98 protein-coding genes and 5 pseudogenes (1 of these 103 running past the window's edge) are annotated in these 115343 nt (G+C 61.1%); 64 read left to right on the top strand and 39 right to left on the bottom strand.

What is annotated here, in order from left to right:
• Together AC07UX_RS15895 and AC07UX_RS15890 are read left to right on the top strand one after the other, a co-directional pair.
• Positions 1 to 1844 carry the 3' portion of a DEAD/DEAH box helicase gene (locus AC07UX_RS15895; RefSeq protein ID WP_495192962.1) on the top strand. 1291 nt of this gene lie to the left of the window's left edge, so only the last 1844 of its 3135 coding nucleotides appear in the window; its start codon lies off the left edge, out of view; its stop codon occupies positions 1842 to 1844.
• A gap of 73 nt (positions 1845 to 1917) precedes the next feature.
• On the top strand, positions 1918 to 2688 hold the full coding sequence (locus AC07UX_RS15890) for an SDR family oxidoreductase (protein WP_495192961.1): 771 nt from the start codon (positions 1918 to 1920) through the stop codon (positions 2686 to 2688).
• Between the two features lie 7 nt (positions 2689 to 2695).
• On the opposite strand, the gene AC07UX_RS15885 is transcribed toward AC07UX_RS15890, so the two are convergent.
• The 4 genes from AC07UX_RS15885 to AC07UX_RS15870 are packed head-to-tail and all read right to left on the bottom strand — an operon-like array spanning position 2696 to position 5002.
• Positions 2696 to 3565 carry an inositol monophosphatase family protein gene (locus tag AC07UX_RS15885; protein ID WP_495192960.1) on the bottom strand — a complete coding sequence of 290 codons (870 nt, stop codon included), beginning with the start codon at positions 3563 to 3565 and terminating at the stop codon, positions 2696 to 2698.
• On the bottom strand, positions 3546 to 4436 hold the full coding sequence (locus AC07UX_RS15880; RefSeq protein ID WP_495192959.1) for a diacylglycerol/lipid kinase family protein: 891 nt from the start codon (positions 4434 to 4436) through the stop codon (positions 3546 to 3548). The genes AC07UX_RS15885 and AC07UX_RS15880 overlap by 20 nt, the downstream gene beginning before the upstream one ends.
• Before the next feature lie 46 nt (positions 4437 to 4482).
• Entirely contained in the window at positions 4483 to 4773 is a 291-nt protein-coding gene (locus AC07UX_RS15875; protein WP_495192958.1) for a hypothetical protein, read from the bottom strand.
• A 13-nt stretch (positions 4774 to 4786) separates the two neighbouring features.
• Positions 4787 to 5002, bottom strand: coding sequence for a hypothetical protein (locus AC07UX_RS15870; RefSeq protein WP_495192957.1), 216 nt, complete (start codon positions 5000 to 5002; stop codon positions 4787 to 4789).
• 161 nt (positions 5003 to 5163) lie between these two features.
• Here AC07UX_RS15870 and AC07UX_RS15865 point away from each other — a divergent pair, with 161 nt between their 5' ends.
• From AC07UX_RS15865 to AC07UX_RS15830, 8 genes are all read left to right on the top strand, one after another.
• Positions 5164 to 5391 (top strand): DUF3072 domain-containing protein, encoded by a 228-nt coding sequence (locus AC07UX_RS15865; protein WP_495192956.1) that lies wholly within the window; start codon positions 5164 to 5166, stop codon positions 5389 to 5391.
• 251 nt (positions 5392 to 5642) lie between these two features.
• The gene (locus AC07UX_RS15860) at positions 5643 to 6218 is read left to right on the top strand and encodes an SRPBCC family protein (RefSeq protein ID WP_495192955.1); all 576 of its coding nucleotides are present in this window, start codon (positions 5643 to 5645) and stop codon (positions 6216 to 6218) included.
• Positions 6218 to 7408 carry a zinc-dependent alcohol dehydrogenase gene (locus tag AC07UX_RS15855; RefSeq protein ID WP_495192954.1) on the top strand — a complete coding sequence of 397 codons (1191 nt, stop codon included), beginning with the start codon at positions 6218 to 6220 and terminating at the stop codon, positions 7406 to 7408. Before AC07UX_RS15860 ends, AC07UX_RS15855 begins: the two co-directional genes overlap by 1 nt.
• 11 nt (positions 7409 to 7419) lie before the next feature.
• Complete coding sequence (locus AC07UX_RS15850; protein ID WP_495192953.1) at positions 7420 to 8208, top strand: SDR family NAD(P)-dependent oxidoreductase; 789 nt, start codon at positions 7420 to 7422, stop codon at positions 8206 to 8208.
• 789 nt (positions 8209 to 8997) lie between these two features.
• Complete coding sequence (locus AC07UX_RS15845; RefSeq protein ID WP_495192952.1) at positions 8998 to 12171, top strand: RNA-directed DNA polymerase; 3174 nt, start codon at positions 8998 to 9000, stop codon at positions 12169 to 12171.
• A gap of 414 nt (positions 12172 to 12585) precedes the next feature.
• Positions 12586 to 13428: a DUF3667 domain-containing protein gene (locus AC07UX_RS15840; RefSeq protein ID WP_495192951.1), complete on the top strand. Its 843-nt coding sequence runs from the start codon at positions 12586 to 12588 to the stop codon at positions 13426 to 13428.
• 16 nt (positions 13429 to 13444) lie between these two features.
• On the top strand, positions 13445 to 15088 hold the full coding sequence (locus tag AC07UX_RS15835) for a TPM domain-containing protein (RefSeq protein WP_495192950.1): 1644 nt from the start codon (positions 13445 to 13447) through the stop codon (positions 15086 to 15088).
• Positions 15089 to 15368: 280 nt separating this feature from the next.
• Entirely contained in the window at positions 15369 to 17507 is a 2139-nt protein-coding gene (locus tag AC07UX_RS15830) for a TonB-dependent siderophore receptor (protein ID WP_495192949.1), read from the top strand.
• A gap of 235 nt (positions 17508 to 17742) precedes the next feature.
• On the opposite strand, the gene AC07UX_RS15825 is transcribed toward AC07UX_RS15830, so the two are convergent.
• The 7 genes and pseudogenes from AC07UX_RS15825 to AC07UX_RS15795 form a co-directional block, all read right to left on the bottom strand.
• Positions 17743 to 18111 carry an ArsB/NhaD family transporter gene (locus AC07UX_RS15825; RefSeq protein ID WP_495192948.1) on the bottom strand — a complete coding sequence of 123 codons (369 nt, stop codon included), beginning with the start codon at positions 18109 to 18111 and terminating at the stop codon, positions 17743 to 17745.
• Positions 18112 to 18190: 79 nt separating this feature from the next.
• Positions 18191 to 18517, bottom strand: a pseudogene (locus AC07UX_RS15820) (ArsC/Spx/MgsR family protein); the annotation flags it as partial.
• 28 nt (positions 18518 to 18545) lie between these two features.
• Positions 18546 to 18656: pseudogene (locus AC07UX_RS15815) on the bottom strand (transcriptional regulator); the annotation flags it as partial.
• Positions 18657 to 18889: 233 nt separating this feature from the next.
• Positions 18890 to 20125, bottom strand: coding sequence for an NAD(P)/FAD-dependent oxidoreductase (locus AC07UX_RS15810; RefSeq protein WP_495192947.1), 1236 nt, complete (start codon positions 20123 to 20125; stop codon positions 18890 to 18892).
• 68 nt (positions 20126 to 20193) lie between these two features.
• Positions 20194 to 21222 (bottom strand): FecR family protein, encoded by a 1029-nt coding sequence (locus tag AC07UX_RS15805; protein ID WP_495192946.1) that lies wholly within the window; start codon positions 21220 to 21222, stop codon positions 20194 to 20196.
• Positions 21223 to 21240: 18 nt separating this feature from the next.
• Positions 21241 to 21783 carry an RNA polymerase sigma factor gene (locus AC07UX_RS15800; RefSeq protein WP_495192945.1) on the bottom strand — a complete coding sequence of 181 codons (543 nt, stop codon included), beginning with the start codon at positions 21781 to 21783 and terminating at the stop codon, positions 21241 to 21243.
• A 71-nt stretch (positions 21784 to 21854) separates the two neighbouring features.
• Positions 21855 to 24332 carry a TonB-dependent receptor gene (locus AC07UX_RS15795; protein WP_495192944.1) on the bottom strand — a complete coding sequence of 826 codons (2478 nt, stop codon included), beginning with the start codon at positions 24330 to 24332 and terminating at the stop codon, positions 21855 to 21857.
• Between the two features lie 247 nt (positions 24333 to 24579).
• On the opposite strand from AC07UX_RS15795, the gene AC07UX_RS15790 reads away from it, so the two are divergent.
• From AC07UX_RS15790 to AC07UX_RS15780, 3 genes are all read left to right on the top strand, one after another.
• Complete coding sequence (locus tag AC07UX_RS15790; RefSeq protein ID WP_495192943.1) at positions 24580 to 25980, top strand: amidohydrolase family protein; 1401 nt, start codon at positions 24580 to 24582, stop codon at positions 25978 to 25980.
• A 101-nt stretch (positions 25981 to 26081) separates the two neighbouring features.
• Entirely contained in the window at positions 26082 to 27503 is a 1422-nt protein-coding gene (locus tag AC07UX_RS15785) for an amidohydrolase (protein ID WP_495193017.1), read from the top strand.
• A 102-nt stretch (positions 27504 to 27605) separates the two neighbouring features.
• Positions 27606 to 30059: a TonB-dependent receptor plug domain-containing protein gene (locus AC07UX_RS15780; RefSeq protein WP_495192942.1), complete on the top strand. Its 2454-nt coding sequence runs from the start codon at positions 27606 to 27608 to the stop codon at positions 30057 to 30059.
• A gap of 359 nt (positions 30060 to 30418) precedes the next feature.
• Here AC07UX_RS15780 and AC07UX_RS15775 read toward each other — a convergent pair whose 3' ends face one another.
• On the bottom strand, positions 30419 to 30850 hold the full coding sequence (locus tag AC07UX_RS15775; RefSeq protein WP_495192916.1) for an Rrf2 family transcriptional regulator: 432 nt from the start codon (positions 30848 to 30850) through the stop codon (positions 30419 to 30421).
• Positions 30851 to 30937: 87 nt separating this feature from the next.
• Here AC07UX_RS15775 and AC07UX_RS15770 point away from each other — a divergent pair, with 87 nt between their 5' ends.
• Complete coding sequence (locus AC07UX_RS15770; RefSeq protein ID WP_495192915.1) at positions 30938 to 31717, top strand: class I SAM-dependent methyltransferase; 780 nt, start codon at positions 30938 to 30940, stop codon at positions 31715 to 31717.
• 324 nt (positions 31718 to 32041) lie between these two features.
• Here AC07UX_RS15770 and AC07UX_RS15765 read toward each other — a convergent pair whose 3' ends face one another.
• Genes AC07UX_RS15765 through AC07UX_RS15755 form a run of 3 tightly spaced genes read right to left on the bottom strand, consistent with a single transcriptional unit; the run spans position 32042 to position 33145 of the window.
• Entirely contained in the window at positions 32042 to 32242 is a 201-nt protein-coding gene (locus AC07UX_RS15765) for a DUF5818 domain-containing protein (protein ID WP_495192941.1), read from the bottom strand.
• Position 32243: 1 nt separating this feature from the next.
• On the bottom strand, positions 32244 to 32549 hold the full coding sequence (locus AC07UX_RS15760) for a hypothetical protein (RefSeq protein WP_495192940.1): 306 nt from the start codon (positions 32547 to 32549) through the stop codon (positions 32244 to 32246).
• Entirely contained in the window at positions 32546 to 33145 is a 600-nt protein-coding gene (locus tag AC07UX_RS15755; protein WP_495192939.1) for a MarR family winged helix-turn-helix transcriptional regulator, read from the bottom strand. The genes AC07UX_RS15760 and AC07UX_RS15755 overlap by 4 nt, the downstream gene beginning before the upstream one ends.
• 345 nt (positions 33146 to 33490) lie before the next feature.
• Here AC07UX_RS15755 and AC07UX_RS15750 point away from each other — a divergent pair, with 345 nt between their 5' ends.
• From AC07UX_RS15750 to AC07UX_RS15705, 10 genes are all read left to right on the top strand, one after another.
• On the top strand, positions 33491 to 35707 hold the full coding sequence (locus AC07UX_RS15750) for a TonB-dependent receptor (protein ID WP_495192938.1): 2217 nt from the start codon (positions 33491 to 33493) through the stop codon (positions 35705 to 35707).
• Positions 35708 to 35799: 92 nt separating this feature from the next.
• Positions 35800 to 37164 carry an MFS transporter gene (locus tag AC07UX_RS15745; protein ID WP_495192937.1) on the top strand — a complete coding sequence of 455 codons (1365 nt, stop codon included), beginning with the start codon at positions 35800 to 35802 and terminating at the stop codon, positions 37162 to 37164.
• Entirely contained in the window at positions 37145 to 38536 is a 1392-nt protein-coding gene (locus AC07UX_RS15740) for an FAD-binding oxidoreductase (RefSeq protein WP_495192936.1), read from the top strand. Before AC07UX_RS15745 ends, AC07UX_RS15740 begins: the two co-directional genes overlap by 20 nt.
• Positions 38537 to 40264, top strand: coding sequence for a metallophosphoesterase family protein (locus AC07UX_RS15735; RefSeq protein ID WP_495192935.1), 1728 nt, complete (start codon positions 38537 to 38539; stop codon positions 40262 to 40264).
• A 112-nt stretch (positions 40265 to 40376) separates the two neighbouring features.
• The gene (locus AC07UX_RS15730) at positions 40377 to 41048 is read left to right on the top strand and encodes a DUF2490 domain-containing protein (protein WP_495192934.1); all 672 of its coding nucleotides are present in this window, start codon (positions 40377 to 40379) and stop codon (positions 41046 to 41048) included.
• A 96-nt stretch (positions 41049 to 41144) separates the two neighbouring features.
• A complete protein-coding gene (locus AC07UX_RS15725) occupies positions 41145 to 43229 on the top strand; it encodes a transketolase C-terminal domain-containing protein (protein WP_495192933.1) in 2085 nt (694 codons plus the stop codon).
• 16 nt (positions 43230 to 43245) lie between these two features.
• The gene (locus AC07UX_RS15720; protein ID WP_495192932.1) at positions 43246 to 44472 is read left to right on the top strand and encodes a dihydrolipoamide acetyltransferase family protein; all 1227 of its coding nucleotides are present in this window, start codon (positions 43246 to 43248) and stop codon (positions 44470 to 44472) included.
• Entirely contained in the window at positions 44465 to 45856 is a 1392-nt protein-coding gene (lpdA, locus tag AC07UX_RS15715) for a dihydrolipoyl dehydrogenase (RefSeq protein WP_495192931.1), read from the top strand. Before AC07UX_RS15720 ends, lpdA begins: the two co-directional genes overlap by 8 nt.
• A gap of 30 nt (positions 45857 to 45886) precedes the next feature.
• The gene (locus AC07UX_RS15710) at positions 45887 to 46189 is read left to right on the top strand and encodes an EthD family reductase (RefSeq protein ID WP_495192930.1); all 303 of its coding nucleotides are present in this window, start codon (positions 45887 to 45889) and stop codon (positions 46187 to 46189) included.
• A gap of 74 nt (positions 46190 to 46263) precedes the next feature.
• On the top strand, positions 46264 to 46845 hold the full coding sequence (locus AC07UX_RS15705; protein ID WP_495192929.1) for a TetR/AcrR family transcriptional regulator: 582 nt from the start codon (positions 46264 to 46266) through the stop codon (positions 46843 to 46845).
• 12 nt (positions 46846 to 46857) lie between these two features.
• Here the strand turns inward: AC07UX_RS15705 and AC07UX_RS15700 are convergent, their stop codons facing one another.
• The 9 genes from AC07UX_RS15700 to AC07UX_RS15660 form a co-directional block, all read right to left on the bottom strand.
• Positions 46858 to 47613: an enoyl-CoA hydratase-related protein gene (locus tag AC07UX_RS15700; RefSeq protein WP_495193016.1), complete on the bottom strand. Its 756-nt coding sequence runs from the start codon at positions 47611 to 47613 to the stop codon at positions 46858 to 46860.
• Between the two features lie 7 nt (positions 47614 to 47620).
• The gene (paaE, locus tag AC07UX_RS15695) at positions 47621 to 48697 is read right to left on the bottom strand and encodes a 1,2-phenylacetyl-CoA epoxidase subunit PaaE (RefSeq protein ID WP_495192928.1); all 1077 of its coding nucleotides are present in this window, start codon (positions 48695 to 48697) and stop codon (positions 47621 to 47623) included.
• 9 nt (positions 48698 to 48706) lie between these two features.
• Entirely contained in the window at positions 48707 to 49201 is a 495-nt protein-coding gene (gene paaD / locus AC07UX_RS15690; protein ID WP_495192927.1) for a 1,2-phenylacetyl-CoA epoxidase subunit PaaD, read from the bottom strand.
• Positions 49202 to 49209: 8 nt separating this feature from the next.
• Positions 49210 to 50055 (bottom strand): 1,2-phenylacetyl-CoA epoxidase subunit PaaC, encoded by an 846-nt coding sequence (gene paaC, locus AC07UX_RS15685; RefSeq protein WP_495192926.1) that lies wholly within the window; start codon positions 50053 to 50055, stop codon positions 49210 to 49212.
• Entirely contained in the window at positions 50055 to 50339 is a 285-nt protein-coding gene (gene paaB / locus AC07UX_RS15680; protein WP_495192925.1) for a 1,2-phenylacetyl-CoA epoxidase subunit PaaB, read from the bottom strand. Before paaB ends, paaC begins: the two co-directional genes overlap by 1 nt.
• A 30-nt stretch (positions 50340 to 50369) precedes the next feature.
• Positions 50370 to 51362: a 1,2-phenylacetyl-CoA epoxidase subunit PaaA gene (gene paaA / locus AC07UX_RS15675; protein WP_495192924.1), complete on the bottom strand. Its 993-nt coding sequence runs from the start codon at positions 51360 to 51362 to the stop codon at positions 50370 to 50372.
• A gap of 65 nt (positions 51363 to 51427) precedes the next feature.
• Positions 51428 to 52630 carry a 3-oxoadipyl-CoA thiolase gene (gene pcaF / locus AC07UX_RS15670; protein WP_495192923.1) on the bottom strand — a complete coding sequence of 401 codons (1203 nt, stop codon included), beginning with the start codon at positions 52628 to 52630 and terminating at the stop codon, positions 51428 to 51430.
• Complete coding sequence (locus tag AC07UX_RS15665; protein WP_495192922.1) at positions 52630 to 53073, bottom strand: hotdog fold thioesterase; 444 nt, start codon at positions 53071 to 53073, stop codon at positions 52630 to 52632. Before AC07UX_RS15665 ends, pcaF begins: the two co-directional genes overlap by 1 nt.
• Complete coding sequence (locus tag AC07UX_RS15660) at positions 53070 to 54530, bottom strand: 3-hydroxyacyl-CoA dehydrogenase NAD-binding domain-containing protein (protein ID WP_495192921.1); 1461 nt, start codon at positions 54528 to 54530, stop codon at positions 53070 to 53072. The genes AC07UX_RS15665 and AC07UX_RS15660 overlap by 4 nt, the downstream gene beginning before the upstream one ends.
• 90 nt (positions 54531 to 54620) lie before the next feature.
• Here AC07UX_RS15660 and paaG point away from each other — a divergent pair, with 90 nt between their 5' ends.
• The 4 genes from paaG to AC07UX_RS15640 all read left to right on the top strand — a co-directional run bounded on the left by paaG (position 54621) and on the right by AC07UX_RS15640 (position 58754).
• Positions 54621 to 55409, top strand: coding sequence for a 2-(1,2-epoxy-1,2-dihydrophenyl)acetyl-CoA isomerase PaaG (paaG, locus tag AC07UX_RS15655; protein WP_495192920.1), 789 nt, complete (start codon positions 54621 to 54623; stop codon positions 55407 to 55409).
• 23 nt (positions 55410 to 55432) lie between these two features.
• Positions 55433 to 57457: a phenylacetic acid degradation bifunctional protein PaaZ gene (paaZ, locus tag AC07UX_RS15650; RefSeq protein WP_495192919.1), complete on the top strand. Its 2025-nt coding sequence runs from the start codon at positions 55433 to 55435 to the stop codon at positions 57455 to 57457.
• 66 nt (positions 57458 to 57523) lie between these two features.
• Positions 57524 to 58312, top strand: a complete 789-nt coding sequence (locus AC07UX_RS15645; protein ID WP_495192918.1) for an NUDIX hydrolase — start codon at positions 57524 to 57526, stop codon at positions 58310 to 58312.
• Between the two features lie 112 nt (positions 58313 to 58424).
• Positions 58425 to 58754 (top strand): hypothetical protein, encoded by a 330-nt coding sequence (locus AC07UX_RS15640; protein WP_495192917.1) that lies wholly within the window; start codon positions 58425 to 58427, stop codon positions 58752 to 58754.
• A gap of 351 nt (positions 58755 to 59105) precedes the next feature.
• Here the strand turns inward: AC07UX_RS15640 and AC07UX_RS15635 are convergent, their stop codons facing one another.
• Positions 59106 to 59537: an Rrf2 family transcriptional regulator gene (locus tag AC07UX_RS15635; protein WP_495192916.1), complete on the bottom strand. Its 432-nt coding sequence runs from the start codon at positions 59535 to 59537 to the stop codon at positions 59106 to 59108.
• Between the two features lie 87 nt (positions 59538 to 59624).
• Between AC07UX_RS15635 and AC07UX_RS15630 the strand changes: the two genes are divergently transcribed.
• Positions 59625 to 60404, top strand: a complete 780-nt coding sequence (locus tag AC07UX_RS15630; RefSeq protein WP_495192915.1) for a class I SAM-dependent methyltransferase — start codon at positions 59625 to 59627, stop codon at positions 60402 to 60404.
• A gap of 341 nt (positions 60405 to 60745) precedes the next feature.
• Here AC07UX_RS15630 and AC07UX_RS15625 read toward each other — a convergent pair whose 3' ends face one another.
• The 4 genes from AC07UX_RS15625 to AC07UX_RS15610 form a co-directional block, all read right to left on the bottom strand.
• Entirely contained in the window at positions 60746 to 61168 is a 423-nt protein-coding gene (locus AC07UX_RS15625) for a MarR family transcriptional regulator (RefSeq protein WP_495192914.1), read from the bottom strand.
• Between the two features lie 244 nt (positions 61169 to 61412).
• Positions 61413 to 61844, bottom strand: coding sequence for a hypothetical protein (locus AC07UX_RS15620; RefSeq protein WP_495192913.1), 432 nt, complete (start codon positions 61842 to 61844; stop codon positions 61413 to 61415).
• Positions 61845 to 61908: 64 nt separating this feature from the next.
• Positions 61909 to 62253 carry a hypothetical protein gene (locus AC07UX_RS15615; protein ID WP_495192912.1) on the bottom strand — a complete coding sequence of 115 codons (345 nt, stop codon included), beginning with the start codon at positions 62251 to 62253 and terminating at the stop codon, positions 61909 to 61911.
• A gap of 63 nt (positions 62254 to 62316) precedes the next feature.
• The gene (locus tag AC07UX_RS15610; protein ID WP_495192911.1) at positions 62317 to 62916 is read right to left on the bottom strand and encodes a helix-turn-helix transcriptional regulator; all 600 of its coding nucleotides are present in this window, start codon (positions 62914 to 62916) and stop codon (positions 62317 to 62319) included.
• A 212-nt stretch (positions 62917 to 63128) separates the two neighbouring features.
• Between AC07UX_RS15610 and AC07UX_RS15605 the strand changes: the two genes are divergently transcribed.
• The 9 genes and pseudogenes from AC07UX_RS15605 to AC07UX_RS15565 all read left to right on the top strand — a co-directional run bounded on the left by AC07UX_RS15605 (position 63129) and on the right by AC07UX_RS15565 (position 74100).
• Positions 63129 to 63620 (top strand): sigma factor-like helix-turn-helix DNA-binding protein, encoded by a 492-nt coding sequence (locus AC07UX_RS15605; protein ID WP_495192910.1) that lies wholly within the window; start codon positions 63129 to 63131, stop codon positions 63618 to 63620.
• Entirely contained in the window at positions 63617 to 64504 is an 888-nt protein-coding gene (locus AC07UX_RS15600) for a DUF7146 domain-containing protein (RefSeq protein WP_495192909.1), read from the top strand. The genes AC07UX_RS15605 and AC07UX_RS15600 overlap by 4 nt, the downstream gene beginning before the upstream one ends.
• Before the next feature lie 33 nt (positions 64505 to 64537).
• Positions 64538 to 66556 (top strand): ParB/RepB/Spo0J family partition protein, encoded by a 2019-nt coding sequence (locus tag AC07UX_RS15595; protein WP_495192908.1) that lies wholly within the window; start codon positions 64538 to 64540, stop codon positions 66554 to 66556.
• Between the two features lie 119 nt (positions 66557 to 66675).
• Positions 66676 to 68862 (top strand): annotated as a pseudogene (locus AC07UX_RS15590) (strawberry notch-like NTP hydrolase domain-containing protein); the annotation flags it as partial.
• Positions 68863 to 69246: 384 nt separating this feature from the next.
• A complete protein-coding gene (locus AC07UX_RS15585; RefSeq protein ID WP_495193015.1) occupies positions 69247 to 71022 on the top strand; it encodes a strawberry notch C-terminal domain-containing protein in 1776 nt (591 codons plus the stop codon).
• Positions 71023 to 71123: 101 nt separating this feature from the next.
• The gene (locus AC07UX_RS15580; protein ID WP_495192907.1) at positions 71124 to 71828 is read left to right on the top strand and encodes a hypothetical protein; all 705 of its coding nucleotides are present in this window, start codon (positions 71124 to 71126) and stop codon (positions 71826 to 71828) included.
• Between the two features lie 165 nt (positions 71829 to 71993).
• Positions 71994 to 73184, top strand: a complete 1191-nt coding sequence (locus AC07UX_RS15575; RefSeq protein WP_495192906.1) for a DUF932 domain-containing protein — start codon at positions 71994 to 71996, stop codon at positions 73182 to 73184.
• Positions 73185 to 73251: 67 nt separating this feature from the next.
• Positions 73252 to 73446: a hypothetical protein gene (locus tag AC07UX_RS15570; RefSeq protein ID WP_495192905.1), complete on the top strand. Its 195-nt coding sequence runs from the start codon at positions 73252 to 73254 to the stop codon at positions 73444 to 73446.
• A gap of 75 nt (positions 73447 to 73521) precedes the next feature.
• The gene (locus AC07UX_RS15565; RefSeq protein ID WP_495192904.1) at positions 73522 to 74100 is read left to right on the top strand and encodes a hypothetical protein; all 579 of its coding nucleotides are present in this window, start codon (positions 73522 to 73524) and stop codon (positions 74098 to 74100) included.
• Positions 74101 to 74273: 173 nt separating this feature from the next.
• Here AC07UX_RS15565 and AC07UX_RS15560 read toward each other — a convergent pair whose 3' ends face one another.
• A complete protein-coding gene (locus tag AC07UX_RS15560; protein WP_495192903.1) occupies positions 74274 to 74405 on the bottom strand; it encodes a hypothetical protein in 132 nt (43 codons plus the stop codon).
• A 472-nt stretch (positions 74406 to 74877) separates the two neighbouring features.
• Between AC07UX_RS15560 and AC07UX_RS15555 the strand changes: the two genes are divergently transcribed.
• Together AC07UX_RS15555 and AC07UX_RS15550 are read left to right on the top strand one after the other, a co-directional pair.
• Complete coding sequence (locus AC07UX_RS15555) at positions 74878 to 75303, top strand: hypothetical protein (protein WP_495192902.1); 426 nt, start codon at positions 74878 to 74880, stop codon at positions 75301 to 75303.
• 2 nt (positions 75304 to 75305) lie between these two features.
• Positions 75306 to 75611 carry a DUF5983 family protein gene (locus AC07UX_RS15550; RefSeq protein ID WP_495192901.1) on the top strand — a complete coding sequence of 102 codons (306 nt, stop codon included), beginning with the start codon at positions 75306 to 75308 and terminating at the stop codon, positions 75609 to 75611.
• 730 nt (positions 75612 to 76341) lie between these two features.
• Here AC07UX_RS15550 and AC07UX_RS15545 read toward each other — a convergent pair.
• The gene (locus AC07UX_RS15545) at positions 76342 to 77151 is read right to left on the bottom strand and encodes a TetR/AcrR family transcriptional regulator (protein WP_495192900.1); all 810 of its coding nucleotides are present in this window, start codon (positions 77149 to 77151) and stop codon (positions 76342 to 76344) included.
• Positions 77152 to 77224: 73 nt separating this feature from the next.
• Here AC07UX_RS15545 and AC07UX_RS15540 point away from each other — a divergent pair, with 73 nt between their 5' ends.
• From AC07UX_RS15540 to AC07UX_RS15530, 3 genes are all read left to right on the top strand, one after another.
• Complete coding sequence (locus tag AC07UX_RS15540) at positions 77225 to 79384, top strand: TonB-dependent receptor (RefSeq protein ID WP_495192899.1); 2160 nt, start codon at positions 77225 to 77227, stop codon at positions 79382 to 79384.
• 93 nt (positions 79385 to 79477) lie between these two features.
• Positions 79478 to 82879 carry a glycosyl hydrolase gene (locus tag AC07UX_RS15535; protein ID WP_495192898.1) on the top strand — a complete coding sequence of 1134 codons (3402 nt, stop codon included), beginning with the start codon at positions 79478 to 79480 and terminating at the stop codon, positions 82877 to 82879.
• Positions 82880 to 82952: 73 nt separating this feature from the next.
• Complete coding sequence (locus AC07UX_RS15530; RefSeq protein ID WP_495192897.1) at positions 82953 to 84572, top strand: tannase/feruloyl esterase family alpha/beta hydrolase; 1620 nt, start codon at positions 82953 to 82955, stop codon at positions 84570 to 84572.
• A gap of 407 nt (positions 84573 to 84979) precedes the next feature.
• On the opposite strand, the gene AC07UX_RS15525 is transcribed toward AC07UX_RS15530, so the two are convergent.
• Entirely contained in the window at positions 84980 to 85183 is a 204-nt protein-coding gene (locus AC07UX_RS15525) for a hypothetical protein (RefSeq protein ID WP_495192896.1), read from the bottom strand.
• A gap of 162 nt (positions 85184 to 85345) precedes the next feature.
• Between AC07UX_RS15525 and AC07UX_RS15520 the strand changes: the two genes are divergently transcribed.
• The 3 genes from AC07UX_RS15520 (at position 85346) to AC07UX_RS15510 (ending at position 87100) form a co-directional block, all read left to right on the top strand.
• Positions 85346 to 85810 carry a DUF736 domain-containing protein gene (locus AC07UX_RS15520; RefSeq protein ID WP_495192895.1) on the top strand — a complete coding sequence of 155 codons (465 nt, stop codon included), beginning with the start codon at positions 85346 to 85348 and terminating at the stop codon, positions 85808 to 85810.
• A 74-nt stretch (positions 85811 to 85884) separates the two neighbouring features.
• On the top strand, positions 85885 to 86907 hold the full coding sequence (locus AC07UX_RS15515; protein WP_495192894.1) for an SLOG family protein: 1023 nt from the start codon (positions 85885 to 85887) through the stop codon (positions 86905 to 86907).
• Positions 86822 to 87100: a DUF6117 family protein gene (locus AC07UX_RS15510; RefSeq protein ID WP_495192893.1), complete on the top strand. Its 279-nt coding sequence runs from the start codon at positions 86822 to 86824 to the stop codon at positions 87098 to 87100. The genes AC07UX_RS15515 and AC07UX_RS15510 overlap by 86 nt, the downstream gene beginning before the upstream one ends.
• 112 nt (positions 87101 to 87212) lie before the next feature.
• Here AC07UX_RS15510 and AC07UX_RS15505 read toward each other — a convergent pair whose 3' ends face one another.
• Positions 87213 to 87659, bottom strand: coding sequence for an SRPBCC domain-containing protein (locus AC07UX_RS15505; RefSeq protein ID WP_495192892.1), 447 nt, complete (start codon positions 87657 to 87659; stop codon positions 87213 to 87215).
• 415 nt (positions 87660 to 88074) lie between these two features.
• On the opposite strand from AC07UX_RS15505, the gene AC07UX_RS15500 reads away from it, so the two are divergent.
• Positions 88075 to 89049, top strand: coding sequence for a DUF2493 domain-containing protein (locus AC07UX_RS15500; protein ID WP_495192891.1), 975 nt, complete (start codon positions 88075 to 88077; stop codon positions 89047 to 89049).
• Positions 89050 to 89223: 174 nt separating this feature from the next.
• On the opposite strand, the gene AC07UX_RS15495 is transcribed toward AC07UX_RS15500, so the two are convergent.
• Positions 89224 to 89484 (bottom strand): hypothetical protein, encoded by a 261-nt coding sequence (locus AC07UX_RS15495; RefSeq protein WP_495192890.1) that lies wholly within the window; start codon positions 89482 to 89484, stop codon positions 89224 to 89226.
• A gap of 587 nt (positions 89485 to 90071) precedes the next feature.
• Here AC07UX_RS15495 and AC07UX_RS15490 point away from each other — a divergent pair.
• The 8 genes from AC07UX_RS15490 to AC07UX_RS15455 all read left to right on the top strand — a co-directional run bounded on the left by AC07UX_RS15490 (position 90072) and on the right by AC07UX_RS15455 (position 99499).
• Positions 90072 to 90374, top strand: coding sequence for a hypothetical protein (locus AC07UX_RS15490; RefSeq protein WP_495192889.1), 303 nt, complete (start codon positions 90072 to 90074; stop codon positions 90372 to 90374).
• The gene (locus AC07UX_RS15485; RefSeq protein WP_495192888.1) at positions 90371 to 92377 is read left to right on the top strand and encodes a type IV secretion system DNA-binding domain-containing protein; all 2007 of its coding nucleotides are present in this window, start codon (positions 90371 to 90373) and stop codon (positions 92375 to 92377) included. The genes AC07UX_RS15490 and AC07UX_RS15485 overlap by 4 nt, the downstream gene beginning before the upstream one ends.
• Positions 92374 to 95319 carry a MobF family relaxase gene (mobF, locus tag AC07UX_RS15480; RefSeq protein ID WP_495192887.1) on the top strand — a complete coding sequence of 982 codons (2946 nt, stop codon included), beginning with the start codon at positions 92374 to 92376 and terminating at the stop codon, positions 95317 to 95319. The genes AC07UX_RS15485 and mobF overlap by 4 nt, the downstream gene beginning before the upstream one ends.
• A complete protein-coding gene (locus tag AC07UX_RS15475) occupies positions 95303 to 95839 on the top strand; it encodes a lytic transglycosylase domain-containing protein (protein WP_495192886.1) in 537 nt (178 codons plus the stop codon). Before mobF ends, AC07UX_RS15475 begins: the two co-directional genes overlap by 17 nt.
• A 486-nt stretch (positions 95840 to 96325) precedes the next feature.
• The gene (locus AC07UX_RS15470; protein WP_495192885.1) at positions 96326 to 96931 is read left to right on the top strand and encodes an antitoxin Xre/MbcA/ParS-like domain-containing protein; all 606 of its coding nucleotides are present in this window, start codon (positions 96326 to 96328) and stop codon (positions 96929 to 96931) included.
• Positions 96928 to 97515, top strand: a complete 588-nt coding sequence (locus AC07UX_RS15465) for an RES family NAD+ phosphorylase (protein ID WP_495192884.1) — start codon at positions 96928 to 96930, stop codon at positions 97513 to 97515. Before AC07UX_RS15470 ends, AC07UX_RS15465 begins: the two co-directional genes overlap by 4 nt.
• Positions 97516 to 97579: 64 nt before the next feature.
• Positions 97580 to 97858, top strand: coding sequence for an HU family DNA-binding protein (locus AC07UX_RS15460; protein ID WP_495193014.1), 279 nt, complete (start codon positions 97580 to 97582; stop codon positions 97856 to 97858).
• Between the two features lie 267 nt (positions 97859 to 98125).
• Positions 98126 to 99499, top strand: a complete 1374-nt coding sequence (locus tag AC07UX_RS15455) for a transposase (protein WP_495192883.1) — start codon at positions 98126 to 98128, stop codon at positions 99497 to 99499.
• Between the two features lie 318 nt (positions 99500 to 99817).
• Here the strand turns inward: AC07UX_RS15455 and AC07UX_RS15450 are convergent, their stop codons facing one another.
• Positions 99818 to 101479 carry a family 43 glycosylhydrolase gene (locus AC07UX_RS15450; RefSeq protein WP_495192882.1) on the bottom strand — a complete coding sequence of 554 codons (1662 nt, stop codon included), beginning with the start codon at positions 101477 to 101479 and terminating at the stop codon, positions 99818 to 99820.
• Positions 101480 to 101965: 486 nt separating this feature from the next.
• On the opposite strand from AC07UX_RS15450, the gene AC07UX_RS15445 reads away from it, so the two are divergent.
• Positions 101966 to 102586, top strand: coding sequence for an IS21 family transposase (locus tag AC07UX_RS15445; RefSeq protein WP_495192881.1), 621 nt, complete (start codon positions 101966 to 101968; stop codon positions 102584 to 102586).
• Between the two features lie 47 nt (positions 102587 to 102633).
• Positions 102634 to 103029: a Mu transposase domain-containing protein gene (locus AC07UX_RS15440; protein WP_495192880.1), complete on the top strand. Its 396-nt coding sequence runs from the start codon at positions 102634 to 102636 to the stop codon at positions 103027 to 103029.
• 261 nt (positions 103030 to 103290) lie between these two features.
• Here the strand turns inward: AC07UX_RS15440 and AC07UX_RS15435 are convergent, their stop codons facing one another.
• The 4 genes and pseudogenes from AC07UX_RS15435 to AC07UX_RS15420 all read right to left on the bottom strand — a co-directional run bounded on the left by AC07UX_RS15435 (position 103291) and on the right by AC07UX_RS15420 (position 106319).
• Complete coding sequence (locus tag AC07UX_RS15435; protein WP_495192879.1) at positions 103291 to 103476, bottom strand: hypothetical protein; 186 nt, start codon at positions 103474 to 103476, stop codon at positions 103291 to 103293.
• Positions 103473 to 104424, bottom strand: a pseudogene (locus AC07UX_RS15430) (IS630 family transposase). The gene AC07UX_RS15435 and the pseudogene AC07UX_RS15430 overlap by 4 nt, the downstream one beginning before the upstream one ends.
• 20 nt (positions 104425 to 104444) lie before the next feature.
• Complete coding sequence (locus tag AC07UX_RS15425; protein ID WP_495192878.1) at positions 104445 to 105482, bottom strand: rod shape-determining protein; 1038 nt, start codon at positions 105480 to 105482, stop codon at positions 104445 to 104447.
• Between the two features lie 303 nt (positions 105483 to 105785).
• A complete protein-coding gene (locus tag AC07UX_RS15420; RefSeq protein ID WP_495192877.1) occupies positions 105786 to 106319 on the bottom strand; it encodes a MarR family winged helix-turn-helix transcriptional regulator in 534 nt (177 codons plus the stop codon).
• Positions 106320 to 106511: 192 nt separating this feature from the next.
• Between AC07UX_RS15420 and AC07UX_RS15415 the strand changes: the two genes are divergently transcribed.
• The 7 genes and pseudogenes from AC07UX_RS15415 to AC07UX_RS15385 all read left to right on the top strand — a co-directional run.
• The gene (locus AC07UX_RS15415) at positions 106512 to 109436 is read left to right on the top strand and encodes a TonB-dependent receptor domain-containing protein (RefSeq protein ID WP_495192876.1); all 2925 of its coding nucleotides are present in this window, start codon (positions 106512 to 106514) and stop codon (positions 109434 to 109436) included.
• 24 nt (positions 109437 to 109460) lie between these two features.
• Positions 109461 to 110879, top strand: coding sequence for an MFS transporter (locus AC07UX_RS15410; protein WP_495192875.1), 1419 nt, complete (start codon positions 109461 to 109463; stop codon positions 110877 to 110879).
• A 15-nt stretch (positions 110880 to 110894) separates the two neighbouring features.
• A complete protein-coding gene (locus tag AC07UX_RS15405) occupies positions 110895 to 111809 on the top strand; it encodes a TauD/TfdA dioxygenase family protein (protein ID WP_495192874.1) in 915 nt (304 codons plus the stop codon).
• A gap of 9 nt (positions 111810 to 111818) precedes the next feature.
• On the top strand, positions 111819 to 112790 hold the full coding sequence (locus AC07UX_RS15400; RefSeq protein ID WP_495192873.1) for a 2-hydroxyacid dehydrogenase: 972 nt from the start codon (positions 111819 to 111821) through the stop codon (positions 112788 to 112790).
• A 320-nt stretch (positions 112791 to 113110) separates the two neighbouring features.
• The gene (locus tag AC07UX_RS15395; protein WP_495192872.1) at positions 113111 to 113701 is read left to right on the top strand and encodes a kinase; all 591 of its coding nucleotides are present in this window, start codon (positions 113111 to 113113) and stop codon (positions 113699 to 113701) included.
• Positions 113685 to 114179, top strand: a complete 495-nt coding sequence (locus AC07UX_RS15390; RefSeq protein ID WP_495192871.1) for a DUF3237 domain-containing protein — start codon at positions 113685 to 113687, stop codon at positions 114177 to 114179. Before AC07UX_RS15395 ends, AC07UX_RS15390 begins: the two co-directional genes overlap by 17 nt.
• A 597-nt stretch (positions 114180 to 114776) precedes the next feature.
• Positions 114777 to 115343: pseudogene (locus tag AC07UX_RS15385) on the top strand (IS5 family transposase); the annotation flags it as partial.

The raw sequence follows: 115343 nt of genomic DNA, 5'->3' as shown, positions 1-115343 counted from the left end.
CCAATGGTGCCCGGCGACTCGTTCCGTGCCAGGAGGCAGGCCTGTTATGGCGTTACGGTGCTGATGGCGATGCGGTGCGGCTCGACAAGCTGGACGGATCGACCTGGCAGAAGCGTCGCGGTGCGATCGACGACGCGGTGGCGCAGAGCGCGCGCGACCTCCTTCGATTGGCGCGGGAGAGAGATGATCTCAAAGCCGCCGTCATAGAACCCGATAGCGCCGCTTATGAACGATTTGTGGCCAGCTTCCCTTTCAACGAAACGGCGGATCAGGCCCGGGCGATCCAGGCGGTACGGGACGACCTGGCCAGCGGACGGCCGATGGATCGCCTGGTTATCGGCGATGTCGGCTATGGCAAGACGGAGGTCGCCCTGCGTGCCGCCGCGCTTGCCGCTCTTGCAGGCTATCAAGTCATTTTGGCCGCGCCCACGACGGTTCTCGTTCGGCAACATGTCGAGACCTTCCAGCGCCGCTTTGCCGATACAGGGGTGGTCGTCGCTGGCCTTTCGCGCCTTTCCAGCACGGCGGAGAAAAAGGCGGCTAAAGCAGGGCTGGCGGATGGGTCCATCGGCATTGTCATCGGCACCGCCGCAGTCATGGCGAAGGACATTCGCTATGCCCGATTGGGGCTTGTCATCATCGACGAAGAGCAGCGTTTTGGCGCGGCTGACAAGGCAAGGCTGCGGGGACGCACCGACCTTCACCTGCTGGCGATGAGTGCGACGCCAATCCCCAGGACATTGCACCGCGCAATGATCGGCCTGCAACAGATGTCGGTGATCGCGACGCCACCCGCCCGTCGCCAGCCGATCCGGACGAGCCTTGCCAGCCCTGACGATGCGATGATCAGGACGGCGCTTTTGCGTGAGCGGTCGCGTGGCGGACAAAGCTTTGTCGTCGTGCCCCGCATTGAGGATCTCGCGCCGCTGGCCGAACGGCTGGCGCGGATCGTGCCGGACCTCGCGCTGATCGAAGCGCATGGCAAGATGGCGGTAGCCGCCATCGACGATGCCATGGTTCGCTTTGGCAGTGGCGAAGGCGATGTTCTGCTGGCGACCAACATCATCGAGGCAGGACTGGACGTGCCGCGCGCCAATACGATGATCGTCTGGCGCGCCGACCGCTTCGGTCTCGCCCAGCTTCATCAATTGCGTGGGCGGGTTGGCCGGGGCAATCGCCGGGGTCAGGTCATTCTGCTGACCGAAGCGGGAGAGATTGCGGAACGCACGATGAAGCGGCTGCGCACGCTGGCGACCTATGACCGGCTGGGTGCGGGCTTTGCGATCAGCGCTGCCGATCTCGATCAACGGGGCGCTGGCGATCCGCTTGCCGACACGCAGGCGGGGCATATGAAGTTGATCGGGGTCGATCTCTATCAGCATCTGTTCGAAGCGGCGTTGAAAGAGGCGCGGGGCGAGGATGCTGGACTGTGGACACCCGAACTCAACCTGAGCATCGCGGGCGGCTTGCCATCGGACTGGATACCCGATCCCGACATCCGTCTGGGCCTCTATGTCAGGCTTTCGCGGCTTGTCGATGAAGCTGCCCTCAGCGCTTTGGAGGGGGAAATGGCGGATAGATTTGGTCCGCTGCCCTCCGCTGCCGAACGTCTGATCGATGCCAACAGAATTGCTATTCTCTCGCGGATGGCCGGGATTGCACGCGTTGATGCAGGCCCGGCCGCGATAGCGCTGACGCCGCACGAAACCGATCGCAAAATGAGCCAATGTGCAGGGCTGTCCGAAAAAGACGGCCGCTGGCTTTTGAAGGCGCAGACCGACGAGGCTGATCGGCTTGCAAGGGTGACCGACCTGCTCGAAAGCATTGGCGTTTTGCGGAACTAACGCCCCGGCCTTGCGTCGATCACCCTGATCTGCGGCACTGGGATTGTCGGGCCATCGAGAAAGCGGAATCCATATGAAGATAGCGGTCGTTACCGGCGGTGCTCAGGGCATCGGCAAAGGTATCACACAGGCCCTGTTGACGCAGGGCTGGCGAGTGGCGGTGCTGGACCAGGATGCCGAAGCGGTGCGCGATCTTTCCGATGAAATGCCGACCGACAAGCTGATCGTGATCCGGGCCGACGTCGCCAGCGAGCGCGACGTGGAAAAGGCGTTCGATAAGATTACAGCCTGGAATAAGGCGGCGGAAGGGGTCGAGGGCATCGATCTGCTCGTCTCCAATGCGGGCCTTGCCAATCCGGTCAGCGGTCCGATCGAAAGGCTAGAGCTTAAGAAATGGCAGGCGTGGCAAGACAGCCATGTGACCGGAGCCTTTCTGATGGTGCGCGCTGCCGTCCCGCTCCTGCGCCAGCGTAAAGGCGCGATTGTCTTCATGGCATCGACCCGCGCGATCCAGTCAGAACCCGACACGGAGGCCTATGCGGCGGCCAAGGGTGCGCTCTGCGCTCTGACCCATGCGCTGGCGATCAGTCTTGGACCCGACATCCGCGTGAACGCCATCTTGCCCGGCTGGATTGAAACGCGCCCCTGGGCCAAGGCACAGGCGCGCGAAGCGGTGGAGCATCGCGCGATCGACCGGGAACAGCATCCGGTCGGCCGCGTCGGCGAACCATCCGACATCGCTGCTACCGTCTTGTTTCTGGCGTCGGAGGGCGCGGCTTTCATCACGGGTCAGCAGATCGCCATCGATGGCGGCATGTCTCGCAAGATGATCTATGTGCATTGACGGTTCGCTATAGCACGCGGCATCGATCTTGTGCGTCAGCGCGCTGGAGGTCGATCATGCGGGTGGCATCCTCAGGCGTACCAAGGATCAATGGATGCCGCCATTGCGCCATCTGCGCCAATTGGTCACCAAAGCTGGCGAATGGCGCCCAATTTTCATCTTCCTGCTGGAACACCGAAGCGCCTGACGCACGCGCAAGGGCTATTCCCCCCGCGACATCCCAGATGTTGGGCGTTGCGAACCTGGCGACTTGTAGCAGGCCTGCCGCGACGAACGCGCATTCGATTGCGGCCGATCCTGTCTTGCGCCCATCCCACGGTCCGACGCCAGACTGGCCATGCGGGTCGCCCGCGAGCCGCTTGCGAACGGAGGGGTTGGACATACGTGAAATCTGTTCGCCTTCAAACCGCAAATCTGCGGCACCGCCGCTATGATAGATGCCAGGCGTCAGCAAATGACTTGTACTGCACCATAATGCGCCGACGACTGGAACTCCCTGGTACAAGACGCCCACGGATGATGCGAATAAGGGGAAGCCGTTGATGAAGTTGCTTGTCCCATCGATCGGATCGACCGCCCAGACGAAATCGCTATCCGGTACCGGTCGGATAGCCATCTCTTCGCCGATGATGCCATGGTCGGGGAAATGATCGGCCAGATGGCTGCGGATCATCGCTTCGACCCGGCCGTCGACTTCGCTTACCGGGTCGCACATCGAGGCGATGGCATCGTCATCCCCCTTATAGTCCACGGCTATAAGGCTGCCCAGCGTAGCCATGATTTCCCGACCGCCAATCGTGGCCAGTTCCACCGCCACAGCTTCCATGCGGGCGAGAAAATCCGGCGTTGGCATCAACTCAGCAGGCGTCATCGTCATGTCCCGTCATGCTGCTCGGCACCAATATCGTCACCGGCTCGTCGTCCAGCCGTACTTCGACCGTCCATGCGTCGTCGGGCATGTCGATGGGGCGATCGTCGATCCGGGGGCACAGGCCGCTGGCTTGAAGCATGACGACGCAGCCGGTTTCCAGTCGGGCCGGTGGCGGGCCGGAGAAATGTTCGGCCCACACCACCATGGCGTCGCGATCGGCCTCGCCGACGAGCAGGATGTCGAGCAGCCTATCCTGCGTGTCCGCCCTTGGCGCGAACGGGAGCCGTGGACCGATTGCGCCGATGTTGAGAATTTCGACAAGCAGCCATGGCCCGTCGAAACGGCGGCCATCAATATCAACGGCACATGCAATCGGCGTGGCCGTGCGCAGCGTCTCCCGAAAAGCCGCACGGCCGTTTTCGCGCTTTTCCTCTGGGGTGTCGGGCGATTCGTCCACAAGTTCGATGGATTGATTAAGCGCACCAAGACCTACCGCTTCCAGAAAGCCTTTCCGTCCGAACGGCCCGGTGACGCTGCCGACGGTCAGCTGCTTTTCACGCGCATTGTCGAGCGAATCGATAACGTCTGCGACCGTTTGACGAATGCCCAGCGCCCTTGCGACATTATTGGACCCGCCCATCGGCAGGATCGCAATGGGGACAGACCGGTCGGGTATCTGAGTGGCGACCGAAGCGAGGGTTCCATCGCCGCCGGCGGCGATCGCCATTTCCATGCCGTTCATTCCGGATCGAATATCGTCCTGTCCATGTTCGCAATAGCGGATGGCGAAGCCAGTCTCTTCCAATTGACTAATGATCGACCGGATTGGCTCGGGCTTTGTCCCCGCATTGGGGCTATGGACCAAGAGCGCCTTCACGCGAAATATCTGCCATTCAGCCTATATCGCGCCGCCAACATACAGATCATCGTTGCGCGCCAAATTCTTCCAAAGCAGTCGTGACGACTTCGACCTTTGCATCGTCCTGCAAATCGATCGAAACCATGATGCCGCCAGCAAGAGGGACATCGTCCCTTTCGTCCTGATCGACCGTCTCGCTATCTGCGCCTCCGGTCCGGTTGCCCGCGCTGTTGTCTGGTCCGGATGCCGCCACGAAAATATCGGTGCGTTCGATGCCGACTTCCTGAACCAGCCGTTCCACGACCATGTCCGCCTGGTCTCGGCTATCGAATGTGCCTGTCAATGTGGTGCTCATGGTGATCCTTTCATCAGGGTTTGGAATCGGCGCGATCGGCCTCTGGATAATCTTCCGGTTTTACCGTGCCGACGGAGGGACGATCGTCGACATCCTCCTGCGACTTGCCGCCACCTGTGCGGGGATCGGGATCATCGCCATTGGGTCGGACGTCTCCGGCGGGCCCGCGACGGGGCCGTTCGTCCGATTGACCCTTTTCAGGGTCGCGACCATTTTCGTTTCCAGGCATGATCCTGATCCTTCCGCAACATGAGGGTCGGAGGTGATGCTCCGCCTTTGCATGAAGCGCCGATCGAGCGATCGGTTGCATGTCTTCTCCCACCTTTATTACAGGAACCACAAGCCGCATGAGCAGTTATAATGGAACATATCAAGAACGATGAGGCTACCATGACCGACCATCTCCATAATCCAAAACTCGATGAGCACCCCGCTTCGAATGCGGAAAAAGATCCAGCCAATTGGGTGTCCGGCAATGAACCCATCACCGGCGCACAGGCGTCCTATCTGGCGACTTTGTGTGAAGAAGCGGGTGTGGAATTGCCGACCGGTGAGCTGACCAAAGCCGATGCATCGCGGCAGATCGATGCAATGAAGGCGAAGCTTGAGCGAGAGTGAGCCCTTTGCGGTTGGATCATTTCTGATGGTTCGTAACGCAAGTCGCACCAAATGATCGAACTCGTGCGTACGGTCGCAAAGCCTGCCACCTGGTCATGTCCAGTCCAGCCAAACTGATTTCGATCAGCTAGATTTTCAATAGAGTATTGGACCGATCCGACGTTCAAGCGTTGTCCGCTCATACCCAGAGACAGCCTCCGAACGATCGGACTGCTCCGTGCGCACATCATAAGAATGACTGGAGAATGCCCATGGCGATGGCGACAGACGATGCCCCACCGACGACATCGAAACTGAACGAAGAACGCGCGACTGGGATCGCGGCGGTGTCCCAATCCAGGGGCGAGGACCTAATCGGGCGCTCGGTCACGATCAACCGCCCTCGCGACGAACTCTTCGCCTATTGGCGCGATTTTTCCAATCTGCCATCATTCATGGACAATGTCGAACGGATCAACATCCTGTCCAATACGACCTCGCATTGGGTGGTGAAGGCTCCGGCCGGACGCATCGTGGAATGGGACGCGACCATCACGGAAGAGAAGGCTGGCGAGTTGATCGCCTGGACTTCTGCCGAAGACGCCGATGTCCCCAATAGCGGCCGCATCGAATTTCGCGATGCAGGCGCGCGTGGCACCATCGTCACGGCAACCATAGCCTATGATCCACCCGTTGGTGTGGTGGGCAAGGTGATCGCCAAGCTATTCCAGCGCGAACCCGCTATCCAGGCGCGACGCGATCTGCGCCGTTTCAAGCAATTGATGGAGACGGGCGAGGTCGCAACCGCAGCCTTTACCCAAAAGCAACGCGACGAGGAGAGAGCCTGATGCGCGCGCTCACATGGCACGGCAAGCATGACGTCCGCATTGATACGGTGGACGATCCGGAAATCCTCAACCCGCGCGATGCGATCATCAAGATCACGTCGACAGCGATCTGCGGCTCAGACCTGCATCTCTATGACGGCTATATTCCGACCATGCAGGCGGGCGACATCCTCGGCCATGAGTTCATGGGCGAAGTCGTCGAAACCGGTCCCAAGTCCACCTTGCAAAAGGGACAGCGGGTCGTGGTGCCCTTCACCATCGCCTGCGGCAGCTGCTATCATTGCGGCAAGCATCAATATTCCGCCTGCGACAATGGCAACCCAGCCGACAATCAGGACATCGGCCAGGAAATGTATGGCCAGCCGATGTCGGGCCTGTTCGGATACAGCCATTTGACCGGCGGCTATGCAGGTGGCCAAGCCGAGTATGTCCGCGTACCCTTCAGCGATGTGGGACCGATCGTCGTGCCGGACGGGCTCGAAGATGACGACGTGCTGTTTCTGTCGGATATCCTGCCGACCGGCTGGCAGGCGGCGGAGAATGCGGACATCGAACCGGGCGATACGGTCGCGGTCTGGGGCTGTGGCCCAGTCGGGCTGTTCGCCGTCCAGTCCGCTTTCCTAATGGGCGCGCATCGCGTCATCGCGATCGACCATTTCCCGCATCGGCTGGAACTGGCGAAAAAATTTGGCGCGGAGACGATCAATTTCGAGGAAACGAAAACCTACGAAGCGTTGATGGAAATGACCGGCGGGATCGGGCCTGATGCGGTGATCGACGCGGTAGGCCTGGAAGCCCATGGTTTCTTTGTCGATAATGTGATCGATCAGATCAAAGCATCGCTGTTTCTGGGGACCGATCGCACCCATTCTATCCGGCAGGCCATTCATGCCTGTCGCAAGGGTGGGCGCGTGTCGATGCCGGCGGTCTACGGCGGTTTCGTGGACAAGTTTCCCTTGGGTTCGTTCATGGAGAAGGGGCTGACCCTCAAGACCGGCCAGACGAGCGTGCAGCATTATATGCCCGCCCTACTCAATGCGATTCTCGAGGGGAAGATCGATACGACCTTCCTGATCTCCCATCGCATGAGCCTGGAAGACGCGCCCAAGGGCTATAAGATGTTTCACGACAATCAGAATGAAGTGACGAAGATCGTGCTGAAGCCCGGTCTTGCCGCCGCCGCGCAATAGGAGAGACAAACATGGCCAATAAATTCGCGATCGTCACCGGCGCCTCCACCGGCATCGGCTTTGAACTCGCCTCCATCGCCGCGGATAATGGGTATGACTTGCTAGTCGTGGCCGACGAACCGCTGATCGACGCCGCTGCGCAGGATTTCAAGCAGCATGGCGTCGGGGTTATTGCGGTCGAGGCCGATCTTTCGACATTGCAAGGCGTAGACTCGCTCCTCGCAGCGGCCAATGGCCGACAGGTCGATCTGCTGTGTGCGAATGCGGGGCGCGGGCTGGGTCACGCTTTTCTCGATCAGGATGCGAGCGACTGGCGGCGCGTCGTAGACACGAACATTACCGGCACCCTGTATCTGCTGCAACAGGTCCTGAAGGCGATGGTGGCGCGTAACGACGGCAAGGTGTTGATCACCGGATCGATCGCAGGCTTCATTCCAGGCAGCTTCCAGGCTGTCTATAATGGCAGCAAGGCGTTCGTGGACAGCTTTGCCGATGCGATCCGTAACGAGATCAAAGACAGCCAGGGCGTCACCGTCACGACACTGATGCCAGGTCCGGTCGAGACGGAATTTTTCGATCGCGCCGACATGCTTGACACTAGCGTGGGATCATCCGACAGCAAGAGCGATCCTGCCGACGTGGCGCGCAATGGCTGGGATGCGCTTATGAAGGGCGAAGCGCATATCGTATCCGGGTGGAAAAACAAGGTGCAAGTGGCCGTCGCGCATGTCACCCCGGCCTCGGTGCTGGCGGAGCAGCATCGTAAGATGGCGGAACCGGGGTCGGCCGACAAAGGCTAGAGCCCTGTGCAAACCTATCACTTTTGCTCGGTAGACGACCGGGATTAGAAGCTGCGCTTCCTTTTCCGCTGAAGAAAATCGATCTACCACCTTATCGAATTCGCCAAGATGGGTAGGCGGAATGAGAGAGAGGTTGGTCATCCTCATCTTTGCTCGCATACTATTTTAGAAGAGATTCGTTGGTGCAGCTCAAATCGATAGAGCCTGCACACTTAGAATTACGGTAGCCAGCCTTCGCACCACCGCATCGAAACAAGGTATTTCGGTGGATTACCGCCAGAACCGGACGTTCCGCAGCCGGGATACAAAAATCCGCTCCTGAATGTCGTATTAGGGTCGATTTCACCCGGGGCTAACGCCGCGGCGTGGGACTTAGCTTCCGGTCGGCGCGACGCCTCGGAACGTCCAATTGCTCCGAGACCCGCCGTTCGTGGATCAGCTGGAGCCCTTCCTTACATTTCCGAACTGTTAGACGATCCGGTAAGTCCCCTTCCAGATGCCATTCGACGTTTGTTCACCTCCGATGATGCGCTAAGTATACTGACGCTGGTGGGACTGGCTCTTATTGGCGAGGCAAATGTCACTCGTCAAAAGCCGCATACGTTCAGCACCGCGCGGCGGCTGTGTTGCCGTTGAGGCCCGTTTCGCCTCAGCATTGCTGGCGGCAAATGCGTACAAAGCGCGGTGAGCTTCGAAGGACTTGTCTAAACGCGAAGCCTTCGGATACGGTATGGCCCTAATTGTTGACGCCATCGTTGCTAACGTGATCGTCAGTGAAGCGGAGGCGACGTGGCAGGTACAGATTTAGTGGATTGGAGCGACCTGTCGCTCACTGACCTATTCTTCGCGTACCGCAAGGCCAAGGTCGACTGTTTTTATGAGTCCTCCATCAGAGTAGCAGAGCCGTTCGTCGCTTACGAACAGTCGCTGCCTGAGAAGCTCGCGGCATTGCTCATGAGGCTGCAGGCGGGCGAAGCCGCTGCCGTACTGACCGAGGGCATCAAGCAGCCGATCATCTTCCCTAAGCGGCTACATTTCGAGGAACTGGCGCCCGAGACGCACGACGGCGGTGCGTCGATGGCGCACGCCTTTTTCTCAGACGCGGAACGGGCCTTCCGAAGGTCCACCAACCAGCGAACGCCGATCCCCGAATTTCGACTAATTGGCGACTTCAGCGTCGAGGTCCATATCCTATCGGCGCTGTGGCTCAACTTGGTCGGTCATAAGTTCGACGCATGCCTTTCCTCTCGCGCGCTCGCTTCGCGTGTCCGGCGCTATCGCGCGGACAAAAATCGGAAGTGGGTCGGTGACTATCACCTAGAATCTTTAGGTTCATTCGAGCCCTATTTCGAGCCTTACCGCAAATGGCGGGATGACGGCCTCCGTGCCATGCGCGACGCGATCAACCGGGAGCAGCCGATTATCGCGATCACTCTCGACGTGGGCAACTTCTATCACAGCATCGATCCCAGCTTCTTCGTCGATGCGCGCTTCCTGAAATTTCTGGGTGTTGAGCTAAGCCCGTTTGAATTGGCGTTCAGTCAACTCATCAGCGGGACACTGAAAGAGTGGTCGGCACGCTGCAGCAAGAGTCTGTCCGCACTCGGTTGCCCGGTCGAGGCCCGGCAACACGGCGGCATCCCCATCGGCCTGTCAGTCGTACGGGTGATTTCTAATGTGCTGCTTGCGTTTCTGGATCGGCAGGTCGAGCGACAGTTGAGCCCGATTTACTATGCTCGCTACGTCGATGACTTGTTCCTAGTGCTTCATGACAGCGACGACATTACCTCTCCGAGCGACCTCTGGAACGTTATCACGCAGCGCATTTCCGCGTTCGACCGCGATTCTACCGGGAACGTAAGGCTGACGCTGCCGGAATGGGCTGGCGGAACCCAGTTGACATTACAGGCAGCGAAACAAAAGACGTTCTTCCTAAGCGGCCGGTCGGGTGCCGATTTGCTCGACCATATCGCCTCGCAGATCCGAGAGGTGTCGAGCGAACGCAGGACGATGCCGCTGCCCGAGCATATTGAGAAATCCCATGCTGCGCGGGCATTAGCGGCAACCGACTCGGCCGACGATGCCGACAGTCTGCGTCGAGCGGACGGATTAACTCTGCGCCGACTGGGATGGTCGGTGTTGCTACGCGCAGTAAACACGCTGGCGCGAGACCTTCGACCGCAGGACTGGAAACCGCAACGCGACGATTTCTACGAGTTCGCTCACGAACATGTCATCCGCGCTGACAAGGTATTGGAGCAGATCGACCACTTACCACGATTGTTATCGTTCGCAGTGTCACTTGGCGACTGGATACCGGCGAGACGGGTGTACCGAGAGACCATTGCCGCCATCTTCAAGCTGGAGGAGTCCACACGGACGGCACGGATGCGGATCAACGGAGCCTATGCCGACGCCATCCCAGTGGAAGTCTGGAACGAGACTCGCGAGCAGGTCAGGCGCTTCTTTCGCGAAGCGTTGATTCGCGCCTATCCAATCTCATCCACGCCGCCACGAGCGCGAGCGTTCGCAGGTCTAGTCAAGGACTTAGGACTGACCGTAGACGAACTGACTACATTGGCGCGGCAAGCGCGCGAGGCGGACTGGGCTATGATACCCTACCGCGAGCACTTGCGCACCGATGCGGTGGTGCAGCCGGCCGAACAACCTGACGAGGCGTCATTGGCGGCTCGCTACCAGCACGTCGACTGCCTTCGCCAGTTCCTGAAGCGCACCGAGCGAAACGCCGGCGGACCACCTCAGCGTCGTGTAGCTCTGCACGCAATGCCAGCGGCGGACGATCTCGCCCCGCGGTCGATCTTGCCATTTCTATTCCCAACACGGCCATACACGCCGGAAGAGATCGCGCTCTACTTGCCCGATGAGTGCGTCTTCGACGAGCCTGTCGCTGCTGCCCATACGTGGGCCGATTACACGCGCGCGGTGCGCGGAGTTTGGGTGCGCGGCGATCTTGCGGAAGATTTTGAAGCGGAGACGATCGATATCGGAGACGGGAGTGACGGCGGGAGAACGCCCCCTTCGGCAGTTGCAACCGGCAGCCAGGATCGTCCCCCTCCGGTCATTGTGAAGCGCTCAGCGCCGGGCCGCGCCGTAAGGCTCGGATTGACCAGCTTCGAGGTGACCGACAAAAGCTGGGAGGAAGGAGCTGCGGGAGACCCCGACTTGTCGCCGCAACGATACTGGCAACTCGCGAGCATTGTGAACACCGCAATCCTCACTACACCCAAGCCAGATTATCTGCTCCTGCCCGAACTGTCGGTGCCCGAGCGCTGGATCAACACGATCGCTGGGCGATTGCGTGCCAGCGGGATCAGCCTGATCGCTGGGGTCGATTACGTGCATCACCCAGACAAGAAGATCGACAGCTCGGCGGTACCGGTGCTGACTGACGATCGGCTGGGCTACGCCTCGTCGATCCAAGTGCGGCAGCGCAAGTCGTTGCCTGCGCCGGGAGAGGAGGAACTGCTATATGCCAGTCACGGACTGAGTTGGGCCCGGGGGACCGACCCGAAGCGGGTATACCAGCACAATGGGCTCTACTTCGGCATCCTAGTTTGTAGCGAGCTTCAAAACATGGGGTACCGCGCAAGCTTTCAGGGCCAAGTTGACTGCCTAGTCACGCTCTCGTGGAACAAGGACTTGGAGAGCTTCTCGGCCTTAATTGATGCCGCTGCGCTCGATGTTCATGCCTATATGGCGCTTGTTAATAATCGTCGCTACGGCGATAGCCGGCTGCGACGGCCAGCCAAGAGATCGTTTGATCGCGACGTGTGCCGTGTTCGAGGCGGGTTGAATGACCAGTTGGTTGTTGTTGAGATTGAGCCAACCCGCTTACGTCGGCAACAGAGCCGCGAAAAGCGCTGGTCGCGCGCGACGGATGCTTATAAGCCAGCGCCCGAAGGCTTCGAAATATCCCCGGCGCGCAAGTGCATCCCCGATTGATTGCTGCGAGACTTGGGCGAGCGGGAGTTTCCGGTGGCCGACAATGTTTGAGCGAGGCACCGAGATTCGCCCCTCAGCCAAAAGGCCGCTGCGTTCAATCCGAGCGGCAGCTTCCTAACACGAAGCAGACGTTCACGCGAGGGCTGCCGAACGGCTGGAAATGGTCGATCTGCCGGTTAGCGGACGGACCGCACCTAGGAACGAAAAATTGGCGGCTGAATGACTACAAAGGGTCGACATCGGTAGACGGGAAGTGGGACTACTCCGCCGTCTGCAACGGCCTCGTCGATCGGCTTATTCACTACAAAGGCTTTGCCGTGAGCGAACGACCGGCGCCTGATGCCATGCAACCGCAACGCTTAACAAGGCGTTTTACGAGCGTGGCACAGCCAACCATCAGGGCGAGCGGGTTTGATGCTAAATTTCCGTAAGAGGATAGCCGAAGCGTTCGGCGTGGGAGCATCGACCGCCACTTCTTTCGCTGACGGCCCCGTCAGCGACGACTGGTTCAAGCAACATGTGTGTCATAATTGCGGTGTCGCCTTGGCGACGACCTTCTGCGGGGAATGCGGACAAAAAGCGGCGCACCGTTTCGTCTGGCGCGACATTCGTGATGAAAGCTGGGACAAGATACGTCTTTTCGAAATCCAGTTGATCCGCACATTAGGTCGTTTGCTTTTCTCGCCTGGGACTGTCGCGCGAGAATATGTGCTGGGGCGTCGAGCCGTGCACATGCACCCACTCAAACTGCTCCTGGCGCTCGTCGCCATTCTCGTCCTGCTACTGGCCGCCAACCAGTATTTCGGCCATTATAGCTATGCCGGTCGCGATGCTGTTGTTGATCGCATGGCACAGCGGGTGGTGGCCTTCGCCAATTGGAGCTTCTCTCTAGGCATAGCCGCGATTTTTGCGGGCGGATGGATCGTTCTTGGACGCCGGCTTGGCTATAACGCCATTGAGCAGGCAATCCTCGCCATCTACTGCCAATCGATCATCCTGGCGCTCATCATCGTAAATCTGCTGCCGACGCTCATCTGGCGCAGTCCGGAATTTATCCTGTGGCACAAGACCGCGTCACAATATTATGTGCCGATGATCAAGTTGCTGATTGTAGCAGTGGCGTACCGCCAGTTCTATTTGATTGAAATCAAGTCTGACTGGCTGAAGTTGCTTTCGGCTTGCCTCATTTGCGCGACGATTAATTGGGTATTGTTGCGGATATATGCGTTCGGAATCTTCTGGCTGGTGAGCCGCTGACGAGGGAGAGGAACATATGCGCCGCATGGCCCTGGCATCGACGACGGCGGCAGCCGTGCTCCTGCTTAACGGTTGCGACAAAGGCGGCGGGGCAGATGGTCCGCTTTCAGGTGCCGACAAGGTCGAGGCAATCGCATCTACATTGCAGGCCTGTTCCTATGATGGCGAACCGATCAAGGCGCAGGCTTCGTCTCTGTCCGGCGGCGCACCCCAAGATTGCGCCAGCGCGGTATCCCGTATCATGGGCTATACAGGCCTTCCCGCCAATTTCGTCGTCGTGTCCGGCCCGGTTCCCAATGCCGCCGCGGTCATCCTGCTGGATGATAATCGGGTGCCGCGTCGCGTCATCGCATTCAATCCCCAGTTTATGAAAGCCGCCGAAGCGCAGGTGGGCGGGAGTCCATGGGGCCCGATCAGCATCATGGCGCACGAGATAGCGCATCATTTATCTGGCCATACGATTGTGCCGGGCGGCAGTCGTCCGGAGATCGAACTGGAAGCCGACAAATTTAGTGGATATGTTTTGCAGAAGATGGGCGCACCGCTCGCCGCAGCGCAACAGATGATCCTCGCCGTGGGTACCAGTCACGGTACCCCGACCCACCCGGCCAAAGGGGAGCGCGCAGAAGCAATTAAGCAGGGCTGGGCTCAATCCTGTATGCAAGCGGGAGGAACAGCTTGTCCTGGTGGCACCGCCGCCGCCGTGAAGGCGCCTTCGTCGCGCGGGCTTCCCGACACTATGCCTGCCAGCGTTGCATCCAATGGGTCTTTGGTCACCAATGCATCAACACCCGGTCGCAGCTTGCCTGATCCAGGATCTATTCCTTTCAAATATGGTCGCTTCATCGTCGACGAGACTGGAAGGCTCGACCCTGCGCGCGTAAAAGTGATGGAGCAGCGGCTCTATCGCCTGGCGAAGGATGTCGGCGTGGAAATGACCTTTCTTGTCGTCAACGATCTTAAAGGCATGAGCGCGGACGACTATGCCTGGGCGATGATGCGGCAGTTGCGGATTGGCAAGCTGGACGTGGGCAATGGCGCGGTCGTGGTGGTTGCCCCTCGTCAAGGTCAGGCAGCGGTCGCGTTTGGCCCCGGCCTTGCCAAGGAAGCCGAATTTTCCGACCCGAAGAAGCAATTGCTGCAATGGATTGGAGGGGCTTGGCCCAATTGCGAGGATGCGGATGGCTGCGCCGGCTGGACCGACGCACTGTTCACCAACTTCAACGGGACGTTATTCTGGGCGGAACGGACCAAGTGGACGATTCAGTTCCAGACATTGGGGGAACTGCTCACGCATTATAAGCAGGTCAATGATGAGCGAACGCGCACAAAACGGGCGTTTGATCCAGATACCGATCAGCCCAATGGCAACCTCATTCGGGTCACGGGACGGATCACAAGCCTGAAAGCGCCGACCGGCGTGGGTCAGGCGAACGAGCGACTGTTGGGTGGCAAGCTTGGCTACACAGCTGTCAGTATGACGACAGACGATGGGCATGACGTGGTGCTCTACGTCGCTCCGCGCCTCGCCCCTCTGATGCCATCCGGGTCAATCAAGGCCGACACGAGATATACGATGGTTGGCCGCCTTCAAAGTACAGGGGACAAGGCGAGCAAGCAGGCGTCCTCCATGTGGCTCTTCAGCTATGATCCGGTTTAAGGAATTCACAGATTTTTTGCCTCCGAGGATGCTCAACTGCCAACATGTTACAAGTGATCGACTGCAGCGGTTCTTTAGGACGGCTATGAGCGGGAGAGCCGTAAATATGGTCTGACCGTGGCGGAGGCAGAAACAGCTGCCCTACCGCGCTTTGGTAGAGAAACTGGCACGCCGAGCGTACGCGAAAGTTTGGACCTGCGGCGCGGCAATTCACTTAATAAGCTGCGATTGACTCGCAATAGCCGGATAGTTAGTGCGCTTCTCGATGGAGGGGCTCTACATGATCAAGATATCTTCGGTCTGCTCGGGTGTGGCAGCGGGGCTGATTGCCATGACCGTTGCAGCGCAGGCTTCGGAAACGGCCGGCGATGCCGATGCAGCTGATGAACGCAAGGCGGACATCATTGTTAATGGTCTGCGGGTCGATGAAGGCCAGAATAAGGTGACGGGTAATGGCGCGCTGGGCGCCAAGACGTTGCTCGACACGCCCTATTCGATCACCGTGGTCGATCGCGAGGATATTTCCAAGCGTCAGGCGACCTCGATCGGACAGATCTTCATCAACGATCCTGCCGTATTCTCCTATTCCCCGGCAGGCACGACTGATTGGTGGGGTACGCAGATTCGCGGGCTGGGCGTGCGCAACTATTATATCGATGACGTGCCGTTGATGCTCTATTGGGGCGGCACCTATCCGCTGGAATCGGTCGAAACCGTAGAAGCGCTTAAGGGTCTTTCCGGCTTCATGCATGGCTTTGGCGCGCCGGGCGGCACGATCAGCTATCGCACCAAGCGGCCGACGGCGGACTCGCTGCTCACCACGGAACTCGGATGGCGGGCGACAGGCGATGTCTATGCTCATGTCGACGCAGGCGGGCCACTGACCCAGGATGGACGGCTGGGCTATCGCGTCAATATCGCCGGCGAGAAGGGGCGGCTGTATAATGAGGCGAAGAATAATCGCTGGCTGGCGTCGGGCGCGTTGGAATATGCGCTGACGCCCGACATCAAATGGTATGGCACCGCCGCCTATGAGGAAAGCAAGCTCGAAGCGGAACCGTTCCAGGTCTATTGGTATGCCTATGAGGATGCCAAGCTGCCCAAGCCGACCACCGAATATAACAAGCTGAACATCGATAACAGCTTCTACCGGGTGCATACGCTGTCTGCAGCGATGAGCCTGGACTGGGGCTTTGCCGATGGATGGAACGCCAAGCTCACCTACGGCTATGCCAGTAAGAAACATTGGTCGAACAAGATGTTCGCCACCATCCTTAACCAGGCGGGCGACTATACCGGCAATGCCTATAATTTCGCCTGGCGCGACAAGAGCCATTTCGCGCAGGCGATGGTGCAGGGCGACTTCGAAACGGGGCAGATCCGCCATGCCATCGTTGGGGGTGCTTCGATCATCGCGACGGAAAGCTATCGGAGCAACGAATTTTACTGGAGCGAGGATTTCACCGGTAATCTCTATGAGGATCAGCCGTTCCGGGTGACGCGCGCCTTCGACTGGTCGATGGACCCGGTCCCCGACAAGCAGCGCCAATATGCCCTGTTCCTGAGCGATACGATCTATATCGGCGACCATGTGCAGGCGGTCGTGGGCGGGCGCCAGACCTGGTATCGGCTGCTGCCGCTGCCCGGCGATCCCGACAGCGGCTATCGGACGTCCACCCTGTCGCCGACCTTCGCATTGATCGCCAAGCCCGCGTCATGGGCGTCACTCTATGGCAGCTATGTCGAATCGCTGGAGCCGGGTTCACAGGTCGGCGGCGAATATGCCAATGCGGGCGAGATATTGAAGGCGACTATCAGCCAGCAGTTCGAGGTCGGCGCCAAGGTCGAACATGGCGGCGTCAGTCTGACCGCCGCAGCCTTTCGCATCGAGCGGGTCAATACGGCCGAACGCTGGGAGGCGGGGGTCAGCCAGCCCTATCTGCGGCAGGACGGACAAACGCTCTACAAGGGCGTGGAGTTGATCGGCAGTTGGCGCGTTGACAAGCAGCTCAAACTGGGCGCGGGCGTAATCCGGCTGGACCCGGAACTGCGCAAGCTGTCGCCGGTGGTGGATGAAGATGGTGCCATCCTGCTTTCGCCGCTGGTCGGGAATGCCCCGGCAGAAGCTGCAAAATGGCAAGTGACGGGTAATGTCGAATATGCCGTGGCGGGGATACCGGGCCTGAGCCTCCACGCCAATGCTCGTTATTTCGGCAAGGCGCCGACTGGGGATGAGAATATCCTCTATATCCCTGATCGGACGATCGCCAACGCCGGCTTCCAATATGAAACGTTAATCGGCGCACAGAAAGTAGCCTTTACGGGCAATATCAACAATCTGTTCAACAAGAAATATTGGGGTTTGGGCAATATCGGCGAGGGCATGAATGGATCGCTTAGCGTGCGCGTCTACTGGTAAATGGGTGCGCGGTATCTGGGCGGGTCAAATCTATGCTGGGGATCGTTCGACTAAGTGCTCTCATTACGACATGATCCTCTCAGGAAAATGAGTCCATTCTACTTTGTATTGGCAGCGGCCTGCATAGTTCCCGGTCTACTGCCCGGGAGTAGGATTTGGTGGCTGAATGGGAAGGATTGGGACAAACCAGCCATCAGCGAAGGCTTCAACTAATAGCAGCCTCGGCCGCGAGTGGTCATTCCGATCGAAGCCAAACCCCGCCGATGTAACCGAGGGTGCGTTGGATCGGGACCAGCCATCCTGGTGCGTCTGAGACGGCTGCCGTCCGGCTTACGCTGTGCTCAGACGGATCGCTGTAGCGGCCAAGGTGACAAGCAGGGCCGGGAGGGTCATCACCATGCCGACCCTGAATTGATAGCCTAATGCTTCTGTTGCAGAGCAGGTGCAGCCACAGCAGCGTCGCGAGCGAGCCGATCGGGGTGATCTTGGGGCCGGGATCACAGACGATCACCTTGGCGTAGATCATTGCTTCCTCGACGACGCCGGTCGCATGGCTGCCATCGACTGAGCGTACGTCGACAAGCACCGTCGGCATGTTGTTCATGTGATTGAGGAGAGTAGGACGGTCAGCACGCTGGTCGCTGGTCGCTGATCGCTAGTCGCTGCGCGCTGGGCAAGAGTTAGAGCACTGCTTCGGACGGGCCGCATAGCCTGACGCTTAGCGGCGAGACGATGAGCGGAAGGTCGATCAGGATCGGATGCGCCATCATCGCATCAAGCAGAGCGTCATCGGACAGCGCCGTGTCACCAAGGCCGAGCGGCATAGGGCGGTCCTTCTCGCTCAGTAACTCACGCATCGCGATTCCAGTGCGCGCGATCAGTTGGACCACCAGCTTTCGCATTGGGGGCGTCTTGAGATATTCGACAACGTCCGGCTTTATGCTGGAGTTACGGATCAACCCCACGATATTGCGCGAGGTGCCGAATTTGGGATTGTGATAGACGATGATGTCGAAAGGGCGCTCACTAGCGGGGCCTTCAGCAGCAGGTGAGTTCGGCCAGCAGCGGTTCGCAAAGCTCGGCGCGGCCCTGGCAAAAAGCCCTTGGCGAGGAAGATCATCAAACGCGCAGCGCACCAATATTGGCGCGCTAAATCGTCTGACGACGCGGATATCGACCAAATTTTGGCAAGCAGATACGCGACGATTAATCTCATCGAGCATTGTAGAAGATACAATGCAGTAAGTTGTGATCCGCCGGAATAGCATTACTGACGTATTAAGGAGATAAAATCGTTAAATGCGCGATGGTTTGACGTCCGACAGTAGCGATGCTGCCCGGACGCGCATTCGCGCATAGGTTCCCACAGTCCAGCCACCACTTCAGGTGACAACTTCGTCCTTCGTGCTATAGGCGAATAGCCGGTCGATCTGGGAGTCGGTCGCAGCTCCGGTCATCCGGTCCGCAACATAGCGGCCGATCAGCGGGCCAAATTTGAACGCATGGCCGCCTCCGCCGCTGGCAATCCAGACATTGTCGTAATCGGGGTGCCGATCGATGACGAAATCGTCGCTAGCGGTCATTTCCACTTGGCACACATTGGCCCCCACCACCGGCGCACCTGTCAGTGCGGGGAAGCGATGCGCCATATAGGCGCGGCACAGATCGAGCGATTGCTGGTTGGGCAAGCGATCGGACATGTCCACGTCGATGTCGCGGGCTGGGCCGCCGGGGGAATATTTGATGCCCCTGCCCAGGCTGCCGAAGCCATAGCCGCCGGTGGTGTGGTCATGCCAGGCAGGCTGGTTAGGCCAGGCAAAACGATCATCGCCTGCGGGCAGACCCCAATAATGATATTCAAATCGGCGCACCTTCACCTTGCGCGCCATCGTGTCGGACAGCGTTTTGGGCGACCAGGGACCGCAGGCGAACAGAAATTGGCCCGCCTCCACATGATCGCCATTGCCCAGCACCAGCGTGCGCAAGCGGCGGCCATTGGCACGCCCCGGCATCGCGCGCGCCACCAGCGTGCGCCCGCCCTTGCGTCGAAGCAGATCCTGCACCTGGACGGTGGCGTCCTGCGCGCGGATGATCGCGGCGGTCGCACTGGTTTCAAGGAAGCCAAAGGCAATGTCGTCAAACCCCATCTGCGGATAGCGGCGGCGCAATTCCCCTTGGTCCAATATCGCATAGGGGAGGTTGAGCCGGTCGAAAATCCGACGCTGTTCCAGCAACGCGGGCGTCCATTCCCGCGCCAGTTCGATGCGGTCGTTGGGAAAGAGCAGCGGCCGATCCAGTTCAGCCGCCCGCGCGCTCCAGTGCGCCATCGCATGCGCCGCCCATTGGGTGTAAAAGGGCTTGGCACCATAGCCCGCCCGCAGCGAGCGGGTCTCACCACCCGAAGAGGCACGTGGGCTGGCCGGGCCGTAGGCGTCGATCGACAGGATGTTTAGCCCCTTTTCGCGCAAGCACAGCGCCGACCAGCCGCCAAAAGCACCCGCTCCCACCACGGCAATATCGGCCGCTCCGCTGCCCGCCGCCTGCTTCCCGCTGACGTTCGATGGGACAGCCGCCATCATCGCCGCCGCACCCGTGCCCAGAAAATTCCGCCTGTCCATAATATCGACCCGTATTGAAGTTGCGCTACTATCCCTGACGCAGCGCACGGGCGGTTCCTCAGTAGTGGTCAGCCGCAGCGCGTTCTTTCCGGCTCGCCCGATGCCTGCGCCATCAGCGCTCCTGAGGACTGACGGTCGATGCGGACCAGCCCCTGCTGCGCCAATGCGGTAGCAAAAGCGCTAATGTCGCCGCGACGGAATACGCCGCTGATCGAAATATTGGCGGCAGCTGGCGCGACGACGAGCGTCGTGCGCGAATAGCGGTTCATTTCCGCCGCGACATCCGAAAGGCAGCGCGCGGTGAAAATAATTCGCCCCTGCGTCCAAAGCGTTTCGCGTTGGGTATCGACCTGCACCAGTGTCACTTTGCTGGCAGTCTGGGTCAGCTTCATGCCCGCTGGCACCATTGTCGCGCCGCTGCCATCCGGTCCCTTGCGCGCGGTTTCGACCCGGACAAGCCCTTCAGTCGTGACAACATCCGCGCGCGCGGTCCCCAGATGCACGTCGAACGCAGTGCCGACCGCAATTGCCGTCAAATCCCCGACGGTCACGGCAAAGGGCCGGTTTGCATCCTTGCGCACTTCAAAAAAGGCATGGCCGCGCAACAAATGGATACTGCGCCGGTCCCGCGCCATGGCGACAGTCATCGCACTGCCCGAATCCAGCATGACGCGCGACCCGTCCGCCAACAGGACATGTTTGCGCACATCCCGTTCCCCAACCTCGACCTGCATTGGCGTTCCCGGACCGACTGCCGCGATGGTGCCGGTGGGCGAGGGGCGCTGGACGATCAGAACAGCCGTCGCCCCCACGAGCGCCATCACACTTGCCGCGATGGCAAGCGGCATCCAGCGGCGGCGCGTCACCGGCGCTTTGTCGGCCTGGGCGATCTGTTCCAGCCGATCGGCAACCGCCGGGTCCGCGCGCAATGCGCCACTTACGCCCCAGGCGGCGGCAATCGCGTCCCAAGCAGCCCGATGACGGGCATCGCGCGCACACCATAATTGTGCATCGCGATGGTCCGCTTCGGTAGCCGTTTCCGACTGCAACCGAGCGAACAGCGCCGCTGCTGTTTCCATGGATTCCTGCATGGGCATGGCGGTCAGGCTCCCCGATCAGCCGCCGAGGCGCAGCGCGATGTGCAGCAACGCCTTGGCCACATGTTTTTCCACCGCACTGACCGATATACCCATGCGCCGGGCGATTTCCCCATAGGGCAATTCCTCAAAACGTTGCATCAGGAACGCATCGCGCGTGCGTTCGGGCAATTCTTGCAAGGCAGCGGCGGCACAGGCGACATCCTCCTTTCCCATCAAGACGCGCTCTGGCGAACGTTCCTCAACAGGATGTTCGATCTCGGTGAGTTCCTGATGCGCGCTGACGTGGCGCACCTTGTCGCGGCGGGCGTTGTCGGTGATGGCATTAGACGCAGCGCGGAACAGGTAGCCTTCGATATTTTCGATCGCTCCGCCCTGACGACGGGCATGCAGGCGCAGCATCACATCCTGCACCAGATCATCGACCTGCGCCGGATTGACGCCGTTACGTGCAATATAGGCCTTGAGCGCGGGAATATAGCGCCTCAGGTCGAGTGAAAATTCCAGCGTCGCCTTTTCCTGCGCGCTTGCCATATCGGCCCCCAAAATCATCTCCGTCATCCGAAGAACATGTCCGGTCCTGACCAAGTGATACGAACGGCACGCGCAATGCCGCCACGGGCGCCGCCATTTTACCAGCGGCGCGACAGGCCCAAGCTGATTGTGCGCGGGCCGTAGGAATAGCTTTGCCCAACGCCATAGCCGTTCGTCTGCGCCCGCAAGACGGCCTGCGCATTGAACAGGTTGCGGATCGACAAAGTGAGCGAGGAGCAGCCCAGCCCCATTGTCGCGCCCAGCCCGAACAGGTGGAAAGACGGCGTCGACAGGAAATCGGGGTCTGCGCGGTTGAATGTCGACCAGTAGCCCGACTGATGTTGCCATTCGCCTTCAAGCGCGAGCGTTCGTCCGGGCGCTAAGTCGAAACGATAGCTGACAGTGCCGCGCAGACGATAGCGGGGGACGAAGGGGATGGCATCCCCGCGATCCAGCCGCCCCACCAGCGCGCGGGCGGGCGACGACGCCCCGTTCAGACGGCTGCGGATCAGGCTGCCTTCCAGCCGGGTAATCAGGCCGCGCACCGGCTGGGTCGCCAGTTCAAATTCTAGCCCGCCGATCGCGGTGTTGCCGATATTGACGAGATAGGCGTGGGAGCGGTTTTCCGACAGGGCGCGATATTGCATGTCGGTCCAGTCGTTGAGATAGCCGGTGGCCGACAGTTGGAATGCGGGGCCGAAATCCAGCTTGCCCCCGATTTCATAGCCCCACAGGCGATCGGGGCCAAAGGTGAGCCAGTCGGACGGAATGACCGATGCGGTATTGACGCCGCCGGGGCGGAAACTGCGCGCGACCTGCCCGTGGATCTGGAACCAAGGCGTGGCGGGAATATCGATGTGCAGCTTGGCATGAAGGCCGCTGGAAACTACGCGCATCAATGGCCATGACTGGACCGAACCACTGGCTGGGTTGGGGACCAGCACATCGTTGCGCGCGGCGATGTCATGCTGTTCGTAGCGCAGGCCGAATGCGGCCAGCGCGCCATTTGCGCTGCGGTGGGACAGGGTTGCAAACAGCGCGGCCTGTGCGCGGTCGGATTCGATCGCGCGCAGTCCCAGATAATTGCCTGCCGATTCGGGCAGATCCGCGCTGGACAGCGAACTGCGCAGATGTTCGGCGCGATAATCGCCGAACAGTCCAATACGCCAGCGCAGGCCGGGTGCGCTGCCATTGTCCAACCGCACTTCCTGCGTTGCGCGCGAAATGGTGATGGGCACATGCAGCATGGTGGGGACGAAGCCCATCACATGATCGGAAAAATCCTGCCTCTGCGACGTGTCGCAGTCCCCTGTCCCCAACGCAAAATAGCGCGCGCACCCGGCCGGGTCGCTGGCCTGCAATTGCGTGGCGTAGCTGCGGTCGAACCGGCGGTCGAGCCTCCATCGATACCAGGCGCTGATGCTGGTCAACCGCACCGCGCCAAGTGCCCATTCCATCTTGACGCGGCCCAGCCAGAAATCATGGGTGGTAGGGGCGATGAAGTAGCGCGCGGTGTTATAGTCGCCCAGCGAGCGGGTCCAGTCGGGCTGGTCGTCGATCCGCCGGTGCTGCCACAGGGCAAGGACCGACAGGTCGAACGCATGGTTTGGGCGATAGCGGACTGACAGGCGCATCCCGGCCATATCCTCCCCATTCACATTGTCGTCGCCGGTGCGGATATTGTCGACATAGCCACCGACACGGCGACCATAGGCAGTCAGCCGCACCGCCAGATCCTCCGTTATGGGCAGGTTGATGGCCCCGGCGAGCTGATACCCCATCGCACCGCCATGCATCGCGCTGACCGACAGCGACGTGAACCCCTCTGGCGCGCCAAGCCGCGCCTGGGCGGGCCTGATCTCGACTTCCCCGGCCAGCGCGCCGACGCCATGCTGCGTTCCCTGCGGCGATCGGGAAATTTCGACTTGGTCTATATCGATCAGCGCCAGGTCAGACGTCGTGCGCCCGGAATCGCTGGTCGTGCCGACGGGTCCGGAAATCGGGACATCGGCGAAATAGATCACCGTCGTTGCATCCCCCGCCACTCCGACGCCGCGGAGGATGATGCCCTGCTGCCCTGCCCCCACCGGCTGCGCGCCCATGCCCAGCGTCGTCTGGGCGACATCGGCGACGTCGCGCGCCTGCGGATTGCGTCGGGTGTCGCCGACAAAGCGGACAGGATCGTCCAGGGTGACGCCGGTCACGACCAGATCGGGCCGCTGGGGTTCGGGCGGGGGCGGTGCAGGCGTCGCGGGGGGAAGCGCCGGGCGCCTTTTACGTGCATCGACCAGGATCAGGATCACCCCATCGGCGCTTTCGCGAAAAACCAGGCCCGTGCCCTGCAACAGCCGCTGCAACGCCCGCGCCACCGTCATCTGACCTGACAGGCGGGGCACTTTGCGCGCAGTAAGCGCCGACGGTGCGAACAGCATTTGTCGCCCGCTCTGGATCGCCAATGCCTGAATCGCGTCATCGAGCGGCTGGGCCGCGATGTCGAACGTGACGTGCGGCGATGACCGGGCAAGGGCAGGCGCGACGACCAGCGAGGTGCATAGCTGCGCGACAACGATACGCATGGTTGTCGCGCGCCGTCGATGCGTGGTTTTACAACACTGGCCATTCGTAGATTTCGGCATCAATCCAGCCCGCCCGCGATCGACGACAATGGGGATTGCGCGCGCATCGACATCCCCGTCGCTGGGGATAACGAGCGAGCGTGAATATTTCCGCCCTCCGTGATGGGGATTCCCCCAAAGGCTGCGTCATCAGAAATAGAGGCCTGTGGCAAGGCCGCCCCTATTCCATTGTCCGGAGACATGCCCGATGAGAATCCCGCGCACGCCTTTCCTTCCCCTGCTTGCGCTGATCGTCGCATTCCCGGCCATAGGACAGGAATTCCATGATCGCCGCACCGTGCAATTCCCGGCGCAGGTGACGGCCAACAATCCCCAGCGCGCACCTGCGATGCCGCGCCAGCAGGGCTTCAATGGCACGCTGGTCCTGACCGGCGGGCGGATATTCGATTCGGTCAAGGCCAGCGCCTATCCCGGATCGCTGGTGATCCAGCAGAACCGCATCGTCGCCGTGCTGGGCGGGGGCGAGCGGAGTTGGCCTGCCGATGCAACGGTGATCGACGTGGCGGGCAAAACGGTGATGCCGGGCATGATCGACATGCATGTCCATTCCGCCTATCCGGTGCCCGAAACCCCCAGCGACGAACAAGCAAGCGAAGGCAATGCCGCGCTGCGTTCGGTTCGCAATCTGCAGATATTACTGGAAAACGGGATCACGTCGGCGCGCGACAATGGCGGACCGCTGGGTGCGCCCTATATTGTGAGCGAATGGTTTGAAAATGACATGGGACCAGGGCCGCGCCTGTTTGCGGCAGGTCATATCATCACTGGGACCGGTGGCCATGCCGCCGATCGTCCGCTGACCCCCATTCATTCGGCCGCTTATACGCGTGAGGCGGACGGGGCCGAGGACTGGGTGAAGGCAGTTCGTGAAACCTACAAGCTCGGTGCCAGCCATATCAAGGTCGCCAGCCATTTTGCGCCTGAAGAGATCAAGGCCGGTGTGGCAGAAGCCCACCGGCTGGGCCTCAAAGTTACCTGCGACTGCGAAACCATCTATACCCAGATGGCAGTCGAGGCAGGCGTGGATTCGATCGAACACCCCTTGCCCCGCACCGACGCGACGATCAAGCTGATGGCGCAAAAGGGCGTCGCGGCTATCCCGACCATGCAGGTTTATCAGAATATCTTCGATTCACGTGGTGTCTATGCCGGGACAGCGTCGCGCCGATTTTCGATGGATGCCCAGCATAATTGGGACATCCTCAAGAAAATGATCGCCGCAGGCGTTACCATCGGGGTCGGCACCGACACGATCGGCGCGTCCTTCTACCAGTCGCCCAACATGTACATCGCTGATCTCAAATTCCTGCAACAGGCAGGCTACAGCCCGGCCAAGGCGTTGATGGCGGCTACCCGCGTCAACGCGCAAATCCTGGACATGGGCGACAAACTGGGCACGCTGGAAGTCGGCAAGCTGGCCGATGTCATCGTTGTCGACGGGCAGCCGGACCAGAATCTGGACGACCTGACCAAGGTGGAGATGGTCCTGCGTAACGGCAATATCGTGGTGAAGGATGGCCGGATCTACATGCCGCGCCACGTCCCCGTGCCGCTGGCCAAGCCTTCGCCGCCCCAAACGCTGAAATAAGGCGGTCTCAACCGACCAATCCAGAGATTCGATAGCCAGAAGGGCCAGTCGTGACGAACCGCTATTTTCCATTCTCCCGCTTTTGCGGGCTGGCCCTTGCCATGTCGGCCACAGCCCCTGCCAGCGCCGCCCTGCCCGACGCAGACAAGGCGCAGGTGATCGCCAATGTCGACAGGGAAGCCACCAATATCGGCCGCACGGCGCGCAGTATCTGGGGTTTTGCGGAGCTTGGCTTTCATGAAACGAAAAGCTCTCGCCTGTTACAGGACAGGCTGAAAGCCGCAGGGTTCGCCATAGAGGCCGGGGTCGCGGGCATGCCTACCGCTTTTGTCGCCCGCTATCGCAATGGCACTGGTCCGGTCATCGCCATCCTGGCCGAATTTGATGCCTTGCCCGGCCTGTCGCAGGAAGCGGTGCCTGAACGCGCGCCGATCGCCGGACAGGCGGCGGGGCATGCGTGCGGCCATCACCTGTTTGGCGCAGCGTCGGCGGCCGCCGCGATCGAGGCGAGCCGGTGGATGAAGGCGCACAACATCACCGGCGAAATTCGCGTCTATGGCGCTCCGGCGGAAGAAGGCGGATCGGGCAAGGCCTATTTGGTGCGCGCTGGCCTGTTCAACGATGTCGACGCGACGCTGCACTGGCATGCAGGGGATCGCAATACGGCGGTTCAGCGGATCAGCCAGGCCAATATCAGTGGCAAGTTCCGCTTCCGGGGCAGCGGCGCACATGCGGCGGCCAATCCGCAGGACGGCCGGTCGGCGCTCGATGGTGTCGAGATGCTGGACTATGCGGTCAACATGATGCGCGAACATGTGCCGGACACGACCCGCATCCATTATGTCATCACCAAAGGCGGGGACGCGCCCAATGTCGTCCCTGACTTTGCCGAAGTCTATTATTATGTCCGCCATAATGACGATCAGGTCGTGCGCGAAGTGATGGAACGGGTGAAGAAGGCGGCGGAAGGTGCGGCGCTGGCCACGGGCACCAAGGTCGAGTTCGAACAGACCGGGGGGGTCTATGCCCTGATGCCCAATGACGCCGTCGGCCATGTGATCGACGGCAATCTACGTCGGGTCGGCGGGGTGGCATGGAACCGTCAAGAACAGGCCTTTGCCGAAAAACTCTATGCCACCTTCCCAAATCCGCAGGCGAAACTGGGGTCGCAGACGGTGATCGATCCCTATGCGTCGGGCGTAAAGGGCAATGGATCGAGCGATGTCGGCGATGTCAGCTGGGTCACGCCCACGGCGGGTATGCGCGCGGCGACATGGGCACCCGGCACATCGTCGCACAGTTGGCAGGCAGTGGCGTTCGGCGGCATGAGCATCGGCGACAAGGGCGCGGTCGTCGCGGCCAAGACGCTGGCGCTCAGCGCGCTCGACCTGCTGACCAGCCCGGACGTGGTGGCTGCCGCAAAAGCGGAACTGATCCGCAGACGGCCCGCCAAATTCCAATATGTTCCGATGATTGGGGACCGGGCGCCCGCGCTGGATTACCGCGCATCGGCCAGCGAATAGCCCACTAAATTACGCTTCGATGCGCGGGCGGCCATGAAAACACAATAGCGCATGACGGGGAGAGGTTCTCTTCTTGAGAAACAGGCAGATAGGGGAACAAACATGTTGCGCAAGACAGATTTACTAGGGGGAACGGCTGGGCTTTTGCTGGCCATGGCCGCCATGCCAGCCGTCGCGCAGGATGCGCCGAAGCAGGCCGATGACGAAGTCGAAACGCTGGTAGTGACCGGCACGCGCGCGGAGCCCCGCACGGTCGCCGAAAGCGCCGCGCCAATCGACGTGGTCAGCGCCGACACGCTGACCCGCATGGGCGGCGGGATGCAGATGCGCGATGCGCTGAGCCAGCTCGTTCCTTCCTTCCAGTCGCAGACGATCGGCTCGTCATCATGGGACAGCCTGGCCCGTCCCGCCGGCCTGCGCGGCCTGGGCGGCGCGCATGTGCTGGTGCTGGTCGATGGCAAGCGCCGTCACAACAGCGCACTGCTGAACCTAGCCACCGGCAATGTGTCGAACGGCAGCAACCCGGTTGACCTCGATCTCATCCCCAATGGCGCGATCGAACGGATCGAAGTGTTGCGCGATGGCGCGGCTGCGCAATATGGGTCGGATGCGATCGCCGGTGTCCTCAACATTATCCTGAAGGACGAGGATTCAGCGGGCGAACTGAACCTCAATGCGGGGCAACGCTATGGGTCCGATGGCGAAACCTATTCGTTCGATCTGTCCAAGGGGTTCAAGATCGGCGACGCAGGCTATCTGACCCTGACGGTTGCGGGCCGCGACCAGGACCCCAGCATCCGCAGTCAGGCGGCGACCGGCAATTTCTACTTCCTGGTCAACGGCCAGCCCAGCCCGCGCGAAGCATCGGTCGACAAGGCTGCCGTTTACAAGGGCGGCTTGCCCCGTAACAAGAGCCTGACCGCAGTGGTCAAGACCGGCTATGATTTCGACGATTTTGAAGTCTATGCTTCGGGCACGTTCGGTACGCGCAAGGCACGCATCGGCCAGGCGTTCCGTCGTCCCAACAGCAACCAGAATGTGCTGGCGATCTATCCAGATGGGTTCACCCCTTATTATACTCTGGCCGAAACCGACTTTCAGTGGCTGGCCGGGATCAAGGGGCAGAGCAGCGGCTGGAACTGGGATCTGTCGACCACCTTCGGGCGTAATTTCGACAAGCATGGATCGATCAACACGCTCAATGCCTCGCTTGGTCCCAGCAGCCCGACCCGCTTTAGGACGTTCGATTCCTCGTTCAAGCAGTGGACAACCAATTTCGACATTTCGCGCGAAGTCGAGCTTGGCCTTTCCAATCCGGTGACGCTGGCCTTCGGGCTGGAACATCGGTGGGAGAATTTTTCCACCGTGGTCAAGGATGCCGCAGCCTATGCCAATGGCGGCTATATCTATCCGTCCAACTATGGCGGACAGGTGGGCCAGGCCGCGTCCGTTGGCGCACAGGGGGCAATCACGCTTCAGCCGAGCGATGCGACCGATCTGTCCCGCAACAGCTTTGCCGCCTATGTCGATGTGTCAGCGGACCTGGCCGACGACTGGTTCGTGGATGTCGCAGGCCGTTTTGAACATTATGACGACAGTGCAGGCGACGTGTTCAGCGGCAAGCTGTCCACCCGCTATGAAATTGTCGAGGGCGTCGCGCTGCGCGGCACCATCAGCAACGGTTTTCGTGCGCCATCGCTGTCGCAACAGGGCTTTGCGCAGACCTCTACCCAGATCTTTGCCATCAACGGCGCGCTGATCCCGATCGATTCTAAAACTGTTCAGGTGGATTCGGCGGTCGGTCGGGCGCTGGGCGCGAAACCGCTGAAGCCGGAAAAATCGACGAACTTCAGCGCCGGCATCGCCCTGACCCCGATCAGGGGCCTTACAGTGACGGCCGATGCCTATCGCATCGAATTGCGTGACCGGGTGATGCTTACCAGCTTCCTGTCGGGCACCGGCGTGGACGCGATCCTGCGGGCCAATGGCTTTCAGTCTTATTATGTCCGCTACTTCACCAACGCGATCGATACCGATACGCAGGGGATCGACGTCGTGGCGTCCTATAATCAGCGCCTGCCCGGCGAACTGGGATCGCTGCGCGTGTCGGCTGCCTATAATTATAACAAGACCAAGATAGTGGGCATCGCGGCCAATCCGGCCGAGCTGGCGGGCCTCAACCTAACCCTGTTCGACCGTCAGGCGCAGGGTGCCGTCGCGGGCAATTATCCGCGCAGCAAGCTGGTGCTGAGCAGCGACTGGCAGATGGGTGATTTCAGCGCCAATTTGCGCACGACCCGCTATGGCAAGTTTCGCAGCGTGCAAAACAATGCCGCGCAGGACCAGCATTTCGGCGCGGAATGGGTGACGGACCTCGACATCGGATATAAGCTAACCAAAAGCACCTCAATCGGCATCGGCGCGAACAATTTGTTTAATGTCTATCCTGACAAAAGCACATTGGCCAACACTACCGGTTCTGCACCCTATGCTAACAATTCGCCGTTCGGCTTTTATGGCGGCTATTATTATGGCCGCCTAACCGTTCGTTTCTGACAAGCAGAGACGGGGAGCATCTGGCGCGTTCCCCGTCTCATCGAGCGTCGTACTGCACGGCGTGGCGTAGGGCGCTGAAAGCCTGCGCCTCTTGCTCAACGACGGCCCTCTTGGAAATGTTGCGCGATCCAGCGTTCACTGATCGCGGCGGTGCCTGAAAGGGCGTATCGGCGGCGCGCCGCAGGTAATGAAAATTTACCCATTCATGCGCACCTGAAGCATGCTGTCGAATAAGAAATCGGTGGGCGCGAGGTGATGGCGAGAATCGGCCATTCCTGTGCGGGACTGAAGGGCTGAATCTGGTCTCCTGCTGTTAATATTATGTAGCCAAAGGGGCAGGCCTCCATTTGTGCGCGACGCTAATCAGCCTGAAGGCAATGAACTTCGAAACCTCGCGCCAACTCAGCGAGGCTGACAGCCCCCAGCCGCGCGACCAGTAGCGCTTCAGCGTCTCGGAGCGCATCCTCGATCGCAGCGTTGACGGTCTTTTCGACCGCGCAGTCCGGATTGCTATGCTCGCTACCGATTGCGAATATGCGGGGACCGCCTACTGCTTGGTGGACATCGAGCAACGAAACCGTTTCCAGATCCGCAGCAATCGCCCAGCCGCCGCCATGCCCCTTCTCGGACCTGACATATCCCGCATCACGCAGACCCGCCATCGTGCGGCGGACGACGACGGGGTTCGTTCCGAGCATCCGCGCGATGGCCTCGGAGGTCATCGGGCCATCATGGTGTGCCATGTGAAGCAGCACATGGAGCATTCTCGAAAGGCGGCTGTCATTACGCACGCCATGATCTTTCCCGGAGGTGGAGGGATTGGCAAGCGCATCTTATCAAGATACTTATGATGTTACATGATTTGTGGAGCGTTCGCCATGCCGGAGTTTGAGAACCCAGACCATTGGGACACCGCCGCTCAGCATTATGAAAAGACGGCGCACCCCTTCACAATGCGCTATGCCGAGGCAGCGCTAGCGCGCGTTCCCCTGACACCAGACAGCCGCGTCCTTGATGTCGCGGCCGGTACCGGCGCGCTGGCGCTGACGGCAGCACGAAGCGGTGCGCAGGTGCTCGCAACCGACTTCTCGCCCGGTATGGTGGCGCACATTGCGGCGGCCAACATGCCAAATGTGGAAACGCGGGTGATGGATGGACAGGCCCTGGCGCTGGACGACGGCAGTTTCGATGCGGTATTCTCGATCTTTGGCGTCATCATGTTTCCCGACTGGTGCAAGGGCTTGGCCGAAATGGCAAGGGTAACGCGCATCGGCGGGATAGGCGTTGTTGCGACATGGCAGGACCGGGGCGCCGCAACCTTTCTGCTGCTTGGCCAGATCCGTCGCAAGCTGTTTCCTGATCGTGAGGGCATGACCATGCCGGACGCAGTCAGGGCGCTGAGCGACCCGGCAGATCTCGCGCGTGAGCTGGTCCATGCAGGATACCATGATCCAAGGATCGAAGAGGTCACCTACGAATATCCGCTGGATGTGACCTTGCTTGTGGAGCCCGATACCCTGTTCGGCATGTCGCCCGACTGGACCAGTCTGAGCGATGCAGAGAAAGACGCGGTCATCGCCGAAGTGCGCGCTATGGCTGGCGATCGCGCGGTCCTTCCTATCCCTTCGACCGCGCTTATCGCAGTGACCCGGCGGTGAACCAGAACTTTGTCTGCTGAGGGCTTGTTGACAATGTTCTGCCTAGAAGCGGGAATGGCGAGTTTCGGCAAGATCAGCCGGCCAGGCGGGCCGGGAACGGCTCGAGTTGATCGCGATCTGCCGCGATACCGGACCTTCCGTACCTCAAGATCAGGATTTGAATCTTGAGCGGCCGCAAGGGGTCGACATGGGTAGGCAGCATTTGGTCGGCAGCCCGGGATGTCATAAGAAGAGGTTGTCGTCTGCGATGAACGACGGCTTCCATTTTTTGCCGTTCGTCGTCATTCCTAGAGTTATTGGAGCGGTATGTAGACGGGCCTCGCTTCACGCAGGCTCAATGCCTTTTATATCCAGAACATCGAAATCAGCCCGTTTACCAAATACACGGACGCGTTGGCCGATCAAGTGTCGGTAGCGGCAGGACGGATCCAGACGCCATTGCCCGCCTCCTTCTGTTCTAAGGACCGGATAGACACCGACTTCGAGCAAGATGCCCACCTCCTCACAGTCCGCCCCGCGCGGCATCTTACTTCCGCCTGGAGGGGAAGGGCGAATTTTCAGCCGGATCGAAAATCTGATTTAGATAGGCCGCGATCCTGATTCCGGCCCGCTCCAGCCTTTCATCCAGTTCGCTGCGAATTTGATAGGCATAGTCCCACGATAAATTGGTCTCGGTGGGATAGATCGTCTTGCGCAGCGCGATGCTTTCACGAATCCAGACTGATGGGCCCGCCACGCCAAGCGCCCGCATAAATGGAATGAGCCCTCCTAACTGCCGCTGATCTGGCAACACCGTCGATCTCAACGCTGGATTTTCAACACTATCGATCATTCACTTTCAATCCACTCGCCTTCAGTACCTTTGGTCAAAGCTTGGACGTTCGTATCCAATCTGGCCAGTAGGTTAAAAAGCTGATCAGCCTCGGCTTTAGAAAATCCGTCGAGCAGATTCGCTGAAAAGGCCATCCTGACTTCGGCGATCTTGTCGTGTGCCAAGACGCCTTTGGGCGTCAGCGCCAGGATCTGCTTACGCTTGTCCGCCTTAGGTGTCTTGCCAGTCAACATGCCTGCGTCGAGAAGGCGTTTTACAGCACGCGCGGTTGTGCCGGTGTCCATGGCGGCATGTGCTGCAATCTCCGCACTGGTCATCTGGCCGAAGGAAGCGAGGATCATCAATACGCGCCATTCGCGTGTTCGGGGCGTGAAGCCATCCAAGTCCGGAATGGATCGGGCCACGGAGATGCCGGCCCACAAGCGATGTACGATATAAGGCAGGAAGTGGGTCAGGTCGATCGGCGTCTGCGTCCTGCTTCCGAACGCCGTCCTTTCATCAAGACTGTCGCGCACGCTCGATATCCCTGCCCAATTTTCCAATTCCATCTGATGGCAGGCGGTTCTCCCGGTATCAAGCCGAACTTTAAGCTGCATTTGCAACGTTATCGCTGCTATTGCAGTGAAATCAATTTTGTGCCAGATTTGGGTTCGAGGTCACAAATTGGCCTAGCAAGGAAGGTCCGGCACGATTCGAAGACCGCTCGTACAGGGCGTGAAAGCGGATCGGGTTGTGGCCATTCGACAGCACAGTTGCTTCACGGCTCGCTGAACGGAGCGAGGGGTGGGGCGGGTGGGCTTGGCCTAAAATAACTAAATACAAAATCGATTGGGGAGGATAGAATGATTAAGGGCGGCCTCAAATATTTGGCAGCGGCAAGCGTCTGCGCCATAATTTGTAGCACACAGGCATTTGCACAGATTGACGCGTCCGGCACGGGCGTGAGTACGTCCGACATCGTCGTCACCGCGCAGAAGCGCAATGAGAGCGCGCAGGATGTGCCGATCTCGCTGACCGCGCTGTCGGGCGACACGTTGGCGAAATCTGGCGTTGCGTCGGTCGTGGACATCCCGCGCGTGGCACCGAGTTTCTATATCTATCGCGGTCCCCAGGCCGCCAACACGCAATTGTCGATCCGGGGAATCGGTTCATCCGGCAATTCGGCGCTCGAGCCTAGTGTGGGCGCCTTTGTCGATGGCATCTATGTGCCGCGCCCCGGGCCGCTGCTCGCGGGCCTGAATGATATCGCTAGCGTGGAAGTGCTGCGCGGACCGCAGGGGACATTGTTCGGCCGCAATGCGTCCGTTGGTGCCATTAGTTTCCATACGACGGAACCCAAGGACGATTTCGGCGGCAGTGTGTCGGCGGAATATGGCAATTTTGACCGTCTCCGCCTGAACGGCATCGTCAATGCGCCGCTTTCCGAAGGCGTGGCCGCGCGTATTTCCGCAGCCTATGATCGCTATGACGGATATGGCCGTAACGACATGACCGGCAATCGCTTCGGCAGCAATCGCACCCTCTCGCTGCGCGGCGCATTGCGTGCGGACATCGCACCTAATCTGCGCTGGCTGTTGCGTGGTGACTATCAGCAGCAGCGCGGCGATGGTCTAGCTGTCAATTCCGTTCTTGCCTCCAGCGTCACGCCTGCTGCAGCAGCTAACTGGAACACGCGCCTCAACGGGCTCGTGCCCAAGCTGACTGATACCTACAGCTATCGCCTTCGTCAGGTCACTGGTGGAGATCTGCAAGACGATCAGTGGGGTGTGTCGAGCGACCTTGGCCTAGACATCGGTGACTATTCCCTGCGCCTGCTGAGCGGCTATCGCAAATGGGACGACAAACAGTATGAGGACGACGCATCGCGCACCGCCGCCAATCTCTATGGCGTAGCATCGCACTACCGCAGCAAGTCTTTCTCCCATGAACTGCAGATCGTGTCGCCAAAGGATCTGCTGAACGATCATCTGAGCTTCGTGGCAGGGCTTTATTATTATCGTGAAAATTATCTGATCGGCCAGCGCAACGACCTCAATCCGAATTTCTGCGATGTGTTCATCGCGCGTGCGCGTCCGGCGCTACTTGCCGCGTGCAGGAGCGGCCCGCAGGTCAGCGCCACGAACAACGTTTTCGAGCAAGTGACGAAAAGCTATGCCGCTTACGGCCAGGCGACGCTGAAATTGAGCGACATGTGGGACGTGACCGGTGGTCTGCGTTACAGTCATGATGACAAGGATGGCGACGTGACGGCGCGGCTGCTGAACAGCGCTGCGGCCGGCCTGTCCGTGAACGATACAGCGAGGGATCTACGTTTTAAGAAAGGTCGCGTTACTTATCGACTGAACACGACATTCCGGCCCACGCGAGACGTTATGCTCTTCGCTACCCTGTCAACAGGGTTCAAGTCGGGCGGGTTCGACGCGAATTTCGTGACCGTATTGGGTCAGAACCGGGTTTTCGCGCCCGAAACAACGACTAACTACGAACTGGGCATCAAGTCCGAGTTTCTTGATCACAAGGTGACGGCCAATGCCTCCCTGTTCCGCATGGATGTCAAAGACTTCCAGCTGCGCAGCTACAATGGCGCAGGCTTCAGCGTCCAGAATGCTGGATCAATAAGGCAGCAGGGCGTGGAATTCGAGCTGTCCTATCGCCCTGTCCGTGATTTGACCTTGGCGCTGAACGGCACCCGGCTCGATTCGGAATTCACCGATTTTCGTAACGCGCCAGGCCTGCCCGCCTTCGGTGGGGTGCAGGATCTGACCGGCGCGCGCGCGCCCTATTCGCCAAAATGGCAAGGGTCAATGTCGGCCGATTATCGCACGGACGTGGGCGGCGATTTTGCGATCGGCTTCAATACGCGCCTGTCTTTTCTGAGCGACATCAATGTTGGAGCGGGTGGCGACAATAATCCCCAGGGTATCCAGCCGGGCTACGCCCTGCTCGGTGGGCGACTGACGCTCTACGGGCCGGATGATCGCTTTGAATTTGCGCTGGCCGGCGACAATCTGACGGGCAAGGGCTATTGCTCCGTCATCTACCCGCAGCCTCAGGGCGGTGCCTTCGGTTTGGCCGACCCGGTAGGTGGTGGCACCGTACAGCGCTGTGCGCTGGGCGAACCTCGCACTATCCGGGCTTCCGCCAAATGGCGATTTTAAAATAGTTAGACTTTAGACATAGCTGCATATGCAGATTAACTGCTTCGTATGCGGCTATGTATCAGTATGAACTGGGACGAGACTCAGCTGCCATGATCGACAGACAAGATAGCACGCCAGTAGACGTTAGCCGAACCATTGATGAAGCGAAATGGACCGGTCTTCAGCGCAACGTCCTTTTGCTGTGCGCACTGGCTGTAATATTGGACGGGTTCGACAATCAGCTGCTAGGCTTCATCATTCCTGCGCTCATTAAGGACTGGGGCGTAGACAGGAGCGCATTCGTTTCGATCATCGCCGCCAGCCTGATATCGATGAGTGTCGGGACGGCTATCGCCGGAAAGCTGGGCGACCGGTTCGGTCGTCGGCCGGTAATGATCGGCAGTGTCGCCCTGTTCGGTGTGGCGACCCTCGCTTCGGCGGTGGCAAACGGCCTTTTCATGCTGGCGCTTTTGCGCTGTCTTTCCGCCTTCGGACTGGGTGGCGCGATGCCGAACGCCACCGCGCTTCTGGCCGAATATGCGCCGCAGCGCACCCGTAGTAGGGCGGTCGCCATTGGCATCATCTGCGTGCCGCTGGGTGGTCTCATCGCCGGGTTGCTGGCTGCGGAGATATTGCCGACATGGGGATGGCGCCCGCTGCTGGCGATCGGCGGCATCGCTCCGCTGCTCGGCGCGGCGATCATGTTCTTCCTGCTGCCTGAATCGCCCGGTTTCCTGCTGGATCGCGCGCACCGTCACAATGAATTGCGCGCTATTCTCGAGCGGATCACAAGTCGGTCGATGACGGCTGTGCCCCTGCGCGAGCCGGAGAGGAGCGAGGCCGGCCGGGACGGGTCCATTTTCGCGGACGACCTGCTGCGCGATACGCTGACATTGTGGACGGCCTTTTTTTTCTGCCTGTTGTCCGTCTACAGCATGTTCAACTGGGCCCCGACCATGTTGTCGCAGGCGGGGCATGACTTGGGCTTCGCCAGCGCTGGGCTGGCCGGATTTAATTTCGGCGGCGTTATCGGTGCGCTGTGCGGCGCCTTCCTGATGGACCGTTTCGGTTCGCGGCGGCCAATGGTCGGGGCTGCCATCGTCGGCGTCCTCTCGTCGACGGCGGCTGCCGCTATGATTGCGAACGGCGTCGGCGGATCTGCGCTGCTTGCTGTGCTGGCTTTACAGGGCGCCATGATCGCGGGTCTTCAGATCATGCTCTTCGCGCTGGCGGCGCATGTCTATCCTGCGACCGCGCGGGCGACAGGCGTAGGCGCGGCGCTTGCCGTGGGCAGACTGGGCGCCGTAGCGAGTTCGGTGCTGGGGGCAGCCACGCTGGCCTGGGGTGCGACTGCATTTCTTATCTATATCGGCATCGCCGCGCTACTTTCCGGCGCCTTCCTGCTGATGCTGCGGCGGCACATTTCCGCCAGCGCCCCAATTCCTAGGACACTGGATGCCCATGATGCCGTATGATGGCTTTTCCGATATCGAATGCCTCTTTCCCTGGATCGAGGCCGATCACGCGGCCTATGTCACGGACTGGTCGGCCATGGTCGATGATAGTGGTCGCCCATTGGCGATCGCTTTCCCGAAATCAACTCAAGACGTTGTCGCAGTCATGCGTCACTGTCACGCCAACGGGCTTGCGGTCGTGCCCCAGGGCGGGCGGACGGGGCTGGCTGGCGGTGCGGTCCCCAATGCCGGATCGGTGGTCGTCAGCCTGGAAAAGATGAACCGGATTGAGGAGGTCGATCCAGCGGGTTCGCTTATCGTGGTAGAGGCTGGCGTCCTTCTGGAGAGTATTCAGGACGCGGCCGACGCGGTCGACCTGTTCTTTCCGCTGGACCTGGGCGCGCGCGGATCGTGCATGATCGGCGGAAATCTGGCAACCAACGCGGGCGGAAACCGGGTGCTTCGCTATGGCATGGTGCGCGATCTGACCCTGGGCATTGAAGCAGTCACGGCTGATGGCACGGTGCTCAATGCCATGAACCGGATGACGAAGAACAATTCGGGGTACGACCTGAAGCAGGTCTTTATCGGCAGCGAAGGTACGCTTGGCATCATCACCCGCGCCGTGCTGAAGCTGATGCCCAAGCCCAGGACGCAGCAGGTCGCGCTGTGCGCGCTGGATGATTATGCGGCGGTGCTTGCGTTCTTGGCGCTGGCGCGCGCACGGCTGGGCAGCAACCTGTCTGCCTTCGAGGTCATGTGGGACAGCTTCTTCGATGTCGCACGCAAGGGCGTACAGCGGGAGATCAGCTTCGAGCAGGCGCCGCCCTTCGTCGTGCTGATCGAAGCGATGGGACGTGATGACGACGCTGATGCGGCTGCATTTCAGGACCTGATCGAACAGGCGTTTGAGGATGCATTGCTGGCGGACGGACTGATCGCGCAAAACCAGCGCGACATCACGGACTTCTGGGCGTTGCGGGACGCGAGCGGCGAACTGGCGCGGCTGTTCGGCCCGGCGGTTAATTTCGATGTCTCCGTTCCGGTGGCTGAACTGGACCGCTTCGCCAAGGTTTGCCGGGCAAAGTTGGCCGAACGGTTGCCAGGTATCAGCGTGCTGGCGTTTGGCCATATCGCGGACGGGAACATCCATTTCGCCTGCCTTGACAAGCATGGCCGCAACCATGCGGTGATCGAGGAGACGATCTATGCGCTTGTCGGCGAATGGAATGGAGCGATCACCGCCGAACATGGCGTCGGACTGGAGAAGCGGCACTTCCTTCAGCATTCGCGGGACGAAGCCTATGTCGGGATGATGCGCTCGCTCAAGGCTGCCTTTGATCCGCTGGGGCTCATGAACCCAGGAAAAATCTTCATAAGCAAGGAAAATTGAATGGCTGAGGGTATGGATGACAATCAGGTCGGGCCGCGGGCCAATGCCCTGATGAATGAACTGGATCGGCGAGAATTCGTGGCGACCAGCGGCGCAGTGGCGGTCGCTCTGATGGCGGGTTCCGCCATGGCGGCCACGGGCAAGCCGTGGAGTGCGGGAGAGGTCGTTCATATCCTGCCGACCGCCAATCATGAACGCATCCTCATCAAATGCTCTTTCCGTTCCAACCTGGCCGATGGGGTCGCGCTTCGCGTCAACGGCAAGCGTTTCGCGGGGCGCAGGAGCGACACGGAAGGCCGCTTCTGGACCTTTGACGCATCGGGGCTGACGGCCGATACGGTGCATACCCTCTCGCTGGAACAAAATGGTCGCCGCCTCTGCGCGGACTGGCCGCTCAAGACCTTTCCGTCGCCGCAGGCACAGGCAAAAAGCTTCCGTTTCCTGTCCTTCACCTGTGCAGGCGGTCATGAAGCCCAGCGCGGCCCGGACGGTCTGGAGGTGTTCCGCCCGATGGAATTCCGCCGCCGCCTGCTGGCGCGCGCCATGTCCTATGCGCCCGACGCGGTTATCGCCAATGGCGACCATGTCTATTGGGACCAGAGGTCGGGCTATGACGCGGTCAACAAGGGCTGGGCGAGCGGCTGGATCAATCTTTACAAGAATTTCCAGGCTCTCGACCGGGAGGTGCCGATGTTCGGCACCAATAACGAGGTCGCTATCAAGCAACTGGGCGATGCGCAGATCCGCGACCTTTATGGCACGCTGATGCGGTCGGTGCCGACTTTCTTCATCGGCGATGATCATGATTATTTCGAGAATGACGAGGCGAACGAGCGCTATGTGACCTTCCCGCCCGACAATTTCATGGTCCGTGCCAAGCAGGCGGTGCAGCGGCTCTACTATCCGGAAATGCTGCCCGACGCGACCCGGACACAGCAGATGTCAGGCGTTCGCAATGAAGACGGTCTGTCAGAGAATTTCGGCACGTTGCGTTACGGTGACCTGATGGAAGTGCTGCTCTACGACTGTGGTCAGTATATGGACATGAAGGGCGCGTTCGGTCGTATCGTGCCTGAAGAGGTCGAGGACTGGCTGATCGAAAGGACAGCCTCCAACGATACCCGCCATCTGATGCATGTTCCCAGCCATCCGCCCGGCTGGTCGGCCGGCAAGTGGCGTGAATGGTATCCCGACATTGTGGAGTCGGCCGATGCCGCCTCGCCCAAGGCTGGATCGGACGAGGCGCAGATCGTGCATTTCCAGTCGATCGGCGGCAAGACCCGCCTGTCCACCAGCCGGCCCAAATTCATGTGGCAGAAGGGCTGGTTCGCCCAGCACCAGCGGCTGATGGCGGCTGCAACCGGCAACAGGGCGCGACCCCCGGTGTTTCTGTCGGGCGATCTTCATGCCGTAGGATGGCAGCGCATTATTCAGAGCGGCGACATCGATATGCGCGCCAATCCGGTGCATACGGTGCTGGCGGGGCCGATCGGTTCGTCCGTCTGGGCCTGGCCGTCCAAAGCGCGCGGTTCCGGCCCGGTGCCGCCGTCCGCACTGACGGTGGACGCAGGCCTGCAGCCGGTTGAAAAGAACGGCTTCACCATCGTGGATGTCGAACCCGACCATATGACCTTCCGCTTCTTCGGCTGGAAGGAACCGCAGGCGCTCGAAGAGATCGACACGCTCGAACCCTATGAGACGCTGCGGATCGAGCGGCCCAAAACATGATCCAGATCCTGCGGGGCAGCGCGCGCCGTCGCCCCGCAGAACTGCTCTCTAGACAAGTGTTGCCAGCATGTATTCACGAACAAGAGACAGTCTCTGGTCGATCGCCTCGACCATGGCTTTATGTGTCGCAACCTTCGCGGTTGGGGTGCGGGCGGAAACGATTTCAGACAATCAACTGTGGACCAGCGTCACGGTCACAGGCGATATCAACAAAGATTTCGCTTTTCTCGCGCAAATCCAGCCCCGCTATCAGAACGACATGCGCAATCTGGCGCAATTGATCGTCGTGACGCCCGCGATCGGATGGAAGGCAAGCAAAAAGGTCACCGTGTGGGGCGGCTATGTCTACACCTATGTTCCTCCGCCACGCGAAGGTGCGCGCGCCTTTCGCGAACATCGGCTGTGGCAGCAGGTCAATGTGCTGCTGCACCAAGGAGACCGTAACAAGCTGCTGAGCGCGACGCGTCTGGAAGAGCGAATGCGCACCAACGCCGGGGGTGCTGGCTGGAGGGTCCGGTCGCTGCTCAGCTATGCGCACAGGCTGGGGCGCTCCCGCATGTCGCCCAGCGTCGTCGTCTCGGTGGAGCCCATGGTCTATTTAAACAGTACGGCCTGGGGCGCGCGTAAGGGGTTCGACCAGATACGCGGCTATGTCGGCATGTCCGCTCCCGTCACCGGTCAGATCTCTGTCGAGGCTGGGTACACACCCCAATATGTGGACGGCCATGAGCAGCCCGATCAGTTCAACCATGTCGCGGTGATCGGGTTAACGATGCGCCTGTGATCGTGGGCAGACAGAAATCCAAAATAATGCTGGATTACTGCATTTGCAGCGATTATTGATTAACCGACCATACGGACAATCAACAGGAGAGTCATCGTGAGAAGCGCAGCAGCCCTTGAGCAGGATGCAGTCCGCAATGCGCCCGATCCCAATCGTGATTGGGCTCGGATCGCTTATCTTTTGCATCTTTCCCGCGCGTTGGACGAGATGGAGGAGACGCGGCTCGTTCCGGAGAAGAAAGTTCTCTACCAATTCTCCGCACGTGGCCATGACATGGCACAAATACTGCTGGGCGATCGGCTGACCGATGCAAAGGACGCTGCCTGTGGCTATTATCGCTCGCGCCCGATGCTGCTGTCGCTGGGCGTGGACGTGGAAGATGCGCTGGCGTCGTCCATGGGCCGGGCTGGCGGTTATTCCGATGGGCGCGATATCGGCGTTGTCTTCAACTATCCCAATCCGGCTGGTGCCTCGGCTTTGCCCATGTGTGGTGGCGTGGGCGCTCAATATACGCCTACTGCCGGTTGGGCGCAGGCGATCGAATATTATCGCACCGTGCTGGGCGACCAAAGCTATGCCAATGGTATAGGTGTAGTCCTTGGCGGCGAAGCGTCGTGCGCGACCAACGGTTTTTGGGCAGCGCTGACCATCGCCACCACGCAGAAGCTGCCCGTGCTCTTCTACATAGAAGATAATGGTTACGGCATTTCCGTCCCGTCGTCCTTCCAGACGCCAGGTGGCGATATTTCCGCCAATCTTGCCAGCTTCAAAGGGCTGGAAATTCTGTCGGGTGACGGCACAGAGCCGGCAGAGGCGGCGCGGCTGATCGATCAGGCGGTTGATCATGTGCGTTCGCGCAGGGGGCCTTGCCTGTTGCGGCTTACCGTGCCGCGCCTGCAGGGGCACAGCTTTCAGGATACCCAAACCTACAAATCGGAAGCCTTCGTGGAGTCGGAATGGGCGCGCGATCCGCTGCCCAAACTACGCGCTTTCCTGGAACCGGTGCTGGACGATGGCGAATGGGATCGGATTGCTGCGCGCGCCCGGGCCGATGCCGAGGATGCACGCGAGCGCGCCGAAGCGCGTGGCGCGTCTGACCCCGAGGGGGTCGTTCGCCATGTCTTTGCCGAAGAGGGCGAGTTGCAGGCGATGGGTGGCCAATGGACCAAGGGCTACAGCGCCCCTGCCGGCGTCGAGATCGCTCAGCCTGAGGGGCAGCGCATTAACATGGTGACTGCGATCCGCCGCACGCTCGATCAAGAAATGACTCTTAACGACCGGGTTGTCCTTTTCGGCGAGGATATTGGACCAAAGGGTGGCGTTCACGCCGTGACCCTGGGTCTGCAGGAAAAGTTCGGAGAAGGACGGGTGTTCGACACCAGCTTGTCCGAAGAGGGAATCGTCGGTCGTGCGGTGGGCATGGCGCTGGCAGGGCTTATGCCCGTGCCGGAAATCCAGTTCCGCAAATATGCCGAACCGGCGACAGAGCAGATCAACGATTGCGGATCGATGCGCTGGCGGACCAACAACCGCTTCGCTGCGCCCATGGTATTGCGTGTGCCGGGTGGCTTCTTCAAGTGCGGCGACCCTTGGCACAGCCAGACCAACGAGGTGGCCTTCGTGCATACGCCCGGCTGGATGGTCGCGGTGCCGTCCAATGCCGAAGATGCGGTCGGCTTGTTGCGCACGGCACTACGCGGCAATGATCCGGTCATATTCTTCGAGCACCGGGCAATGCTGGACTATGCCTGGGCGCGGCGACAGTGGCCGGGCGACGATTTCGTCCTGCCTTTCGGCAAGGCGCGGATGACCCGTAAGGGGGATGCGCTGACCATTGTCACCTGGGGTGCCATGGTGCCCCGATGCGAGGAGGCGGTCGAAGGACGTTCGGTCGATGTGATTGATCTTCGCACATTGATGCCATGGGATAGGGAGGCAGTCCTGGAATCGGTGCGTCGCACCCGCCGCTGCCTGATCGTGCATGAGGATCTTCAGACCGCTGGTTTCGGCGCGGAGATCGCTGCGGTAGTCGCCGATGAGGCATTCATGGACCTCGACGCGCCAGTCGTGCGCCTGACGATGCCGGACATTCCCAGTCCCCACAATCCGGTACTGCTCGACTGGGCGGTGCCGTCGGTCGCGCGCATTCGGGCAAAGATCGACGAACTTTTGGCCTTCTGACGATAGGACGATTGGCATGATGGATATTCTGGTTCCTCCCGAGCAGGAGGGCACCAAGGCGATCGTTCGCAGCTGGCTCAAGAAGGTTGGCGACGTCGTTCGGGAAAATGATCCGCTCGTAGAGCTGGAAACGGACAAGGTAACGCAGGAGGTGCCGTCACCGGCCGCCGGCATTCTGCGCGAGATCGTGCTCGACACCGACGCGGAAGCGGTGCCAGGCGCAATATTGGGACGAATGGCGCTGAATGTCGGGGATGCAGCTTCGTCTGCAGAGGCCTTGCCGGTTGTTACAGCCACCAACGCGGCACCGGTGGCCGATTATTCGCACAACCAGACCCTGTCGCCAGCCGTACGCAAGGCGATCGCGAAGCATGGCATCGACATTTCAGGCCTTTCCGGCAGCGGCCGCAACGGGCGCATCACGCGCGCGGACATTGATCAGGCAATTGCCGCCGGAACCACCGTTCCCGCCGCAGTGGCCCCACCGGCGTCCCAACCCGCCATGCCGACGCTTGCCCCCATGGCAGATAGCGCCAGTGGCGGATCGCGATGCATCCCGCATGATCGCATGCGCCTCTCAATCGCGCAGAACATGCTGAATTCGGTGACGGTCGCGCCCCATGTGACCGCGGTGTTCGAGGCTGACTTTTCCGCCATCATGGCGCACCGGCGCAAGCACAAGGCGGCGTTCGAGAATGACGGGATCAATCTGACCTTTACTGCCTATATCATCGCCGCGTGTGTGGAAGCGATGCGCGCTGCGCCCGCCATCAACAGCCGTTGGCATGAAGACCGGCTGGAGATTTTCGACGACATGAATATCGGCGTGGGCACGGCGCTAGGCGACAAGGGGCTGGTCGTGCCCGTCGTGGCGAAGGCGCAGGATCTGTCGCTGCGCGGCATCGCCGCCCGGCTGGGCGACCTGACGGGACGGGCGCGCGAAAACAAGCTGACGCCAGCCGACATGCGTAGCGGCACTTTCACCATCTCCAACCACGGCGTTTCGGGTTCGCTATTCGCCTCGCCGATCATCATCGCCCAGCCGCAATCAGCGATCTTGGGAGTGGGCAAGCTGGAGAAGCGGGTGGTTGTGAAGGAAATCGACGACGTCGATACCATCCAGATCCGACCGATGTGCTATGTCTCACTCACCATCGACCACCGCGTCGTGGACGGGCACCAGACAAACATGTGGCTCAGTCGGTTGGTTGAGGTTCTCGAAGGATGGTCCATCGATGGCTGACGCAATGCTGGACCTGCTGGTCATCGGCGCCGGGCCCGGCGGTTATGTCGCGGCGATCCGGGGCGCGCAACTGGGCCTTCGGACAGCCTGCGTCGAACAGCGAGAGACGCTTGGCGGCACCTGTCTCAATGTCGGTTGCATTCCGTCCAAGGCTCTGCTCCATGCGTCGCATCTTTATGCCGAAGCGGCCTCCGGGGCGCTCGAAGTGTTCGGCATAGATGCGCAGACGCGCCTCAATCTCGAACGGATGCACAGGTCGCGAACGGATGTCGTCAAATCCCTGACCGGCGGCATTGCTTCGCTGTTCCGCAAGAACAAGGTCGAATGGATCAAGGGGCGGGCCAGTTTCGTCGCTCCGGGCGAGGTCCGGGTCGGGGAACGGACGGTGCGGGCGAAGAATATCGTTGTCGCCACGGGATCGTCGGTCACGCCGCTGCCCGGCGTGACGATCGACCAGCAGGTCATCATGGATTCGACCGGCGCGCTCGCGCTGCCGAAGGTCCCGGGTCATCTCGTCGTGATTGGGGGTGGTGTTATCGGTCTTGAACTGGGCTCGGTCTGGAAAAGGCTGGGCGCGCGTGTGACTATCGTCGAAATGCTCGACGCGTTGCTGCCCGGCATGGACGAGGACGTTCGCGCCGAGGCGGGGAAGGTTTTCGGGCGGCAGGGGATGGACCTGAAGCTGGGCGCCAAGGTATTGAGCGTTGAGAAAACCGGTGCCGGCGCGCGTGTCACCATTGTGCCGGTGGCTGGCGGCGCGGAGCAGGTGCTTGACGCCGATGCCGTGCTGGTCGCGATTGGCCGCAAGCCGAATACGCACGGACTCGATTTCGCGGCGGCCGGCCTTTCCGTCAATGCGCGCGGACAGATAGAGGTGGACAGCGACTTCCGGACGCCGGTGTCCGGTATCTGGGCGATCGGCGACGTGACACCCGGACCTATGCTGGCGCACAAGGCGGAAGATGAAGGCATCGCAGTGGCAGAGAATATCGCAGGGCAGGGCGGCACCGTCAATCATGCGGTGATTCCGGCCGTGGTCTACACCCAGCCCGAGTTTGCGGGCGTCGGCCTTACCGAGGAACAGGCGCGGGAGAGGGGTGCGATCAAGGTCGGCAAATTCCCCATGCTCGCCAATTCGCGCGCGAAGGCCAATCATGAGGGCGACGGCTTCGTCAAGGTGATCGCCGACGCGGACAGCGATGCCGTTCTGGGCGTCTGGTGTGTTGCGTCAGTCGCGGGCACGATGATCGGACAGGCGGCACAGGCGATGGAATTCGGCGCGACGAGCGAGGATATTGCCTATACCTGCCATGCACATCCGACGCATTCCGAAGCACTCAAGGAAGCGGCCATGGCTGTTCGAGGCAAGCCGATCCACTTTTGATATTACATGATGGCTGTGAGGATTGTTCCCATGAAAGTAACTTTGACGGTGCTGTATCGTCAGCCCGAAGACGAAGTAGGCTTTATGGCGCATTATGAGGCCGTTCACATTCCGCTGGTCCGGTCCATGCCGGGGCTGTCGACCTTCCGCCATGGTAGGGTCATGCGTAACCTCAGCCCAGGTGCTGACTATTTCCTGATGGCGGAGATGGTTTATCCCGAAATGGCGGTATTCAAGGACGCCATGCGCTCGCCGGAGAATGAGGCAGTCAGGCAGGACCTGGCCAATCTTGCTGCCGAAGCAGTCATGTTCCTGGTGGAGCATCCAGACTGACAAGGGAGCACGCGGTTGACCAGTGGCCGCAATTTCTTCCATAGCGCCGAAGACATATTATCGACAGGAACAGCATGGCGCGTCCACAGGCAGCAGATTACGAACAACGGCGCGAAGCGATCGTTGCCAAGGCGGCCGAGCTCTTTGCCCAGCATGGTTTCAAAGGCGCGTCCGTCGCCGATCTGGCCCTTGCCTGCGACACGTCCAAATCGCTGATCTACCATTATTATCCTTCAAAGGAGGATATCCTTTATGCGGTCATGGCGTCGCATATCGATCTGCTGATTGAGGATGTGGCGGTTGCCATGGACGATGGCGTGTCAACGGAGAGCCTGCGTGCCCTGATCGGTCGGTTCATGCGTCATTATGTCGGCGCGGCGGACCGACAGAAGGTTCTGCTGAACGAGCTGGACAATCTGCCCGCTGACAAGCGCGAGGTGATTGTAGGCAAGCAGCGGCAGGTGGTCCATGCAGTCGAGCGTCAGGTTTGCAGGGTAAGACCCGAGCTGGCGACCGATCCGGCGCATGCGCGCGTTGTGACCATGCTGCTGTTCGGCATGATCAATTGGACGCACACATGGTTCCGCCCTGACGGTGCGATCCGGGTAGACGAACTGGCCGACATGGCGACTAATCTGTTTCTGGGCAGCCGTTAGCAGCCGGCAGGATCACCAGCGAGGCGGGCGCTTTTCGCGGAATGCCGCGATACCTTCCTGCTTTTCCGCGCCGCCCAGCAAAGCAATAAATTGGCGCCGTTCTGAAAGAAGATGAGGCGTCAGCGGCATTTCCATGGCCCGGCGAACGCTCGCCTTGGCGGCGCGCAGTGCGTTTGGCGCACGCTTTGCCAGTTTGCCGGCAAGGGTAAGGGCCTCATCCAGCGCCTTGCCGTCATCAACCAGGCGCGACACGAGGCCGCTGGATGCTGCGTCTTCGGCGGTGAGCGGCTCGCCGGTCAGCACCATGTCCATCGCGCGCGCATGGCCCACGCGTCGCGGCAATATCGCGGTGCCGCCCGCGCCGGGCATGATGCCAAGGCTGGTTTCGGGCTGGCCAATCCGCGCCCCTCGGGACGCGACCACGATGTCGCAGCGCAGCATTAGTTCCGCGCCCGCACCCAGGCACCAGCCCTCGACCGCGCCGACCAGAGGCTTTGTGAAACCGAAGATCGCTGCCCATGCAGCGAAGCGGGGACTTTCCACTGCCTCGTCAGACCCGGCTGCTTCGATCTCGTTGATATCCGCGCCAGCCGCGAAGACGCGATCATTACCCGTTATGATCGCGACGCGTATCGGCTCGTCCTGATCGGCTTTGATCAGTTGCTCCGCTAGTTGCCGTAGCAGCGGCGTCGTCAGCGCGTTGCGCTGATCAGGCCGGTTCAACCTGAGAAGCAGTACGCCTTCAGAGGGTTGCTCGACCAAAACCATCGGGGTGTCAGGCGTCATAGTCGAGCACCACGTCGTCGCCGAGCGGGATCGCCTGGCATGTCAGGACATAGCCCTGCTTCACTTCCTCGGCGCTGAGGCCATAATTGGCGTTCATGCTGACCTGTCCCGCTATCAGTCGGGCGCGACATGTGGCGCACACGCCTGCCTTGCACGCATACGGCGCCGGCAGCCCAGCCGCGCGGGCGCTGTCAAGAATATTGCCAGCCTCCGCGTCAAAGTTGATGATCCGGCGCCGGCCTTCCAGCGTGACCTGCACCTTTACGCCCTGGGCTTCTTCACGCGCCTTGCGCTCCGCCTGAACTGCGCCTTCCGGGCGGGGGCCGGCGGTGAAACGTTCGACCAAAACCTTGTCGGCCGCGACGCCCGCGTCCAGCAGCGCCTTTTCGGCGACATCCATCATCGCGCCCGGTCCGCAGATGAAAGCGGCATCGATCGTGGCGGGGGCGATGAGGCTGGTCAGCACATCGGTGACACGATCCTCGTCGAGGCGCCCGTTGAAGATGTCCACATCATCAAATTCGGCGGTCAGGAAATGGTAGACCTGCAATCGCTGCATGAAGCGGTCTTTGAGCGCTGCGAGCGTCTCCAGGAACATGACGGAGTTTGACGTGCGATTGCCGTAGAGCAGCGTGAACCGGCTATCAGGTTCGGTCAGCAGGCCTGTTTCGATCAGCGACAGGATAGGGGTTATGCCCGATCCGCCGGCAAAGGCGACATAGTTGTGGGCATGGTCGGGATCGAACGTCCAGGTGAAATGACCGCGTGGAGCCATTGCCTCGATCATGTCACCCGCATGCAAGGTTTCGAGCGCCCAGGATGAAAAGAGACCGCCATCGACCTTCTTGACCGCAACCTTGAGCGTCTCGCTGCCCAACGGTACGCAGATCGAATAGCTGCGGCGGACATCCTCGCCGTTGATCATCGCGCGCAGCGTCAGATGCTGGCCTGGATGGAATCGGAAACTGTCGGCGACAGACTCGTCGGGCTTGAGTGTCAGGACGATGGCATCGCTTGCTTCAGTCGCGACGTCGAGGATTTTCAGATTATGGAAGGAGACGGACAATCGAACCCCCTAATGACATTTGAAACGGTCGAATGGCTCAAGGCAGTCGATACACTGCCACTGAGCCTTGCAGGGGGTTGAGCCAAACCGGCTGACCTCCCGCGTGCGGATGGAGCCGCAGCGAGGGCATTCGACCTCGCCGTCTCCGTGCAGGCTGGCGGATGCGGCACCCCATGGCGGCGGCGCGATCCCATAATTCTTCAGCGCCGCGCGCCCGGCTTCGCTGATCCAGTCGGTCGTCCAGGGCGGCGACAGCACCGTCTCGATCGCGACCGCATCCAGCCCTGCCTGATCGAGCGCAGCGCGCACCGACAGTTCGATGACGATCGTCGCGGGGCAACCAGTATAGGTCGGCGTGATCAGCACCGCCGGCGGCTGTGCCCGCACCCCGCGCACGATGCCGAGGTCGGTCAGGGATATGACCGGAATTTCCGGATCGGGCACCTGCGCCAGAACCGCCATGACCCGGTCCTGAAAGGCTTGATCGGCTGGTGCGTTGGGCATGGACATCCTTACCAGCGCGCGTTCGGGTAGGCCCGGGGCAGATGCTGCATCACGGCCAGCAAATGCCCCAAATGCTCGCTGTGATGCCCCGTGCGCCCACCCATGACCGCGCGCGGATAGTCCGGCGGCGGCAGCGTGGCGTCGCGCAGTACGGTGTCGACCTCTGCGTCAAAGGCGGCGCGCAGCGTTGCCCGATCGGGGGCGATGCCCTGTTCGGCCAATGCGGTTTCCACCGCATCCATCGCGAACATCTCATCGACGAACCGCCAGAACCAATCCAGCCCCTCGATCATCCGCGTCCGGCTTTCCTCGGTTCCGTCGCCCAGTCTTATGACCCATTCGGCGGACAGTTCGGCATGGTAACCGATTTCCTTGACGGCCTTCGCCGCGATCGCGGCAAGGCGTGGCTCGCTGGACGCGGACAGCGCGCGGAACAGCTCCAGTTGAAAGGTCGAGAACAGGAAGTGCCGCGCCATCGTCTGGGCGAAATCGCCGTTGGGCTGTTCGACCAGGATGCAGTTGCGGAAGGCCAGCACGTCGCGATGGAAGGCGAGGGCGTCACCGTCCCTGCCCTCGCCTTCGACCTCGCCTGCCAGATCGAGGAGCAGGGTTGCCTGTCCGATCAGGTCAAGACCCATATTGGCGAGGCTAAGGTCGATCTCCAGCGCAGGCGCATGGCCGCACCATTCGACAAGTCGCTGTCCCAGGATCAGACTGTCATCGCCAAGGCGCAACAGATAGTCGAACAGGGAAGGATGCCATTGTGCAGGCGCTGGTGCGTCGAAGCTGCCCATGGCCTGGCTCTGTTCAGCCGCGACGACGTCGTCCGGCTGGATGGTGGGGAGCGATGGCATCAGATGTGCTTCACGACGTCAGGAATGTCGTAGAAAGTCGGATGGCGATATACCTTGTTCTCCGCCGGCTCGAACAGATCCCCGGCCTGCGCCGGGTCCGATGCCACGATATCGGCAGACCGGACGGCCCAGATGCTGACGCCTTCCAGACGCCGCGTATAGACGTCGCGCGCATGGCGTATCGCTAGATCGCTGTCGGACGCATGGAGCGATCCGACATGCTTGTGATTGAGGCCGCCCTTGGAGCGGATGAATATTTCCCACAGGGGCCAGTCATGGCTCATTGTCGTTATCCGTTTCCCGATTTTCAGTGTTCAGGCGGCGCGTCGCGCCTGCCGCTTTGTTTCGTATGCGTCCGCCGCCTCGCGGACCCATGCGCCCTGTTCCCAGGCATCGCGTCGCGCCTTCATGCGTTCCTTGGCGACCGGACCTTCGCCGCGCACGACAGCGTAAAATTCCTCCCAGTCGACCTCACCGAAATCATGACCGCCCTTGGCGTCGTTCCAGCGCAGGTCTTTGTCGGGCACGGTCAGCCCGATATGCTCGGCCTGCGGCACGGTGATATCGACAAACTTCTGGCGAAGATCATCGTTGGAATCGCGCTTGATGCGCCAGCGGAAGCCTTGGGCCGAATTGGGCGAGTTGGCGTCGGGCGGGCCGAACATCATCAGCGACGGCCACCACCAGCGGTTGAGCGCATCCTGCGCCATCGCCCGCTGCTCTGGCGTGCCAGCGGCCAGCGCCATCATCGCTTCATAGCCCTGGCGCTGGTGGAAGCTTTCTTCCTTGCAAACGCGGACCATTGCCCGGGCGTAGGGGCCGTAGGATGTGCGCTGCAACGGCACTTGGTTCATGATCGCCGCGCCGTCGACCAGCCAGCCAATCGCCGCGATGTCCGCCCAAGTCAGCGTGGGATAATTGAAGATGGTCGAGTATTTCGCTTTGCCGAAATGCAGCGCCTCGACCATTTCCTCACGACTGGTACCGAGCGTTTCGGCCGCGCAGTACAGGTAAAGACCATGTCCCGCCTCGTCCTGCACCTTCGCCAGCAGGATTGCCTTGCGGCGGAGCGAAGGCGCGCGGGTCAGCCAGTTGCCTTCCGGTAGCATGCCCACGATCTCGCTATGCGCATGTTGAGAAATCTGACGCACTAGCGTCTTGCGATAAGCGTCGGGCATCCAGTCCTTCGGCTCGATGAACTCGTCGGCAGCAACGCGGGCTTCAAACGCGGCGACCAGCGCCGGATCTTCCTGACTAATCGGCACCGGCTTGCCGGGATCGGACTTGCCGAGTTCAGTCGTGTACATGGCCTTCTCCCATTGAAGCGATATACATTTATAAAGTTATCCGACCGGACGGTCAATAAATTATTTCAGGCGCGCTCGATGACGCTGGCGATGCCCTGACCTACGCCGATGCACATGGTACACAGCGCATAGCGGGCCTGCTGGCGCTGCAGTTCTTCTGTCGCGGACAAGACCAGTCGCGCCCCCGACATGCCGAGCGGATGGCCAAGCGCGATCGCGCCGCCATTGGGATTTACGAAATCGGCATTGTCCGGCAGGCCAAGGCGGCGCAGGACGGCGAGACCCTGACTGGCGAAGGCTTCGTTCAGCTCGACAAGGTCGATGTCGCCGATCGAGAGACCAAGGCGCGCAAGCAGTTTTTCCGACGCCGGCGCGGGACCGATGCCCATGATGCGGGGGGCGACCCCGGCAACGGCAGCGCCGATGAAACGCGCGCGGGGGATCAGTCCATATTTCGCGACCGCCTTTTCAGATGCGACTATGATCGCGGCGGCGCCGTCGTTGACGCCCGACGCGTTGCCTGCCGTCACCGTCCCGTCCGGGCGGACAATAGGTTTCAGCCGGGAGAGCGATTCGACGTTGGTCTCGCGCGGATGTTCGTCCCGATCGACGACCACGGGTTCGCCCTTGCGCTGGGGGATCGTCACGGGAGTGATTTCGGCGGCCAGCCGCCCGTTCGCCTGCGCGGCGGCGGCGCGACGCTGGCTCTCGACAGCGAAACGGTCCTGATCCTCCCGGCTGATCGCAAAATCGTCTGCGACATTCTCTGCCGTTTCCGGCATCGAATCGACGCCGAAGGCGGTCTTCAGCTGCCCGTTGATGAAGCGCCAGCCGATCGTGGTATCGTAGATGGCACTGGAACGGGAAAAGGCGCTGTCCGCCTTGGGCATGACAAAGGGCGCACGCGTCATGCTCTCGACGCCGCCAGCTATCATCAAGTCCGCCTCGCCAGCGCGGATGGCGCGAGCTGCCATGGCAACGGCATCCATGCCCGATCCGCACAGGCGGTTGATCGTGGTACCCGGCACGGCATCGCCAAGGCCCGCCAACAGGGCCGCCATGCGTGCGACGTTGCGATTATCTTCGCCCGCCTGGTTGGCGCAGCCCAGAATCAGGTCATCGACTGCCCCCCAGTCGAGGCCGGGGTTGCGGTCCGCCAGCGCCTTCAGGGGAATGGCGGCCAGATCGTCGGCCCGCACCTGTGCGAGCGCGCCGCCGAAGCGACCGATAGGCGTGCGAACTGCGTCGCAGATGAAAGCTTCGGCCATTATTGGGTCCTCTCGATGTCTTCGATGATGGCGCCGCCCACTGTGCGGGACAGCCCCTGGAAATGGGCAATCATGCGTCCGTCGCCGGCCTTGATTTCGACGGAATAGGTGTTGCTGCGGCCACTGGTGGCGATCTCGCGCGCCTCGGCGATCAGAGTTTTGCCCTCGCGTGCGGGGCACAGATATGTGATAGCCGCGTGCTGCCCCATCGTTGCCTGGTTGCGGGCGTTACAGGCATAGGCGAAGCAACTGTCGGCCAGCAGGAAGACCATGCTGCCATGGATGGTGCCATGGCCGTTTAGCATGTCACCGCTCACGGGCATCGTGACCTTGGCATAGCCTTCACGGACGGCCTCGATCCGAAGGCCCGCCTTCACGCTGGTGCCTTGGGCGGCCATTAGTGTCCGGGCGATGGCAAGGGGCAGCACATCGTCTTGGGTCATGTGCTTTTCAACCAGTCGGACGGCGCATAGAGGCTGTCGCCCGTTTCGGTCGCGATATTGTCCAGCACCGTGCGCAGCCCGGCCATGCCGAATCGCTCCGCCCATTCCAGCGGACCTTCGGGATGATTGGCTCCCAGCCGCATCCCAAGATCGATATCCTGTCGCGATGCCACCTTGTCCGCGACCGCGTCGGCAGCTGCGTTCGCGAGCTGCGCCAGCGTGCGCAACACAATCTGGCCGGGCCTGTCGGGCAGTTCGATCGCATCTGCGCCGCACAGGGATGCCAGCGCGGCAACGGCCGCGGCATGTCGGGGCGCGCCGCTGGTGATCGGCCAGGCCGATGCGGTGCCGAAATCACGTGGTGCGTCAATCAGCACATGCAGGTGGGGCAGGCTGGCGAGCCGTCGGCCATCGCCCATAGCGGCAAGAGTTTCCCCGATCTTGACCGTGTCGGCGGGAAGGCTGGCATCGGTGGAAAAGGGCACCCCCTTATCCTGAAGCAGGGCGACCAGCGGCATCAGTCGGGGAACATGGCCTGATATGGCGATCGCGCCGGGAGCGCTGCTCACTTCAATCTTCGGTACCGCGGGCAGGGGGGCGCCATGATCGTAGACGCCCGATCCGGTCTTTCGCCCCAGCCTGCCGCTCTCAACCAGGGCCTGTTGCGCGGACTGCGGACGGAACCGGGTGCGCCCTTCATAGGCCTGATGGACCGACACGGCGACGGTATAGTTGACATCATGGCCGATGAGGTCGCCAAGCGCCAAGGGGCCCATTCTGAACCCGCCCGCCATGGTCAGGGCGGCGTCGACGGTCGCCGGTTCCATGCCTTCGGCAAGGGCGCAGAAACCTTCTGCATAATATGGGCGGGCGACCCGGTTGACGATGAAGCCGGGCACGTCCCGCACGATGACCGGGTCTTTCTTCCACTCCGTCATCAACTGGCATGCAGCTTCGATGGCGTCTGCGTCCGTGTGTGGGCCGCCGATCACCTCGACCAGCCGCATGGCAGGCACCGGGTTGAAGAAGTGCAGGCCAAGGAATCGGCTAGGGTTGGTCAGCTCGCGTGCAATCGCGCCTATCGATAGCGAGGATGTATTGGTCGCCAGCAGCGCGTCATCGCCCATGATGGTGGCCAGTCGCGCGAAGACGTCGCGTTTGACCTCCAGCTTTTCGACGATGGCCTCGATGGCGAGGCACGCGCCGACGCAATCTTCCATCCGGGTCGACCAGCTTATGCGGTTCAGGGTCACACGCCTGTCGCCGGCGTTTATGCGTGCGCGTTCAACCAGCAACGATAACCCCGCTTCGACAATCGTGCGGCCAGCGCTCAGGCCCTCATCCCGACTATCGATCACCACGACATTATAGCCCGCCGCGGCGGCAATCTGAGCAATGCCGGCGCCCATTGTCCCCGCGCCGATCACGGCGATCTTGTCGTTCATGCGAATCTTCATGACGCCGATACGTAGCTTGCTACAACCGCATTGACAATAATTGTCCGACCGGGCAGACAATTAAAAAATTTGACAGGAAAGAGATGTTCGTTGGCCTACGAGACCATCAGATTCGATATTGACGCTGGCGTCGCGCGGTTGGTGTTGGCGCGACCGGACCGGCTCAACAGTTTCAATGCCCAGATGCACGGTGAAGTCGGCGACGCGCTTGCCGTAGTGGAACGGGAAGCGGCAATCCGCGTCCTCGTGCTGAGCGGTGAAGGGCGCGGCTTTTGCGCAGGGCAGGATCTGTCCGACCGGGCGGTGGCACCCGGCGAAGCAGTCGATCTGGGGGAATCGGTGGAGCGCTATTACGCGCCACTGATCCGCCGTATTGCGGAACTTGCAAAGCCTACCATCGCGGCGGTTAACGGAGTGGCGGCAGGCGCGGGCGCGAATATCGCGCTGGCCTGTGACATGGTGATTGCGGCGCGGTCAGCCCGCTTCATCCAGTCCTTTGCCGCCATCGGCCTGATCCCGGACAGTGGTGGCACCTGGATATTGCCGCGTCTCGTGGGGCAGGCGCGGGCGCTGGGGCTAGCGCTCACGGGCGAGCCGCTCTCTGCCGAGAAGGCGGAGGAGTGGGGCATGATCTGGAAGTGCGTGGATGACAGCGATTTTGTGGCGGCGGTAGATGCGCTCGCCGCCCGTTTCGCGACCGGCCCGACCCGCGGCCTTGCCGCCACCAAGGCGCTGATCCGCGCTGCTTCGCTCCACTCGCTTGACGAGGAACTGGATCTGGAACGCGACGCCATGCGCGAGCTGGGTTTTTCCGACGATTATCGCGAAGGCGTGGCCGCATTCATGGCCAAGCGCAATCCCCATTTCACTGGCCGCTAAGGCCAAGCTTCGAGGGTTTTGAGATGACGATCACCTTGTTGAACTATGCCATCGACCAGTGGGTGGAGGCGACCGGCGGCCAATCTGAAATCCGGTCGGCAATCACCGGAGAGGTCGTTGCGCTGACCGGTAGCAAAGGCCTGGATTTCGCCGCGATGCTGCATCATGCCCGCACTGTTGGCGGTCCGGCGCTTCGCGCGATGACCTTTCATGAGCGCGCGCGAGTAATCAAGGGTCTTGCCCAGGCGCTAATGGAGCGCAAGGAAGAGCTTTACGCCCTTTCATGGGCGACCGGCGCGACCCGAGGCGATAGCTGGATCGATATCGAGGGCGGGGCCGGGACGCTGTTCACGACCTCGTCCAAGGGGCGCCGAGAACTGCCTGACGATATCGTGCTGATCGATGGTGCGGTAGAGCCGATCGGTCGGCAGGGCACGTTCATCGGCCAGCACATCTACACCTCGCTTCACGGCGCGGCGGTCCATATCAACGCCTTTAATTTTCCCGTCTGGGGGATGCTCGAAAAGCTTGGCCCCACGCTTCTTGCCGGTGTCCCGGCGATCGTGAAACCGGCATCGGCAACCGGGCACGTCGCAGAAGCGGCTGTGCGCATCATGATTGAATCCGGCCTGCTGCCGAACGGTGCGCTTCAACTTATCATGGGATCGACGGGTGATCTGTTCGACCATCTGACCTGTCAGGACGTGGTATCCTTCACCGGGTCCGCGCAGACCGCCATGAAGCTTCAGTCACATCCTGTCATCGCACGCGAATCCGTGCGGTTTGTGGCGGAACGGGATTCACTCAATGCGTCTGTCCTCGGTCCTGACGCCGCCCGGGGCACGCCGGAATTCGACCTGTTCGTCAGGGAGGTCGCGCGCGAGATGACCGTAAAGGCAGGACAGAAATGCACCGCCATTCGGCGGATGTTCGTGCCCGCCGCTTTCATCGACGATGTGGAGGCTGCGCTGAAGGCGCGGCTTGCCAAGGTCGTGGTCGGCGACCCACAGGTCGAAGGTGTGACCATGGGCGCACTCGCCAGCGCCGCCCAGGTCGACGACGTGCGCGCCAAGGCCCGCCTGCTGGCGCAAGATTCCTCGCTCGTCTTCGGCGATATCGATACCGTCGCCATAACAGGTGCCAGCAAGGACGGTGCGTTCATGTCCCCGCTGCTTTTCCGTGCCGACGATCCTTGGGCGGCGGACACGGTCCACGATGTCGAAGCGTTCGGCCCCGTTTCCACGCTGATGCCATATCGCAATCTCGACGATGCGATCGCGCTCGCCAATCGCGGTATGGGGTCGCTGGCCCTGTCGTTCTTCACCTATAATCCAGCGATCGCGCGCCGGTTTGTGCTGGACGTTGCAGCTTTTCACGGCCGCGTTGTGCTGATCGACCGGGATTGCGCGAAGGAATCGACCGGGCACGGCTCACCGCTACCGATGCTGATTCATGGTGGCCCGGGCCGCGCCGGCGGCGGCGAGGAAATGGGCGGCGTGCGCGGGGTGAAGCACTACATGCAGCGCAGCGCCCTACAGGGTACGCCGCGTACCATTTCGGCGATAGTCAACCAGTGGCTGCCCAACGCCCCGCAGATAGTGAAAGATGTTCATCCCTTCCGCATGCGGCTGGGCGAACTGGAGATCGGCCATACGTTCAAAACCGCTTCGCGTACCGTCACGCTGGAGGATATCGAACATTTCGCCCATTTTACGGGAGACACCTTTTATGCCCATATGGACGAGGTGGCGGCCGCGGCCAGCCCGATCTTTGGCGGACGCGTCGCGCATGGCTATCTGATCCTATCTTTTGCTGCGGGTTTGTTCGTCGATCCCGAGCCGGGTCCTGTGCTGGCAAATTACGGTCTTGAAGGACTTCGCTTCATCCAGCCGCTCAAACCCGGCCAGGCGATGCGGGCTGTTCTGACCGCAAAGGCGAAGGCGCTCAAGACGCCGGATATGGGTGAGGTGCGCTGGAGCGTGTCCGTGCTCAATGATGCTGAAGAATTGATCGCTACCTACGACCTGCTCACGATGAATGCGGCCTGATCTGACCGTAGGGAGGGGAGAAGGCAACCAATGTCTCCCCCTCCTGACATTAACGGTTATTTCAGCATGGGTGTTCAAGTTCCGCCGACCCTTGACGCTGCGACGGTCATTATTGTTGTTCGGGATCATGCGGCGCGGGCGCCCGACCTTTTGATGGTCGAGCGTTCATCGAAGCTGGCTTTTGCACCTGCAGCTTACGTCTTTCCCGGCGGTCGGGTCGAGAGCACCGATCACACCTTTGCGACCCGCTACGATAACGTACTGCCCGTCGACGAGGTTGCGGCGCGCGTTGCAGCTATCCGAGAAACGCTTGAGGAGACCGGCCTCGCGATCGGCCTGAAATGCGCAAGTGGGAATGTGCCGACCGCGAAGATGCGGCAAATTCTGGCTGCCGGCGAGCCGTTTCCGGCCGTGCTCGAAAGATTTAACGTTAGTGTTGATCCTCACGCGCTCATACCTTTCGCTCGGTGGCACCCGCCAGCGCAGGAACGGATACCGCGCGCTTTCGACACGCGTTTCTATCTCACAGAAGCCCCTTCGGGCCAGACGGCGAGCGTAGATGGAACTGAAACCGTCAAACTCTTCTGGAGCAGTGCGGAGGACGTCATCGCGCGGTGCGATGCCGGTGAGGGCAGCATCATTTTCCCTACCCGTCGCAACCTCGAACGTCTCCGACTCCTCGAAAGCTTCAGCGCGATGGTAGCTCATAGCCAGGCATATGGCGTGACCAAAATCGTGCCGTGGATCGAAGACCGTGAGGGCGCACCCCATCTGTGCATTCGAGGCGATGCCGGCTATCCGGTGACCTCTGAACTGGTAGCCACTGCGCTCGGGAATTTGCGTTCGCTCTTTTGAGGCCTTCCAGTGGCGGGCACTGCCGGCCGCTCCAAAACGGACGATACGCATGCCCTGATTGCGAGGTCCCATCGGCCCTTTCGCCCGTGAACGAGTGTCCGGCTATGGCAGGGTGGGGAATGAAGACTATGCGACTGCTGCCAAACAAACACACGATCCTCGCTCGCGCGGCGTGCAGATGGTGCTCGCCGGGGTCGACGATCTGTCAGTGCCCAAGGCCGGCAATCCCGGTCCCAATCTGAAGGCGCCTTTGAAGGGAGCGCCCGTCGAAATACCGATCGTGCCACTCGACCTTCAGCCCATGAACGCCCGCGCGGCGGCAAAATGGGGCGTTGCGTTGCAGCTTTCCGGCCATACCCATGGAGGCATGATCTTGGGGGATAGATCGGGTTGTCGCGCTAGAGCAGCTTTCGATCCGATTGCATCAGATCGGCTGCTCTAAGTTTTTGGTATACCGCGTTTTTCGATTCAGCAGGTGATTCCACCTGCTTAGAAAACGCTCTAGCGATCAAGGCATTCGTATCAGGCCGCTACGATGTCGATGGCATGGAATGACACTGCATGTTAGCACCGGAACGGCCCTGTGGCCTGGCTTCGCGCTAAGGATGGGCGTCCTTCCGAACTCACCCGCTTTACCCTGCGACGCGCGGACTGAGCGACAGCCTGATCCATGGGCAGGTGACTGCTTTTGCCAGACTCAGTCGCTCGCAGGGCCAGCAGCGAACGACGCAATCCGGTCTCCTGCTGTTAATATTATGTAGCCAAAGGGGCAGGCCTCCATTTGTGCGCGACGCTAATCAGCCTGAAGGCAATGAACTTCGAAACCTCGCGCCAACTCAGCGAGGCTGACAGCCCCCAGCCGCGCGACCAGTAGCGCTTCAGCGTCTCGGAGCGCATCCTCGATCGCAGCGTTGACGGTCTTTTCGACCGCGCAGTCCGGATTGCTATGCTCGCTACCGATTGCGAATATGCGGGGACCGCCTACTGCTTGGTGGACATCGAGCAACGAAACCGTTTCCAGATCCGCAGCAATCGCCCAGCCGCCGCCATGCCCCTTCTCGGACCTGACATATCCCGCATCACGCAGACCCGCCATCGTGCGGCGGACGACGACGGGGTTCGTTCCGAGCATCCGCGCGATGGCCTCGGAGGTCATCGGGCCATCATGGTGTGCCATGTGAAGCAGCACATGGAGCATTCTCGAAAGGCGGCTGTCATTACGCACGCCATGATCTTTCCCGGAGGTGGAGGGATTGGCAAGCGCATCTTATCAAGATACTTATGATGTTACATGATTTGTGGAGCGTTCGCCATGCCGGAGTTTGAGAACCCAGACCATTGGGACACCGCCGCTCAGCATTATGAAAAGACGGCGCACCCCTTCACAATGCGCTATGCCGAGGCAGCGCTAGCGCGCGTTCCCCTGACACCAGACAGCCGCGTCCTTGATGTCGCGGCCGGTACCGGCGCGCTGGCGCTGACGGCAGCACGAAGCGGTGCGCAGGTGCTCGCAACCGACTTCTCGCCCGGTATGGTGGCGCACATTGCGGCGGCCAACATGCCAAATGTGGAAACGCGGGTGATGGATGGACAGGCCCTGGCGCTGGACGACGGCAGTTTCGATGCGGTATTCTCGATCTTTGGCGTCATCATGTTTCCCGACTGGTGCAAGGGCTTGGCCGAAATGGCAAGGGTAACGCGCATCGGCGGGATAGGCGTTGTTGCGACATGGCAGGACCGGGGCGCCGCAACCTTTCTGCTGCTTGGCCAGATCCGTCGCAAGCTGTTTCCTGATCGTGAGGGCATGACCATGCCGGACGCAGTCAGGGCGCTGAGCGACCCGGCAGATCTCGCGCGTGAGCTGGTCCATGCAGGATACCATGATCCAAGGATCGAAGAGGTCACCTACGAATATCCGCTGGATGTGACCTTGCTTGTGGAGCCCGATACCCTGTTCGGCATGTCGCCCGACTGGACCAGTCTGAGCGATGCAGAGAAAGACGCGGTCATCGCCGAAGTGCGCGCTATGGCTGGCGATCGCGCGGTCCTTCCTATCCCTTCGACCGCGCTTATCGCAGTGACCCGGCGGTGAACCAGAACTTTGTCTGCTGAGGGCTTGTTGACAATGTTCTGCCTAGAAGCGGGAATGGCGAGTTTCGGCAAGATCAGCCGGCCAGGCGGGCCGGGAACGGCTCGAGTTGATCGCGACCTGCCGGTTGGCGATGGATAGTAGAAACGCAAAATTGTCGACTGAATGACGACATGGAGTGAATGAACAGGTCGGCCTGCAAGACACTTAACGAAAGCTGGCCCTCATTATTTCTTCCTTTCAACGCTTCACACTTTCGTCCTTTCAGTTCACATTCCCAATGGGAACTGCTGAAGGATAGAGGCTATGTGGCGGCCGGGATACTTTGGCCGCCATTGGTAATTTCACGAAGACAGGGTCACTCTTGCGGGAAGCGGTTTGGCATCGCCCGCGCGCGATGCAGTAAGTGGTTTGGCAGCGTAAATTTGCGCCAATTGATCAAGCAATCCTTCGACTGCCGCGCTTCCCTCGGGCGTCAAACATACCTGAATGCGACGCCGGTCTCGGCCGGGTCTTTCGCGGACCACCAATCCTTCCTGTTCCATCGTTTCCATCTTGCGAAGAGCCGTGGAAATTGGAACATGCGCGAACATGCAGAGCGACCATGAATAGACGGGTCGACCTTCATGGGTGGCGACGAACAGTTCCAGCAGCATGTCCAGTATCGGGCTGGGACACATGCCATAGCCCAGCTGTTCGCCAACGATTTTACGGGACGCAATCAATCTGCGGCATATTTCCAGATGGGTGCGCGTCAGTTGCGGCATCGACCTCACTCCTATCGTCAAAGTTCGAACATGCGCCCTGGCTCCGTCGATCCGGAGACGGTTGCTTCAGGGCGTGGCGATGTCGGCCTCGCATCGGGCCATGTAGGCCGAGGGCGAAAGCCTATCGATGAACGGCGCCTCGGCAGGTAGATGTGTCGTGTCGCGCCTTGGATCATGCAATAAGCTGGTCCGGCCCCGGCTTAACCACTCGGCAACGGCTAGTCTGGCCATCGACAACCGATGTTCAATCTGCTCGCCAGGGCGCATCCGAACCATTTCGCAGCAGCCGGTTGCGATGCCGCCACGTCGCTGCAATCAGAATTGTCTGGATCACCCAGCTCCATAAGCCAGCTGCATCGACATAGGCTTGTGGTATGACATGGGGAACCACCGCGCGCGTGACGTGAACGATCGTTTCCGCGCCTAAAATGCCAGCGATCCAGATCGGCCAGAACCGTGTGCTGCGGAACGAGAGAGCCAGAAAAATCCCAACCATGACCAGATCAACCGCCAAAATGCCGGCTTCTAATTCGTGAAAGCGCATCGGCGCATGATGCGCAAAGGCGATGCTCGCCATAACGCCGAGGACAAGGGTGGCAGCGGCGATTTGTTCGGGCCGGCCACCCCTTGCGAAGGCATAGAGCGTGCTCAGGATCAAAAGACACACGAAGATCATTTGCCTGGTCATCACCCACTGAAACAAAAAATGTTTCGTTTCGTCAATAAATTAGCGACGGCGATCAGGCCGCGAGATGGTGAATGTCGGTGACGCTTTGCCGGTTCTCGGCGACTTTGAACACGTCGCCATAGGCCTGCGGGCCAAGGCCGATATCGTCGCTGACCTGCTTAAGCATATCGTGCGTGGTCACGATCTTGTCGCGCGTCTTTGCGACCAGGACGATCGCATCTGCCGAGGTGCGAAAGGCATCCTGGCCAATGGAGGCTGCGAGCCGGCCATCGAGCCGCGCCAGTGGCAGGGCGGCGTTCAGTTCCGCGATCCGCGCAGCAGCCAGATCCAGTGCTTCCTCGGCGGCGTAAAGGCGTTGCGCGATGGAATGGGCGATGGCGAGACGTTGTTTGGGCATCAGTGTTCCTTTCCCGCGTCCCTGAGGGCCGCGCGGTCGATGATCCAGATTATGGATAGCTCTCTAGTTGCGGGCGAAGCTGCTTAGCGACGAGAGAAGCGAAGCGGCCGAGCCGACGGACACCAGGGACCAAGCGCTCAGAACCGCAAAGGCGATCATAAGATAATGTCGGTTCAGGTCATTGCTCTGCCTCCTGGAAGAGCGGAGGGGCAGCAGGCTGAGCAGGGCGGGCATCTCGCTGGTGAGCAGTTGAACCCGCTTTCCCAGGGTGGTGCTCCGATCGGTTTCAGACTGTGCGTCCGCATCGTTGTCGGTAGGCCCAGATGGCGCAATTACCGAGGGCGCAGACAGTCCGATTGATTGACTACCCAAATGTTGGGGGGGTGATCCGGCGGCCGCTACGGCTTCATCTACCGCGCGAATGATCCTGGCGACATCAAACCTGTCCATGTCGCCGAACATGGCTCGAACCGTCTTCACGTGCTTGTCCACTGTATTGGGTGCAATGCCCAGCTGCTTGCCGATCTTCTTGGAATTGAGGTTTTCAGCGACAAGCGCCATGCATTCACGCTGCCGGTCAGTCAGCAGCGCAACGGCGTCACGATAGGGCTCGAGCTCGGCGGGGATGTTTTCTTCTGGCACGACGGTGCGACCCTTTACCATGGCGACCGTCAGCGCTGATTCCCACGCAGGGCGGCCGACCCGTTGTGATAAGCAACGATTTTCACCAAACCGAATTGTGAAAGCAACTGCTGCCATAGGGTCCGCGGCACGGAGTGACATTTCGGCAACAACCAAATTGGCCCGACAGGCGACGAGGCCTCCCGACTGTCCTGACAAGCCGCAGCAGTGGGAGAGGAGGGGGGGAAGGCTATGTGGCGCTTTTCTGGCGCGACTTTTTCCTCCTTTCGAATTGGATCATTTCTATGGCCGACCCGCGCCGTCTGCTCTGGCAGATTGCCAGTACCCATGTCCGCCGTCTGTTCCGTGATCGGGATGCGGCTTTGGCGGATAAGATGCAGGCTCAAATCGCAAGTCTTCCCAAGACATCTTGCGATTCTTCCGACTGCAACTCGGAGCAGGTTTCTTTTCGTCGCAACGACTCGGACCAGCATCCTGCTTCTCTCTATACCTTCCGGTCAGTCGATAGGGATCCGGGGGAAGCGACATCTGGTTTTCCTGCTGCCCTTTGCGCAATTAGCGAAATGGCCCCTCTCCCACGGGCCGTTTTAATCCTCTGCACGCATCATCATGTTCCGCCTGGCGAGATCGCCCGTCGACTCGGGATAACCCGCCGCCGAGTGCGCAAGAATCTGCGCGTGGCCATTTGCACCATTGCGGCGGCCCGAGAACAGGCCGAGCCATGACAAAGGACCTCGATCTTGCGGGCAAGACCATCGTTCATCGCCTGGGAGGCCATTGGTCCAACGGCCGGGGAATGTGCCGATGCCCGGCCCACCCTGATAAGACGCCAAGCCTGTCGGTGAGGACAGGCACATTCACGCTGCTGTTCAAATGCTTTGCGGGCTGCACGATTACCGAGATATTGCAGGGCCTGCGCCGCGAAAGGCTGGAGACCCCGTTCGGCGCTTTTGGCACTGCTGAGACGCTGAGGCAGCCTCAGCATGGCATTCGAGCGGCAGCGCGGCTCTGGAAGGAGGCTCAACCGCTCACTTCCACACCGGCGAGGCGCTATCTCGACGGCCGGGCTATCATGATCGGCTCGTCCGCGTTGCGCTATCATTCCACAACCCCCTTGGGTGCCGGCAGAGCGGTTCGTTTTTTGCCGGCACTCATCGCCGCAGTCACCCACGATGGAGCCCTTTGCGGCATTCAGCGGAGCTTTCTTCAACTGAACGGGCGCCCTGCACTGTTCAGGAAGCACAAGCGGAGCCTTGGACCGTTGGGGCAGGGGGCTGTGGAACTGGCCGCCGCCACCCATATCCTCGGGCTCGCAGAGGGCATCGAGAACGCACTGTCTGCCTCCATCCTGCTTGGCATTCCTGTCTGGGCAAGTCTCGGGGCGGAACGCTTCGACAAGCTCGCGATCCCGCCGCACGTCACCTGCCTTGTCCTGCTTGCCGACAATGATGGTGCAGGCAGGCGCGCAGTCGCACGTGCGCGGGCCAAATTCGCCAGTCCGGGCCGTAAGGTCATGGCGCTCTGGCCTCCAGCGACCATGGGCGACTGGAACGACGTTCTTCGGACAGGAGGGAAGGTGGAGTTGGGAGGTGCGCGGTTTGCGACCTGATGGTCAGGGCGCGCCGCGCGTTGGAGAATGTTCATGACCCAGACCCCGCCACTCCTCTATGTCGCGGCTTCCAAGCTCTCGATCGCGCCCACCAATGTCCGTAAGCGTACCAACCCCGTGGAAGATGCCGAACTCAAGGCTACGATCCTCGTCCGCGGCATTATCCAGAACCTCGTCGGCATTCCCGTTGCCCGCAAAAAAGGGGAATATCAGATCATAGCGGGCGGGCGCCGCCTCACTCAGGTCCAGGCGCTGATCGCCGAGGGCGAGCTGCCAGCCGCCTATCAGGTCCCGGTGATGGTGCTGGCCGAACGGGGTGGCGCGACCGAGGTCAGTCTGATCGAGAATTTCACCCGCGCCAATATGACGCCGGCCGAGGAATGCCGCGCCTTCCAGGCGATCATTGCGGACGGAAAGAAAACGCCCGTCGACGTCGCCAAATGTTTCGGACTCACCGAGCGTTTCGTCCTTGGTCGCCTCCGCCTTGCCAGCCTTGCCGACAGCGTGTTCGAAGCGCTGGCGGACGGGGCAATCACGCTCGATGTGGCCAAAGCCTATGGCAGCATCAGTGATACTACGCGCCAGGCGGCGGTCTTCGAAGAACTGCAGGGCAGCTATTATGAGGGCAACTCAGGCGAGATCCGTCGACGCCTCGTTTCGGGTGTTTATCGGGGTAATGATCCCAAGGCGGTTCTCGTGGGTCGCGACGATTATCTTGCCGCCGGCGGCCGCATCGAAAGCGACCTGTTCTCCGACAGGGAACATGAAAACTGGATCGACAGCGAGATCATCGATCGGCTTGCCGAGGAGCGGATGGAGGCGGCTGCCGAGGCGATCCGAACCCGCGAAGGGTTCGGCGAGCTACGGGTGCTGTGCCAAACCCGCGTCCCCTACATGGAAACGGTGGCGCTCGACGAAGTCGAAGGCGCGCCACTGCCGCTCAGCCAACAGGACGAGGAGCGGCAGCGCGCAATCGAAGTCGAACTGGAGACGATCGCCGACAATGCCGACGAAGACGGCTACACGGACGAGGAGATTGAACGGATCGAGGCGCTTGAGGCCGAGCATGCCTCTCTTGAGAACCGACCTGCCGAACTCGATACACACCAGAAGGCCAGCTCGATCGCCTATCTGGTGATCGGTGAGGATGGGGTGCCCCGGCTCCACAACCAGTTTTTCGCGCTTCCGCAGGAGCCAGATGAGGACGAATCGAGTGTCGAGACCGGCGAGGGCGCTGAACATGACAAAGGCCCTGCAGAGGAGGCCGGGTCTCGTTCCTCGATCAGCCAGCGGCTCGGGGACGAACTGGCGATGATGAAGACCGAGGTGTTGCGGGTCCATGTGGCGAGCGATCCGCATTTTGCGCTCGATCTTGGCACTTTCATTATGGTCGATACCGCCGTTGGCTATCGTTACGATATGCCAAGCGACCTGCGCGCCCCGGCACCGGGATCGCGCAGTCCCGCGTTTGAAAGCGATACGCCCGCCGCGCAAAGCTGGGCCGAGATTGAGGAAGGTCTCGATCGCAGCTGGACCAAGGCGGACGACCTTGTCGAACGCTATGATGCCTTCTGCGCGTTGGACGACAATGCCCGGGTGGCCTGGCTTAGCTGGGCGGTGGCTCGGACGCTTCATGCTGTTCCTGCAGGGGGATCGGGTTCTGCGCTCCTCGACCATATCGGTCGCAAGATCGACATCGATATGCCAGCCTGGTGGCGCCCGACCGCGAGGCGCTATTTCGATCGGATCAGCAAGCCAAAGATTCTGGAGCATTTCGAGGAGGTGGGCGGCGCTGAACTGCGCAGCCGCTACAGCGCATCGAAAAAGCATGATCTCGCGCTCTCGGCCGAGAAGCTCTTCACCGGCCAGATCATCGTCGAAGCCGAGGTGAAGGAGAGAGCGCTGCTCTGGCTGCCAGATGCGATGACCTTCGGGCACAGGACGGACGAAGCGGCCGACCTCGACATCGTCGACGACGAACACGGGGTGGATGGTACGAGCGACGAACCACGCGTCGCCGAGGACGACGCTGACATCCCCGAGGCCGCCTGAGCGACGACACGGGTGGGGTCGGTCGCCGCCGACCCCGCCATCTCCATTCAGCCTGATGTCCTGACCGTGCCGCATGGACCCTTGCTCCGTGCGCGCCCGATATTCGCTGGAGTTTCCGAATGACCCATTCGCTTTTCGCCGCCATGGAGGCCGGCTCCGATCAGCTTGACCAGAAAGTCTGGACCCTGGCGGCCGTCGCGCAGTCCCTCGCAGAATTGATCGTCACAGGCCAGCCCATCACGCGCGCGTGCCTGTCACGCCTGATGACTGCTCATTTCGGCGGGAGCGACGCTAACGGACGCTGGACGTTGCGTGAAGCCTATGACGCTCTGGAGATGGCTCAGGCCGTTGCTCTTGCCCGAAACGCGCTGCCATCCTTCGATCAGGCAAATCCGGCGACGGCCCTGGCGGCGCTTTGCGACCTTGCCCAGCGGCTTCCGACCCAGAGCTTTCGGTCCGAGTGGCAGGTCGACATGCAGCAATTCTCGACGCCGGCGCCGCTCAGCTTCCTTGCAGCGCTTGCGGCGCAGATCACCTCGGCGGACATGGTGCTGGAACCGTCCGCAGGAACCGGGCTTCTTGCCGTCTATGCGCATATGGCCAAGGCGCGCCTCACCCTTAATGAGCGCGATCCCGTCCGCGCCGGGCTGCTCGGGCAGGCCCTATCAACAAACGTGACGTGCCACGATGGCGAACATATCGACGATCTTCTGCCAAGCGACCTAAGGCCCTCGGTTGTCCTGATCAATCCGCCGTTCGCGCGCAGCGAAGCGCGCGGTCGCGATCGCCATGCCGGCGCCCGCCATCTGCGTTCCGCGCTCGCCCGCCTCGCTCCTGGTGGACGATGCGTCGCCATCATGTCGCCGGCCTTCGCTGAGGGAGCCAGCGGAGAAGCCGGCTACCAGGCCGTTGCCGCGCTGGTTCCTCCCCGTATCGAAGTAACGGTCCAGGGCCAGCCCTTCGCCAAACATGGCACGACGATCCCCGTGCGGCTCCTCGTCTACGACAAAGGGTGGACCGGGACCGCGGAGCGGCTGACTGTGCCGGATATCGAAAACCTTCTGCCGATCGTTCTGGCTCTGCCCAAGCGTCTGAATTCTGCCGCACCAGCGCAGGCTGGCGCACCCGTCGCTGTGCTTGCCGCTGCCCTGCGCAAGCCGACGATAGCTTCGGTCGGCAGACCGCTCCTCACCGCCGGGAAACTCCCAACCGCCCCGAAGCCCGTGGCACGATCGGCTCCGACGCTCGACTCGACCGTAGAACTGCTGAGTTACGACGTTCTCGATACGCCGCTGCCAGCCGAGGAGCAGATCGGCATCTATGTGCCCTGGCGCCTCTCACGCATGGTGATCCCTGGTGCCAAGCCGCATCCCGATCAACTCGTCGAATCGATCGCGATGTCGTCGATTTTGCCGCCGCGACCGACCTACCGACCCAAACTGCCCCGCTGCGCGATCGCCGCTCTCTCCGACGCCCAGCTGGAAACGATCATCTATGCGGGCCAGGCCTTCGAGCGCGATCTGCCGGGGCTGCATGCTCCCAATGAGGCGGGAACGCTGTTGGCGCCTAACGCCGAGGGCAAGTCCTACCGCATGGGCTATTTCATCGGTGACGGGACCGGTGTCGGCAAAGGGCAGCAGGTGGCCGCCTGCATCATGGATCAGTGGAGCCGGGGATGCCGCAAAGCGGTCTGGATTTCCAAGAGCGCGGCCCTCATCGAAGATGCCCGGCGGGACTGGTCGGCGCTCGGTGGCCTGCCCATCGATATCCAGCCGCTCGATGCCTTTTCCTTTGGAACGCCCATCACCATGGAAAGCGGCATCCTGTTCCTCACCTATGCGACCCTGCGATCCCAGCGTCACGATCAGGCCTCCCGCCTGTCGCAACTGCTTGCCTGGCTGGACGAGGATTTCGAGGGGGTTATCTGTTTCGACGAAGCTCATGAGATGGCCAATGCCGCGGGGACGGAGACGCAATTTGGCAAGCAAAAGGGATCGGAACAGGGACTGGCAGGCGTCAGGCTTCAAAATCTGCGACCCCGTGCTTGTATCCTCTATGTCTCGGCGACCGGCGCGACCGATCCCGCCAATCTCTGCTACGCCATACGCCTCGGTCTCTGGGGACCAGGCACGTCCTTTGGCGATCGGGCCGAGTTTATGAGCGGGATCGAAAAAGGCGGCATCGCTGCGATGGAGATTGTCGCGCGGGACCTGAAAGCCCTTGGGCTTTACACCGCCAGGGCGCTGACCTTCCGGGGCGTCGAATATGAGCCGCTTGAACATCCGCTGACGCCCGAACAGATCGAGGTCTACAATGCCTATGCTGACGGCTGGGCGGTGATCCACAGCAACCTGGACGAAGTGCTGGCGCTCACCAACATCGTCGATCGCATGGGCGACAAGGCGCTCAATGCGCAGGCCAAGGGCACGGCTCTGTCCCGCTTCGAGAGCGCCAAGCAGCGCTTCTTCTCACAGCTTCTGATCGCCATGAAGGTGCCGACCCTCATCGCGTCCATCACGAGCGAGGTGGATACGGGACATCATGCCATCGTCCAACTGGTCACCACGGCCGAGGCGATGCTGGAACGCAGGCTCGCCGGGCTGAGCGCCGAGGAGCGCGCGCACCTCGATATCGAACTCTCGCCCCGCGAGGCGATGATCGATTATCTAAATTCGGCATTCCCGGTGCGCATGATGAAGATCATCAAAGGTGCCGATGAAGCAGAACGGTCTGAGCTCATGGTGGACGAGGACGGTAATCCCGTTTTCTGTCAGCAAGCGCTGGCCTTGCGCGATGAGATGATCGAGCAGCTGTGCGCGCTCCCGCCGATCGGCTCTGCGCTGGATGAACTGATCCGTCATTTCGGAACGGATAGGGTTGCTGAGGTTACCGGGAGAAGCCGCAGGCTGATTGTTGATGCAGCCCGGCGGCAGCGCGTCGAGAGCAGGGGCACCCGAAGCAACATTGCCGAGGCCCAGGCCTTCATGTCCGGCAAAAAGCAGATCCTCGTCTTCTCCGACGCCGGGGGCACCGGCCGAAGCTACCATGCCGACCGCAACTGCCGATCCGCAGACCGGCGCCGCGTTCACTTTCTGCTCGAACCGGGCTGGCGGGCGTCCAATGCCATCCAGGGGCTTGGGCGCTCCAATCGTACCAATCAGGCCAGTGCGCCCATCTTTCGTCCCGTCACGACCGACTGCCGGGGCGAACGCCGGTTCATCAGCACCATCGCCCGAAGGCTCGATAGTCTGGGGGCGCTCACGCGCGGGCAGCGGCAGACCGGCGGGCAAAATCTGTTCGACCCTTCCGATAATCTAGAGAGCGACTATGCCCGCGACGCCCTCAATCAATGGTATCACCTCCTCTATCGGGGCAAGCTAACCAGCACCTCGCTAGCCGCGTTCATCGCGATGACGGGGCTCAAGCTTCTCGACAAGGAAAGCGGCGGGCTGCTTGATGACCTTCCTCCAATCCAACGCTGGCTCAATCGCCTGCTGGCGCTGCGCATCGAAACGCAGAATGCGATATTCGAGGAATATATGGGGCTGATCCAGGCCAGGATCGATGCTGCGCGCGAAGCCGGTACACTCGATGTCGGCGTGGAGACGATCCAGGCCGAGCGGGCCATCCTTCTCGACGAGCAGATCCTGCGCCGGGATCCGGTGACTGGCGCTGAAACCTGCCTCAGCCGCTATGAACTCCATCATCGGAGACGCGCAACGACGCGGGCACGCCTGATGCGCGAGTGGGGCGAGATGGGCATCGTTATGCTCCGCAATGGCAGATCAGGAAGGGTCGCACTCCAGGTGCCGAGCTGGAGCATCATGGACGGCGAGGGCAAGACCATCACCATGTGGCAACTCGTGAGGCCCACCGGGCGGGAACGTATCCGTGATCACGCCTTGCGCGAAAGTCACTGGGCGCCGGTCGAAGGCGCGGCGTTCGAGGCCGCATGGGACGCCGAGGTCGAAGAGGCACGAGAGCATATCGACATTGAGACCATCAATATCGCAAATGGCCTGCTCCTGCCGGTCTGGAACCAGCTGCCCGATGATGACATGCGTGTCTGGCGGGTAAGCGACAAGGAGGGCCATTCCGTCCTCGGACGCATCATCTCACCAATCGGCATCGAAAAGCTTTTCCGCAGCTTCGGCGTGGAAATGGCGATAAGGCTCTCGCCAGCCGAGATGATAGCAGGCGCCCGCGGCACCGAGGGCGTGGTGGTCCCAGGCCTTGGCGGCGCGAAACTGATCTCAGTGCACGTCAACGATACCCGCAGGCTGGAAATCAGGGATTTCCCTTCCGCCCGGCGCGACTGGCTCAAATCCATAGGCTGCTTCACCGAGATCATTGCCTATAAGACAAGGCTTTTCATTCCCGCGGACCGGGCACCCGGCATCCTCGAGCAGATCATCCGCAGCGGGGCGCAGTGGGACAAACTCGTCGACCTAACCGCTGACGCCTGATTGTCGCTCGCTCCGGCAAATTGGCGACCACCGGCAAGGAGAGGAGGGAGGGGGTGGGTGTGATCCTTTCAGGGGATCGAACGCTATACAAGAGGTTCGACATGACCGACACGCCCGCCCTGACTTCCACAGCTTTGCTTTACAGCCAAGTCAGCCATGATGAGCGCGGAAATTTCTGCTACAAGGGTGACCTCTGTCGCCACGCTGAACCGTTCCCGGATCTGGCTGACAGGATCCGCGCCCATCTGGCCACCCATTTTCCCGACACCGCATTTTCGGTAATCACCGAGAAGTTCGCGGGCGGGCGCAAGATCATCGGCGAGATACTCGATGCGTCACAGGATCTCTCGATGGGAGAGGCCCAGGACGCGATGATCACTGCCGTTCGCGACCAGATGGAGCGCTTCGGTTTTACGAACTCGAACATCTATCAGGACTTTCACAGCTGTTCTTACTTCACGGAAGTCAGGGTTGGCCGGGCCTATTGGTCGGCGCTCGCCCGTAGGCGCGGCGCAGAAAACCATGTGGAGCCGCTGGTAAGCCTCGGCCATTTTCGAAGATCGTTGAAAGTCGGACGGCAATTGAAGCTCGTCGCCGCGCCCAAGGGGCACCGGGCGCTTGGGACTACGCGGACCATCACGGCGGTTCGTTCGAAGGACATCATCCTCGACGGTGTCTCCTATCTGACCCTCCCGCGCGCCGCCGATTTTGCCTGCGACGGCGTCTGCGTCCGGATCACCATGGGGTCGGAGCATGAGCCCGATGCGCACCTGCTCTACGAATGGCTGCTATGCCAGGCGGCGTAGACCCTGTTTGCAGATGCTGCTCCGCCTCCCGCACATCCCGCCTGCGCTGTTCGCCGGTTCCATCCATGGGGCTTCGAAGCATGGAGCCGGTCAGGAGGAGAGGGGGATGGGGGGAGGCGGAGCAGCGAAGTGTTGCTCTTTGATCCTCCCAAGGAGATCTACCCCATGAACATGATGGCTCCCGCCGCGCGCCCTGCGCAGGCTCCCTACAAGGTCGATATCAGCCGCGGCCAGAATATCGGCCGGGTCTCGTCTGAATGGTTTTCAAGACCTGACGACGAGCGCTTTCTCTCACTTGCCGATCTCTATGATAGCGTTCGCGCACGCGCCGACGCCGCGACAACCCATATCGTCGAAAGCCGGTCTGTCCGCGTCATTGCACTTAGTGATGAACCAGAACGCCTTTCCCTGGTCGTTCCCGGGCGGGATGAGCCGGTGGCACCGACGAACTGGTCCTTCGGACAGCTTTGCAGCCTCGTCGGTGCGCCCGCCTCCTATCTTCGAGCGCTTCCCGCGGCCCTTGCCGGCATCAACATGCAGCACGGACTGATCCAGCATCGCGGAGAACAGGTGAAGATGCTCGAAACGCGCGATGGGCGCACCGAACTGCGGGCGGTCACCGGCCCCGACTATGGCCGCATCTGGGATCATGAACTGGTCGGCGCGGTGATGCGGATCGCCGGCAACGGGACGGGGGACACGCGCTGGAAGGTTCCTGGCGTCCTCGACTGGGGCACGATGCACTATAATCCCCATGTCGACGTCAGCCAGGAGACGACGACGCTCTATGCTTCGGATCGCGATGTTTTCCTGTTCCTTGTCGATGACACCCATCCGATCGAGGTGGGAAAGCTGCCTAATGGCGAACCCGATCTCTTCTTCCGCGGCTTCTACTGCTGGAACTCGGAAGTCGGCTCCAAAACCCTTGGAATTGCGACATTCTACCTTCGCGCCGTGTGCATGAATCGCAACCTGTGGGGTGTGGAAAATTTCCAGGAGATCAACATCCGCCACTCCAAGTTCGCAGCCAACCGGTTCGCGCATGAGGCGGCGCCGGCACTGGCGCATTTCGCGGAATCCTCGCCGGCCCGCTTCATCGAGGGGGTCAAGAACGCGCGCGCGCGCATCGTTGCCCGGACCGATGATGATCGATCCAGCTTCCTGCGCACGCGCGGCTTTTCGAAATTCGATACCCAGCAGATCATCAGTGCCGTTCTCGAAGAGGAAGGCCATCCGCCCGCCTCGCTCTATGATTTCGTGAACGGCATCACTGCGGTTGCCCGGTCGCGATCGCACCAGGACAGCCGGCTTGAACTCGAGGGCAAGGCGAAGGGCTTGCTCCAGCGCGCCAACTGACTGGCGGGACGGCGTCGTTCGACGCGAGACGCTTATTCGCCGCCCATTTTCGAGAAAGGACATGATCATGAATATCTATGAAATTGGCACTACGGATCCCGACGCGCTGGCACCAGTCGCGCTCCCGGCTCTTCAGCGCCTTAGCCAGCTGGGCCGCGCCGGGGCATTTGCCTTGGCGAAACTCGTTACAGACGATGATGCGGACTTCCACGAGGCCGCCCCTTGGATCGCTGAGATCGCAGCTGGCCCCTTAAGCGACTGACCCTCGCATTCAAATCCAACAGCTTCAACGAGCCCGGCCCCGCGCCGGGCTTTTGCATTTTTGAGGAGCTCTATCATGGCTACCAATCCTTCCCCACGTGCTTTCAAGGTCCGGATCGAGTATTTCAGCGGCGCCGAGCCTTTTGCTATGCAGACCGTACGGCTCGATGTTCATGACAGCAGTGAGGTGCAAGCCGGTGCCTCCAGGGCGGCCGAGGCGAGCACCTATCATAATGAGCGCGTGCCCGATCTTTCCTACACGTTGGCCATCGTCCCGCTCGATCCCGATGATCCAGAGCCGTCCCCAGCGGGCGCTCGCGTCAAACCCGTATGCGCAGACTGCGGATCGGATCAGCTTGTGCGGGACGCGGCCGCCCGATGGGACATGGATGCCCAAGACTGGACGATCTCGGGCATATTCGAATGCACGACCTGCGACCTGTGCGGTGCTGAAAGCGACAATCTTGCGACATGGGTGGATGAGAGCCATGTCACGCCGCTTGCGCAATATATCCGCGATCTTGCGCAAGCCCTCGGCAAGGTGGACGCGGAGCAGGATTATCGCTTCCCCATCTTCTGCCTTGATCATTATCAGCAGACCCCGCTTGTCGAGGCGGTCGTGGCCTGGAGGGCGATCGAGCGCCCCGCGCCATGATGGCGCTGCCCTTTGATCCGCGGGACCCCGCGTGCTGGCTCGCGCGCAGACGGTCGGCGGAGCATGCTGCCGCGATTGCCAAGGCCTGGCGAACCTATTCTGATCTTGATCCCACCGCGCCGCTTGATCTTCGGATCGAACGGTCCCGAGCCCGCGTCGCCGCCATGCGGCCCTTACATAAGGCGATGCAGCTTCAAACCGAGCGGAACCGCGTCGTCGCCAATTTCGCCTTCGTCGAACGGCAGGTAGCGGCTGGCCGTGCCGATCCACGCTTTCTTCTTATCCTGCGGGCGCGCGATGTGCATGCCATCGGATGGGACGAGGCTATCGCCTTTGCCGATGGACACTATGCGGCAACGGCCGGCTGGGAGCACAGGCCGCGCTCATTTGAGGGAGCAGCAGCCGCGGCGGCCTATGATCTTGGACTCCGGGCCGGGGGCGGGTGCCCCGATGATTTGTTCGATACGGCGCGGCTTTCTCCGCCGCCGCGAGCGGGCCCGCATCGGAGGCGGCAGGATCGTCAACTCCGCAACGGCCGTTGCCAAGTTGCTGGTCCGCTCCGACGGATGCGCCGCGACCCGTTCGCTGGACGCGGCGGCTGTTGATCTTCGATTTGGTGCATGCAGACATGTTCGCCACTGATCTGGATCGACAGGGGCGATCGGATCGGCCGTCATCCTGCTGATGGATAGCGATCGCGGCTTCTGTTCGCTGGACGCGACGGACGAACGGTGCCCAAATCCTTCTCGGTGGACGCAGAGCCGCGATCTTGAGGACATGCTGATCGCGGTCGAGGACAAATGCCTCGCTTCTCTCGATGCCCTTGCATCGTCCATTCCCCTGTGTCGCACCATGGAGCGGGTCCGCAATTCGGCGATCCAGAGACGATCCCAGTTCCGGCTGTGGCTTGGCCGCGGGCTTGCGGAGGGCAAGGTACGCGCGTCAGGCCATATTCGCTGGGGAAAGGTCACCCAGGGACTCCACGGTCGTCTGGGCGCGTTCACGGCCCGTTATACCGGGCCGCACAGCCCTCGCGGCCATCGGATCGTCGTCGAGGTTGGTCCTGACCTCGCGGCTACCGGCTACAGGTCGCCTGCCGGTGAGGCGCTCGAACCGGAGCTGATCATTTCCAACCGTGCCCGGCTAAGGGCGGAAATGACGTCGTTGCTGCGCCAGTTCGCGGCGGCGCTTCGTTATCGCTGAACATGGAAGGACCACTCATGGAGAAGGGCCAGTATCTGGTGCTCGGCACCGTCCATATCCGCTGCGCGACGGGCAAGCTGTTGAACGACTGGGCCGACCTCCCGCCAGCGCGCCAGCCGCTTTCCGTGGCGCCAACCCAATATGGCTGGTTTCTCCCGACGCGTGTCGAGACGAGCGGAGCGGCGCCACGTCACCTTCCCAAGGAAATTCCAGCGATCCTGGAGCTGGGGCGCGCGCAGGGCTGTGAGTATGTCTTGCTCGATTGCGACGGACCCACCGAGGACGCCTTGCCGACCTTCCCTTGGTAGGACGGGCATTCGTTCCGGCATTTTCATGCCGTTAATTGCGCGCAGTTTCTCACGGCCACTGACAAACCCATCAAGTTGGAACTCCGATGCACACCTTGTCACCTTTGCGGGCGCGTCTTGCGTCCTTCGAACATGCCTATCGGCTTGCGACTCGCCTGCGTTGTGCCACGGGCGCGAGGCAATATGTCGTCGCTACAGGCGATATGTTACAGCCTGTCCGCGTGACCGACAGGCCGCCCGGCACGCCGCTTTGCGTGCTGGCGTGGATCCTGGGATGAGCCGTCGATCACCTGTCCTCGCTGCGTGGGGCGCCGGCGTCGATTCGACGGCGATGATGATCGAGCTTACCGATCGAGGCTAGTCGCCCAGTGCTGTGCTCTAAATCCTCTTTGCCCGACATATTTGCTCTTCAGGTCCGACCCGAGCGGGTGTGTTGCCATTTCGATCTAGAATGGGCAAGCCGATCGACCTGCTAACTCAGAAAGCTTGCATTGTGGGGCCTGACCCATTGTGGTTACGAGACTGCCGAATCCCAAAAGATGGTACTTCGCTGCCTGTCCCAAGTTAGCCGCTGAAGGGTAGGTTCTGACAGAACCTGCCGCCTCGGCGAAGCGATGCTCAAGACGTGCCACCGCCAGCCGATTGAGCGTTGGAGTGCGCAATACGGTTCTTCATGAAGTGCGAGGGCCGTTTCTAGGTCGGCGCCTCGAAATGGTGCTGTTCGCCGCCATCAGCCGGTCTCCTGGTCGCACGCCGGGCTGCAGATGCCGATGATGCCCATGGCAACGAAGCGGGCGGCGTGATGTACACTGCCCTCGAAATCGCTCCGGAAAATATGTTCGGCCTGGGTCGGGCGAGCATGATCGATGAACAGCGCCTGCGCCGCGGATGCGAGCAGCCGATAGCTGACGCTGATCTCCAACTGTCCCGCCTGCGGGAAAAGCTGCTGGAAGCCGCGCATGAATATAGCCTCGGTCGGCCCCAGAAATTCCGCCAGGACGTCGCGCTCGGCCGCCTTGGGATCGGACAGTTCGCGCCCGAGAATGGACAGGAACTGGCGGCCTTCCTCCGTTTCCCGCAACATCATCGGCCCGCGAAAGAATTTCAGCACCACTTCCTCGGTGCGCCGAGCGATCGGCGCGCCTGCGGCAATGCCCTCCAGCGCGTCGGCCTGTCCCAGTTCGGGGATCACATACCAGCGCGCCCAGATCTCACGATAGAGCTCGAGTTTGGTGTTGAAATGATAATGGACGAGCGACTGCCTTGTGCCGGCCGTGGTTGCTATCGCCCGAATCGATACCCCATCGAAGCCGTGTTCCGAAAATTGCTGGCCGGCGACTTCCAATATCCTCGCCCTGCTCGGTCCCACATTTCTGCCCATAAATCCCTGTCCACTCATCCGGAATGCCGTTGAATCCCATCTTATGGGATGAAATCTCGTTAAATGACACCCTCTTTTCTCTTTCTTGTTCACGTGATAAAGAATGGCAACGGCCAGCGTAAGCCTGGACGTAAAACAAAGTTTTTGGGGAGGCTCCATGACATATCCGCGCAAGTTTGTTTCACACCAGCGCCTTACCGGTGGCACAGGGCTTTTGGTCATTTCCCTTTGCTTGGCCGCGCCTGCAATGGCGCAGGATCCTGCGGCTGCTTCTGACGCGAGCGACAATGGCTCGCAGGAAATCGTCGTCACCGCGCAGAAGCGTGCGGAGCGGCTGGCGGATGTTCCGCTTTCGATCACGGTCGCCAGCCAAGCCCAACTCGAACGCCAGCAGATCAACACCATCGCCGATGTGGCGCGGCTTGCTCCGGCGCTGGAAATCCAGAGCGCTCCCGGCCAGGATGTCGGCGGCGGCGGCATCATCCGCGGCATCGGCACCCAGTCCTTCGCGGCGGGCGCGACCTCGGCCGTGGGCATCGTGGTCGACCAAGTGTCGCAGGGTAACGCCAATATCGGTGCGCTGTTCGACGTCAATCGCATAGAAGTGCTCAAGGGGCCGCAGGGGACGCTGTTCGGCCTGACGACCTCGGCCGGCGTCATCAACGTCGTCACCAACGCGCCCGATCCCTCCCGCTTCAGCGCGCGCGTGCGCAGCGAATTGTCGGACGCGGGGACGCTGGGTTCGGGTTATGGCCGCCAGATCGTCCAAGGCGTCGTCAATATTCCGCTGGCCGGCAATGCCGCCGTCCGCGTTTCGGGCAATTTCGACCGTAGCCAGGGTCCGGGCCGCAACGCGCTTCAGGATGACAAGCGCGACACGCACCAGTCCTACAATCTGCGCGGCCGCCTGCTGTGGGAGCCGACCGACGCGATCACCGTCAATCTGATCGGCGACTACAGCCACAGCAAGGACAGCAACATCAATTTCTTCACCTTCACCAAGGCGAGCGAAGCGGATGTCCAGGCGGCCCTTGCCGCATGCGGCATCACCGCAGGTGACGGCAACAACCGCTATTGCACGAACACGATCGCGCGGCAGACGTCCAAAAACTATGGCGGTTCGGCCCAGATAGACTATGACGCTGGTCCATTCACGCTGACCTCGATCACCTCCTATCGCGAACAGAGCAGCAACCCGTCAGACCAGAGCATCTTCCGGCTCGACGATCTGCCGACCCAGATCATCAACGGCGCGTCGCCCAGCTTCGTCAAGCTGTTCACGCAGGAAGTCCGCGTCGCTTCGCCCAGCGGCAGCCGGCTGGAATATACGGTTGGTGGTTTCTATTCCCGCCAGCATAGCCAGCAGGCGCCGTTCACCCAGACGATTGCTCTCAATCTGGGCTTTGCGGTCATTCCGCTCGTTAACAACTATAATCCGGAAAATGATGCGGTCGACACGCAGGCCGCCTTGTTCGGGCAGACGACCTACCATGTCACCGACAAGCTGAGCCTGATCGGCGGCGCCCGCTTCACCGACGAAAAGCTGGTGTTCACCCAGTCGTTCGGCAATGTCAGCCCGGCCATCACGCGCCGGTCGTCCACTCTGCCCACCAACGTCTCGTGGAAGTTGGGCGCGCGTTATGAATTCAACCGCAACCTCAATATCTATTCCTTTGTCGCCAAGGGCTACAAGGGCCCGCAGATCAGCATCCCGAGCGATCCGGCGGTGGTTGCTGCCGTGGTTCGCCCGGAACGACCGACCTCCTACGAAATTGGTGCCAAGGGGCTGTTGTTCGGCAAGATGAACTTCGACCTCAACGCCTTCTATCTGAAGCTCAAGGACTTCCAGGGCCAATATTGCGAACCGACGGCGGGCAGCACCCTGTCCTGCTATCTCACCAACATCTCGCATATCACCTCCAAGGGGGTCGAGGCGTCGGTGTTCGGCCAGTTGCTGCCCGGTTTCAACGTTAATGCGGGCGTCATCTATAATGAGGTCACCTATCCGGGCCATTTCCTCGATCCGGAGGGTCTGGATCTCGGCCACAAGCAGCTCACCTATGCACCCAAGTGGAAGGCGACGATTTCCGGCCAGTATGACCAGAGACTGACCGACAGCCTGACCGCCTTTCTGGCGGCGGACATGGTGTACAAGTCGAAGGTCCGTTACAACAGCTATGTGCGCAGCGACGCATCCTATCAGGGACATGTGCTGCTCGGCGGACGCGTGGGTCTCCATGGGCCGGACGACGCATGGACGGCATCGATCTTCGCCCGCAACCTGCTCAACAAGCATGAGCCGGTGATCATCTACCCGGGCGACAACAACATGGTCATCTACACGCCCCAATCCTTCCGTCAGGTCGGGCTCAGCTTTGACGCGAAGTTCTAAACCTCTCCTCCCTTGCCCGGTGGTGTCGTGCAAGACACCACCGGGTCTTTTATCTTCGTCCGCCTTTCCCATCTTCATGAAAGCGAAGCCCTGATGCGCTCCTCGCACCATCGCCCGATCAAAGCCCTCCTGAACGCCGGCGCCAGCGTCGCCCTGCTGGCTGTCGCGGCGCATGGTGCGCCGGTCAGCGCGCAGCAGATGGCAGGTACAGGCGATGCACTGCGCGATGGTTTTCGCGATCCGCCCAACAGTGCCCGTCCCCGCGTCTGGTGGCACTGGATGAACGGGAATGTGACCAAGGACGGGATCGACAAGGATCTCGACTGGCTCGCGCGGGTCGGCATTGGCGGGGTGCAGAATTTCGATGCCAACCTGGCGACGCCCCAAATCGTGGAGCAGCGCCTGACTTACATGACGCCGGGATGGAAGGATGCCTTCCGCCACGCCGTCACCACTGCCCGTGCCAAGGGGATGGACTTTGCCATTGCCGCTTCGCCCGGCTGGTCGGAAACCGGTGGCCCATGGGTCCAGCCCGGCGACGGCATGAAGAAGCTGGTCTGGAGCGAAATCGATCTGGCCGGCGGCAAGCGGTTTCGCGGCAGCCTGCCGGTTCCGCCCAGCGTGACCGGTCCGTTCCAGAATGCGCCGATCGAAGATGAAATGGCGGCCTTCAGCGGCAACAAGGCACCGCCGCCGCCGACCTATCATGCCGACATTGCGGTTCTGGCCTATCGCATCGCGAAGGGCGCGCTCGACACGCCCGCCCAGGTGATGGTGAACGGCGAGGCCGTGGACGGCGCGGTGCTGATCGACCGCAGCTATGCCGAGCGTCTTTCAGTTCTCCCGGGGACGGCGACCGATCCGTCCATCATCCAATTACGCTATGCCAGGTCGCAGACTGTGCGATCCGCGACCTTGTTCATTCCCGACGCGGCCCAGATGTTCTTCGGCGCCAAGTTCAAGGCCGGGCTGGAGGTCAGCGACGATGGCGGAGACTGGCGCAAGGTCGCTGACATTCCGCTGGCGGCGACGCCGACCACGGTCAGCTTCGCGGCCACGACGGGTCGTTTTTTCCGGCTGCTCATCACGCCCAACAGCGGCGGCGGCTTTGGAGTCGAACCGGCGTCGGGCGTGGACCTTGCGGCGGCATTGGGAGACCTGATGAAGGGCCCGTCCGCGATCGATGTCGCGGAATTGCGGCTTTCGAGCGAAGCCCGGGTCGACCAGTTCGAGACCAAGGCCGGCTTCAGCCTCGCCATGGATTATTACAAGCTCGGCACCCCCGGAGAGGCTGACGGGGCCATCCCCCGGCCGGGCGACGTGATCGACCTGACCGCCAGGATGACGCCGCAGGGGACGCTGGACTGGACCCCGCCTGCGGGCCAGTGGCGCATTGTCCGGCTCGGCTATTCGCTAACCGGCAAGATGAACCATCCGGCCACGGCCGAGGCCACCGGGCTGGAGGTCGACAAATATGACGGCCGCGCCGTGCGCGCCTATCTCGATCATTATCTGGGCCTGTATCGCGACGCAGTGGGACCGGAGCTAATCGGTTCGAGGGGCATCGACGCGATCGTCACCGACAGTATCGAGGTCGGTGCATCCAACTGGACGCCCGGACTGATCGACCGGTTCCGCCAGCTGCGCGGCTACGATCCGACCCCCTTCCTGCCGACGATGACCGGCGCCATTATCGGATCGCGCACGCAGAGCGACGCCTTCCTCTATGACTTCCGCCGCACGCTGGCCGACATGATCGCGACCGATCATTATGGCACTGTCGCGAAGGTCGCGCATGAAAATGGGCTGAAAGTCTATGGCGAGGCGCTGGAAAGCGGCCGGCCGTCGTTGGGCGACGATATAGACATGCGTCGGTTCGCGGACATCCCGATGGGCGCTTTCTGGACATTCGGTCGCGACAAGGGGCCGTCGAGCGGCTATCGCGGCGACACCAGGGGCGCATCCTCCACCGCCCATTTCTACGGTCAGTCGCTGGTGGCGGCGGAATCCATGACCTCCGCCATGCAGCCCTGGGCCCATGCCCCGGCCGACCTGCGTCGCGTCATCGACATGGAGTTTCTGGAGGGAATCAACCGGCCGGTCATCCACAGCAGCGTGCACCAGCCGCTGGATGACAAGCTGCCTGGCCTTTCGCTCCAGATTTTCGGCCAATATCTCAATCGTCACGAAAGCTGGGCGGGCATGGCGCGGCCGTGGATCGATTATATCGCCCGGTCGAGCTATCTGTTGCAGCAGGGCCATAATGTCGCTGACGTCGCCTTCTTCACGGGCGAGGAAGCTCCGATCTCGGCGCAATCGGTCGACCATCCGATGCCGGGGCTGCCGACCGGCCATGCCTATGATTTCGTGAGCGCCAGTGGAGTCCTTGACGGGTTGAAGGTCGATCAGGGCGATCTGGTGTCGCCCGGCGGAGCGCGCTATCGGGTGCTTTATCTGGGCGGCACCAGCAGCCGGATGACCCTGCCTCTGCTGCGCAAGCTGGAGGCGCTGGCCTCGGCGGGCGCGACGATCATCGGCATGAAGCCTGCCGGATCGCCCAGCTTGCCCGACGACAGACAGGCCTTCGCCGCGCTCGCCGATCGGCTCTGGTCCGGCCAGCCCCTGACGTTGATCGGCAACGGCCGGATCATCGCCAGCGACGATCTGGACGCGGCGCTGGCTGGGCAGGGGATCAGACCCGACTTCGACTATGACAAGCCCGATGCCGACAGCCAGATTCTGTTCGTCCACCGGCAGAGCGATGACGCCGACATCTATTTCGTCAGCAACCGGAAAGATGCCAGCCAGCGGATCAATGCCCGCTTCCGCGTGGCCGGGGCGCAGCCGGAGATCTGGCGCGCGGATACGGGCGCGGCAACCCGGCCGCAGTCTCACGTCCAGAACGGCGACACGGTCGTGCCGCTGACGATGGGGCCTGAGGAAAGCTATTTCGTCATCTTCCGCAAGCAGGACAGCAAGGCAGCGGCGGAACCGGACGGCACGGATGCGACCCGGACGATGACGATCGATGGGCCCTGGTCGGTCAGTTTCCAGTCACCGGTCGGCGCTCCGCCCGCGCGGGAGATGAAGGCCTTGGCATCGCTCAGCGAGCAGGCGGACCCAGCGCTGCGCTATTTTTCCGGCACAACCACCTATCGCAAGACCGTCACGCTAACGAAGGTCGCGCCCGGTGCCACGCTGCTCGACCTTGGTCGGATCGGCGATATTGCGGAAGTACGGGTGAACGGCGTGCTGGCCGGGACGGCATGGCATGACCCCTATCGGCTGGATATCAGCCGGCTGCTGCGCAAGGGCCGCAACGATCTGGACATTCGGGTCGCCAACCTCTGGGTCAATCGCCTGATCGGCGATGCGCAGCCCGGCGCGAAGAAAGTCACCTTCACCGCGATGCCAACCTATACCAAGGATGCGCCGCTGCGGCCCGCCGGCCTGATCGGACCGGTGACGATCACCATGACTGACGGTGGACGATGACGGACGCCACCGCCACTCGATCGTTCCAGATTCTTTTTACCTGCCCATTGTCTGAATGCCCGGGAGTCATTTTATGTTGATCGCATCCCTTCTTGCCGGGGCATCCCTGCCCGCCATCGACCCGCAGGTTCGTGCCGGTTGCCCCGCCCTCAAGGGGCAGGCGGTCGGTGCGCTAAGCATCACCGGCGCGGAACTGGTCCCGGTCGGCCCCGCGCCCCGGGATCCGCTTTCGCCCAATGGCGCGTCCAGCGCACCGCCGCCTACGCTGCCGGAACATTGCCGGATTTCGGCCGAGACGGAGCGGCGGACCGGTGCCGATGGCAAATCCTATGCGATCCGCATCGAACTGCGCGTGCCGGTGCAGTGGAACGGTCGGCTGATCTATCAGGGTGGCGGCGGCCTCAATGGCTTTGTCGGCAATGCGATCGGCAGTCCCGTCGTTACCGGCGGCACCCAATTGCCCGCGCTGGCCCAGGGCTATGCTGTGGTCAGCAGCGATGGCGGCCATTCCGGCGTGACGCCCGCTGACACCAGCTTCGCCGCCGACCAGCAGGCCAAGCTCGACTATGGCTATGCCGCGATCGGCAAGGTAGCAACCGGCGCGAAGCAGACGCTGTCGGCGCTGACCGGCAAGCGACCGGAGAAAAGCTATTTCATGGGCTGTTCCAACGGCGGGCGCGAGGCGTTGATCGCCGCGCAGCGCTACCCCATGGAATTTGACGGCATCTTGGCGGCCAATCCGGCCTTTGACCTGACCCATGCCGCGATGCTGTCGCTCTTTTCCGGTAATGTCTACACAAAGGCGGCCCGTCAGTTGGGCACTGATTCCTCTCGGCTGTTCACGGCGGCCGATGAAAAGCTGGTGCAGGGAGAGATCCTTAACCAGTGCGACGGTCTGGATGGGCTGAAGGATGGCATGATCTTCAACCATGCCCAATGCCATTTCGAGGTGCGCAAGCTGGTATGCAAGCCGGGCGAGACGAGTGGCTGCGTTGCGCCGACCAAGGTGGAGGCGATCGAGCGCGCCTTTGCCGGTCCGCGGGACAGCAAGGGTAAGCCTGTCGTCGGTTCCTGGCCCTTTGATGCCGGCGTGCTCAATGACGGCTGGCGCCTCTGGCAGGTCGGCGTGCCGACCCCGGATGGGAAGAGCCTCGACTTATTCCGTCAGTTGGTGACCGCATCGCTAACCGACTATATGGCCTATCCGGCGATCAAGACGCCGACCAAGGACATGATGGACGTGACGCCCTTGCTCAGCGCCACGGCCGACACGGCTGCCTATACCAACGCCACCTCCACCGATTTCCGCAGCTTCGTCGCGCGTGGCGGCAAGCTCATCCTGCTGACTGGCGGGTCCGATCCGATCTTCTCCCCTTCCGAATTGGCGAAATGGTATGAGAAGCTGGGCGCCGACACTAAGCAGAGCACGGGCAAGGATGCAGGTGACTTTTCCCGATTCTTCATTATCCCGGGCATGAACCATTGCGGCGGCGGTCCTGCCCTCGACAATCTCGACCCGCTCGCGGCGCTGGTCAGTTGGACGGAAAATGGCGCGGCGCCCACCCAGATCACGGCTAAGGGCCAGAGCTTTCCGGGTATGTCACGACCAATCTGCGCCTATCCCGCATTCGCGACTTATAATGGTAAGGGCAATCCGGCGCTGGTGACGAGCTTCAGTTGCAAGATACAGTGATCGGTTGTGCGCGGTGGTCGGTCGGACAGGAAGCAGGCGCCGCCAGTCATCCTAAGGGAGAAGCATATGAAGATTACGAGACGGCGCTTTGCGCAGGCGATGGCTCCAGCGCCCTTCCGATAACGCAGGCCCACCGACTGAGCGCGGAAGAGGGCTGGGCGGCCAACGGGCGGGGTGGTGAGGATTTCATCTAGGGAACGGCAGATGAGCGGTTTTGCCAAGAGGTGAGCCGGCGGTCTTCGGCAGGAAGGTTGGCAGGCGGCTGCCCGCTTGCGCGGGCAGCCGCCGCTCTATCTGCGCGGCGCTTGCAGCGCCGCTCCGACCGAGCCCCGGCTGCACCGGATCGCGGCCCTGCGGGTTACGATCGGCTGCCGACGGTGCGGAGTAGGTGAGGGCTCGGATAGGGGTCAGCCACGCGGGCGGAAATTTTGGGGACGGCGGTCGAACTCTTCGGCTGTGGCGTCGAGGTCGGCTGCGAGTTGACGAAGAGCGCGCGCCGCTCCCAGTCGCTCCAGACCGTCGCGATTGGCAGCCGAGCTTCTGCGCTCTGCGCGAGATCGCGCCAACTGCGCGATGGTCCGCGTCGTTTCAGGATCCATAGGCTCCATCATAGCGCCGATCGCAGGTGGAAGCGAACGGGGAGATGGGGGCGGGCTTGCGCTTTGCCGCGTGCGGCAGCGGCCGCTGATGGGTCGGGACAGAGAGGAGAGAGGGATTCTGGCAGGTGTCGCTTGAGATGGTCTCAGAGCGATGCACGTCAAAGGAAATGTCTCATGAATATCGGTGAATTCAATGTCCGCAATGATCGTCTCCAGGGCTGGATTGCGACCAACACCATCGACCTGCCGCGGCTTGGACTGCGTCCGGTCCAGAGCAATCATGAACGCGCGCCCGTCTATGAGATCATCGCGCTCAATGTTGGTAATCGCTGGGTCAAGTTGGGCGCCCTGTGGGAGGCCGTGGCCACGCGCACCACTGGCGAAGCCTTCCTCCAGGGTTCGATCGATGACCCAAGCCTGCCTGAACCGCTCTCGATCGCGCTGTTCGGGACGGAGCAGGACGGGTTCCGTGTCGCATGGCGGCGGCCCCAGCGCCGCGATGATTTTGGGCCGACGACGCGGCCGGCGCAGGGCGGCTATTCTGCCGACGGCGAGGGCGGTGGCTTCGGCGACAGCACGGCGGGCATAAGCGGTGGCCTCGCGACCGACGACAAGGTCGACGAGGAAGTTCCCTTCTGACGGCTTGCCGCTCCTTTGGCCGGGGGCGTTCGCGCTCCCGGCCCCTCCTTTCTTCCATTCCGAAAGGGCAGGATATGACCCGCACGCGACCCGCAAGCGTCGACCGCTTTGCCGACTTGAAGACCCTCTATGCAGAGGCCATCGCCACCCCGGAATTCCAGGCCGTGTTCGGCGATCCCATGCCACTCTCGATCATTGAGCCCGGCGACGAGCCTGGCGAACATGACATGCCAGAGCCAATCGCGGCGCAGGCTGAATGCGGCGGGATCGTCGCTGCCATCTTCGATCTCTTCACCGACACGCGGCTTGAACCCTTCGCGCCGGAGATCGCCTGGGGCATCATCAATTCCTTCCACTTCGTCGCCGGGAGGATCGAGCGGCGGGAAGACGCCATCGCGCAGGAACTGGGCGATCTCGCCCGCAGACCAGATCTTAGCGAAGTCTATTCGAACGAGCTTGAGGAAAAGCAGCTTGCCTGCCGGTCGCTTGCTGAGCAGCGCGATGCAATCGAATGCATGCGTGATTATGCGGCCGAAATGTATCGCGCGCTTTCGGGATGGCCCTGGTCTCCGGCGAGGGGATCACGTGCCTCGACGGTTTCCGTCCCCAGCCAGATCGCCGTCCAGGATTTCCTGCGCGAGCGGCAACTGGTTGCGCGTGAACGACACCTGCCGCAGGGGCCGATAGTCATCTTTTCAGGCCCCGCCCAATGGGAGAACTGGCAGCCCATCTGGGACCGGCTCGATCAGATCAAAGCGCGTTTGCCTCATATGACGCTGGTGACGACCGGGCAGCGCAAGGGTGCCGACGCGATCGCCGCGGCTTGGGCGGCGCGTCCCGGGAACTGCGTGCCGCTCGTTGCTTATGGTCTTTCTGGAGCAGGCAAGAAGGTCGCCTTCAACCGCAACCGCAAGCTCGTAGAGTTAAAGGCAGTGGAGGCGCTGCTCTGCGAGGGATCCGGGCTCCAGGCCAATCTCTACCAGCTGCTGCGCAAGGCAAGCGTACCCATCCATGCCTTTCGCAAGAGCGAGGCGGGGATACCGGCAGGCGCGCTGCGACGGCCCGGCGCGGTGCAATCGCTCGCTAGAGCGGCGTGAGGAGGCCATGGCTTTCCCTGGCATCTGCATCCGGAACTACACCTTGCTCCTCCGTGCCGCGGAGCGGGGCGACCTTGCCCTGATGGAGTGCACCGACCGCGCGACGGGAGCTCCCGTCTATGTCGTCTGCGATATTTGGCGTGAGGGCAGCGTTCAGGGCGTCACGCCGCTGGCGCACCTCCACGCCGGTTAGTCGGCGGATCTCATCTGGCCGCCGGGGCAAGTGCCGACGGTCAACTGAACGGCAAGAAGGCGGCCCTCCAATTTGGAGCGGCCGCCTTTTTCTTTTCATTCCGTAAGCAGCGCTAGGCGCCGCAGCGAAGCCGCGAGCGCGTCTTCATGTTTTCTTGCATCAATGGCGTCAGGCGGAGCGTCGCGCGCAGCGTCACCTGGGTGCCGGTGAGGGCGGGGCTGATCAGGGTTTCGAACATCATGGTGCCCGCGGTCTGGCCGTCCCGACCGATGAAGCGAACCTGCTCGACGACGCGTTCGTCAGGCTGAAACTCTACGAAGCGCCCCTCAATCAGATCAATGCCGGGCGCGGACATGCCATAGCGCTCGTCCCCGTGGAGGAGTTTCAACTGATAGCCTTCACCAGTGCGCGGCTGGAGTGCTGTAAAGCTGCCCGTAACCCCCTCGGGAACCCGCCAGGCCTTGAGCGTCTCGGTGTCACGGAAGGTTCTGAACAGGACGCGGGGACTCGCCAGGATGACCCGCGATGCACCATCCACCCGTTCTGCCAGCTCACTCATCCGCAATATCCTGTCGTCCATCATTCGAGCCGTCTACATAAGCCGCGCCCTAGTCGGCTTATGCCCATCGCGCCAGTAGCGCGTCGATCATCCGCGGGCATGACGGGTGGTTATCGACGGGTCAGCGCGTGAGGCACCCATTTGCGAATCAGGGGCATCGAGCCCCTGATTCGCAAGCCTCCTCTTCTCTCTCAACTCTTTTAATCGTGGCACGGGGACAGCGCCGGCCTCAAGGACGGTGGGGCCCCACCATTTTCCTTGGCGGGGCGAGGATGGCGCTTCGGGTTCGGACCTTGGTGGCCGCCAAAGAAAATCGTGACCCCCACCGCCGCTTCGCGGTCGCTACGCGATCCTTGACCCCGTCGCTCAGAGCCCGTGCCGAAGAAAAGACCTCTTTCAATTCAAGGAGGTTCCCATGACGACGATCACCACTATCCGCAGCACCGAGGAAATCGCCGACCTCATCGCCGCGGAAAGCGCGAGCCCCGCCTTCGAACATGCCTTCGCGGAAACGATTGACGGGTTCCGGATGAGCCATGCCGATGACGAGACCGATGCCGGGCTTCCGCTCGCCCGTGAGGCGGAACTTGCGACCGAACTCGTGGTGCGCACCTTCTTCGATCTGCTGCGTGACACGAGGCTCGAAGCCATAGCGGACCGGCTCGCCTGGGGCATCGTGCACAGCCTCCACAAGGTCACCGACCAACTCGATGGCGAGGCGGACAAGGCGGCGCGCAAGGTCCGCGATCTCATCCGCGATGCGGACGGGAGCGAGGTCCTGACCGCCGAGCTGGAGGATGCGCAAACGATCTGCCAGTCCCTCGATGAAGCGCGCGAGGCGGTAGCCTGCATGCGGGACCATGCAGTCCAGACCTTCGCTGCTGAAACGGGGCGCCCCTGGTCCACGCCGAGGGGGTCGATGGTGTCGAACAAGCGCACCGCAGCGGTGGTCTCGGCGACCGACTTTCTCGCAGCACGCCGCCAGCGCCGGATCGACCAGCATTCGCCCAAGGGGCCGATCGTGATCTTCTCCGGCGGCAAGACATGGGACGACAGCCAGCTCTTGTGGGACAGGCTCGATACCATCCACATGCGGGTGCCGACGATGGTGCTTGCGACCACCGCGCAGGACAAAGGATGCGATGCGATCGCCGCCGCCTGGGCCGCAAGCCGCAAAGTACCGGTGATCGCCTTCACCCTCGCCAAATGGCGCCATCTGGGCGACCGGGCCGGGTTCGCGCGTAACGATGCGATGCTGGCGTTGAACCCCGTCGAAGCGCTGGTCTGCGAAGGCAGCGGGGTCCAGTCACAGCTCGCCCGCGCAATCCGGGGGAAGGGCGTGCCCGCCCACTTCTTCCGACTTGCAGATCAACGCAGGGCAGCCTGCTGAGGAACATTGTTTGGGGCCGGTCCGGAGTTTATCCGGGCCGGCCTTTTTTTGTTGGCGAGGGAAAGGTCGCCCGGGCTCAGGACCCCTGAATGGGGTCCGTCGCCAGGGCGATGCGATGCCTTGTCGGCATCGGCCTCCTGCGCGCGGCTCCGCCGTGCTCGTCGCAGGGACGCCCTACGGGCGCTTTGCTGGTTCGGCCCGTGGGGGAACGGAGAGCGGCTTGAGGGCTGCGATACAGGCTGGTCCACCGACCCGGATCGCTTGGGCCAATATGTCGCGGAAGTCCTTTTCCGACAGTTGTTCGATCTCCAGGTCGGAGATGATGGAGGCATATTTGCCGCGCAAAGCGCGGCGGGCTTCCAGGATATCTTCCGCGATTTTCCTTTGCCGCGCTTCAAGGTCGGCGAGGCGTTCGCGGTCATTCATCTTGGGCATGCGTCATCCTTCAGATCTACGAAGGTCTGTCCGCCGGGCATGATCGTGCCATGTTTCTCATAGGATGCAACCGCTTCGCGGTACGTCTCCACGACTAGGGCGAGTGCAGGGCGTGCTTTAGACGGGCCTGAGCGGACGCCGCGTCCCGACTGGGTGCGGATCGGGGGCATTTGTCCCTTATATTTCGATCGGAAAGGATATCGCTTGGCCAGATGTAATAAGCCCCCTTCGGGGTGCCCCGCGCCTTCCGGCACGAGGCAGCGCAGCGCGGGAAAGCGCTGCGAAGAGAGGACGCAAGCCGGGGGCGTTTTGTAATGCACCGTACGCACGGGTGCTGCGGGCGCGAATCGCCAGCATTTGCGCGGCTTTCCGGCCGATTACGCGTATTGCGCTGATGGCACTGATTGACGCCACCCGGTGCACATTGGCTGTCGTTTTGTACGTCGGCGTGCCTAAGTGCTTGATCTGCCTTGGCACCGTTTGGCTGCCGCTCCGACTACATGTAATCAATTGAGATCAGGCTGAAATTCGAATATAAGGGCGATGCTTCATCACGATTGGCCAGGCGACGAACAGGAGTTCGGCGCTTGCCCAGAGTTACCATCAGGTTCAAGGACGCGCTCTTCGGGCGTCTTGTCGTCGGCGCGCAAGCGGCCGGCTCGACCATCCCCGACTACGTCCGGGACATCCTCAACCGCTATGAAGGCATGGACGCGGCGGGCTATCATGGCCGCTTCGACGAGGTGCAGGCGACCCTCATCCAGGTCTTCGCGATCCTCGCCGCATCCGTCGGCGCGCGTCGGCCCGATGTCCTCGAAAAGGGGATGGAAGATGCCCGCGCCCTGCTTATGGAACGGGGCCTTCTCGATCCCGAGGAGATGCAATCATGAGCATCTTTCGGAACGACACGCTGGGTTCCTGGACGAGGGGCGGGCAGGCCATCGTCCACAATGTCCGCATGACCACACAGGTCTTCTTCCAGACGCTGCTGGCGGGGGTCGCCATCTGGGTTGGTGGAACCATCTGGTATGTGCTGGAGAAGTCGACCGACTATCAGCGGTTCGTGGCAGCCAAGATCGCCGAGGCAACGCTCAAAAGCGACGTGCCGGGCGGCGCGCCGGTCCTTTTTCGGACCCCATCGGGTCGCCAATATTGGACTACGTCCGATGCTTTGCTCGGCTCCCGCATCGCCAAGAAGACGCTTCAGGCGATGGAGCATCATCTGGTTTATGGCGCCGCACTGGCGGGCGCCTTCGCTCTGCTTATGCTGGGCTGGGCCTGGTTCTATTTTACCCGCACGGGGAAGGGGCTCGGCTCCAATCAGTTCCTGCGCGGGGCTCGCTTTGGCACTGCACGGCAGCTGCGGCGGCAATTGTGGCGAAACCGGAAGGGCAGCTTTGCGATCGGCGGCGTGCCCGTGCCCGACGCCTTCGAGCCTGAGCATATCCTCATCTGTGGTGCGCCCGGGACAGGCAAGACCAACATCATCGTCAAGATGCTGGATGGCATGCGCAAGCAGGGCAAGCGGGCGATCGTCTATGATACGGCCGGCACCTTCGTCGAAAAATTTTACCGGCCGGGGCACGACATTCTGCTCAATCCGCTGGACGACCGCGCCGACTGCTGGTCGCCCTGGGTCGATGTCCCGCGCGACTATCACTACGACCAGATCGCGGAGTCCACGATCCCCGACAAGGGGGGCGATCCCTTCTGGGCCAAGGCCGCACGCGGGACACTGGTCGCAGTCCTGCGCAAGCTGGCCCGGTATGAGCGTACGCTGGTTTCGGCGCTGCTGGAGACGGTGCTGCGCAGTCCCTTGAAGACGCTCGCGACATTCGCCGAAGGCACCGACGCTGCTGCTTTCATCTCGATGGAGGGTGACAGAACCTCGGCCGGCATTCGCGCGGAACTGGCTTCTGTTATGCGCAGCTTCTCCTATCTGGACGATACCGCCGACGGATTTTCGATCCGCGACTGGGTTGCCAATGAGGAGGACGACAGCTGGCTCTTCATCACCGTCAAAGCGGATCAGCTTCCGTCTCTCCGGCCCCTCCTGACCGTCTGGCTCGACATCGCGATCAGCGCCATCATGAGCCTCCCGCCTGATCGCAAGCGACGCCTCTATTGTGTCATCGATGAGCTGCCGACGCTCCAGAAACTGCCATCGCTGAGCGACTTCCTCGCCCGCGCGCGCAAATATGGCGGCTGCGGCATATTGGGGTTCCAGTCCTATCCGCAGCTTGAAGCGACCTACGGCATCCAGGATGCCGCGGCGATCACCGGCTATTGCTCGACCTGGGTGGCGCTGCGCGCCAACGACACGCCCACTGCCAAACATGTTTCAGAAAATCTGGGGCAGGTCGAACAGGTCGAGGCCAATGAGGGCATGTCCTATGGCGTCAACGACATGCGGGACGGGGTCAACCTGTCGCGGATCCAGGTGACCCGCCCGTTGGTCATGCATACCGAGGTCACTAATCTTCCCAATCTCGCGGGCTTTCTCCGGTTCGGCCGAAACCTTCCCGTGGTCCGATTTGCCGATAGCTATAATGTTCTGCCCAGCCCGGAGGCCGCATTCGTCGAGCGGCTGGCGCCGCCCATCCGTCTGGACCCGGAAGAGGAAGACAAGTCTCCCCCGAAACCCTCAGGATCGGCACCCAAGCGGCGTCGTTCGAAGAAGGCGGAAGCGCCCGAACTGCCGCTCGACGCGAACGACGGCAGCACGCCCACGCAAGATGAGGTCCGCCCGCAGGCCTCCCCGTCCAATCCGGTGAAGGGTGAGCATGCACCTCCAGAAGGTGGACTGCCCAAGCTCTTGGGTCGCGCCAGCGGCTTCCGGCTGCGGCAACATGGCCGTGCATCGGGTGACCGTAACGATGCGAGGCCGGCATGATGCATCCGCGCCGCCTGAAGGGTTCGCCTGGCAACATCGCCCGCTACTATGCGATCGGCGATTATTACACAAAAGGGGATGCGGAGCGATCGTCCTGGGGTGGTGCCCTGGCGAACGAACTCAGGCTATCAGGCGATGTCGATCCCGAGACGTATCGCGCCCTGCTCGCTGGAAAGGTTGCGGGGCAGCAACTCGGTCGTCACCGAGCAGACGGCATCCAGCATCATCCCGGCTGGGACTTTGCGATCAGTGCGCCCAAATCCGTGTCGGTGATGGCGCTTGCTATCGGCGACGAGCGAATAGTCCAACTCCATGAGCGATCGGTCGATGTCGCGCTCACCTATCTGCAGGAGCATGCCCAGCTGCGAAGGCGGGAGGAAGGCAGCATCGTTCACGAGACGACCGGCCGATTGCTGTGGGCACGGTTTACCGAGCATGCAAGCCGCGAACTCGATCCCCATCTCCACACTCATGTCGTCGTCCTCAATATGACCAACGGGAAGACGAGCGATCCGATGGCGAGCCTCGAAACCCGCGCTTTGTATGCCGAGCAGATGACCAGCGGGCAGATTTATCGGAGTGAACTCGCCCATGGCTTGCGCGAGCTTGGCTATGAGATCGACTTCGATCCACGCCGGGGTCTTTTCGAAATCAGGGGCGTTCCCAAGCCCTTGATCGAGGAGATGTCGCAGCGGGCCGAGCAGATCAACGAACATGCTGCCGAGCATGGTCTTGTCGGCCAGGCGGCACGTCGGCGGTCTTTTTACGCGACCCGCGGTGCCAAGGTGAAGATCGGTATTGAAACCCTGCTCGACCAGTGGCGCGGACGGCTTGGACCCCATGAAAAGCCGCTCGAAGCGGTTAAGGAAGGTGCCGCCCAAATGGGGGAGCGGCTTGTCCCGGTCGACCCGAGTGATGCCGCCCGCGCCTCCTTGTTCGGGATAAGGCAGTCGGAGGGGAAGGAGGCAGTGAACCCGCTTGGTCGCCTTTATTCCACGGGGCTTGCATCCCATGTCGGTGAGGTCCGGTTTCAGGATTTGCGGCCGCTGGTCGACGCGCATGAAGAGCGGGGCAAGCTCCTGGCAACCCGTGATCAGACGGGGGACGCGATCCTGACCCGGGGCCGGACGACCCGGCGAACGGTACGGCTTGAGCAGTCGCTCGCCATGCATCTGGCGCTTGCCGTAGGCGACGGGCGGCCTGTGGCGAGCGCCGATCGTCTGCTGCCTGTGCTAGAGCGGGCGGGCCTGTCCCCGGAGCAGGAACGGGCGTTGGTGGACATGGCGACCTCGCGAGACCGGGTGACAGCTGTTCACGGCGTCGCAGGGGCGGGCAAATCGACGCTCGTGCGTTCGCTGAAAGATGCCGCGCTGCCAGGCAGGACATTTGTCGCCCTGGCCCCGACATCATCGGCGGCGGCCGAATTGGGGCAGAAGGCGCAGATCGGGTCGCGCACCGTCGCGAGCCTTCTGGCGGGTGCCGGCTATGGGATAACCGGTAACCATGTGCTGGTCCTCGACGAAGCGGGGCAGTTGGGAAGCCGACAGGCTTTGCGGGTGCTGGAGATCAGCCGGACCACCGGCGCGCGCCTCATTCTCCTTGGTGACAACAAGCAGACCGGTGCGATCGAGCAGGGGAAGGCCTTCTGGCTCATGCAGAAGCTGGGCATGGAAACGACCGAACTGACCGAGTCACGCAGGCAGGAAACAACGGCGATGCGGGATGCCGTCGCGCATGCGCGGGCCGGGGATTACGCAGCCTCTATTGGTCGGCTCGACAAAGTTGTGGGCGGTAAGGATGCCGCCACTCTGGCCGCGGGTGTGGTCGCGGAGTGGACGCGTCTCAGCCCCAAAAGCCGCGCTGCGACCAACATTCTCGTCCTCGACAACGCGTCACGCCTCATCGTGAACAGCAAGATCAGGGAGGTGCTCCAGCGCGAGGGCGTCGTCGCAGCCGCGGAGACCCGCCTATCGGCCCTGACACCCGGCGGGCTGAGTGACCAGGAGAAGAGGCTGGCGCGGTTCTACTCGGGCGGGCAGGTGGTGACCTTCAACCGCGATCAGCCAGGAGCGGGGCTAGGGCGGGATAGCGAATATCGCGTCGCGGGGGTGGTTCGGAACGGTCGAGGCCGGCAGCTGGTCCGGTTGGTGGATGAACAGGGACGGGTCCATCTGTGGGATCCCCGCACGGCCAAACCCTCGCAGGTTAACGTCTTCATGGATGAGAAGCGAGACATCAGCGAAGGCGACCGCATCCAATGGCGCCTGGCGTCGCGCCAACTCCAGCTCAAAAATGCGGAACGGGGAACGGTCGAGAAGATCGAGGGCTTCCAGGCAACGATCCGCTGGGATCGCGGCAATCGGGTTCAGACGATCGACCTCTCACGGCATAAAACCTGGGATCATGGCTATGCCGAGACTATCTATTCGGCCCAGTCCAAGACCTATGACAGGGTCTATGTTCTGGCGCCTGTCGAGTCGCCGCTGGTGAACGCGCAGAATTTCTACACGGCGATTACCCGCGCCCGATATGGGGTGAAGCTCTGGACCCAGGATTCCAAGAAGTTGGTGGAGACGCTCGCCGAACGATCGGGTGAAAAGACGTCGGGCCTCGAAGGGCTTAGGCGCCTCGAGCGCGATCATCGCGACCGAATGGCTGCGCGGCTGGGACCACATCTCCATCAACTGAAGGAGGATCAGAACATGGAGAGACGCTTGCGCAGCGATCGCCGCCTTGAGCGCGAGCTCTGGACCCGTGGCTCAAGGCCGAAAGGTATGGCGAACAAGCTCGCTGGTGGGGCTCAACTCATTTTCGAGGCACTCGACCAGCATCTTCAGTCTTTGCTGAGCGACCGTCAAAGCAATCGGGATGCGCCTGCTCCTGCGCGCGAGCAGCAGACCCGCTACAATGGAAGGGAGGGCGGCCGTGGTCTGGATCGCTGATCGACGCTGGATCTGCGTCGCGCTGGTGGTGCTGATGGCGACTTTCCCCTGCGAAGGCGCTATAGCGGCAAGGCCACCGGAACCTGATGTGGCTCGGTGCATCCGGCAGGCGGCACGCGGTCAGGCCTGGCTCGAAAAGACGCTCTGGGGATTGCGCGATCAGGAAGCCGGTTGGATCGGCGCGGAAACCCTCAACAAGGATGGAAGTCATGATGTCGGCCCCCTCCAGATCAACAGCTGGTGGGTGCCGAGGATCGCCGCGCTCCTGGCTCGACGCGAGGGGGAAGTCCGGCGCTGGCTGCAATTTGATCCCTGCTTCAACGCCGAGGCGGCACGCTGGATATTTCTCGACGCGCTCAAGATGAGCGGCAATTATTGGAAGGCGATCGGCATCTATCACAGCCCAAGCGGTATTCGCCAACGCAGGTATGCGGCGATGGTCGCGGTTCACCTGCAAAGGCGATTCGGGTCCGATGTGTTCGGCAGGCGGGCCGTCACGCAGGCGCGGCCAGCTCCCTGATCTGCCTCCTGGGGAGAGCCTCCTTGGGAACGGAGGCTGAATGTCGCAATGGGTGACCGTGCGTTGGCGGAGAGGCAGGCGCGGTGATCTCAACGGTACGCGGCCTCCAGAGACAAGGAGGTGTCCCGCTTATTCCTCCTGATTCGCGGCGGTTCCGTTGGCAAGCGCGTCGCTGATCATCGCCGCCAATGTTTCCTGGGCGCGACCGCGAGCAGCTGTATCCCTGGATCCAGATCATGTCGCAGCCATTGCGGCGCGCGCTCGATAACCTTTAAAATCATAGCGTTCATTTTTTCGTCCATCGGCCAAGCCTATGACGGTGGAGCGTTGGCGTTGCAATAAAGCAAAGCTTGCCAGTTTTGAGGGGGCAGGGTGCTTTACCGTATCTCGACGTTGGCGGTTCCGGCTTCGCCATTGTTGAAAGGCTGGGCGGGAGGTTCTGGACAAAATAGACAAGCTTGCTATATTGGACAAAAGGACACCGATATGGCTCACCCGCAGATTACCACCCGCCAGGATGCCCGCGATGCCGTGGCATCCTTTCTTGACGCCTTGAGCGGATCAACCCTGCTCAAATTGGCGAACATGCTCCAGCGTTCAAGTCCCGATCCTGAGCGTCTGGTGCGCAAGGTTCTGGAGGCGGCTGGCGATACTGCGGCAACGCGCAAGCTGGCGGGGGGCGGTCTCGGCAAGCTCGTCAGCGAAGCGCAAGGGCAGTTCCGGCTCGATGCCATCACGGTTGAGGATGATCCCAGCCACCGACCGGCGACCGAGACGCTCGGGGCAGGGGAGATGGCAATAGCCCTGGGGGTTGCGCGGGCTTCGCTCGATAATTGGCGGCGTGCGCACAAGGTCCTCGCCCTGCGCAAGGGCGTTCGCAACTATGTCTATCCCACGCGGCAGTTCGATCGACGCGCGCCCGTCGAGGGTCTGGACCGCGTACGCGCACATTTCAGCGACGATGAAACGGCCTGGGACTGGCTCGTGACCCCTAACCCCTTTACCGACGACGCCGCGCCCATGGATCGTCTGCGCAAGGGCAAGATCGAGGAAGTGGTTCGCGCGGCGGAAGGCGCGCTGGACTATCAGTGAAGCTCGATCTGCGGCGCATCGAAGCGCGTACCGGACCGGTCGAACTGACAGACTGGCCGCGCATTATTCCCGATCGGCATCGTTCCACCCCGGCCGGCGCGGGTTTTGGCGCGAGCCGGTTCTCCAGTCCCAGCGGCGCATTCCGAACGCTCTATGCCGCGCAGGATTTTCCAACCGCACTGGCTGAAGCCGTGATCCGGGATCGCTTCGTCGGCATGGAGCGCCGCTACCTCTACCGCCCCTACCTCGACAGCCTGCTCGCCACGGAGATCTCGACGTCCGCCCCGCTAATGCTGGTCGATCTGACGGGCGCCGCGGCTTATGAAATGGGCATCGATACCGATGCCAAGGGCAGTCGGTCGCATCATGCGGGGCAAGATTTTGCCGAGGCGCTTCACCAGAGAACGAGCGTGGACGGCATCATATTTTCGTCGCGGCTGACCGGTGACCCCTGTGTTGCGATCTTCGATCGGGCATTTTCACGACTGAACGCCACAGCACCCGTCGACCTCTTGCGCGTGGGCGCCTTAGCGGCCGAGTTGGTTCGGCTGGAGGTTACCGTTCGACGGCGCAGCACCTGGTGAGCGATTGTTGCCCAGCCCGCGTTTTGGCAGGAAATTCCAACTTTTGGGGGTAGAGAAAACAAGCATAGTTCGATCTGACTTGGTTGTTCGATTGATGGACGAAAAACCGAATCTGACGCAGCCCGACGTCGAGAAGATCGTCGAAATCGTCTTCCAGTCGATCATCGACCAGCTAAGCGAGGGCGGCCGCGTCGAGCTTCGCGGCTTTGGCACCTTTAGTCCACGGGCGAGCGATACCCGCCAGAGGCGCAATCCCAAGACCGGTGAAACAGTCAGCATTCCGGCGAAGGCCCGGCCGTTCTTCAAGGTTGGCAAACCTTGCTGCTTGGGTGGATGGTCATAATATCGAGGCTTGACGAAAGTGCCAGTTTTCCGATCAATAAGGCTGGCTAATAGGGGATATTCTTCCTGACCTAATCCCAAAGCTGTCATTGTCGAACAGCCGGTGATGGTCAGGTTCCGTCACCAAGATTTATGGGCGACCGCGAACGTGTAAGGTCTATCGCCAAAATCTATGACTGGCGGCAAGGCGTCGATAGTGTTGAAAAACTCGGCCTTGCATTAATCGCATAGTCCTGATTCACTGTGCCTGTCGTTGGGAGGCAGGCTGATGATGGGTGCTCGGACAGTGATGCAGGAGGCGCTGTTTTACAGCTTCAGCCTGGAGGACCACGTGCCGCAAAGCCACCTGCTGCGGGCGGTTGACCGCTTTGTGAACCTGGACGGTATCCGGGAGAAGCTGCGGCCATTCTATAGCGAGACGGGCCGCCTTTCGATCGATCCCGAGCTCATGATCCGGATGCTGCTCATTGGCTATTGCCTGGGCATCCGGTCAGAGCTGCGCCTGTGCGAGGAAGTGCATCTCAATCTGGCCTATCGCTGGTTCTGCCGCCTCGGCCTTGATGGAGCGGTGCCGGATCATTCGACCTTCTCAAAGAACCGCCACGGCCGCTTCCGGGATAGCGACCTATTGGGGGAATTGTTCGAAATGACTGTCACGCGCATCGAGGAGGGATTAGTCGGTGGCGAGGGTTTTGCCGTCAACCCCAGCCTGATCAAGGCCGACGCGAACCGCCAACGCGGTGTGCCTGGCGAGGAGGGCTTGCCCCCGGACATCGTCAACCATGCTGCCCGGGAGTATCTGGAGGTGCTCGATGCCGCAGCGTTTGGGGCTGCATCGCCCATTACGCCCAAATATCTGTCGCCTGCCGATCCCGCAGCGCGCTGGACAAGCGCCCATGGCGGGCAAGCCTTCTTCGCTTACAGCACCAACTATCTCATCGATTTGGCAAACGCCGTGATTGTTGATGTTGAAGCCACCACGGCCATTCGTCCCGCCGAAGTGACAGCGCAGCGAACGATGATTGACCGAACACAGGAACGTTTTGGCATCTGGCCCCAGCGTCTGGCCGCCGATACTGGTTATGGCGATGCCGCCAATATCGCCTGGCTTGTCCATGAGCGCGGCATCGAACCGCATATCCCGATTTTCGATCACGCGAGGCGCCGGACCGGAAGTTTCCAACGCGACGAATTCCGCTACGATCACCAACATGATCTCTATGTATGTCCCGGCAGCAAAGAGCTGTTCCCGCGCCGCAGGAACTTTGCGGCGCTGCGGGGCGACGTCGATCAAGACGGGTTTATCCGATACCGCGCCAGCAAACATGACTGCGATGCCTGCGCCCTCAAGCAGCAATGCTGCCCCGGTCAGCCCAATCGCAAAGTGATCCGATCAATTCACGAGGGTGCACGGGATCTGGCAAGAGATCTGTCCCAAACCGACGCCTATGTCACATCCCGCCGCGAGCGGAAAAAGGTTGAGATGCTGTTCGCTCACCTCAAACGCATCCTCAAGCTCGACCGCTTGCGCCTGCGAGGGCCAAACGGGGCAAAGGACGAGTTCCTCCTTGCAGCCACCGCTCAAAACCTCCGCAAGTTGGCAAAGCTGATCCCGATGCCCGCCGCACCGGCGCTCGCATAACCGGGACGGGCCTTCCGGACCGTGCCCAAGCTGGTACCAGCCTCGATCTCAGTGGCGGGTTTTTCAACACTATCCGTCAAATGTCGCCGTTCAACCGCAAGAACTACGATGCCTGGAAGCGGACCGTTAGATGATGACCGGGTGTCGGACTTGACGGTTGTTCTGGCGTGCGTCCGGCAGCGTCGGGTTGCGAATAATACGCCCGTTCGTACGCTTGCAACGCAAGGTCTGTTCTGGGCATACAGGTCCGTACTATCGATGGGAGCGCCAGCAAGTAGGAACTTCCGCCGGAGCAACAGACTGAAGCTGCACCAAAATTTAGCTATATCTCGGCTCCCGCCCGGCCTTGTACTCGAGCTTGCGGAATATTGCTTCCCCTGCTCCAGTAGCAAAAAGGGCCGGGCGCAGGCTGAGAAAACCATCTCCCATATTATGATTATATCCAGACACTTCGAACGATCCGACTTTGATCCAATTCGATCCATCGACGCTGTAGGAAAAGGTCACGACGTCGTCTTGATTGTACGCGCGCATTATGAGGCGACGGGCGCTTATCGATCCAGCAGGTGGAAAGAGCTGCTCGTGCCCCACTTTGTAAATGTGTAGCTTGCCCTCGCTCAGGCCAACCCCACAGAAGATATTTTCGTTGTAGAAGAGCAACAACCCAGCTTGCTCCGCCATATTTAGGTCGATCATCACCGTCACGCAGTACGTCGGATCGCCGACGATAAAGGCCAGAGGGCTGCTGGCCCCGGGGTCTTTGCCTTGCCCGCGCAACCATAAGGAACTATCCTTAAGCCGAACGCGGTCGAGATAGCCCGGCTTCGGATCGTAGAAGGCCAAGCGACTGCCATAAGAAGCTTGGGTGAAATCGTCCGATAGGGGTAAGCTAATCGTTGCAGTCTCTGACACCAACGGCTTTTTCATGGGCCGTGACAGATCGCCACCTTCTGCCCGCGGCCATCCTTGCGCGTCCCATACAAACGGTTCCAGCAGCATCTGGCGACCCAGTGTACGTCGGCCATTCTCATAACCATGATAGGCCAGCCACCAATCGCCAGTTCGTCCCTCCACCGGAGTCGCGTGGCCGCGCGACCACCAGGGTTCGTCGCGGCTGGCGGTATGAACAATCGGATTGTGCGGGCAGTTTTCCCAAGGCCCGTTGATCGACCGGGAACGCGCCACGACGACCATATGGCTCGTCGGTGGTCCTGCCGTGCCGCCTTCTCCGGAAAACATGTAAAACCAGCCATCGCGACGCATGAGCTTGGGTCCCTCAAGCGCGAAACCTTCAATGATCACGTCGTCTGGAATGGGCCAGCCATCGTAGACTTTCTCTACTTCGCCTTGGCGACGCAGGCCGTCATCACTGATCTGAACTCTGTGGCCGGCATTCAGGAACAGGTAGCGCTTTCCGTCCTCGCCCACGACATGTCCCGGGTCGATAAAGCCATTGATCTCCATATCGATGGGCTCGCTCCACGGCCCCGCCATTGAGGCAGCATGGCAGACGTAAATCTTGAATGGAGGGCCAGATGGAGGCCCATCAGCAGGCACAGCAAAAACAGGGATATAAACGAAATATCGATTGCCGTGCTTTGCAAGGTCGACGGCGAATACTGAGCCGATCGGCCGCTCAAGAACGGGCCCCACGGGCTGCCAGTTCACCAGATCGATTGAATGCCAGATCACCACGCCGGGATAATAGACAAACGAAGAAAATGCCGCATAGTAATCAGACCCGTCCTTGAGAACACTCGGATCGGAACGATCTCCCGAGAGCACCGGGTTCGTGAACAATCCATCGCCTGCGTCGGGATGTCTCTGCCCTTCAACGTCGGTCCGGCTCTGAATTGCTGGATGCCAGGAACCTTTGGCGAATGGCGCGGCATTTGCCGCGTTCGCAACGACGCTGACGCTCGTGCACAGACCGGCGAGTAAGGCGCCCCTCCGGGAAATTGCCGCATCTCCATCATTCATTATATCGCATCCGCTCTGGCTTTTTTGTCGGATACCGCAATGGCACGGCAAGCCTGGTCGATCAAATAATGTGAATGGGGATAACCATAGGCAAAGCCTATAGATGTCTCGCGCAATTGCATCGGGCGGCATGGGCGAAACCAAATAGGCGTGACGTTATTCCAGAAAAATGATGATTGGAGGTTATAAAAAATGCGCGACCCGGTTCTTTACTAAGTTGCGAATTCCGATTGAAGCCGGCCAGGGGTTCCGACGCGAAGCCGGCTACCATTCCGGGCTGAAGTCGGCCACCGTACCGAAGTGAAGCCGGCCAGCGTTCCGACAGGAAACCAGCCACCGTACCGGCGGGAAGTCGACCACCGAGTTTGGCGCAAGAGGGCAGCCGAGCGGGTCAGCAACTGAGGCATGAGCCTGGTCCTTTGAAGGAGGACAGTAGGCTTGATGCCAGCCAGGAGAATCCTGACCATGCGACAACTAAGGCGCATCATGCGCTTGCATCACAAAGGGGCGTCGGCGCGCGAGATTGTGCGCGCGGTGGGAGCGGCGCACAGTACGGTCCAGGACGCGCTGAAGCGCGCGGCGGCGGCGCAACTGTTCTGGCCGTTGCCCGATGATCTGACTGACGAGGTGCTGGAGGCGCAACTGTTTGCGCGACCTGGTGGCGGAGCTGGCGCGGGCGTGCGCAAGCGGCCCGAGCCGAACTGGGGTCAACTGGTTCGCGATCTGCGGCGGCCGGCGGTCACGATGACGATCTTATGGGAGGAATATCGCCGGGTTTGCGCCGAGGGCTATGGCTATTCGCGCTTTTGTGAGCTTTTGCGGGCTTTCCAGCAGCGCTTGTCGCCGGTGATGCGGCAACATCATGTGGCCGGCGACAAGCTGTTCGTCGACTATTCCGGCAAGCGGCTGGGGATTACCGACCCGGTGACCGGCGAAATCCGGATTGCGGAAATCTTCGTCGCGGTGCTGGGGGCGTCGAACTACACCTTCGCCGAGGTACCTGGTCGCAAGCCCTGGCGGACTGAATCGCCTCGCACGTCCGGCTGTTTGCCCATCTCAACGGCGTGCCCAGGCTCATCGTGTCCGACAATCTCAAAAGCGGGGTGAACAAGGCGTCCTTCTACGACTTGGAGATCAACCGCAGCTAAGGGCGGATGACGGCGCATTACGACTTAGGCGTACTTCCGGCGCGGCCGAAAAAGCCCCGCGACAAGGCAGCCGTTGAAGCCGGTGTGCGCTTTGCCCAGACTTACATTCTGGGCCGGCTGCGCAATCAGACCTTCTTCTCCCTGGACGAAGCGAACGCGGCGGTCGGAATTGTGATGGCACAGATGAATACGCGGCCGATGCGCAAGCTCGGCGTCAGTCACGCGGACCTGCTGGAGACCCTGGATCGGCCTGCGCTCAGGCCCTTGCCGCCGACAGATTATGAATATGCCGAGTGGAAACTGGTCCGCGTCGGGCTCGATTATCATGTCGAGATCGAAGGCTTCTACTACTCCGTTCCCCATGCTGGAATCGAACCCGTGTTTCAGCCGCGAGAGGGCTGATGCAGGAATGGCATAGCCAAACAGCATAAAAAAGCTTTGCCTTCATCCTCTCGATAGCACTGATCGCGGCGCATTTGCAAGATAAATCTCGACCTCGTTATGACAAAATTGACATCGGAACAATAACGGTTCAAATGGTCTCATGAAGTTCAATTAGACTGTTGGTGGTAATGTTGAACTTCATAAAATGTAATATCCAAAAATTTTCTGTTTTTCAATATCGTGCGCAATGACTTCAAATCCTACTCCCGCAACCACCTATCATACCCTGCCAAGCGCTTGAGCTGGCAGGGTTTTTTTATTGCCCGCAAGCGTCATACTACATACGCCGCTCTTCGGGACGGCGTTGTCGTTTAGGGCAAACGACGCCAAATCCTCCACCCTCGCAACAATCTCCGCCTCCGGACCGTGCACGCCTTCGAGGTAGATCGGCACGCTTTCGATCATTCTGGTCCGTAGCCACAAGATCTGAAGTAGTTGGCGCATTCCTGACGCTGGAAGATGTCGATGAGTTTGCCGATCAAGCTCCACAGGCCGCTGACGGTACGTTCGCTTGCTTTACGGAGCATGGCTTTGAGGCAGGCAAATGCTTTCTCGATCGGGTCGAAGTCGGGGCTTTAGGGCGGGAAAAACGCAGGGCGGCGCCCGCGGCCTCGATGAGCACTTGCACCGATGCGCGCTGGTGGCTCGACAGGTTGTCCATGATGACGACGTCGCCGGGCCGCAGTTCCGGGACGAGAACCTGAGCGACGTAGGCTTCGAACCAGTCGCCGTTAATCGGTCCATCGAGCACCATGGTCGTGACCATGCCGGTCATGCGCAGACCGGCAACCAATGTAGTGGTCTTGCGGTAGCCGTGCGGGAAGCCCATCCGCAACCGCTCGCCTTTGGGGCAACGGCCGTGGCTGCGGATCATATTGGTCGCGGTCCAGGTTTCGTCGATGAAGACCAGCCGCTCCGGTTCGAGATCGAGTTGCCCCTCGAACCAGTCCTGACGCTGCTTCAGGACGTCTGGTCGATCTTGCTCTATCGCATGGCCTGTCTCTTCGACTTCGCTCAGGAGAGCCTTTTTTTGCGCGTCAGTCCACGGCGAATAAAAAAGCGATGTAACCCGGCAACAGAAACGTCCATGCCCTTGTCCGCCAGCGCCAAACGCAGTTCTTCGAGGGTGATGTCCCTGCGCTCCTCCCAAATGTCCAGAATGTCCGCTGCCCGCTCTTCCATCCGCCGCGATCGCATATCCCCGCCGCGCGGCTTTGGGGCAATGTCACCCGTCTCGCGCTGCTGTGCTCGCCAGCGGACCGCCGTTGATGGTGCTACACCGAACCGGCCCGCCGCAGCACGGCAACTCGATCCACTATCTACCGCTGCCAAGAGCCGGGTGCGCAAATCCATAGAAAAACGCGCGAGACTTTCTAGGCCGTCGTCAGCACGCCGCTATACGCCGCATCCTCCAAGGCTTTGCCCGCGCCCATGGCGACGCATGTCAACGCATCGTCCGCCACCCGCACGGCCAGACCGGTCTGATCCGACAAAGCTTGATCGAGATGACCAAGCAGGGCGCCGCCTCCCGTCAAAGTTATGCCCTCGTCTATGATGTCGGCCGATAACTCTGGAGCTGTCTGTTCGAGTGCCGACATGACGGCAAGCTTGATCTGGCCCACGCCCTCGACCAGCGCTTCTGCAATCTCCGCTTCGCTGATCGTGATTTCAGCCGGCCGACCATTCACCAGATCACGTCCTTTAACTTGCATCGTGCGTCCGCGGTCGAGCGGGATAACGGCCGAACCAATATTATGCTTGATGCGCTCTGCGGTCATTTCGCCGATCATCAGATTATGATTGCGCCGTACATGAGAGGCGATCGCTTCGTCGAGTTTGTCTCCCCCCATACGGACGGAATTGCTGTAGGCGATGCCTTGCAGGGACAGGACGGCGACTTCGGTCGTTCCGCCGCCTATATCCACGACCATGGCGCCGCGCGGCTCGGTGACCGGCAGACCCGCACCGATCGCCGCCGCCATCGGCTCGTCGATCAATTGCACGCGCGAGGCACCTGCATTCATCGCAGCGATCTGTATCGCTCGACGCTCCACCATGGTCGAGCCCGACGGCACACAGATGACCACAGCATGCCGTCGGCCAAGGCGGCCGGACGAACCAACAGCCTTGGCCATGAAATGCTTTATCATTTGTTCGGCGACATCGATATCGGCGATGACCCCGTCGCGCAGTGGCCGTATCGCCTGGATATTGGCGGGCGTCTTGCCCATCATGGGCTTGGCTTCATTCCCCACAACCTTGACACGGCGAATGCCAGCGATGGTTTCCAGGGCGATGACCGACGGTTCGTTGAGCACGATGCCGCGATCGCGAACATGTATGACCGTATTTACCGTGCCAAGGTCGATAGCCATGTCATGGGCGGAGGAAGCGAATAATCTGCGAAACATCTGATATCCGATTGGGGAACAGTCGAAGCCCTTGCGTGAGCAGGCCGAAGGCGCAATGGTCGTACGCTGAGCCGGATGATTGTCGGGATCATCGGAGTTGGCCGAATATCGGGGCTTTTACCCTATTGCTGCAAGGCGCCATTGCTGCACGCGGTTGGTTCAACCTGCTTCGCAAATTGCTCAGGCCCAGACAGCAACATGCGACGATCCGAACCCTCCTGAACCCCAATCCCGTGTTTCGCCGCTGTGGACCGCAGCCCAAAATCTTGCCTCCATGGATTTGTGAAGGATGCGCTGATATAGTCAGCCCTCGCTGCTATCCTGCGCTTCGCTTACACCAGCGACGACCTTCTCCAATACGCTCGTCGCCAACTCCATTTCCTCCATGCTCAAATTGTCAAACACCCTGGATCGAATTTCCGACAAAATGGGCTGTACCTGCTCGACGACGGCTCTGCCAGCGGCGGTGATTTCGATATAGCGCGACCGTTTATCTGTCGGATTTTCGGTGCGGCAGATGAGCCCATCGGCTTCCAGCGAGTTCAAAGTCCTGATCAGCGGCGGCCACTGGATGGCCAGGCGGGCCGATAGCAGGGAGGTTGTAATTGGCGGCGGCGCAACGCTGAGCACGAATAAAGTTTGCCATCTGGACCGGGACTGGCCCGTGGTCGCCATCATGCGATTTTCGACATGTGTTCCCCAGCGACGCGCGGATAGCGAAAGGATGCGGGTCAGCCGAAATTCGACATCATCCCGCGATCCTTCAGGGAAGTAGGCACGATATTGGGGTGTCGTGCTGTCGAACGGATCGGCCGGATTCGGATTATCAGAAGTCATGCCATTCCTATTGCGACGCGGGCGAACTGAATTTTTGCTCGCGATTCGCTCATAGCGATGTGCATGCGCGACTGCAAAATACCCGCTTTTCTGTGGCCTTCGTCGAAGAATAACAGCCGTTGACAATCTATGTACCTAGATACATAAATTCCTACGAGGCCGCACCAGAAGGCCAGGAGAGGGAAGATAGATATGCGATTGAGCACGCAGCGCATGCGCACGAACGCGAGTGTCCTGGCCATCGTCGGCTGCACCATGGCGATCATGTCGCCCGGCCTGGCGGCGCAGGAGGCGACTGCGGCCCAGCAATCTGCCGCACCCCAGTCCGCCGATGAAGCGCAGAATGAAGCCGCTCCGGCGGCCTTGCCCGTGACGGATATCGTCGTGACCGGTACCCGCCTGGGTTCCAGCTTCAATGCGCCGACGCCCGTAACCTCGATCGGCGCGGAACGGCTGGATGCGCTGGGTATCACCAATGTCGGTGAAGCGTTGAACCAGTTGCCCAGTTTCCGCGCATCGAGCGGTCCTGCGGCCCAGGCCAATCTGGGCGGCAACATCGGTGCGCGCCTGCTTGATCTGCGCGGCCTTGATCCGCAGCGCACGCTCGTCCTGGTCGATGGCAAGCGCTTCGTGCCCAGCACCGTGCAAGGATCTGTCGACACCAACCTTATCCCGTCCTCTTTGCTCCGCACGGTGGATGTCGTGACCGGAGGTGCATCGGCCGCTTATGGTTCCGATGCCGTCGCGGGGGTCGTGAACTTCGTCCTTGACCGGAAGAAGGAAGGGCTGGACGGTGAATTTGCCGCTGGCATGTCCCAGCGCGGCGATGACGGCAATCTGTTCGCCAGCCTTTCGGGCGGCATGGGCATTGGCGATCGCATCCATGTGATCGGCGCGGTCGAATATGAAAAGCTGGACGGGCTGGGCACCTGCACAAGCCGCAGCTGGTGCAACAGCCAGACCTTGATCCTTGGCAATACGCCCGGCGCCGGGGGCTTGCCCGCCAATCTGATCGTCGGTGGCGTCAACACCTCGACCATGTCGCCCGGCGGCCTGATTAACCGGTCCTATAATGCGGCGGGGCAGGCTATTGGCACGACAGCTACCGATCCGCTGCGCGGCACCAAATTCCTGGCCGATGGGACGCCGGGGCGCTTCCAATATGGGACGCTGGTCGGGCCGCTTTTCATGCTCGGTGGCGAAGGGCAGGGGCGGAACGGTTTCATCTCCGCCTTGCGACTCAAAGTGCCGCTGGAGCGGGTGTCCACTTATGGCGCCCTGACCGCGGACCTGACTGACGATGTGACGCTGACGGCCGACGTCTCCTATGGGCGGGTGAAGGGTAAGGTCGATGGCGCGATCTTCCGCGACTTCAATGGTACGTTGATGGGTCGGATCAAGCGGGACAATCCCTTCATCCCTGCCGCCGTCGCATCGGCGATGGATGCCAATGGCGTCGCCTCCTTCATCCTGGGCAAGGCGGCGTTCGACCTTGGGCCCGGCCGGGCGACATCGACGACGGAAACATACCGCGGCGTTCTGGGTGTAGAAGGCAAGCTGAGCGATAAGTGGACGGTGAACGGCTTCTATCAATATGGCCGGACCAACTTCACCCAGCGCGCGACCAACCTCGTCAATCAGGCTAATCTTCTAAAGGCGGTGGACGCGGTGCGGTCCGGCGGTCAGATCATATGTCGTGTCAATGCCGACACGATCGCCAGCAATGACGATGCCGCCTGCGTCCCCTTCAATCCCTTCGGCGAAGGACAATATAGCCAGGCAGCGGTGGGTTACATCACCGGCAATGGCTTGCAACGCACCGTCAATGAACAGCATGTCGCGGGCATAGACGTGCGCGGCGAATTGCTCGATCTGCCCGCAGGCCCCGTCACGGTGGCGGTGGGCGCGGAATATCGCCGGGATACGGTGGACGGTACGGCCGATCCGATCTCGGCGGCAAACGGCTTCTACTCGCTCAACGGTTCGGCCCTGTCGGGCGGCGTAACGGTGAAGGAGGTTTTCGGCGAAATCGCCGTGCCGGTGCTCCGCGATTCGTCCATCGGCTATGCGCTTGACCTCAACGGCGCAGTACGCCGCACCCATTATAGCACGACGGGATCGGTCACGACCTGGAAAGCCGGCCTTGTCTATGAGCCGGTCGAAGGCGTCCGGTTGCGCGGTACGCGATCGCGCGACATCCGCGCGCCCAACATCTTCGAACTGTTCGGGCCGCAGACGCTCCGTTCGATCGGCCTGTCAGACCCGTTAAACGGCGGATTGCAGACCAATCCCTTCGTCATCACTGGCGCAAATCCCGATTTGTCGGTCGAAAAGGCAGACAGTTGGACCGGCGGTTTCGTGATCGCGCCGCGTCACGGCATTTTCCAGCGCCTGCGCCTGTCGGTCGACTATTATAACATCAAGGTCGCCGATGCCATCGGTGCCCTCGGCGCGCAGACGCTGGTCAATCGTTGCGCGCAGGGCGCTACAAATTTCTGTAGTCAGATTACGCGAGACGCCAATAACCAGATACTCCAGGTGCGCGACGTCATCCTCAATTCCAATGCGCTCAAGACCAGCGGCTTTGACATCGAACTCCAATATCGGCAGCCGCTCGGATCATGGGGTGATCTGAATGCACAGCTGATCGCGAACATAACCAGGGAATTGACGACGGTCGATGCGCTGGGCGCTGTGGATCGCGCTGGCCAGACTGGCGTACGCACCGGGACGATACCGGGTGTGCCCGATTATGTGCTGGATGGCGTTTTGACCTGGACGGTCGGCAAGTTTCAGTTGACGGGTCATGGTCGTTATATTCCGTCGGGTATCTATTGGACGAATTTCGTCGGACCCGATCAGGATGGTTACGCCGTCACTGCGCCCAACAGTGTCGATAACAATAATGTTCCCAGCCGCTTCTACCTCGACATGACGGCGCGGGTGAATGTCGAAACCGGCAATGGCCGGACCTTCCAGCTGTTCGCCACCATCAATAACCTGCTCGATCGCGATCCGCCGGCGATGCCTGGACCATCGGGCGGCACGAACCAGATCCTGTTCGATCCGGTCGGCCGTGCCTTCAAGGTCGGCGCGCGCTTCCATTTCGGTAAATAAGGCGCTGGCGCGAGAGGCATCCATATGAGCATGACCGCAACCGACCCTAGCCCCCCGATTGTCATCGAAGTCACGGACGTGATCGAACGTCAGCGGATCAATGCGTTCGTCATTCGCCTGATCGCGATATCCTGGACCGTCACTTTCCTCGATGGCTTCGATATGCTCGTCATCTCTTTCGTCGCGCCTTATCTGCGCGACGGGTTCGGCGCCGACGTCATGTCTCTGGGCAAGCTATTCGCCGTGGGCGTGTTCGGCGCGATGCTGGGGGGAATCGCATTCGGTTGGCTGGGCGACCGTTATGGACGGCGGCCCATCATCATCGCGTCGGTCGCGGCCTTCGGTGCGACCGGCATAGCCATGGCACTTGCGCCCGGCATGCAGGCGTTGCTGTTGCTGCGTTTCATTAATGGTGTGGCGCTGGGCGGGTTGATGCCGCTTGCCTGGGCACTCAACATCGAATTCGTGCCCAGCCGCTACAGGGCGACGGTCGTGACCATCATCATGATGGGCTATACGTTGGGGGGCGTGGTCGCGGGACCGATGACGGTATGGCTCGCGCCGCTTCATGGCTGGCAATCCGTGTTCATAGTATCGGGCATCGCCACGCTGCTGCTCGTTCCGCTCCTCTTCGCCGTACTGCCGGAATCCGCCCGCTATCTGGCGGTCAAAAAACGATCGCCCGAAACGATTGCAAAGGCCCTGAACGCGCTGGCGCCGAGCCTTGGCGCCAGGCCACAGGATCATTTCGTCGTGACCGACGAAGCGCCTGCTTCGGCCGGCAAAAATTTCCGTATTACGACCCTGTTCAAAGGCGATCTGCGCCCGATCACCACCCTGCTCTGGCTCGCCTATATCGGCAGTTCGATGGCCGTCTATTTCAAGTCGAACTGGGGTCCGATCATCTTTGAAGATGTCGGCTTTACCCGGACGCAGGCAGCGATGATCATGTCGGTCAGCTCGATAGGCGGTTCGCTTGCGGGCCTGGCGCTGATGCGCTTTACCGACCGCCTGGGTCCGATTGCCATTGCGATCTATCCCATCATGGCGGCGCCGCTACTGCTGCTCATGGGCCTGGCGCCCGTGTCGCTACAGGGATTGGCCACTTTCTCCCTGCTCAGCATGGCGATGATCAGCGGCACGCATTTCGGGATGCATTCCATCGCAGGCATTTTTTACCCCAGCGCGATCCGCGCGAACGGCGCGGGGTGGGCAACGTCGGTGGCTAAGATCGGGTCGATCTTCGCGCCGTTGCTCGGCGGCTATCTGCTGGCGATGAATATGCCGCCGCGCCTGTTGTTCGTCCTTTTGGCGGCCACGCCTTTGTTGTCTGCGGTGTCGCTCATCCTGCTTGGCCGTGTTGGCAAGCGTCAGGTGGCCGGCCGCTTCCGTCCCACAGAAAATATCGTCGTGCCGGCGCAAGCCGTGGCGACCAAATCCTAAAAGGAAAAAACGATCATGGCTTTGATTACGACGCCCATCACCCCCCGCTTCGGAGCCGAACTGTCCGGCATCGACATGAGCCGGCCGCTGAGCGAGGCGGACTTCGCAGCGATCAAGGATGCGATGAACCAGTGGGGCGTATGCGTCATCCGTGGGACCGGTTTCGACAACGCGGCCCATGTCGCCTTCAGCCGCCATTTCGGTCATCTGGAGACGGCGCCCGCGGTGAAGAACCGCCCGCGCCGACACCCCGATACGCCGGAGATATTCGATGCCAGCAACCTGACGCCAACGGGCGAAATACTGGTCGATGAAAATATGGTCCTGCATAAGAAGGGTGATCGGCTGTGGCATACCGATTCGTCTTTCATGAATCTGCGTTCGGCCTATTCGCTGCTGCTTGCTTATGAAGTGCCCAAGGAAGGCGGCCTGACCTATTTCGCTGATATGCGGTCGGCTTATGAAGATCTGCCCGATGATATTCGGGAAAAAATCGGCAGATTTGAAGCCGAACACTCCCTCTGGTATTCCCGCCTTCTTGCCGGCTTCCCGATCACGGAGGAGGAGATTGATGGACGGCCCAAGGCGCGTCAGCCCATGATCATGCATCAGGAAGCAACCGGACGCACCGCCATCTATATCGGCAGTCACGCGATGGACGTGATAGGCCTGCCAAGCGAGGAAGGGCGCGCCCTCATCAAATATCTGATCGAGTTCGCGACCCAGCCACGATATATATTTGGTGTTTCCTATCAGCCGGGGGACATCGTTATCTGGGACAATCTGGCAACGATGCACCGTGGTGGGGATTTCGATATCTTCAACGAGCGGCGCGACATGCGCCGCACCACCGTGCGGGAAGGTGATGCGCCCGAACAAGCGGACGATCCGTTCACCGCCTATTTTGCCGCTTCGGCGCCTGGGAACTGAGCCACCAATATGTCCGACAGGCCCCGAATACTGGTTACGCGCAAATGGCCCGAACGGGTCGAGGCACTGATAGCAGAGCGGTATGACGCGACCTTCAACGATCTTGACATCCCGCTGACAGACGCCGCGTTGACGGCTGCGATGTGCGACTATGATGCGATCTGTCCGACCATCACCGACAAGCTGCATGCAGGCATCCTTGGCGTTGCCGGGCGGCGGGCAAAGATCATCGCCAACTATGGCGCTGGTTTCGAGCATATCGATATGGCCGCAGCGCGTGCGGCAGGCGTCGTCGTGACGAACACGCCCGGCGTCCTGACCGACGCCACAGCCGATATCGCTGTGACCCTGATGCTGATGACGGCACGCCGGGCGGGGGAGGGCGAACGGGAATTGCGGGCCGGGCAATGGACGGGTTGGCGGCCGACCCATCTGCTCGGCACCAGCCTGCGTGGCAAGACGCTGGGACTCGTCGGTTTCGGCCGCATCGCGCAGGCCATGGCCGAGCGTGCCCGCTTCGGCTTTGGCATGAACATCGTCTATTTCTCGCGCCGTCCCGGTGCGCAGGGCGACGTGGACCGCCTGGACGCTCGCTATGTCCCGTCACTTGGCGAGATGGTGGCCCAAAGCGATGTGGTGTCGCTGCATATCCCCGGCGGGGCGGCGACGCACAATATCATCGATGCGCAGATATTGTCCAACATGGCGCCGCACGCGATCCTCATCAATACGGCACGGGGGGATGTCGTGGACGAAGCCGCGTTGATTGATGCGCTGGAAACCGGGCAGCTTGGTGGTGCCGGCCTCGACGTTTTTGTCGGTGAACCTCACATTTCGCAGCGGCTGCGCGATGCGCCGAACACCGTGCTGCTCCCGCATCTAGGCAGCGCAACCCGAGAGACGCGCGAAGCTATGGGGTTGTGCGCGCTCGCCAATCTGGACGACTGGAATGACGGTCGGACACCGCGAGATAGTCTATAGTGCGAACAAGCGTCGAAGATATTATCGCAGCGGAACGATTGCCGGCCTCTTATGGTGGCATGGTTGATCGTTGGTGGCGGCCGTTGGCGCGCCAGATAGGCGAATGGCGACATTCCGCCGGACGCACGATAATCGTGGGTGTGAACGGTGCGCAAGGCAGCGGCAAATCGACCATTTGCCGATTCCTGGAAGCCGTTCTTCTGCCCGATCTTGGATTATCGGCCACCGTCATCGGGCTGGATGACCTTTATTTGCCGTTGGAGGTCCGGGCGAGACTGGCGCGGGATATCCACCCCTTGTTTCGGGCAAGGGGTGTGCCCATGACACATGATATCGAAATCGGCCTTTCCATATTGAATGAACTGGTCGCCGGGCGCGAGGCCTTGATGCCGCGTTTCAGCAAGGCTTTGGATGATCGATTGCCACAGGGCAGTTGGGTGCGCCATTCCGGCAAGGCCGATGTGATCCTGTTCGAAGGCTGGTGCGTCGGTGCCCGGCCACAGGATGAGGCTGCCCTTGTGGCTCCGATCAACATGTTGGAGGCTCAGGAGGACAAGGATCGTATCTGGCGCAGTCATGTGAACCAAGCGCTGCGAACCTCTTATGCGCGGTGCTTTTCGGTCATCGATCATATCATCATGCTCAAACCTCCTTCTTTCGATCATGTACTGGAAAATCGGTTGCTTCAGGAACATAAACTGCGGGCGCTTAAGCCCCAGGCGCCGGGAATCATGGATGACAATGGCGTGCGGCGCTTTGTAAGCCATTACGAACGGCTGACCCGACATATGTTTGCGGATCTGCCGGATCGCGTCGATCTGTTGTTCCAGCTGAGCGCGCGGCAGGATGTGCTATCCTGCGTAGCGCCGCGTCCTTTTGACCGGGAGAAGAAGGATGCAGATGTCAGTTGAAGGCACTGCACCGGCCGACGCCATGCGGCCGGGGCTCGAATTTGTTTACGCGGCGACCGCGCAGTTGGCCGCGCCGATTCAGATTGGCAACACGCCCGATGGCGTTCGACGAATCATCCCGATCCTCTCAGGCACGATCGAAGGATCATGTATCCGGGGCAAAATCCTCGGCGGCGGCAGCGATTGGCAAGTGCTGAGGGCTGATGGTGTGACGGTGGCCGATGCCACCTATGGTATCGAAACGCATGACGGCACTGTCATCCAGATCCGGAATCGCGGCCTGCGACATGGCCCCGCTGACGTCATGGCTCGGTTGATAGCGGGGGACATCGTCGATCCCACAAGCTATTATTTTCGTACCGTGCCGGAATTTGTCGCGCCAACAGGGCCTTATAGCTGGCTGAATGACAGCATCTTCGTCTGCGCCGGAGCACGCTATTCCGATGCGATCCGACTATGGGTTTGGCGGGTCGTCTGAGCAGGAAATGACGCACCGTTATGGCAGCAAAGCATATTGCGTTTCCCACTTGGGTGCATCAGGCAGCGATGCTGGACTGTGGCCGGGCCAGAATTCCGGCGGCCAGGTTGAACCAACCGTCGAACATCGTCGCGCCGACGATGGCTGAAGATTTATGGATCAATCCGGGGAACCAGGGCAGCGGACGACCGTTATATCATCATCGGACTTAACTTCACGCCCCCCACATGAAAGTCCGATACCATTTTGACCCCGCCAGCATTCCCCCCGAAGCTGGCGGGGTTTTTATATAGTGGATCGGGCTGATGCTCGGGGTCTTTCCGCAACGGGCCGATTACATAAAATTGGCGCGTTCCTCAAGATATGACCATCGTCATGAAAGTGGTTCCGCAATTCAATTACGCCCGTGAAACCCGAACGGGGATCTTATAGTTGTGACGCTGTCCAAATTTAGGAGCGATCGCGTGCGGGTGATGCAGCCGGTACTGTCGAATTCAGTAGAGTATTCAGCATTTAGGGTCCAAACCCAATTAGCCTCTTGAAAATTGGCGTGCACATTGATTCAGGGAGTCTCCGCTGAAGCAAGAGGCTCTGAGAATGTCGCGTTCGTTGTTCTTGTTATCGGATGAAGCTTGGGCTGCCATCGAACCGCACTTGCCGAAGAACCAGCCCGGAGCGCGACGGGTCTATGATCGCAGGGTGATCTTCGGCATCATTCACATGCTCAAATTCGGCGGCCGATGGGCGGATTGCCCCACCGAATACGGCCCTTCGACGACGGTCTACAATCGCTGGAACCGGTGGATCCGCCGGGGTATCTGGACGCGCATCTTGACGGCGCTGACAGAGGAACGCTGGATCGCCGAGACCGGTCAGATCGATAGCAGCTACATCAAGGCCCACCGCAGCGCCGGTGGCGCAAAAGGGGGGCGCGGGCCAATGCCATTGGCATCTCGCGTGGCGGCCGGACAAAGAAGATTCACGCCTTTGTCGATGTCCTCGGGCGACCACTCCGCCTCGTCCTGACGCCCGGCAACACTTCGGATGTGAAAGGGGCAGACATGCTGATCAGAGAAACCACCGGCATGAAACGGATGATCGCCGACCGTGGCTACGACGCGACCGCATCAGGGCCGCCTTACGAGAGCAGGGCACAATCCCGGT

The sequence above is a fragment of the Sphingobium sp. GW821-FHT02B05 genome (genome assembly GCF_059421905.1).
This window is presented reverse-complemented; position numbering and strand designations above follow the sequence as displayed.

Bases quoted from the DNA above. Each gene is read 5' to 3' on its own strand.
- AC07UX_RS15890 (WP_495192961.1), top strand. From the start codon at position 1,918: ATGAAGATAGCGGTCGTTACCGGCGGTGCTCAGGGCATCGGCAAAGGT.
- AC07UX_RS15885 (WP_495192960.1), bottom strand. From the start codon at position 3,565: ATGACGATGACGCCTGCTGAGTTGATGCCAACGCCGGATTTTCTCGCC.
- AC07UX_RS15875 (WP_495192958.1), bottom strand. From the start codon at position 4,773: ATGAGCACCACATTGACAGGCACATTCGATAGCCGAGACCAGGCGGAC.
- AC07UX_RS15870 (WP_495192957.1), bottom strand. From the start codon at position 5,002: ATGCCTGGAAACGAAAATGGTCGCGACCCTGAAAAGGGTCAATCGGAC.
- AC07UX_RS15865 (WP_495192956.1), top strand. From the start codon at position 5,164: ATGACCGACCATCTCCATAATCCAAAACTCGATGAGCACCCCGCTTCG.
- AC07UX_RS15860 (WP_495192955.1), top strand. From the start codon at position 5,643: ATGGCGATGGCGACAGACGATGCCCCACCGACGACATCGAAACTGAAC.
- AC07UX_RS15855 (WP_495192954.1), top strand. From the start codon at position 6,218: ATGCGCGCGCTCACATGGCACGGCAAGCATGACGTCCGCATTGATACG.
- AC07UX_RS15850 (WP_495192953.1), top strand. From the start codon at position 7,420: ATGGCCAATAAATTCGCGATCGTCACCGGCGCCTCCACCGGCATCGGC.
- AC07UX_RS15840 (WP_495192951.1), top strand. From the start codon at position 12,586: ATGCTAAATTTCCGTAAGAGGATAGCCGAAGCGTTCGGCGTGGGAGCA.
- AC07UX_RS15835 (WP_495192950.1), top strand. From the start codon at position 13,445: ATGCGCCGCATGGCCCTGGCATCGACGACGGCGGCAGCCGTGCTCCTG.
- AC07UX_RS15830 (WP_495192949.1), top strand. From the start codon at position 15,369: ATGATCAAGATATCTTCGGTCTGCTCGGGTGTGGCAGCGGGGCTGATT.
- AC07UX_RS15825 (WP_495192948.1), bottom strand. From the start codon at position 18,111: ATGAACAACATGCCGACGGTGCTTGTCGACGTACGCTCAGTCGATGGC.
- AC07UX_RS15810 (WP_495192947.1), bottom strand. From the start codon at position 20,125: ATGGACAGGCGGAATTTTCTGGGCACGGGTGCGGCGGCGATGATGGCG.
- AC07UX_RS15805 (WP_495192946.1), bottom strand. From the start codon at position 21,222: ATGCCCATGCAGGAATCCATGGAAACAGCAGCGGCGCTGTTCGCTCGG.
- AC07UX_RS15800 (WP_495192945.1), bottom strand. From the start codon at position 21,783: ATGACGGAGATGATTTTGGGGGCCGATATGGCAAGCGCGCAGGAAAAG.
- AC07UX_RS15795 (WP_495192944.1), bottom strand. From the start codon at position 24,332: ATGCGTATCGTTGTCGCGCAGCTATGCACCTCGCTGGTCGTCGCGCCT.
- AC07UX_RS15790 (WP_495192943.1), top strand. From the start codon at position 24,580: ATGAGAATCCCGCGCACGCCTTTCCTTCCCCTGCTTGCGCTGATCGTC.
- AC07UX_RS15785 (WP_495193017.1), top strand. From the start codon at position 26,082: ATGTCGGCCACAGCCCCTGCCAGCGCCGCCCTGCCCGACGCAGACAAG.
- AC07UX_RS15780 (WP_495192942.1), top strand. From the start codon at position 27,606: ATGTTGCGCAAGACAGATTTACTAGGGGGAACGGCTGGGCTTTTGCTG.
- AC07UX_RS15770 (WP_495192915.1), top strand. From the start codon at position 30,938: ATGCCGGAGTTTGAGAACCCAGACCATTGGGACACCGCCGCTCAGCAT.
- AC07UX_RS15765 (WP_495192941.1), bottom strand. From the start codon at position 32,242: ATGCCGCGCGGGGCGGACTGTGAGGAGGTGGGCATCTTGCTCGAAGTC.
- AC07UX_RS15760 (WP_495192940.1), bottom strand. From the start codon at position 32,549: ATGATCGATAGTGTTGAAAATCCAGCGTTGAGATCGACGGTGTTGCCA.
- AC07UX_RS15755 (WP_495192939.1), bottom strand. From the start codon at position 33,145: ATGCAGCTTAAAGTTCGGCTTGATACCGGGAGAACCGCCTGCCATCAG.
- AC07UX_RS15745 (WP_495192937.1), top strand. From the start codon at position 35,800: ATGATCGACAGACAAGATAGCACGCCAGTAGACGTTAGCCGAACCATT.
- AC07UX_RS15740 (WP_495192936.1), top strand. From the start codon at position 37,145: ATGCCCATGATGCCGTATGATGGCTTTTCCGATATCGAATGCCTCTTT.
- AC07UX_RS15735 (WP_495192935.1), top strand. From the start codon at position 38,537: ATGGCTGAGGGTATGGATGACAATCAGGTCGGGCCGCGGGCCAATGCC.
- AC07UX_RS15730 (WP_495192934.1), top strand. From the start codon at position 40,377: ATGGCTTTATGTGTCGCAACCTTCGCGGTTGGGGTGCGGGCGGAAACG.
- AC07UX_RS15720 (WP_495192932.1), top strand. From the start codon at position 43,246: ATGATGGATATTCTGGTTCCTCCCGAGCAGGAGGGCACCAAGGCGATC.
- lpdA (WP_495192931.1), top strand. From the start codon at position 44,465: ATGGCTGACGCAATGCTGGACCTGCTGGTCATCGGCGCCGGGCCCGGC.
- AC07UX_RS15710 (WP_495192930.1), top strand. From the start codon at position 45,887: ATGAAAGTAACTTTGACGGTGCTGTATCGTCAGCCCGAAGACGAAGTA.
- AC07UX_RS15705 (WP_495192929.1), top strand. From the start codon at position 46,264: ATGGCGCGTCCACAGGCAGCAGATTACGAACAACGGCGCGAAGCGATC.
- AC07UX_RS15700 (WP_495193016.1), bottom strand. From the start codon at position 47,613: ATGGTTTTGGTCGAGCAACCCTCTGAAGGCGTACTGCTTCTCAGGTTG.
- paaD (WP_495192927.1), bottom strand. From the start codon at position 49,201: ATGCCCAACGCACCAGCCGATCAAGCCTTTCAGGACCGGGTCATGGCG.
- paaC (WP_495192926.1), bottom strand. From the start codon at position 50,055: ATGCCATCGCTCCCCACCATCCAGCCGGACGACGTCGTCGCGGCTGAA.
- paaB (WP_495192925.1), bottom strand. From the start codon at position 50,339: ATGAGCCATGACTGGCCCCTGTGGGAAATATTCATCCGCTCCAAGGGC.
- paaA (WP_495192924.1), bottom strand. From the start codon at position 51,362: ATGTACACGACTGAACTCGGCAAGTCCGATCCCGGCAAGCCGGTGCCG.
- pcaF (WP_495192923.1), bottom strand. From the start codon at position 52,630: ATGGCCGAAGCTTTCATCTGCGACGCAGTTCGCACGCCTATCGGTCGC.
- AC07UX_RS15665 (WP_495192922.1), bottom strand. From the start codon at position 53,073: ATGACCCAAGACGATGTGCTGCCCCTTGCCATCGCCCGGACACTAATG.
- AC07UX_RS15660 (WP_495192921.1), bottom strand. From the start codon at position 54,530: ATGAAGATTCGCATGAACGACAAGATCGCCGTGATCGGCGCGGGGACA.
- paaZ (WP_495192919.1), top strand. From the start codon at position 55,433: ATGACGATCACCTTGTTGAACTATGCCATCGACCAGTGGGTGGAGGCG.
- AC07UX_RS15645 (WP_495192918.1), top strand. From the start codon at position 57,524: ATGGGTGTTCAAGTTCCGCCGACCCTTGACGCTGCGACGGTCATTATT.
- AC07UX_RS15630 (WP_495192915.1), top strand. From the start codon at position 59,625: ATGCCGGAGTTTGAGAACCCAGACCATTGGGACACCGCCGCTCAGCAT.
- AC07UX_RS15625 (WP_495192914.1), bottom strand. From the start codon at position 61,168: ATGCCGCAACTGACGCGCACCCATCTGGAAATATGCCGCAGATTGATT.
- AC07UX_RS15620 (WP_495192913.1), bottom strand. From the start codon at position 61,844: ATGATCTTCGTGTGTCTTTTGATCCTGAGCACGCTCTATGCCTTCGCA.
- AC07UX_RS15615 (WP_495192912.1), bottom strand. From the start codon at position 62,253: ATGCCCAAACAACGTCTCGCCATCGCCCATTCCATCGCGCAACGCCTT.
- AC07UX_RS15610 (WP_495192911.1), bottom strand. From the start codon at position 62,916: ATGGTAAAGGGTCGCACCGTCGTGCCAGAAGAAAACATCCCCGCCGAG.
- AC07UX_RS15600 (WP_495192909.1), top strand. From the start codon at position 63,617: ATGACAAAGGACCTCGATCTTGCGGGCAAGACCATCGTTCATCGCCTG.
- AC07UX_RS15595 (WP_495192908.1), top strand. From the start codon at position 64,538: ATGACCCAGACCCCGCCACTCCTCTATGTCGCGGCTTCCAAGCTCTCG.
- AC07UX_RS15585 (WP_495193015.1), top strand. From the start codon at position 69,247: ATGATGAAGATCATCAAAGGTGCCGATGAAGCAGAACGGTCTGAGCTC.
- AC07UX_RS15580 (WP_495192907.1), top strand. From the start codon at position 71,124: ATGACCGACACGCCCGCCCTGACTTCCACAGCTTTGCTTTACAGCCAA.
- AC07UX_RS15575 (WP_495192906.1), top strand. From the start codon at position 71,994: ATGAACATGATGGCTCCCGCCGCGCGCCCTGCGCAGGCTCCCTACAAG.
- AC07UX_RS15570 (WP_495192905.1), top strand. From the start codon at position 73,252: ATGAATATCTATGAAATTGGCACTACGGATCCCGACGCGCTGGCACCA.
- AC07UX_RS15565 (WP_495192904.1), top strand. From the start codon at position 73,522: ATGGCTACCAATCCTTCCCCACGTGCTTTCAAGGTCCGGATCGAGTAT.
- AC07UX_RS15560 (WP_495192903.1), bottom strand. From the start codon at position 74,405: ATGCACATCGCGCGCCCGCAGGATAAGAAGAAAGCGTGGATCGGCACG.
- AC07UX_RS15555 (WP_495192902.1), top strand. From the start codon at position 74,878: ATGCTGATCGCGGTCGAGGACAAATGCCTCGCTTCTCTCGATGCCCTT.
- AC07UX_RS15550 (WP_495192901.1), top strand. From the start codon at position 75,306: ATGGAAGGACCACTCATGGAGAAGGGCCAGTATCTGGTGCTCGGCACC.
- AC07UX_RS15545 (WP_495192900.1), bottom strand. From the start codon at position 77,151: ATGGAGCCTCCCCAAAAACTTTGTTTTACGTCCAGGCTTACGCTGGCC.
- AC07UX_RS15535 (WP_495192898.1), top strand. From the start codon at position 79,478: ATGCGCTCCTCGCACCATCGCCCGATCAAAGCCCTCCTGAACGCCGGC.
- AC07UX_RS15530 (WP_495192897.1), top strand. From the start codon at position 82,953: ATGTTGATCGCATCCCTTCTTGCCGGGGCATCCCTGCCCGCCATCGAC.
- AC07UX_RS15525 (WP_495192896.1), bottom strand. From the start codon at position 85,183: ATGATGGAGCCTATGGATCCTGAAACGACGCGGACCATCGCGCAGTTG.
- AC07UX_RS15520 (WP_495192895.1), top strand. From the start codon at position 85,346: ATGAATATCGGTGAATTCAATGTCCGCAATGATCGTCTCCAGGGCTGG.
- AC07UX_RS15515 (WP_495192894.1), top strand. From the start codon at position 85,885: ATGACCCGCACGCGACCCGCAAGCGTCGACCGCTTTGCCGACTTGAAG.
- AC07UX_RS15510 (WP_495192893.1), top strand. From the start codon at position 86,822: ATGCCTTTCGCAAGAGCGAGGCGGGGATACCGGCAGGCGCGCTGCGAC.
- AC07UX_RS15505 (WP_495192892.1), bottom strand. From the start codon at position 87,659: ATGAGTGAGCTGGCAGAACGGGTGGATGGTGCATCGCGGGTCATCCTG.
- AC07UX_RS15500 (WP_495192891.1), top strand. From the start codon at position 88,075: ATGACGACGATCACCACTATCCGCAGCACCGAGGAAATCGCCGACCTC.
- AC07UX_RS15495 (WP_495192890.1), bottom strand. From the start codon at position 89,484: ATGCCCAAGATGAATGACCGCGAACGCCTCGCCGACCTTGAAGCGCGG.
- AC07UX_RS15485 (WP_495192888.1), top strand. From the start codon at position 90,371: ATGAGCATCTTTCGGAACGACACGCTGGGTTCCTGGACGAGGGGCGGG.
- mobF (WP_495192887.1), top strand. From the start codon at position 92,374: ATGATGCATCCGCGCCGCCTGAAGGGTTCGCCTGGCAACATCGCCCGC.
- AC07UX_RS15470 (WP_495192885.1), top strand. From the start codon at position 96,326: ATGGCTCACCCGCAGATTACCACCCGCCAGGATGCCCGCGATGCCGTG.
- AC07UX_RS15455 (WP_495192883.1), top strand. From the start codon at position 98,126: ATGATGGGTGCTCGGACAGTGATGCAGGAGGCGCTGTTTTACAGCTTC.
- AC07UX_RS15450 (WP_495192882.1), bottom strand. From the start codon at position 101,479: ATGAATGATGGAGATGCGGCAATTTCCCGGAGGGGCGCCTTACTCGCC.
- AC07UX_RS15445 (WP_495192881.1), top strand. From the start codon at position 101,966: ATGCGCTTGCATCACAAAGGGGCGTCGGCGCGCGAGATTGTGCGCGCG.
- AC07UX_RS15440 (WP_495192880.1), top strand. From the start codon at position 102,634: ATGACGGCGCATTACGACTTAGGCGTACTTCCGGCGCGGCCGAAAAAG.
- AC07UX_RS15435 (WP_495192879.1), bottom strand. From the start codon at position 103,476: ATGATCGAAAGCGTGCCGATCTACCTCGAAGGCGTGCACGGTCCGGAG.
- AC07UX_RS15425 (WP_495192878.1), bottom strand. From the start codon at position 105,482: ATGTTTCGCAGATTATTCGCTTCCTCCGCCCATGACATGGCTATCGAC.
- AC07UX_RS15420 (WP_495192877.1), bottom strand. From the start codon at position 106,319: ATGACTTCTGATAATCCGAATCCGGCCGATCCGTTCGACAGCACGACA.
- AC07UX_RS15415 (WP_495192876.1), top strand. From the start codon at position 106,512: ATGCGATTGAGCACGCAGCGCATGCGCACGAACGCGAGTGTCCTGGCC.
- AC07UX_RS15410 (WP_495192875.1), top strand. From the start codon at position 109,461: ATGAGCATGACCGCAACCGACCCTAGCCCCCCGATTGTCATCGAAGTC.
- AC07UX_RS15405 (WP_495192874.1), top strand. From the start codon at position 110,895: ATGGCTTTGATTACGACGCCCATCACCCCCCGCTTCGGAGCCGAACTG.
- AC07UX_RS15400 (WP_495192873.1), top strand. From the start codon at position 111,819: ATGTCCGACAGGCCCCGAATACTGGTTACGCGCAAATGGCCCGAACGG.
- AC07UX_RS15395 (WP_495192872.1), top strand. From the start codon at position 113,111: ATGACACATGATATCGAAATCGGCCTTTCCATATTGAATGAACTGGTC.
- AC07UX_RS15390 (WP_495192871.1), top strand. From the start codon at position 113,685: ATGCAGATGTCAGTTGAAGGCACTGCACCGGCCGACGCCATGCGGCCG.